We start from the raw sequence: 114,258 nt of genomic DNA, 5'->3' as shown, positions 1-114,258 counted from the left end.
GAGGCCGACGAGCTGCACCGCATCGTCGACCTCATGCGCGACCTGCGCGCCAGCCGCGCCCGCCGGCACGTGCGCGAGGAGATCCCGTTCTACACCGGCGTCCGCAAGTCGATCGCCGAGATCGTGCACGACCTGGCATGACACTGTCGTCCTCCGGACGACACCGCGGCCAGTGGCCGTCCCCCGGCTGCGACGAGCGTGTCTTCCCGTCTCCGGCGGGAGGCCTCCGGCCCCCGCGCCGGATCCGGGATCACGCCTCGTGCAGCTTGATGCTCACGCTGTTGATGCAGTAGCGGTCGCCGGTGGGCGTCTGGGGGGCGTCGTCGAAGAGGTGCCCGAGGTGGCTGTGGCAGCTCTTGCACAGCACCTCGGTGCGGACCATCCCGTAGCTGCGGTCCTCGCGGAGGATCACGTTGTCGTCGGCCGACGCCTCGTAGAACGACGGCCAGCCGCAGTGCGAGTCGAACTTGGTCTCGGACGTGAACAGCTCGGCGCCGCAGGCCCGGCACCCGTAGACGCCGACGGTCTTGGTGTCGACGTACTCACCGGTCCAGGCGCGCTCGGTGCCGGCCTGGCGGAGCACCGCGTACTCCTCCGGCGACAGCTGCGCGCGCCACTCCTCGTCGGTCTTCTGCACCTGGGGCTGCTGGGAGGAGGTCGTCATGTCCAGACGAACGGACGCCGCCGGACGGCCATTCCCGCGGCTCAGCGACCCAGGCCGGCGTCCCGGGCGCGGACGATCGCCTGCGCCCGGTCGGTGACGTGCAGCTTGGCCAGCACGTTGGAGACGTTGTTCCGCACTGTCTTGGGCGACAGGTACAGCGCGGCGGCGATCTGCGCGTTGGACCGCCCGGCCGCGACGAGGTCCAGCACCTCCCGCTCCCGCGCGGTGAGCTGGGGGAACACCGTCTCCGGGCCGGTCGGCCCGGCGGTGAAGAACTCCGCGATCCGGCGGGCGAGGGCCGCGCCGAACACCGCCCCGCCGCCGGCGACCGTGGTGATCGCCCGCACGACCTCCTCCTGGTCGGCGCCCTTGAGCAGGTAGCCGCGCGCCCCGGCCCGGACGGCGGAGAAGACGGTGCCGTCGTCCTCGCTCATCGTCAGCACCACCACGCCGACCGACGGCGACTCCGAGGTGATGGCCCGGGTGGCCGCGATGCCGTCCATCCCCGGCATCTGCACGTCCATGACGACGACGTCGGGCTGCTCCTCGCGGGCGCAGCGCACTGCCTCGGCGCCGTCGGCGGCGGTGCCGACGACGACCAGGCCCGGCACCGAGCCGAGCAGCATCGCCAGCCCGTCGCGGTAGACCGGGTGGTCGTCGACGACCAGCACCCGCAGCGGCCCTTCGTCCGGTTCAGCCATCTGAAGCTCCTCCCACGGGCAGCACCGCACGCACCACCGTCCCGCCACCGGCGGGGCACTCGACCGTGCACGACCCGCCCAGCTCCGCGGCCCGCTCGCGCAGCGACACCAGCCCGACCCCGGCCGCGGCGTCCGGCGGGATGCCGGTGCCGTCGTCGGCGACGGTGACCACCAGGGCGCCGTGCTCGCGCTCGAGCGTGACGTCCACCCGGGACGCTCTCGCGTGCCGGGCCACGTTGGCCAGCGCCTCCGACGCGATCCGGTAGGCGGCGACCTCGACCGCCGCGGGCAGCTCGCCGTCGTCGGCCGCGGTGACCGTCGCGACCACCGCGGGCGGCAGCACGCGTTCGGCCTGCTGGCGGACGGCGCCGGTCAGGCCGAGGTCGTCGAGCGCGGGCGGGCGGAGGTCGTGCACCAGCCGGCGGACGTCGGCGAGCGCGGCCGCGACGTCGTCCCGGGCCTGCCGCAGCACCTGGTCGGACTCCTCGGCGCGGCCGGCGGCGGCGAGGTTGCGGGCGGTGTCGATGCGCAGCACCACCGCGCCGAGGCTGGGCCCCAGGCCGTCGTGCAGGTCGCGGCGCAGCCGGCGGCGCTCCTCCTCCCGCGCGGCGACGAGCTGCTCGCGGCTGGCCTGCAGCTCGGCGGCCAGCGAGCTGGCCCGCGCGGCCGCGGCGGCCTGCCGGACGACGTCGGCGAGCAGCCGCTCGTCCCGGGTGAGCAGCTGCGCGCGCACGCCCCGCTCGGGCAGGAGCAGCCGGCCGATCTCCTCGCCCCGGTAGGCGATGGGCAGCGACTGCACCGCGGCCGGCCGGTCCCCGTGCTCGGCCAGCAGCCGGCCACCGCCGACGGAGGCGACCTCGACGCCGACGTAGGGCGACCGGAAGGCCTCGGCCACCGCCGCCGCGACGGCCATGAGCTGCTGGTCGGCGTCGTCGCTGCGCTCCAGCCGCTCCGCCAGGCCGGACACCACGCGGTAGGGGTCCGCGCGCTCGCCCAGCACCCAGCGGCGGACGATGCGCCAGAGCGCCGCCCGCAGCGGCACGTAGCCGACCGCGACCACCAGCAGCGTGACGAGCAGGGCGTTCCGTTCGTCGAAACGGTCGTCGAGGAGCACCCCGGCGGTCCCGAGGACGAGCAGGTCCAGGACGACGACACCGACCGCGAGGCCGCCGTAGACCAGCGTGCCGCCGAGCAGCCGGTCGATGTCGACGGCCCGCGGCCGCAGGATGCCGACGGTGACCGCGAGCCCGGTCAGGCCGATCGCCAGGGCCAGGTCGTAGCTGACGGTGGTGGAGGGGAAGAGCAACGCGCCGAGCATGACCAGCGCGTCGACGACGCCCGCCCAGAGCAGCCAGCGCATCCGCCGCCGGTCGTCCCCCGTCGCCGCCCGCAGCCGGTGCACGACGACCGCGAGCGGCAGCAGGATGCCGACCGCCCCCAGCGGCCAGGCGAGGTCGAGCAGCGGCAGGGCCACGCTCTCGGGCAGCGGGAGGCTGGTCGGGTCGAGCCGGAGCCCCTGGAAGGCGTCGGGGAGCGGCTGCTCCGCGCGCCGGTCGAGGATCGCCGCCGGTGTGATCAGCACCAGCACCGGAAGGAGGGCGGTGCAGCCGAGCGCGACCAGGGAGACGGTGCGCCAGCGTCCGGCCGGGAGCCGGCCGTCGGGGTAGAGCAGGAGCAGCAGCGGCAGGCCGAGCAGCAGCCACGCGCCGAAGCGCTGCACGAACCAGAACGCGAACGAGGCGCCTGGCAGCGGCGGGTCGCTCTCCAGCGCGTAGAGCAGCCAGGACGACGCCAGCCCGTCGAGCGCCCAGAACAGGCCGGTGCCGGCGACGACCCAGGAGACGGCGTTGCGCGGGGCCCGGCCGAGCAGCAGCGCACCGGGGACGGCGAGCAGGAGGCCGGAGAGCCCGATCTCCCAGCCCAGCCCCGATTCGGTGGCCGTCCGGGCCGCCTCCGGTGTGGCGGCGTCCAGGACGGCGGTGCCGGCGACGGCGGCGAGCGTGGCGGCCGCCCCGAGCCAGCCGACCGCGGGCGCCACCCGGTCCCACCGCGGGAGGGGCACCGCGGGCGCGACCGCGTCGACGGGCTCCCGGACCTGCACGCGCGGATTCTGTCGGGCCGGACGTCCCGGTGGACAGGGACGCGGCGTCCCGATCCGGACGGGACACCGGCCGGGCGGGATCGGGTGCGCCGCCCCTGGGCGCCCGGGACGCGCTCCCGCCACGGTCGTCCCTGGCGATGCCACCGGGGCGTCGCGCCCTGATCCGGAGGACCGATGACCGTCAGCGCCAGCCCGGCACCCGCCCGCACCGACACCGCCGCGCCGCACGCGTCGATGCCGACGTCCGACCCCACCCGCTTCGTCCGGCTCGGCGGGCTGGCGATGGCGACCGGCGCGGCCGCCTGGGCGATCGGCACCGTGCTCACCTACGACATCGACCCGGTCGACGGCGAGTACCCGCTGTACTACAAGGCCAGCTCGCTGCTGTTCCAGCTCGGCCTCGTCGCGTTGGTCGCCGTCCAGAAGCGGACCGGGGCCACCGGCACCGGCCGGCTGGCCCGGCGCTTCCTGCACGTCGAGCACGTCATGCTGGCCCTGGCCATCGCGTCCTCGATCCAGTGGATGGTCGCCCCGGACCTCTCCGAGGACGCCGTCTTCCTGGCGCTGGACGCCTTCTGGCCGCTGTCCATGCTGGGCATGGCGGCGATCGGCATCCGGATCGCGATCGCCGGCCGGTGGCGCGGCGCCGCGCGGGCGTGGCCGGCCGTCGCGGAGACCTGGGTGCTGGTCATGCTGCCGGTCTCCGCGCTCGCCGCCGCCGAGGTCGGCTCCTTCGTCGGTGCGGCCCACCTGCTCGCCGGCTACACGGTGCTCGGCGTGATCCTGGCCGTCCGGCCGGGGCTGACCGGCGTCCGCGACCGCTGAGCCCACTCGACCGCCGAGGGCTCCTCGGCCGGCGCTCCGCCCCCCTGTCCCCGGGGCGGGGCGCCGCCTCGTGCGGCGGGGCGGGGAGGATGGCCCGGTGACCTCCCCGTTGCCCGACACCTGGTTCACCCGCGACCTGCCCGTGCTGCGGGCCATCGCCCGGCTCGTGGACACCCCCGATCACGGCGGTTCGCCCTACCTGCTGGGCGCGGTGGTGCCGGCCAGCGGCCTGCCCAAGGCCGAGGTGACCGTGGCCGCGAAGGCGCTGGCGTCGGCCGGCTACATCGAGCCGCTGACCAACCACGCCGGCGACATCGTGCGGGTCACCGCGATCTCGGCGGAGGCGCGGCGGCTGGCCGGGCTGTGGCCGACCCCGCAGGGGGAGTGGGACCGGTTGCTCGAACAGCTGGTCGCGCGGGCGGAGAACGCCCCGACCGAGGTCGAGCGGCAGCGCTGGCGCGCGTTCGCCGACGCCGCGACCGCCGTCGGGCCGGAGGCCGGGGCGCTGCTCATGCAGGCGCTCGTCGGCGGGTACGTGCCCCGCACCTCCTAGGAACGACAGCAGGAACGACAGCGCCCCCGCCCGGACGAACCGGGCGGGGGCGCTGCGTGCTGATCAGGAGATCAGAGCGGGGTGACGTTCGCAGCCTGCGGGCCCTTCTGGCCCTGCTCGATGTCGAACGCGATCCGCTGGCCTTCATCGAGCGAGCGGTACCCGCTGGACTGGATGGCGGAGTAGTGGACGAACACATCAGGTCCGCCGCCGTCGGGGGTGGCGAAGCCGAACCCCTTCTCGGCGTTGAACCACTTGACAGTTCCTTCGGGCATTGCTCGCTCCTTGCTGAGGTGGTGCATCGGGGTCCTGCCATAGCGCAGGGCCTTCCCGACGGAGAAAGCCTAGCGGCTGATCGGCCGATGCGACCAGGGATGCGACACCGCGAGGATCAGATCCGGTGGCCGCGGCGCTCGGGGAACGGCGGAGCCGCCGGCGCCTCGTGGGCGTAGGAGGGGCCGACGTAGGTGAAGCCCGCCGGCGAGGTCTGTGCCGGCAGCGGCGCGCGGCCGGGCCGTGCAGGGTCGGGTGCGGGGCCGGGCACGGGGCCGGGAGGCGCGGGGAGCGCGGGCGGCGCGGGGGAGGGGTGGGCACCGGCGCGCCAGGAGGTGACGCCGACGATCTGGGCGTCCGGCACGACGCGGCCCGCGGCGGCGGACCGGGCGCGGTGCCACCGCTGCATCGAGCGGGCCCAGGCGGCCAGCGAGAGCCGCCCCGCGAGCAGCAGACCGGCGGCCACGGCGACGACCAGCAGGGCGTTCACCAGGGCGGTGGCGACGTCGAGCGCGTCGACGCCGGTCCAGCCGGCCGCCTCGTACTGACGGGCGAGCATGAGGAGCACGACGAGGACGACGCCGTACGCCACGAGTGCGTGCTTCATCCCGCCCCCCTCCGCTGGTCGCGCGCCGGTCCGATGGGTCCGACGTCCTGGCTTCGACCAGCCTTGCCCGAACTCGTGCGGGGCAGCCGGGTTCGGGGCCGCTCCTCACCCCGAGGGGGGACGGATCGGCGCCGTCGGCCGGTCTTGCGCCTTTCCTGCGGATCCCTGCCCCGTCGCCTGCGGTGCGGCGCGGAGGGTCGGATCTGCCGGCGAACCGGCACGCCACCCCGTCCGGAAGAGCCCGCCATGCCCCCGCTCGTCGCCCCGCCCGCCCACCCCTCCGTCGCGGAGGGCCTCGTCCCGCTGTCCTGCGTCGACGACCTGCACGACGCCGATCTGGACCTGCTCCTCGCCGACCGGCTCGCCGAGTCCGCCGTCGCCCTGCGCGCCGTCGTGAACTCCATCGCGCAGCGCCTGTAACCCGTGTCCGACGGCAACGACATCCCCGATCCGGCGGCAGCCCGGCCACCGGAGGACACCCGCGCCGACGTCACGCTGGTGGGCCGCGGCGTCACCGTCGACGCCGGCGTCGAGGTCTCCACGGAGTTCGGCATCGTCGTGCGGCCCGTCGGCGTGGGGGCCGGCTGGAAGACCGCGGTGACGCCGGGCGACGACGTGGAGCTGTACTGGCGCAGCCGGGACGGCGAGCGCACGATGCCGGCCCGGATCGTCCAGGTCGAGGCGGGAAACGAGCCGCGCTGGCACCTGGCGGCCACCGGCCCGGCCCAGGAGAGCCGGCGGCGCAAGGCGGTGCGCGGCCGGGTGGCCCTGCCGGTCCACCTGCCCTGGTCCGACGGTCAGCTGGTCGGTGAGACCGTCGACCTGAGCGAGTCGGGGGCGCTCGTCCTGGTCGACGGCTGGGGCCTCCCGCCGCAGCCCGGCACGGCCCTGGACGTGAGCATCACGGTCGAGGACGACGTCGTCCGCCTGCGCGGCCGGGTCGTCTGGCACCGGACCTCGGGTGCGCGCTGGCTGGTGTCCCTGAGCTTCGCCGGCATCCACGAGCGCGACGAGGACGTGCTGCGCAAGCGGGTCTTCCAGGCGCTGCGCGAGGAGCGCGCCCGCGCGCGGTGACCGCTCAGTCCTTCTTGACGGCCGGCTGCCTCGCGCGGCTGGGCTGCACCCGCACCGGATCGCCGGGCATGTTCCACGGGTAGATCGCGGCGACGCGAGCACTGGCGCTCAGGTACTGCCAGGCCGCCTGCACGCCCGGATGGGTGGATCGCGATCCGAACACCACGTCCCCCGCGGCCGTCAGCCGACTCGTGGTTGACGGCCGGCGGAGGACCGGCGCCGACCGTCGGCGTCGAAGAGGGTCCGATCCTCCTCAGCGGGGGTACACGCCCCAGTAGGGCGGGACGCCCCACCAGCCGTAGACGGTGCCGTAGTAGGTCGGCAGGGTGGCCAGCTCCGGGTCGTAGCCGGGAACATCGGTCATGCCGCTGCGCTGCGTGTCGATCCGCACGCAGTCGGGGTCGACGGCGACGACGGCCTCCACCGGAACCAGGTAGTGGGTGGCCAGGAAGCCGAGAAGGCCCCCCTCGGCCACGCGCAGGAACCGGACACGCCGACCGTCGTCGATCAGGAGGCCGTCGACGCGACCGACCTCCTGGTCGTCCCTGTCCACCACGACACGGCCACGGACGTCGTCGTCCGGATCTGCCACGGTCTGATCGGTGTCACCGAGTTCGTGGAGGGTGCCGGTGATCTCGGAGGACATGGCGTTTCTCCTCTCGATCGCTGATGCCTTTTCGGGTACCCGTTCGGCTCCCGGGGGATCGTCGGCCGGCGTCTCGTCACGCAACCGCAACGCGCCTGCATGCGCTCGCCGGTCGCGGAGCCGGAGACCACCCACCCCTGGGCCTTTCCTCCGCGCGAGCTCAGGTCAGGGCACAGGAGTGGCCAGGAGCAACAACTCGCCCCCCTCGTCAGCCATCGACTGCTCCAGATCGCGCAGGTCGTGCAAGCCGGCGGACTCGGCGCTGCGCACGTCGCCGAGGTCGAGGAGCACGCGGTCGTGGCCACTGCGGCGCAGGCACTCGACGGTGCCGCGCAGCAGGTCGGCGCCCTGGACGGTGAGGTGCCCACTGACACGGACGGCGCCGCGGAGAGGGTCGACCACCTCGGTCAGGGCAGGGCTGCGCTCGTAACGGCCAGTCGGTGCGGTGTCCATGTCACCAGGCTGGCATCGGCCGACTGCCCTGGGCCCGCGACGCGAGCCGTCGTCTCGGGACTGCGAACCGGGGCCTGGCATGTGCGTTCAGCGGATCGCGCTGCGCCGGGAACGCGCCCCGGGGCACCGTCATGCGATCGCAGGGGTTCGGTTCCGGCGATCGCAATGTCGTCGCGCCAGCGTGGGGGCCGACACCACTGGCCGAACGGCCGCGAACCGGGGAGGGAACCATGGCCAGCGCTCCAGCCGCTATGCGGACTTCGCAGAATCCGGAAGACGAGGTCGTCGTCCGGCTCGACGAGGCCGTGCTGGCGGACGGCCTGGCGGATGCCCGCTGGCTGATGCGCGACGCCGTGCTCGCGGGAGCCCGGTGGATCGTGGTGGACCTGAGCAGGGTGCATTCCGTCGGCAGCCCCGCGCTGGCCACGTTCCTGTCCGCGCACCGCGTCTGTCGCGCCCGCGGGGGAGCCGTGGTGCTGCGCGGCGCGGATCGGCGGACGCGCGACATGGTCCGCCGGACGGGCCTGTCCCGGGTGCTGCACCTCCAGGGCGGTCCAGTCGGGGGTGGCGAGAAACGCGATCAGCGCGGCGGCGGCACCCGTGACACCGGGACGACGGGGGCGAATCTCCGTCGCCCCCTCTGGGCGTAGTGCTCACGGCATGCGGGCACCCGGCCCCGTTCGAGCGGGCTGGGGCCGCTACGTCACCGGCTGCACGTCGGACTGCAGACGGGTGTCCGGTCCGACGTCACGAGATCGCACCGTCCACGAGTGGCTGGCGACGATCCCGCGCTGCGCGCTGCGCTGCGCTGCGGCGAGCTTCGGGCAGCGGCGCCACGGAGCGTCCCTGCCGGCCATGACAGTCCGGTGACGACTCGGGCTGAGCCGGGCACGGTGGGCGTCTCCGGGTACGGACAGAGCCGTCGCGCCCGTCGTCCCGGGCAGGCAGGGGAGAGGTGGACATGGAGATCACGAGCCGCGACACAACCGAGGCGGCCGGCCTCGCCGTGGGCGGCCCAGCCCGCTCGACGACACACGGAAACCGAGAGATGAGGCGGCAGCCATGACGTGGCCGGTCCTCGTCCTGCTGGTGGGCGCAACGGGGCTGGCAACGGCCGGTGCTGTGGTGACCCTCGGGCAACGGGCCGGCGCGACCGAGGAAGTGGGGGTGCGGCACGCGATCGCCGGGTTCGGCTTGCTGGCCGCCTCGGTCGCCCTGGCAGCGGTCGGCGGAGCCCTGCTCGGTGCTGGCGGGACGCCCACCGAGCAGATCGGTGCCTTCTCCGGCGCCTCGGCGACCGTCGCACTGCCTGTGCTCACGGTCGCACTCACCCGCCGAGCCCGGGTCAGGCGCTGGACGTGAGCGCCACCCCATGACCAGCGCTCCCCGTACGCCGCCTGCGGCGGGCGGTCACGGTCCATGCCGCAGATCCGATTCGCCCCCTGCTCCGACCCCCAGACCTGGCGCCGCAGACGGTGTCGACGAGAGCGGAACGCGGGGCACACAGTCCTCATGGCCGTGCACAGGACGTGAAGGTCCCACCAGCGGCCCGCGGCAGTCGGGCGGCGCAGCGGCCCCTGCTACGCCTGCACGTGCTCCTGTGTCGGGCGTGAACGACGGTCGGGGGCGTGTCGCGGGTGGAGCGTCGCATTGAGCTCACCGCCCAGCATGAGGGCGAGACTGAGGAGGTAGGTCCACATCATGACGATCACGCCCCCACCGAAGGCGCCCAAGACGGGGTTCCCCGCCGCCGCGATCCGCAGATAGAAGTGAAAGCCGGCCGTGGCCAGCAACCAGAGAGCCGTGGTCAGCAGCCCACCCGGCAAGGCCTCGCGCCAGGGAGTGCGACGGTTGGGGGCGTAGTGAAACAGGGTGGCCGCCCACACGACGAGACCGCCTATGAGCAGCGGGTACCGCAGGACGTCCCAGGTGAACGCGAAGGCGGCCCCGAGCCCCACCGCGTCCGCCAAGGCCGGTCCCCGGCCGAGGAATGGCCCGACCACCAGCACGGTGAGTGCCAGCGCAGCGACCACCGTCGTGGCGACGCCCATCCCGAGGCCGAGGAGCCGCCGGCGGATCCAGGTGCGCCGCTCGACGGTGTCGTAGGCGATGTTCAGCGCGTTGATGACGACGGCGAAGGCGCCGGAGATGGTCACCAGGGCGCCCGCCACGGCGACGGTGAACAACTCGCCGCCGGCTCGGTCGAACAGGCTCTCGACGGACTGCACGGCGCCAGACGCCGAATCGGTGAAGACCGCGTCGAGGGCGGAGACGACGTCCTCCTGCACCCGCCCCGCCACGTCAGCGCCGACGAGGACGTCCAGGAGGCCGAGGATGCTCGCCGCAACGAGCACACTCGGGAAGAGACTGAGCACCGCGAAGAAGGCGGCTTCCGCCGCCAGCCCGAGCAGCCGGTCGCGATTGACCTCGGCGACGTAGACCGCCAGAAACCGCCGGCATCGGGCCACACTCCTCCGCCAGACCCCCGGGCACGTTCCTTCCATCCGCACCGGAGACCACGTACCCGGCGGCGGCGCCGCGAAGGCCGCAACGCCTTTGCAGTTGCGTGACGTCGGATCGTGTCTCGTGGAGTGCGCTGCCTGCGACCCGCTTGTTCCGCGATACCGGACACGGCCATCGGTACGCCGGGCGCGCGGCCCCTGCGCTGATCAGCCGTTCGGGCAGTCGCGCAGCGCCGAGCCCTCGAACTCCGGCACGGGCCGGGCCTGGGCGTCCTCGACGGTCTCGGCCTCCCCGTTCTCCTCGATGTCCTGGATCAGCCACTCCATCTCGGCGATCTCGCGCTCCTGGGCCCGGATGATCTCGACGGCCAGCTGACACACGCGGACGTCGTCGATGTCGGCGCGCTCCGAGCGGGTGATGGCCAGCGAGTGGTGCGGGATCATGGCGCTCATCCAGTTCCGGTCGTCGACCGTGGCCTGGCTGCGGTCCAGGGCGATGCCCCCGCCCAGCAGCAGCAGGCTCACGGCCACGATCGCGATGTTGCCCTTCATGTTCTTGTACATGTTGAGCATCCAGGCGAGCATGATCAGCCCCATGGTGCCGCCCATGGTGAGTGCCATGAAGACGCGGCTCTCGCTGAACCGGACGTGGCTCCACTCCCAGGTGCCGGCGAACATGGTCCAGTACATGACCACCATGGACGTGGTGATCATGGCCGCGAAGCGCAGGTACATCTTCTTCTGCATCGCGCCGTGGCTGGAGTCGTCGTGGTGACCGGACTCCTCACCGCGGTGCCCACGCCGGCGGTCCTCGTTGCTGCTCTTTGCTGCCATGGGTCATGCTCCGTTCTCTCGCCGCCGGCCTCCGCGGGCGGCCTGCTGGTGGTCCTGCGCCGCCGATGTCCTGGCGCGCGCGGGGTGTTGGTGCGCCGGGCTGATCGCTGGTCGGCTCGGGGATTCGGTCAGCCGAGCGAGCTGATGAGGTCGCGGCACGCCTGCTCGCAGCGCCGGCACGCCTCGGCGCAGAGGCGGCAGTGCTCGTGCATCGACGCGTGTCCCCCGCACTCGTCGCCGCATGCCTTGCAGGCTGCGGCACAGGCCTCGAGCAGCGCGCGAGTGAGGTGTGCGTCGTAGCCGGTGTGGCGGGAGAGCACCCGTCCGGTGGCGTCGCAGACATCGGCGCAGTCGACGTTGGTGCGGATGCACGTGGTGAGCTCGGTGACGGAGTCCTCGGACAGGCAGGCGTCGGCGCAGGCGGTGCACGCCTGGGCGCACTCGATGCAGGCCTCGATGCAGGCCCGCAGCTTGTCGCGGTCGACGTCCCCAAGGTCCTCCGGATAGGTCTCGAGCATCTGGTCGACAACGGTCACGGTTCCTCCTTGGCCGGGGAAAGGACAGCGGGTCAATACCGCTGACGAGCCATGGCCTACCGCCAGAGGGCGGATGACCGGCGGGATGTCACAGGACTGTCACATGTCCAGTCGGTCCTCCTGTACCGGCTGGGTATGGGCGACCAGCGTCGACGAGACGGCGTCACGGAAGCGGAGGAGGACCCATGCCCCGGATCGATCGCATCGCTGAGCCTTGGGGGTCGCGAACCCCCTACGGGCCAGGCGAGACCTGGCCGGTGCGAGTGGACTCGTACCTGGCGGATGGGCTGACCGAGGACGACGTGGACCGCTGGGCGCAGTCGGCGACGATCCTGCACAGCAACGGCGACGGCCTGGACATCGCCGTGAAGGACGACCGAATCGTCGGTGTCCGCGGGCGGGCGGTCGACCGCGTGAACCACGGCCGGCTCGGACCCAAGGACCTCTACGGCTGGCAGGCCAACAACTCGCCCGACCGGCTGACGAAGCCGCTCATCCGCCGGGACGGCGAACTGGTGGAGACCGACTGGGACACCGCGATGGACGCCGTCGCCGGCCGGTGCCGGGAGCTGCTCGACGAGCAGGGGCCCAGCTCGATCGCCTTCTACACGACGGGGCAGCTGTTCCTCGAGGAGTACTACACGCTCGGACTGATCGCCCACGGCGGGATCGGCACCAACCACGTCGACGGCAACACCCGGCTGTGCACCGCTACCGCGGCCGCGGCCCTGAAGGAGACGTTCGCCTGCGACGGTCAGCCCGGCTCCTACACCGACATCGACCATGCCGACGTCATCGCCCTCTACGGGCACAACATGGCCGAGACGCAGACGGTGCTCTGGACGCGCATCCTCGACCGGCTCGCGGGGCCCAACCCGCCGCAGGTCGTCTGTGTCGACCCCCGGGAGACGCCGGTGGCCCGGGCCGCGACGGTGCATCTGGCCCCTCGGCCCGGCACCAACGTCATGCTGATGAACGCGCTGCTGCACGAGATCATCGGCAACGGCTGGGTCGATCGCGACTACGTGGACGCGCACACGGTGGGCTTCGACGAGCTGGCGAAGCGGGTGGAGGACTACCCGCCCGAGGTCGCGGCGGAGGTCTGCGACGTCCCCGTCGAGGACATCCGGAAGGCCGCACGCATCATCGGACACGCCCGGCGGCTGCTGTCCACGGTTCTGCAGGGCTTCTACCAGTCCCACCAGGCCACCGCGGCCGCCGTGCAGGTCAACAACATCAACGTCGTGCGCGGCATGCTGGGCCGGCCCGGCTGCGGCATCCTGCAGATGAACGGCCAGCCGACGGCGCAGAACACCCGCGAGGCGGGGGCCGACGGCGATCTGCCCGCTTTCCGGAACTGGTCGAACGACAGCCACATCAAGGACCTGGCCCGGGTCTGGAACGTCGACCCCATGGACATCCCGCACTACTCCCCGCCGACCCATGCGATGCAGATGTTCCGGTACGCGGAGGAAGGATCGATCCGCTTCCTCTACGTCACGGCCACCAATCCGGCCGTGTCCCTGCCAGAGCTCGCGCGGATCCGCTCGATCCTCGCGCAGGACCGGCTGTTCCTCGTCGTCCAGGACATCTTCCTGTCCGAGACCGCCCAACTGGCCGACGTCGTCCTGCCCGCGGCTACGTGGGGGGAGAAGACCGGCACCTTCACCAACGTCGACCGCACGGTGCACCTGTCGGAGAAGGCCGTCGACCCGCCGGGAGAAGCCCGTCCGGACCTGGACATCCTGATCGACTTCGCCCACCGGCTGGACCTGCGGGACAAGGACGGCGAACCGCTGGTGAAGTGGTCGGACCCCGAAGGTGCATTCGAGGGGTGGAAGGAGTGCTCGAAGGGCCGGCCCTGCGACTACAGCGGCCTGTCCTACGACAAGCTGCGGGGCGGCAGTGGCATCCAGTGGCCGGTCACCGAGGAGCATCCCGACGGCACCGAGCACATCTACGTCGACGGCCAGTTCTGGGCAGAACCGTCCTACTGCGAGAGCTACGGCCGGGACCTGGTCACCGGCGCCCCTCTGGACGGGACCGAGTACCGGGCGCTCAACCCGAGCGGCCGGGCAGTGCTCAAGGCGGCCGGGTACCTGCCGCCGCACGAGCTGGTCAGCGAGGAGTTCCCGTTCCAGCTGATCACCGGCCGGACGCTGTACCACTTCCACACCCGGACCAAGACCGCCCGGGCGCCGCAGCTGCAGGCGGCGGCGCCGGAGGTGTGGGTGGAGATGGCCGCCTCCGACGCCGGCGACCGGGGGTGGGCCGAAGGTGACCTGCTGGAGATCCGCACACCCCGTGGCCGGGTCGAGGCGCGCCTGCGGATCAGCGGGATCCGCCCCGGTGTCGCCTTCCTGCCGTTCCACTACGGCTACTGGGACCAGCCCGGTGGGGACCGGCCGGACGGCCATGGCCGGGCCGCCAACGAACTGACGCTCACCGACTGGGACCCCTGCTCCAAGCAGCCCATCTTCAAGACGGCGGCGGCCGCGGTGACCCGGCTCGCCGCCGGCGACGGTCCGTCGGCCGCACCCACCACGACCGGCTCGCGACCGGTGTCCGCCGATGTGCCCCCGACCCGGGGCGGAACTGCTGCCGAGGCCGTCGAGGTGCTCGCCCAGGGAGGTGCCCGGTGAAGCTGGGCCTGGCCATCGAGGAACTGCACCGCTCGGAGAACCACCTCGCTCGCGTGCTGCTGGCCGTCTCGGACCGGCACAAGGCCGACCACGAGGTGTTCTACGTCGCCCGCGACATCGCCGGCTGGTCGCAGCGGCACGTGACCGAGCTGGCCCGCGTCGGCGGCGACTTCGGCCTCGACCTGGATCCCGAACCGGAGGGCGAACCGGGGATCCTGGAGAAGATCCAGCAGGCGACGTCGGATCTGTTCGGCCGCCGCCCGGAGCCCGGCCTGCTGCTGCTCGCTGACCTGCGGCACGTCCACCGGGAGGCGGCCGGGGTCTCGTTGGACTGGGAGCTGCTCGCGCAGGCCGCACAGGGCGCCCGGAAACGGGAGCTGCTGGCGCTTGCCGAGCGCTGCCATCCCGACACCCTGCGGCAGATGCGGTGGGCCAACGCCAAGCTGAAGGAGTCTGCGACCCAGGCGCTGGTGAGCTGATGTCCGAACCCGTGGGGACCCGCGTCGTCCTCCGGCCGATCGCGACGCCGCTGCCGCTGGGCTTCCTGGCGCTGGCCGTCTCGACCGTGCTGTTCAGCGCCGTTCAGCTGGAGTGGATCGCCCCGGCCGAGGGCCGCATCGCTGCTCTCACAGCGCTGGCGGCCACCGTTCCCCTGCAGTTGCTGGCCTCGGTCATGGGCTTCCTCACCCGGGATCCGGTCGCGGCCACCGGGATGGGGGTGCTGTCCGGTACGTGGGCCGTCGTCGGGTTCACCACGCTGACCTCGCCGCCGGGCGGGGTCAGCGACGGCCTCGGCGTCTTCCTCGTCACCGCCGGCGTGGCGATGATGGTCCCCGCGGCCGCCGCCCTCGGCAGCAAGATCGTCCCCGCCGCAGTCATGGCGCTGGCGGGTACCCGGTTCGCCGTCACCGGGATCCACGAGCTCACCGGTTCAGCAGGGTGGAAGGCGGCGGCCGGCTGGGTGGGGCTGGCCCTGGCCGCCGTGGCTCTCTACGCGGCCCTGGCCCTGGAAGTCGAGAGAACCCGGCAGCGGACGGTGCTGCCGGTGGGCCGGCATGGGGACGGGCGGGTGGCCGTGGACGGCGACGCACCCATCGCTGCCTCGGACCTCCGCGGCGAGGCGGGCGTCCGCCCGCAGCTGTGACGGCGCCGCGGAAGAGGCGGCCAGCGTGTTGATCGACGAGGCGGTCAGCCGGTTCCCGGTGCTACCGCTGCTCCTAGGCCTCGGAGTGGTGTTGCCGTGGTCGGCCTGGGCGGACCTCGGCTGGCGCGGCCCCGCGCTGGTCGTCGGCGTGCTGCTGCGCCGGCTGCCCGCGCCGTGGGCGCAGCGGCGACCGCGTGCGCGGACGGTGGTGACCGCGCGTCCCACCCTGCTGCTCCGCGACGGGCGCGTGCTGCAGCAGGCGCTCGCCGTCGTCGACGACCGCGAGACGTCGTCGACCGCTGTCGAGCAGGCGGCCGTGCACCGCGTCTGCTGACTCCGTCGGCGCGACAGTCCGGCCGGTCGAGCGCGACAGCGGGAGTGAGGGCGCATCAGGCGAAGCGTCGTCCGGCAGGTCGCCGCGTTCCACGGTGCCACGGAGGGGCGATCCGAGCGCCATCGCCCCTCCTGTCGCCGCGGACTCGATGAACCGTTCCCAGGCCGGCGGCAGACCCGCCCCGGCGACAAGGCGACTGTCGCCGCAGGGACCCGGCACCACGCGGCGAGGTCCATGTCAGTCCTGTGACAGTCAGCGTCCGACCGGGTTGTCCCGTTGGGTGACGGGCAGGCCATGGCCACGGATCCACGCGCTCCGGCGAGCGACCGACCAGTCGGGGAGACGGCTCGGCGTCGCGCGGGGCGGGACAAGGGGAGAGGCACATGGCCGGACGAAGCACAGTGGCGCGGATGTCAGGGCTCCTTGCCGCGGCGATGGTGGCGATCGCCGGCTGCGGCGATGAGACCCCTGATGTGGACGACACGGGTGCCGTAGGCCCCGACGAGGCCGTGAGCGAGGACGTCAAGGTGCTGCAGGTGCAGCTGGCCTATCCGTCCGACGGCGTGTATGAGGTGGGCGAGGACGCGCCTCTGTACCTGGGCATCTCGAACACAGGGACAGAGGAGGACGACCTGGTGGACGTCCGGGGACCGGACTTCACGGATGCGGCCCTCACCGTGGATGGTGACTCCGCGGTGATCCCGGTACCTGAGAACGACAACGTCTACGTCGGCGCGGAAGGGGCACCGTCGGTCGTCCTCGAGGATCTGCAGACTTCCCTCCGATCAAGCCAGTCCATCCCTGTCACATTCGTGTTCGAGGAGGCGGGGGAGGTCACCGTCGAAGCGGTGGTGGCTGCCTCCGGCCAGGAACCGAGTGAGCCCTTCGACTTCGAAGACCCGGCCGATGACCCCACCGGCTCGTGAACCTGCACGGACCGGGCACCAGGTAGTCACGTCGTCCGGAACGGGCGATGCCGCGCCGGGCCAGAAGAGCGCAGCGATGAAGCGGTGACTGAGGTGACCAAGGTCGTCGGGGTGCCCTTCGGTGTCGACTTCAGAGCGATGATGCTGATCGCGGACTGGCGTGGACTCCGCCGCGGCCGAACCGACGCTCTGGGCGCCGACGATCGTGGCGGTGGTCGCGCTGACCTTGGTGGTGCCGCCGGTGGTGGCCATGTGGCGCCCGCCTTGCGTTCGCGTGTCAGGAACATGGAACTCAGCAAGCGAGTCGCGCAACAGGGCATCACGGGTGGACGACCCGGCGCGGTGACCCTCAGCCGGGTGCAGCCACCGCACCATCGACCGAGGAGATCGCCATGCCCCTGTTCCCGCCTCGCCGCATGACCGCCATCGATGCGGAGCTGCGTTCTCTCCGCGAAGTCATGAGGGGGGCATCGGGTGAACTCACGGAGGTGAGACGTCGCCAGGCCGAGCTGTTCGACATGGAGGCAGCCCTGGTCGTGGCCATCGACGTGAGAATGCGGCGTCTGGATGACCTACTCGACCAGCGGCTGCAAGTCGTACGAGACGGCGGCACGCGTGCCTCGGGCACCGCTCACCAGGCGGAGGCCGGGCTGCGGTCAGCCGACAGATCGGACGGCGAAGCAGTACCGGTGTCCGGGTCCACCTCCAGCACCCGCTGACGGTCGCTGCGGTGCTGGAAGCGGCCGCCTTGCGGCTCGGTGACAGTCCTTCGCAAGGCGGGAGGGCGCTCGCCGCGGCGGGCAGGTGACGGAGGTCAGCGGTCGGTCCTCCGGTCCGACCGTGGTGCGGCGAGGGGTTCCGCACTCTGGTTCGCCACCGCCTACAGCGAGAACGGCGGTGAGGGCACCTGCTGGGTCAGCGGGGACCTCGGCTGGTTCATCGGCGCGACGGCCGCCGTCGCGTTGATGGTGACGGCCGTTGTTCCTGGCGCGCTCGATCTCACCGACCGGCTCGGATCGGGCCTCCAGGTGTGCAGAACTCCCTCGGTAGGTCCCTGGGGGACCGCCGGGGGCGGCTTCACCATGGAAACGGCACTCTGGGTCGGCTTCTCATCGCTGCTGGCAGGCGCCGCACTCGCAGCGGTCGGTGGCCTCCTCGGTGGGAAGCTCCGTCGGCCGGTGGTGGACGCCGGACGGAGGAGTCGCGACACGGCGGCCGATTCGACCGACGCAGTGCCGCCCCGACCGTCACGATGACCGACGACTACGTCGTCGATCGGGAACCGGTCGAGCACCTCCGATGAGGTCATGGCGCCGACGGAGGATGCTCTCCGGCGACGGTGATGCGTGGGCCGGCGCGGCCGTGACCCTCCTCGGAAGGCCCATGCCGCGAACCCCGCTGCGGGGACGGGTGCTTGTCCTCAGACCGCACGAGGTGCGGCCGCGGGCCCGCCAGGCCGGCACCACCCCAGCCGCGCAGCGGCCGGCCGAGGGCGTCAGCGGCCATCTCGAGCACCCGACGCCTGACTGGCCGAATCTTCCATCCGGCGTCGGTGACGCGCTCGCTAGCGCGCAGGTCCTCGTCGAAGTCGCTGTCGAGCACCGCCGTGACGGAAGGGTCGTCCACGAGGAGGCACACCTGCTCGTTCAGGGTCAGCGACCGGACGTCCAGGTTCGTGGTGCCCACCATCGACAACTGGCGATCGACCGTGAGGACCTTCCCGTGCATCAGGCTCGGCTGGTAGCGCCAGATCTCCACGCCCGCGTCCAGCAACTGCTGGAACTGCCGCTCGGCCTGCAGGTGGACCGACGGGCGGTCCACGTGTGGGCCGGAGACCAGAAGCTGCACGGTCACTCCACGCCGGGCGGTGTCGGCGACCAGCGTGAGCAGCCAGTGAGGCAGCCGGGCGTAGGGCGTGCACGCCCTCACCCGTGTGCTCGCCGTCTGGAGCAGCGCGGCGACGGCCAGGGCCGCGTCATTCCAGCCGGGCGCCGACGAGGAACGCAGCACCTGGACGGCGCTCGTACCCTCGCCGCACAGTGGGGGACAGCGGTCCGCGGGGGTGAGAGGAGTGCCTCCCGCCCACCGGGCCTGGGTCTGGAACCACGGGCCGGCGAAGGCCGCACGCAGGCCTGCCACGGCTGGCCCCGCGACCCGTACGCCGGTGTCACGCCAGCTTCCCGGATGGTGCCCGTCGCCGTCCCATTCGTCGGCGATGCCGGTTCCGCCGGTGAAGGCCAGCGCCTCGTCGCATACGAGGACACGGCGGTGCGTGCGCAGGTTCCACACCGTCGGTCGTGCACTGGGAAGCGGGCGATAGGACAGGACATGGCAGCCGGCGCGGCGCAGAGACGAGAGGCGGTCGGAGGAGATTCTCCGGCCGCCGTAGGCATCGAGCAGGACTCGAACCTGCACACCTGCTGCCGCCCGGCTGGCGAGGGCATCGGTCAGCCGGCCGTCGACGGCCCCGCTGCGCCAGGCGAACCACAGCAGGTCGATGCTCCGTGTGGACGCTGCGATCCCCTCCAGCAGAGCTGGGAACATCTCCTCGCCGTTCCGGAGGACGTCCACCTGATTGCCGTCGGTGAAGGGCACCCCCAGGAAGCTCTCCAGGATCCGGCGGCGTGGTGTGCGGTCCGGTGCCAGGGACATGAAGTCATCGCAATGGCGGGCAGCGAACATCGATCCTCCTGGCATCGGCCGATCGAAGTGGCGTAGCGGCGTGCGCACCGGCGTCGGCCGCCACACCATGCCCACGGACCGGGTGCCGGCCGACTGGAGTCGAACAACGACACGGAGCCGTCACTCATCAGCGCAGCGCCGTTGCGGACGCGTGACAAGTCGCGAGCTGGCGGGAGCGAAGCGCCTGACGGGGGCAGCCCCAGGGAGCCCGAGAAGCATCCCGGCGGCGTCGTCCCGGCGCTGCCGTTCCCCAGGAGGAGATCTGCCGTGACCGCCATCCGCTCTCGCACCGGGCGGCTGTTCGCCGCCACTGCCATTGCCGCTTCCACCGGATTGGGTCTCGTCGCCTGCGGTGACGAACCGGATCGAGGAACGACGCTCGAGGACATCAACGAGGAAGGTGTCGAGGACCAGGGAGATCTCGACGATCTCCAGGACGACGCCACGGAGGCGGACATCGCGGAGGCACCCAACGACGACGACAGCACCGCGTTCTTCGACGACCCGGAGTCCTTCACCGCTGAGCCGGTCACCGTCCGCGGGAAGATCGTGGAGGTCCTGAGCCCGCAGGCATTCGTCATCGGCGAGGGTGACATGGCAACCCTGGTGACGCGGCCGACCCCGGACGGGGTGACCCTCCTCCCGGGGTACATCGCCCAGGTCACCGGTGATGTCGGCACGTTCCTCCTGCCGGAGGTGGAGGAAGACCTCGGCCAGGACCTGGACGACGAGGGCTACGCGGTGTTCGAGGATGGTCCCTACATCGCCGCCGTCGACGTCAACCTTCTCGACGAGGACTGACGTCGCCGGGGCCGGACTCGTGCACGTCTCGCTCACCACGGCGCAGAGCCTGATCGGTGCGCTGGCCCTGGCTGCCCTCCTGGCGGGGCTGCATCTGGCCGCGCCGCGGATCCGCCGGTTGCCGCTCGTTCCCGAACGCGCCACCGCCTCCTTCGCGGGTGGGCTGTCCGTCGCCTACGTCTTCCTTCGCCTGCTTCCGGAACTGGCGGACGGCGAGGAGGCGATCGGGCGCGCGCTCGACGACGTCGTGGAACCGACGCCCGTCGTGGACCTCGGCATCTTCGTCGTCACCCTCGCCGGCTTCGCCGCCTTCTACGGCTTGCAGCGGCTGGCTGATCGGCACTCGCCCGACCCCGCCCGGAAGGGCCCCGGCCAGAGGCCGTCGGCCCTCGAACCGGTCGGGGTCTACTCGCTCCACCTGGGCGCGTTCATGGTCTACAACGCGCTCATCACCTACACGATGGCGTTGCGACTGCAGACCGGCCTGGCGTTCATGCTGCTGTTCACCGTGGCGATGGGTCTGCACTTCGTGCTGACCGACAGATCGCTGGAGGCGCACTACCCGCACAGGTTTCCCCGCAGCGGACGGTTGCTCCTCTCGGCCGCCTTGCTCGCCGGCTGGCTGCTGGACGCGTTGCTCGCACCGACCAGCACCCTGCTGGTCGCGGTGCTCACGGCGCTGCTCGGCGGGTCGATCCTGCTGAACGTCTTCAAGGAGGAGCTCCCGGCGTCCGGGCGGTCCAGCTACCCGTGGTTCCTCACCGGCTTGGTGCTCTATGCCGAGCTTCTGGCGTCGGTCACTGCCCTGGAGGCGTGAACCCGTCGAAAGTCCCTGCCGCGTCTCGAGGAGCCAGCACGGTGAGACGATCGCCGGCCGCTTCGACCGCCGTCCGGGTCGCCTTCAGCGAGCTCAACCCGAATTCGTCGGTCGACCGCAGCTCCCGAAGGTCGACCACGACGTGGGAGAACCCGCCGTGGCGGAGGGCCTCCACGGTCCCCCGGAGCTGGTCGGCGGTGCGGCGGGTCAGATCGCCCCGTGCCCGGACACACCCGTGTGTGTTGATGACCTGGCTGAAGACCGTGGCGGAATCGCGGAGCGGGAGGGGGCGCGGGTCGTTCATGACGGCCTCGTGCTTCGTCTCCATGTCGTCCTCCGGACTGTCGGCGCGTGATGGCGGGCGGATCACCCTGCCTGCGTCAACCGTGGCACCGCTCGGGCCGGGGGCCTACCGATCCTGCGGTTCTGTCATGGAGCTGTCCGAAGGGCGTGTCACCACCTGCGCGGCGAGCGCAGTAGATGACGCTCAGGTGACCAGGGGCGGTCCGTCAACGCGGAGCAGGGCTGCCTTCGGTCGAGCTGCTGGTCGCGCCCGGAGGGGGGCTCGTCGTGGGCGGAGCGGCTGTCGATTCTGCCGGTGCGACGGAGCGGAAGTCCCCGCGGTCGACAGGGCCCGACGAGAGACCGGCATCGGTGGGCACCTCGACCGGGATCCCTTCCACGGTGAACTGGACATCCTCGACCGTCGGCAGGGCCGTGAGGGTCCAGACGATCTGCGCCACTGCGAGCAACTGGTTGCCGCCGGTGATCCCGGCGAAGCCTCGGCTCACGGCCACCGTCGCGGTTCCGTCTGGCCCCACGGCCTCGACGCCCACCACCTCTGGGGCCAATGCGGTACGGATGCCGTCCGCAGCCTCGGAGCGGGTGGGGCCGTCCACGACTTGAGCCAGTGCTGCGGCAGGCGAGGAAGCGCCGATACGACGGTCCACGGGGGCCAGGTCGGCGCCGCGCACGAAGAAGACGGTCAGCCGCGGACCCGAGGACTGATCCGGTCTCCCCATCTCCGCGGCCGGCGGTGCCCCGGTCGGCGCAGCCTCAGCGGCATCCTGAGCACGAACCCCGCAGCTGCTCACGAGTGCCACGAGCAGTGCCGCGAGCAGGGCCAGGAGGCTTCGCTTGGCAGCGCCGCTCCTCATGAGACGGCACCCATCGGCAGCTGGACGACGAACCGCGCTCCCCCCGACGGGCTCTCGGTCACGGTCACGGTGCCCCCCATCGCCTGGACGTGCCGGGCGACCAGTGCCAGACCCAGTCCGGCCCCGTCAGTACGGGTGCGGCTGCTGCCGGTTCCCCGGGCGAACCGGTCGAAGATGCGCAGCCGTTCATCCTCGGGAATACCCGGCCCGTCGTCGTCCACCGCCACACGGGCGGTGGTGTCGCTGCAGGTGACCGTGACACCGCTCAGACCGCCGCCATGCTTGTCGGCGTTGTCCATGAGATTGCCCAAGACGCGCTCGAGGCGTCGCTTGTCGGCACGGATGACCACGTCGGTCGCCGCGGCGTCCACGCGCAGCTCAGCGGTGTCCCTCCCCGTGAGGCGACGTCGGGCGAGTGTCTCCTCCACGAGAGCGGCCAGGCGGACGTGCTCCAGGACGAGGTCCGCGTTGCCGGCATCGGACCGCGACATCTCCAGAAGGTCGGCGACGAGGCGCTCGAAGCGGTGGACTTCCGAACGGAGGACCGACACGCCCTCCCGCCCCTCGGCGGGGAGCTCCGCCGCGGAGTCCTCCACCAGGTCGATCGCCCCGAGCATGGCGGTCAGGGGGCTGCGCAACTCGTGACTGACGTCAGCGGCGAACCGAGCGTCCGTCCGTACGCGGGCCTCGAGGGAGGCGGCGGTCCGGTTGAACGAGGACGCGATGGCGGCCAGAGCCGGATCCCCGCGAGGGTCGATGCGTGTGGACAGGTCGCCCTCGGCTATGGCGCCGGCGGCCGAGGCCACGCGGCTCAGCGGACGTAGAGCCGGCCCGGTGACCCACCACCCCATGGTGAGCAGGAGCGGCACCAGCCCGACGACCGAGATCCCCAGGCCCGCGGCGAGAACGCGATACGTCCGGTCCAGCTCGTCGAGGGGAAAGACCTCGAAGTAGGCCTCGTTCAATCCGGCCAGCGGGATGCCGACGGCCATCAGCGTGCCGTCCCGCGTCTCGATCCGCTGCCGCGCGGGGCTTCCCTCGAGGACCGGTCCGGCCAGGCTGTCCGGGATGGCGTCGCGGCCCACGAGCAGGGACGTCGTCACCCACTCGCCATCGTCGACGTAGAGAGAGATGGACCCGCTCTCGCGCGGCAGCTGGGCGAGTACTTGGGGGACGGTCAGTCGCTCCGTGCCCAGGGCCCGCTGGACCTGCGTGGCGTTGTCCGCGGCCTGGATGAGCGTCGTCCTCTCCCGTTGCACGAGCAGGTACTGGGAGACCGCTACCCAGACGGCGGTTGCGAGAAGGCTGCAGAGCACCGTGGTGACCACCGTGAAGGCAAGGGTTGCCCGCCCCCGGAGAGTTCGTAGCGGGTTGGTCCTCCCGCCCCCGAGCTCGGCAGAGTCTCCGTCCACCCGTGGAGGCTCGACGGGGTGCTCTGGCGCGGGGCGGGACCGGGTCGCCGTCACGGGGGGATGCGGTAGCCCATGCCGCGCACGGTCGTGACCACGGTGGGCTGGCCCGGATCCTCTTCGACCTTCTTCCGCAACCTCCGCACGTGCACGTCGACCAGGCGGGAGTCGCCGAAGTAGTCATAGCCCCAGACCCGCTGCAACAGGTCCTCCCGGCTGAGGACGCGGCCGGGCTCCTCAGCCAGCTCGCACAGGAGTCGGAACTCGGTGCGGGTCAGGTTGACGAGCTCTCCGTTGCGCGTGACGGTGCCGTCGTGGGGCGCGATCTCCAGCTCGCCGACCGAGATCCGGACGCGCGGCTCCGGAGAGCGGGTACGGCGGGCCAGCGCTCGGATCCGCGCCGACAGCTCCTTGGCCACGAAGGGTTTGGAGACGTAGTCGTCCGCACCCGCCTCCAGCCCGGCCACGACGTCGTGGCTGTCGCCCCGCGCGGTCACCATGATGATGGGCACGTTGGAGGTGCGGCGAATCTCCCGGCACACCTCGAAGCCGTCCTTGCCGGGGAGCATGAGATCCAGCAGGACGACGTCGAAGTCGCGTTCACCCAAGTGCTCGAGCCCCGCCTCGCCGCTCTCGGCCTCGGCGACCTCGAGCCCCTCGCGCTGCAGCGTCATCTGCAGGATCCGGCGGATCCGAGGGTCGTCTTCGATGATGAGCACGGCGCGAGGCACGTCGTCGAGGCTGCCCATCTCACCCTCTCCGCACCACCGCCCAGGCCCTCGAGGCGGCACCAGCCGTCGCCACCTCGAACTGCGCTGAGAATGACGTGCGCCAGCCGGCCTCACCCCCCGCCGCACGGACGTGTCCCGGAGCTGTCACCTGGTCTCGCGTGCGCCTGCTTGCGTGTGACAGTTCTGTTACTTCCGTGCCGCTGTCACGCCGCTCACGGGTCAGGCCCGCGGGGCCAGGACCGCGGACGGGCTTCGCGGGCCGGGCGAGGGTGGCCGGCGGTGAGGATCCGGCGGCTGGGCCAGCTTGCGGCGCGCCCGAGGCGGGTCAGCAGAGCTGGGGTGAGGAGGGGCCGGATGAGGAATGTGTCGAGGAGCAGACCCACGGCCATGACGAAGGCGAGCTGCCGAAAGCTGTCCAGGGGGATGATGGCAACCATCGCGAAGGTGACGGCGAGGATGAGTCCGGCAGCGCTGATGGCGCGCCCTGTGCTGGGCAGGGCGCGGGCGATGGCCTGGTGCAGCGGACAGCGGGCGGCCTCCTTCCAGATCGACCCCACGGCGAAGACGTTGTAGTCGGAGCCCAGCGCGAGAAGCAGGACGGCTGTGGTGAACGGGACGAAGAACAGCAGTCCGGGGTCGCCGCCGAGATCCTGGAAGACGAGGACGGCCAGTCCGAGCGCGGCCGCCACACCGAGGGCGCTGCACGCCAACAGGAGAACCGGCGCCACGAGCGCTCTGAGGTAGAGCACCAGGATCACGAGCTCGACTGCGAAGGCTGCCAGCAACGTGAGCCACAGGTTGTGGCGGGTCAGCTCCACGAGTTCCGCCGCGATCGCCGTCTGACCGGAGACCGCGACCGTGGCGTCGTCCACGTCTGCGTCCTGCAGCAACCGGTCGAGCTTCCCCTGCAGGACGTCGAGGTCGGCGATGGCAGGTGCGGCGAGCGGGTCGCTGTCGAAGAACACGAGCAGCCGAGCGGCGTCGCCGTCCTCCGCGAACAGGACGCCGTACTCGTCGCGGAAAGGGTGCTGCGCCGGCCCGAGCACCGCGGCCACCCCGGGCTGGGACGCGACCGACCGCTGCAGTTCCGCGAGGGCCGCCCGCTGCTCGGCCACCCCGTCCCCTTCCACGAGGATCTCGGTCGGCGCGACCATCCCCCGGAGCCCGGCGTCGTCGAGCACCTCCGCTCCTCGACGGACCGGATCGTCGTCCGGCAGGCCGGCGGCGAAGGAGACGTCCAGTCGCATGTGGAGGAGGGGTAGCGCGGCCAGCGTCAGCACCGTGACCGTGGCAGCGGTGACCAGGGCGGCTCCCTTGCGGCGGGTGACGAGGGTGACGACTCTGCCGGGGGTAGCCGGGCGGGCGGACGCGCGCGAGCCGCCGCCCTCCGTCGACACCCGCCTGGGAAAGAACAGTGCTCGTCCGAGCACGGCCAGAGTCGCGGGGACCAGCGTGAGCGATACCAGCAGACCGATGACCACGGTGAGCGACAGGGCCGGTCCGAAGGCGCGGAAGAGCTGGAAATCCGCCGCAAGCAGCGCCGCCGTCCCCCCTGCCACCGTGAGGCCGGCGACGGCCACGATCGGTCCCTCCGACAGCAGGGTGCGCCGGGCCGCCTCATGGCGGTGCAGTCCGCCCTCGAGCTGACGGCGGAAACCGGAGATGAACAGCACACAGTAGTCGGTGACGACGCCGATGAGGAGTGCAGCGGTGAGTGGGCGGAGCTGACCGGGCAGGGCGAACCCGAGGATCCCGGCGAGGAACTCCAGCACTCGCAGGGACACGAGGTACCCGATGCCGGCGGCGAACAGCACCACCACCGGTGCGACGACCGATCGGAACGTCACGGCGACGACCAGGGCGATGAGCACGAGGGTGGCGATCTCGAAGGTGTGCAGCCGGGCCTGCAGGTGGGCGGCCTGGCTCACCTGGGCCGGAACCACACCGGTCACGAAGGTCTGCACGGACGGGTCGGTCTCGAAGTGGGTCGCGTACCGCTGCGCCAAGCCCATCCGCTCGGCGAGCGCGATGCCCTCAGTTGTGTAGAGAAAGGTGACGGCGGTGTCCGACGTCATCATGGGGACGGGGATGGCCGCCTCGACGCGACCGTCCCCTGGATCTCCAGGGGTGCGCTTGGCCGCCTGCATCGTCGCCAGGGCCTGCACCACCATGTCGGCGCGGGTGAGGACATCCAGGCCGTCCGGGTCGTGCACGACCACGGCGGTCTCCGACAGCGCGGGGATGCGGAAGTCCTCGAGAGAGCGCTCGAGCACTGCGACCGCGTCGCTGTCGGAGGGGAGGAGGCTGCCGATGTCGCCGGCCCCCCCTGCACCGTCGCCCGGGAGTGCGAAGGTGGTGACGAAGGCGGCGGCCACCCATGCGCCGATGACCAGCCACCGTCCCGACACGACGGCGGTGCGCAGGAGACGACCCGGCGCACGGAGCATGCGTCCCTGCTCCGGTGGCCCGCCCCCTGGCGGCGCCGTCACGTCGGCCTGCGCACGACCGTCACGGGCCGGCCGGCGGCGATGCCGGAACGCCGGTGCCTATGGCGCGGTCGGGTCGCCGGACGTCGACATCGCAGGCTGCCGTTCCCGCTCTCAGTTGGTCGCGCAGCGGCCGGACCTCGTGGAGGACCTCGTCCAGCCGGCGGGCGTCCAGCGCCGCTATCGCGCTGCCGGCGTCCTCGAGTGCGGCGTAGACCTGTTCCGCAGCGGTCACGGCGCGCAGACACGCGTCGTCGAGCCTCCCCACGACGCCCTCGGCAGGGGGTGGACGTTCCGACGAGGGACGCGCTGCGGTGGGCGGCTCGGCGACGGCGGCGACCTCTGCACCGTCGTCGATCGTGGACACGGCCAACCCGCCAGTGACCGCTCCGAGAGCGAACGTCGCGGCGACGAGCCAGCCGGTCCGCACCCTTCCGCGGCGAGCGGACGACGAGTGCTCCGCGACCCTCACCGCGCCACCCCTCTCGAGCAGGTGGCCTCCGGCGCGGCGCGGTGGATCTCGTACCCGGGTGCGGTGGGCAGCTCGTCGTCGACGATGAAGACAAGTGGTGGCGCCGACAGGGTGGCGCCGAGCTGGTGGAACAGGCACTGCCACAGCTCGGGGCGGACGTGTACGGCAACCGGCGGGGCGGCGTCCGGCCGGTAGGCCTCGGACAGGATGTCGCCGAAGGTGTCGCCGCCGGCAGCCACGGGACTGTGCGGTGCAGCCGCCGGACTCTGCGCCCGGAGAATGGTCGTGCTCATCGTCGCTCCTCGCTGGAACCACGGCCGCGGACATCACCGCGGTCACGTCCGTGGTGCCCACGGCCAGGTCGACGGAGCTCGACGTGACGCCCTTGTCGCGAAGCTGTCACCTTCCCGCCCAACATGCGCGGCCCCCGGTGCCCCGGGGCAGGCGGATCCGCGTGATCCCCACGACCGCGAGCGGGTACGCCACACGGCGGTCCAGGCGGTGTTCCGCCTGGACCGCCGTGGTTCACGGGGTGCCTAGTCGGTCACCCAGACGTGGCCCCACATGGCGGTCGCACCCGGCACACCGTTGCCCGGTGTGCCGTCCGGGAACTCCCAGCCGCCTACGTTCTTCACCTCGTCCTGCACGGCGATGTCGGTGAGGGTGTAGCCGGTGAAGAGGTTCGGCACGTTCTCCGACACGTCGAGGCTGATCGCCTCGACCGCGGCCTGGCGCTCCTCGAGGTCCGTCGTGGAACGCAGGATCTCCAGGTTCTCGTCGATCACTGCACTGGTGTAGCCGGTGAAGTTGAGTGCGCCCGGGGTGAACGCGTCCTTGAGGATGTAGTACGGGTCCTCCTCGGAGCTGAACCGGAAACACTGCACGTCGTAGTCCCGGGCGAGCGCGTTCTGGATGTGGGCGGCCTGCTCGACGGTGGTGAGCTCGACGTCCATGCCCAGGCCGCTCCAGAAGGACTGGTAGAGCTGGGACAGCTCGTTGAGGCTCGGGTCGGGCGGGCAGGCGTAGGTGAAGGAGATCGGGGAGCCGACCGGCTGCCCGTCGGAGCGCTGCGGGTCGTTGATGTACTCGTCGTAGAGCTCCTGCGCCCGCTCCGGGTCGTAGTCCGGGAAGGCTTCCGCAGCGTCCTCGGAGTAGAAGGGGCTGTCCGGGCTGAAGTACTGGGTGGCCTCCGGGGTCAGTCCCGTGCCGCCGAGGACCTCGATGAGGGCTTCCTGATTGATGGCGTGCCCGAGTGCCTGCCGCACTCGGCGGTCGTCGAACGGCGGGCGGGTCGTGTTGATCAGCGAGCCACCGCTGTTGTTGCCCAGATACTCGTAGTTGTCCACGCCCTCCAGGTCGCGGGCCCGGGCGATGGTGCTCTGCCGCAGGGACTGCATGGCCTGGATGTCACCGCTCTGCAGGCTGGCCAGCCGGGTGTCCTCGTCGGGGATCGGCCGGAAGGTGATCCCGTCCAGGTAGGGCAGGCCGTCCTGCCAGTAGTTCTCGTTCCGCTCGACCACGAGGTCGCTGTCACGCTGCCAGCTGACGAACTCGAACGGACCGGTGCCCACCGGGTTGGCCCCGGCATCCTCACCGGCCGCTGCCGCCGCCGTCGGCGAGAACGGCCATCCGGGCGACTGCGTCAGCACGTCGGGGAATGCCGCGTTGGTGTCGGCCAGGTTGTACTGCACCGTCAGGTCGTCCACGACCTCCATCGAGGTCACGTCGGACAGCGACGCCGCCACGTTCGACGTCGGAACGGTGAGGTACTCGTCCCAGATCGTCTTGAGCGCCTGGGCGTTCAGCGGGGTGCCGTCGTGGAACTGGACGTCGGGCCGCAGCTTCAGCGTCCACTGGGTGAAGTCCTCGTTGGGCTCGAGCGACTCCGCCAGGTAGGGCTTGAGATCGCCCTCCTCGGTCCGCTTGACCAACGGGTCGTAGATCGCGTACGCCACCGAGGTGCCCGGGTTGCCGAAGGTGCCCTCGCCGGGCAGCCAGCTGTTGGTCTCCGCCTCCAGGCCCACCTCGATGGTGCCGCCGGTGATCGGGTCACCCTGCTCGGAGAAGTCGTCCTCCCCGACGGCCTGCGGCGTGCCGCCGCCGTCGCCGCCACCGCAGGCGGCGGTGCCGAGCAGGGCACCCACGAGTCCCACGGAGGCGAGCGTTCGCCTCCACGGGCCTCGTGTGGGTCGCCGATGTCCTCGCATGTGATCACTCCTTGGCTCGTCGCATGTAGGCAGGGACGGTGCCGGGAGAGTCATCGCACACACCCCGGTCGGCTCTGCTGCCGGGTCAGGGCGAGGGATCGCACCGGGCCGGCACTCACTGGGTGGCCGGACCCGGGGCCTGGAACCGCTGCCCGGCCGGATGTCAGAGAGGCGTCACAATTGGCGCCGCTCCGCGGGGTGACATGACAGGCAGGTGACCGTTTCCCGGTCGGGCAGCCGCCGTCCACCGGGGTCGCGGCGACTCAGAGGCCGTAGGGATAAGGCGGGTAGGCGTAGCCCGGTGCCCAGTAGGGCGGGTAGCCCCACCAGGCGTAGAGGCGGTCAAAGTACTGCCGGTCACCGGTCAGTTCGGGGTCGTAGCCGGGTGCGTCGTGGAGCCGGGACCGGTCCCGGCTGACGAGCACGAGCTCTCGTCCGACCACGGTGACCGCGTCGACGGGTACGAGGAACCGGTGTCTGCCCAGGCCGAGGATCCCGCCCGAGCCGATGCGCAGGAAGCGCACCCGGTCCTCTTCCTCGTCGACCAGCAGATCGTCCACCGTGCCGAGCTCGGCGCCGTTGCTGTCGATGGCCGTGCGCCCCCGGACGTCGGCCTCCGGATCCGCCACCGTGCGATAGGTGTCGCCCAGCCACACCAGGCGGCCTGGCACCTCGGTCGTAGTCATGCTGCCTCCTCGTCGCGCTGCGTCGTGGGCACGGAGGACGTGCCCCCTCTGGGCGGGTGCAGTCCGGAGAGCGCGGAGCTGCAACAGGAAGAACACGGGCCGGTCACACTCCCGGCTCCAGCCCATCCTGCGTCCGGCGCACCGGTCGGGCGGGAGATGCCGCTGCGACCGGGCGGCGTTCGCCCGCGGCGGTGGCGCAGCGGTCACCGCCGCGTCGTGCTGCAATCCGGTCATGGACCAGCCGCAGGACCTGGAGGCGGACCCGGTCCCCGCCGTGCCCGAGGGGGACGGGCGGTTCGGCGGCGCGCTGACGGCGGGAGACGCGCTCCGCGCCGTCCGTGCCGCGCGGTGGTCGTTCTGGACGCAGGCGTTCGCACGGTTCCGCTACGGCGACGGGTTCTCCCACGCCCGCGCCCTCGCACTGCAGCTGTCCCTGTCCTTCATTCCGCTGGTGATCGCTGCGGTCGGTCTCAGCGGGGCTCTTGCCACGGAGGACCTGGGGCGGGTGCTCCGGTCGACTCTCCTCAGCGTGAGCCCCGGCGGGTCGGGTGATCTCATCCGGACGACCCTGGAGGAGGGAGAGGGGTCCGCGGCGGCGCTGTGGATCGGGCTCACCTTCGCGCTCGCCACCCTGACCACGGCCATGGGGCAGGTGGAGCGCGGGGCCAACCGCGTCTACGGGATACCCCGGGACAGGCCGAGCAGGCAGAAGTACGGCCGGGCGCTGGGGATGACGTTCGCCGCCGGCCTCCCGGGGATGGCCGGGTCCGGTGTGCTGCTGGCCGGCGCAGCCTTCGGTGACGCAGTGGAGGGCGTCTACGGCTGGGACGACGACGTGGTCATGGGGGCGGCGCTGCCGCTGGCCGTCCTCCTGGTGCTCTGCGCGGTGCTGGCCATGCTGCGGCTCGCCCCTCGCCGTCGCCAGCCCGGGTGGTCGTGGCTGGCTCTCGGCACCGTGGTCGCGGTGTCCCTGTGGATGGCGTTCACCGGCCTGCTCGCGGCGTACGTGCAGCTCTCGGCGTCCTTCGGTGTCGTCTACGGACCGCTGACCGGGGTGGTGGCACTTCTGCTCTGGACGCAGCTGACCTCCGTGGCCGTCCTCTTCGGGTTCGCGGTGACCGCACAGCTGGAGGCGCGGCACGCCGGCATCGACCTCGGGGCGGTTCCGGATCGGGCATCCGCCGATCTGGCCGGGGTTCCGGCACGGCCAGGAGCCGACCGACGGACAGCTCTTCTCTCCGTCCGTGATCCGGACGGCGCTGACGGACCTGACACGGCGCTGGCCGGCTGTGTGTCAAGGAGATGACATTGCCCGGCGGCGTGCTTGTCGGGCGACGCCGGGGGCAGCGGGTCGGGGACCTGATCGCCCAGCGGGAGGCAGTGCGCCTGGCTGCAGGACACGGCCCTCGAGGTCTGGCCGACGACGTTCGCGGACGTGGTCGCGCCGTCCACCCGGACTGACCGCCGGCTGAAGGGCGTGGACGGAGGCCGACGGACGGTGTCGCCGGCCCGCCCCCGAGGGAGGAACGACATGGGTGTCGCCCCCACCCCCCAGCAGATCTACGAGCGCGCCACCGCCGAGGGCGAGCGTCGGTTGTCCAGCTCGGCCCTCGAGCAGGCCTCCACCGGGTTCATCGCAGGGGTGACCATCATCTTCGGTCTCGTCGCCCTCGGCGTCGTCGATGCCATGGTCGCGCCGCGGTTCGGCGCTGGCGTCGGGAGCCTGGCCGGTGCGTCGGCGTTCTCCATCGGCGTGGTGTTCCTCGTCGTGGGCCGGTCGGAGCTGTTCACGGAGAACTTCTTCGATCCCGTCGCCGCCGCCGTCCAGCACCGTGACCGCGGACCCTGGCGGCGGCTCCTGCGGCTGTGGGGAATCACCCTGCCGCTCAACCTCGTCGGCGGCGCCTTGCTGGTCGCGCTGCTGACCGTGGACGGGGCCCTGCCCGCGGGAGCGGCCGACACGTTGTCCCGGCTCGCGGAGGAGCTCGCCAGCAAGGGGTGGGCGGCCACGCTGGTGCGCGCCGTCCTGGCGGGCGCGCTCATCACGCTGCTCTCGTACATGCTCGATGCGGTCGACACCGTCACGGCACGGATCCTCGTGGCCTACTTGGTCGGCTTCTTCCTGGCGCTGGGCCCCTTCGACCACGTCGTGGTGTCCGCGTTGCACCTGCTGTTCGGCATCTGGCTGGACGGCGCCGCGAGCTACGGGGCCCTCGCCACCAACGTGGTGCTGTCCACGATCGGCAACATCCTGGGCGGGTTGCTGCTCATGACTTTCACGCACACGGCTCAGGTGAAGAGCGGTGGCGCCGGTGGGTGACGTCAGCGGCGGCCCGGCCCGTGATCGGTGGCAGCGTCACTGTGGCATCGCGTTCCCAGCGGCGGCCGGGACGGCGTGCAGCGGAGTCACAGCGACAGGTCAGGAGTCTTCCAGCGTCCGCGGGGACGGTGGTCCCTGATGCGGCCGGCAGGGGCGCACGAGGGAGAGGACGATCGTGACCGAGCACCGAGGGCCCATCGGAGATCCTCATGGGCACGCGTGGCGTGGCACCGACGGTCCGGAGGCCCTGGACGCCTTGGGCCGCCACCAGCCCGGAACCCATGCGCATCCCGTGACCCCCACTCTCACCGGCACGGTCGGCGCGGCCGACAATCGGTCGACCGGCCGCCCGCTGCGCATGGGACTGGTGGGTCTGCTCGCCGGTGCGCTCGTCGGAGGAGGAGCCGGCGCCGGAGTGATGGCCCTCAGCGCGTCTGACGGCGGCTCCGCGTCCTCGGCGACTGCCCGCGCCGACGTCATCGAGACGTCTCGGGCGACCACCGACGTGGCGGCGGCGTCGGCGACGGCAGCCCCCAGCGTGGTGACCGTCTACGTGACGGGCCGCACCGGTTCCGGCAGCGGCTCGGGTGTCGTCCTCACCGAGGACGGTTTCGTGCTCACCAACAACCACGTCATCGACGGAGGCGGGGGCGGGGGACAGGTCCAGGTGCGCACCGTGGACGGCACGCTCCACGATGCCACCGTCGTCGGGACGGAGCCGTCCCTCGACCTGGCCGTCCTGCGGCTGGAGGGCGCCGACTCGCTGACTCCGGCGACCTTCGCGGACTCCGACGAGGTCGTGGTCGGTGACCTCGCGGTGGCCATCGGCGCGCCGCTGGGTCTGTCGCAGACGGTCACCGACGGCATCATCAGCGCAACCCACCGGACGGTCTCCCCGGGCGGGGACGATGCCGACGCCGCCGTCATCGACGCCCTCCAGACCGACGCGGCCATCAACCCGGGCAACTCCGGCGGGGCGCTCGTCGACCACTCAGGTGCGGTCATCGGCATCAACACGGCGATCGCCTCGGTACCGGCCGGCCCGGGCCAGGCCGGGTCGGGCGGGAACATCGGCGTGGGGTTCGCGATCCCCAGCAACACCGCGCACCGCATCGCGACGGAGATCATGCGGGACGGCACCGCGAGCACGGCAGTCCTCGGCGTCCGGGCCACCACCGTCACCGACGGTCAGGTGGCGACCGGTGCCCGGCTGGTCGAGGTCCAGCCCGGCAGTCCGGCTGCGGCGGACCTCCGCCCCGGCGACGTCGTCACCGCCGTCGGCGACCGGCAGGTGGCGACCTCCACCGACCTGACGGCCGCCGTACGTCGGGCCGCTCCGGGAGACAGCGTCGTGCTCACCGTCCTCCGTGGCGCGGAGTCCTCCGAGCACGAGGTCGTGCTCGGACGGGCCGACGTCTGATCTCGGCCTCCTGCACCGGCGTCCTGGTCCGGCGCCGTCCGTCGCACGTGGTCAGTGGCCGACCTCGGCTGCTGCACCGCGGTCCAGGACCCCCTGCAGTGGCGGGGCGGTGGCTTCCCGTGTCCCGGGGCCAGTGCCCACGGGGTCCAGCGGATGCAGCCGGACGTACTCCAGGACGCGGTAGGTCACCGCGAGGACCGGGACGGCGAGCAGGGCCCCGGGGATGCCGAACAGCAGACCTCCCGTCGTCACCGCGACGAGGATGACCGCGGGATGGAGGTGCAGCACTCGGCCCATGATCAGCGGCTGCAGCAGGTTGCCCTCGACCTGCTGCACGACCAGGACGATGACAAGGACGATGACCGCGTCGGTCAGGTCGTTGGTGACGAGGGTGACCAGCACCGCCACCGCGCCGCTGAACGTGGCCCCCAGCAGCGGGATGAAGGCGCCCACGAACGTGAGCATCGTGAGCGAGAGCCACAGCGGGACGCCGAGGACGAGCAGCCCCGCGCCGATGCCGACGGCGTCGATGAGCGCGACCAGGACGGCGCCCCGCACGTAGTGGGCGAGCGTGTCCCACGCGGCGCGCCCGGCGCCGTCGACCTGGTCGAGTCGCCTCCCGGGCACCCGCTCGAGCAGCCACGACCACATGGCGTCCCCGTCCTTGAGCAGGAAGAAGACGAGGAAGGCGACGAGGACGAGGGCGCCCAGTACGGAGACGGCCATGCGGGCACCGGCCGTAGGGCTGGGCGCGGCCTGGTAGATCCAGCTGACGATCTCGTTGCGGATGTCGGCGACCTGCTGGGGGTCGAGGCCCAGTGGTCCCTCGATCGCCCAGACGCGGATCCGGTCGATGCCGGCCGTCAGTGGCCGGGTCAGGTCCCGCATCGTCGAGGCGGCGCGGAAGCCGAAGAGAAAACCGATGCCCCCGAGGACGGCTGCCAGCGACAGCACCGCCAGGAGCGCGGACGGGGCCGCCGGCAGGCCGGTCCGTCGCAGCGCGCCGGTGAACGGCGCCATCAACGCGGCCACGAGCAGTGCCAGCGCGAGGGTGAAGGTGACCAGCGGGATCCGGAGCAGCAGCCAGAACGCCAGCCAGCCCACCGCGGCGAGGCCCAGGACGGCGCCGCTGGTCGCCATCACCCGAAGCGTCCAGGCAGGAACAGCCGGACGCCCCGATCTCCGGCGACCCGGGACGACGGATGTCGTCGCCGGCCCGTTCCCGCTCCCCTCCTGTCCGGTCGGGTCGAGGGCGTCGGTCATGTCGTCGGCACGTGGTGCTCGCGCATTCACGGCTCCTGCCTCCTCTCCCGGCCACGGGGACCGGCTACCGGCCGCTCGACCGTGCTCGGCGGCTGACGCACTGCGGGGACGACGCCGCCTCGGCGACGTCGCCCCCGCGCAGATGGGACGGGTCAGTCGTTCTGGCCCTGGGCCTGCAGGATCTCCATGCGCTCGGCGGAGATGGCGATGGCACCCTCCTCCTCCTCGAACCATGCGTCGGCGTCCTCGAAGAGCTCGTCGGCGGCGACCCCGAAGTCCTCCTCGAAGGTGTCCCGCTGGACCTCCACGACAGTTCCGGTGACCCGGACGACGTCGTTGGCGTCGAGTTCTGCCGACGGCATGGCGGAGACGACCGCGATCGGGTCGCCGGACTCGCCGGCGATCCGGATGGAGCTCCCGACGTCGGTCGTCGTCACCATCTCCGACACCTCTCCGCTCACGGTCACCTCCTGGCCGACGTAGGACTGGGTGTCGTCGTAGAGGGCGTTGTCCTCCTCACCGGCCAGTTCGTCGTCTTCGCCGAGCCCGCCCTCGAGGACCCCGACGCGCTCCTCGAGGCCGGTCAACTGATCCTCGAACTGCTGCAGGTCCTCCGCGGTGACGCCGCCGGCCTCGGGACCCGCCGAGTCGTCGCTGCAGGCGGCCAGGCCGCCCATGCCCACGACGGCCGCCGCCAGCGCGGTGGCCGTGCGCCCGGCACGGAGCTTCCTGCTGCGGCTCATGCGTCCGGCGTTGCTGGTCATGTCGTCCTCCGATGCGTGGGATGGCCGCACACGGCTGTGCGCGGCGGTTTCTGGACGAGGACTGCGGTGCCCGTCAGCCGTCGGGGGATGCCGTTGATGGCAGTTGTGACACACGTTCGACAGCGGGCTGTCACAGGTCAGGCGAGGTCACGGCCGCCGAACCGGCCTGCGCGACGCGGACCATCCACCGGTGCGGCTCTGCGACGACGACGTCCGGATGGGTGAGCGGCAGCATGTGCCCTGCGTCGGGCACCGTGACGAGCTCGCCGTCCGGAAGGACCGACAGCAGCTCCCGGATCTCGTCCTGCGGGACCTCCGGGTCGGCGCTGCCGTGGAGCAGCAGCGTCGGCGCACGTAGCGCCGGCCCGAGTGCCACGCCATCGTGGCTCAGGCTGGCCATCGTCGTCCCTGCGAGGGCCCGGGGCCGGCTGCCCAGGAAACTGTCCCGGACCTGGGCCACGAGTTCCTCGGGCTCGCCGCGTGCGAAGGCGGCTCGGCGGACCATCCGGTCGGACAGCGCCTGCAGGGGCTTCACCAGCCGGCCGATCCACACGCCGCCGCGCAGCGCGTTCCACCAGCCCCACCGCAGCCACTGCTGCAGCCACGTCGGCAGATGCCGCGCCGACAGCCCCGGGGCGGTGACGCCCGAGCCCCCGGAGCCCACGAACACCGCGCCGATGATCCGGTCGTCGGGGCCGGCGGCGAGGTGGGTCAGGAGTATCCCGCCGCCGAGGCTGTGCACCGCCACCACGACCGGGCCGTCGTCGGGCGCCACGCGGGACAGCACGGCGTCCAGGGCTCGCGCGTGCGCGTCCAGCGCGTAGCCGCCCGAGCGTGCGTCACCGCTCTGGGCGTGGCCCCGGAGGTCGTAGGCGAGGACGCGGTACCGGTCGGACAGCCGCTCCGGAACCGTCCCCCAGGACTCCGCCGACAGACCGAGTCCGTGCACGAGCAGCAGCGCGGGTCCGTCGGGCTGTCCCCACGAGCTGAGTGCCAGGCGGGTCCCGTCGAAGGAGGTCACGTCGGTCATGCGCATTGGTCACCCCCGCGGAGCCTCATGAGTGCGGACGGCGGCTCTGTCAGGGAAACGTCATGCGCGCTGATCGGGGGACCGGGACATGCCTCACTCCTCCGGCTGCAGTGTGAAGAAGGCGACCTGGGGAGGGGCGTTGATCCGGAGGGGGACGACGCTGAAGCCGATCCCGCAGGTGACGAACATCCGGTTCCCCTCGGCGCCGTGGTCCTCCGGGGCCCAGCCGTCCGCGACGATCCGCTCCTCGCTCGTCAGTGCCAGGTAGGCCCAGTCCGGTGTGCCGGGCAGGGCTACCTGTCCGCAGTGCGTGTGTCCGGCCACCGTGAGCGGAGCGCTGCCGGCCGGCAGCCGGTCGAAGACGGTGGGGTTGTGCATGAGCACCACCCGCGGCGCGTCGTCCGGGACGTCGGCCAGGGCGGCGTCCACATCGACACGGTTGGGGAGGTCTGGACCGATGCCCACGACGTAGAGCTGAGCGGCCGGGTCGTCGACCGGTCCGGGCACCGGGGCGGCGGCGTTCCGCAGCACCGGGATGCCGGCACCCTCCAGCGCGCTGGTCAGCTCGTCGGCTGCATCCACCTTGTAGTCGTGGTTGCCGAGCACGGCGTAGGTGGGGATCCCGGACTCGATGAGCGGCTCGAGGAGGTCCAGGAGCGTGTCGATCTGCGTCTCGATGGTCGGGTCGGTGCTGTAGACGAAGTCCCCGCCGAGCAGGACGACGTCCGGTTCGGCTTCCACGGTCGTCTCCACCGCGCGCTCGACCATCCCGCGGTTGGCGAACCACATGCCCAGCTGCACGTCGGAGAGGACGGCGATCTCCGTTCCGCCCAGTTCCTCGCCCAGGTGCGGCAGGGAGACCTCGGCGTGCACCTCGTCGAGGATCAGCCGCGGCTCGATCAACACGCCGTAGGCCAGCAGCAGGGCGAGGAGCGTCCCCAGCGCCAGACCGATGCGGAGCAGCAGGCGCCTCACGTTGTCGTCCTTCCGTCGGGGTCCGCCCGTACGTCGGCGAGCAGGTCGTGCAACGCCGCGTCGACTGCGGCGGCGTGGGTCACGTTGACCATGTGCCCGGCGCCGGGCACCAGGACCAATCGGGTGCGCCCGCCGATGTGGTCGGCGAGCCATCCCGCCGACCGCGCGGGGATCGTCGCGTCGTCGCTGCCGGCGAGGACCAGCACCGGCACGGTGCGCAGTGCGCTCACCGCGGCCCGGGCGTCGTAGTGGGCGAGGCTGCGGGCGTAGGCCGACAGCACCACCACCGGGGTCTGGACCCACATGTCCTGCGCCCGACCGAGCGCGTCGCCCGGCTCGCCGGCGAACAGTCGCCGGCGCAGGAGCCCCCGGCCAATGCGCGAGCGGAACGGGTGCAGGGCCTGCACGAGGGGCGCGGCGAACCACACCAGCCAGGCGCCGGCCGCGGCCAGGGCGAGACGGACCCGCAGCGCCGCCCCCGAGCTGTCCAGATGCGCAGCCAGTGGAGTGGCACGGGTCGACAGCAGGGCGGCTCCGGCGATCCGTCGGCCGAAGAGCTCCGGCCGGAGTCGGGCGAGTGCCAGGACGGCCATGCCGCCCATCGAGTGACCGACCACCACGACGCGGCCTGCTCCGCCCAGGGCGTCGACCACCTGACCGAGGTCGCGGCCCAGGCGTTCGACGGTGCTGGAGCGGAGGCCTGCCCACCCACTGGCCCCGTGCCCGCGCTGGTCGTAGCGGACCAGCCTCACGGATGCACGCAGAGCGGCCCACTGGTGGTCGAACACCGAGGCGCGGGCTGCGAAGCCGTGGGTGAAGACGACCGTCGTCCCGGCGTCGGCGGGTCCCGCGACCTCCGTGTGCAGCCGCACGCCGTCATCGGTGCGTACCGAGGGCGGGGTGCCGGTCGTCCGGGCCGCCAGCCGACGGGTCCAGAGGTGACGCAGGGCGACCATCGAGGTGACGGCCACCGGAACCGACCAGACCGTGCGACGACTCATCGGCGCACCGCTCCAGGCCGCACCGGCGCCGGCCGGGTGCCCAGCTGCTCGCGGTGGTCTCCGCGGGGCAGGACCAGCCGTGCGCAGCAGTACACCCACAGCCCCCCGAGCAACAGGCCGGCCAGCACGTCGGTCGGGTAGTGGGCCGCGACGTAGATGCGGGACACCGCGATCGCCGGGGCCAGCAGCAACGGCAGCGCGAGGACCGCCCACCGCCACCGACCGCGGTGGTAGGCGATGACGAGCGCAGCGACCGCCCCGTACAGCGCCGCGGCCGCCGCCGCGTGGCCCGACGGCCAACTCGCCCCGCTCGGCAGGTTCGAGGTCAGGTCGGCCACTGCCGGGCGGGTCCGGCTGACGACCTGGGCGCTGAAGAAGTACAGCGCCACCTCTCCGCCCAGGGTGACCGCCACGAACACGGCAGGCTGCCACCTGGCGGTCACAGCCAGACCCAGCACGGCCGCGGTGAGCCCGACGGCGATCACGGCAGGCGTACCGGACAGCCCGCTGACCCACTCCATGACCGTGGTCAGCCCGGAGCTGCGGATCCCGACGAACCACCCGACGACAGCGCGGTCGAAGCGGCCCAGCCAGGTGTCCGCCAGGACCACCGTGACCAGCAGACCGAGCGCGGTGACGAGCGCGAAGATCCCGGCCGCCACCGCGAGCAGCCGGAGGGCGGCCGCCCGCGCCTGTTGCCGGTCCAACCCCACCTCGGCGGCCAGGTGCGGCTCCGCGCCCGGGTCGATGTCCAGCGGGTCCAGGGGCTCGCGGGGGTCCACCCCCCTGCTGTGCTGCCATGCCCGGAAGGAGGCCGCGGTGACCGCCAGCCAGCCGGCGCCCAGTGCCCACCCGGCGAGCACGTCGGACACGAAGTGCACTCCTAGCGCCAACCGGGTGAACCCGACGGCGACGACGACGAGCGCGGTGCCGGCCACGAGCCAGGGCCGCAGCGACCGGCGCACCGCGGGCAACGCGAGCATCAGCAGCAGGCCATAGGTCACCAGCGCGGTCATCGCGTGGCCACTGGGGAAGCTGGCGTTCGACGGTGTCTCGACCACCGGGGACTCGACCACGGGACGGGCCCGGTCGACGATCGCCTTGGTCAGCGGCCCCAGGACGGCCAGGCCGACACCCGTGGTGGCGGTGAAAGCGGCCAGCCGTCGCTGCTGCCGGATGATCAGGAAGAGCGTCGCCAGGACGAAGAGCAGCACCGCCGTCCCCGTGTCGCCCAGGGAGGTCACCGCCCTGAGCACACCGACCAGTGCCGGGGAGTCCCGCACGGTGGCGTTCAGGTCCGCCGCCACGTCACCGTCGACGGTCGACAGCGGCGCCCACGAGCGCTGGACGAGCAACCACAGGAGCAGGAACGGCACCGCGCCGAGCAGGACCGCCAGCCAGCCGAGGAACGCCCGTGACTCGAAGCGGCCGATCCCGGTGGTGGCAGCGGGATCGTCCAGGGTTGGCCTCGCAGCGTGGGTTGATCGCATCGTCTTCGAGCTACCCGTGCCCGGCACTGCCGCGAACGCCGCACACCTTACGGTCCCGTGACATCGGATGCAGGGTGCGGAACGCCCGTCGGATGTCCGCCACGACGCTGCTCACGACGAAGTGGTCGGCGTCCGTCGTCGCCGGTGTGCGACGTACCAGGGCGATGAGCATCCCCACCGCCTCGTACGCCCGGTCGACGGCGACCGGATCCGCCATCTGTCCGTGCGTCGTCCGCAGAACGCGGGCCAGTTCGTCCAGAGCCGTGGTACCTGCCGTGGGACCCGACGCCGGGGCGGCACGTGATCGCCGCACGCGCCGCCGACGGTCTCGGCGAGGTGCAGACCGCCGAGCGCACCCCCGTCGCCCCGACGGCGCTTCCGGCTACGCGGTCACCGAGGTCGAGGTCGTGTCCTGACCGCACTCACCGGACGACCGGCCGGTCGGGCGCGGCGACGACGAAGGGGACCTCGACGACGACGCCCTCCGGAGCCTGCGGCGTCATGGCCTCGGGCTCCCCGTCGGGCCTCAGGGCTGTCAGCGGCGTGACCGTCATGGACCCGCCGTCGATGCTGGCCAGCAGGAGATGCGCCTGGGCCGCCCACGCCGTCGTCATCGCCTCTGCGAAACCGTTCGGCACCTCCTCGCGGAGCTGCCCACCGGCGCCGGTCAGGAAGTAGTGGATGCCTCCGACCTGGGAGAGCTGGAAATTGTGCTCGTGCCCGGCGAAGGCCGTGCGCACCCCGGAGCGGGCGAAGAGCGGCACCAGGTGGTCGATCATCGAGCCGGTGTTGGGGTGGTGCGGTCCCGCGCAGTAGACGGGATGGTGCGAGAAGGGGATCCGCCACCGCGGGCCCGGCCCCTCTGGGAAGGCCTCGTCGAGGAAGGCGCTGTGCCGGCGGTGCTCGAAGAAGTGCTTCGTCGGCAGCGAGTCGGCCAGTGAGGTGTCGATGCAGACGAACTCGACGTCGGCACCGAAGGCGAACCGGTAGAACAACCCGGGGTCCACCGAGGCCCGTGCGCCGGCGACCTCGGGGGAGAAGCGCGCGTCGGTGTGGAAGTTGTCCCGGATCTGATCGCGATGATCGCTCGACTCCTCGTCGCTGGTGTCGTGGTTGCCGACCGCGGGGTAGACCGGCAGGCGGGCGAGGGCGTAGCGGTAGGGCTGGTAGAAGCTGCCGTACCAGTCCGCGTCGTGGTCGCCGCTTCCCTCCGGCCCGCGCCTCCCGGCGCTGGCGTAGACGTTGTCCCCCGTGGCGATCACCAACCGGATGCCCGGATTCTCGGTGAGCCGGTCGAGGACGTCGGCGACCCGGCGCTGCCGACGGCTGCTCTCGACGTCGGCCAGGATGCCGATGCCGTAGTCACCCAGCACCGCGAAGGCCAACGGTGCCGCAACATCGGCCGGCGGGTGGGTCCGGAACTTCATCGAGTAGGACCGCCCACCCGGGCGCAGGTCGAGCCCACCACGAGGGACCGGGCCCCAGTCCATCCTCGGCCCCTCCGCCCAGGGACGGCCGTCCACCGTGATGCGGTACCGGTACTCCGTGTCGGGCTCCAGGCCATCGACCCAGACGTGGTTGGCCGTGTCGGTCCTGCTGTCGGCGACCAACCGGCCCGCCGGGTCCAGGACCTCCACGAGTGCCTCGCCGTACGTCTGGGAGCGAGCGCCCATGCTGCCGTTCCGGCCGGCGTCGACTTCATGCAGCTCGCTGTCCCCGACCACCCGCCACCGGCCGTCTGGGTCGTCGCAGCGGAACCAGAAGCCGCCCCAGGCGATCAGAGCGCGGTCGGAGGTGAGGTCGACGAGGTGGACGAACGGTTCGAAGTGCGTGTCGGGCATGGTGTCCGTGCCTACCCATGGCCGGCAGCCCGAACGGTGCACCGCCTTACGGTCCGGTGACATCCGGACCGGAGGTCACCCGCCCAGCCAGCACAGGACCCCCCGGTGGGTCGCCTCACCGGCGACCACGGCGGCGGCCTGGGTGAGCGCCCAGACCACGGGCACCGCCCACCCCGAGTCGGCGTCCAGGGCGGCGAGGCCGGTGGTGGCGTGCAGCACGAGGGTCGGCAGGGCCGACGCGGCGGCCGCCAGGACGCTGAAGGAGATCAAGCCGGCGATCCCGACGTCGGTCCGGGACCCGCTCCGCCATGCGGACGGCCGCATTCGGCGCCAGGCCAGCGCGGCGGCCGGCACACCGACGGCCATGCTGGCCCCGATGAGGTCCGCGCCGTCCGAGGCACCCAGCCCACCCCGGTCCCCGGCGTGTTCGAGGACCAGGGCAGGGGCTACGACGGCACCCAGCACGAGCGCCGAGTAGGTACCCGCGATTGCTCGCGCGAGGGTCATCGTCCTTCGCGGGCGCGGAGCTCGAACCGGTCGAGCACCCGGCCGTCGGCGCGGACCGACCGCCCGGTCATCCGGTCGCCGACGACGTCGACGTGCAGGTACTGCAGCGCCGACGCGGCAGAGGCGGTGAAGCGGCTGCGACCGACCGGGGTGGTCTTGCAGCCCCCGCCACTGACGACGTAGGTCACCCCGTCCTGCGGCCGCGTGCGCTCGTAGTGGTGGTCGTGCCCGGAGAGGACCAGGTCGACCTTCCGGCGGGCCAGCAGCGGCTCGAGCACCTCGTCGGCGCCGGGGGTCGATCCGTGGGCGCCGGACGAGTAGACCGGGTGGTGCATGCAGACCACCTTCCACTGGTTCTGGGAGCTGACCAGGGCGTCGTCGAGCCACTCCAGCTGCTCGGACGAGTCGTCCCCGAACAGGCCGGGGGTGCTGGAGTCGAGGTAGAAGAAGTCGACCGGCCCGTGACTGCTCGTGTAGTGCCGGGCCGGGGTGCCCAGCAGTCGCAGCTCTGCGTCGATCTCCGCGAGGCTCTCGTCGCTGTGGTGGAGCTCGCCGTCGTGGTTGCCGATGGCGAGCTCGAAGCGGACGCCGGCGTCGATGAGGGGACGCATGGGCCGGGTGAACACGTCGTCGAAACGGTCCTCGACGCTGCCGTAATAGCAGAGATCCCCCAGGTGGGTCACGAGGCCGTAGGGAGCGTCGCGGTATCCCTCGGCCATCCGATTCGCCACGGCCATGGCCTGCCGGCCCCCGCTGCCGGTGTCCCCGACCGCGGCGAACGTCAGCCGGTCCGCGGCCCGCGTCCAGGCCCCCTCCTGGAGCGCCACCTGTGGGGTGCGCCCCGGGACCAGGTCCTCCCGGCCCAGGAGCGGCCAGAGCTCGCGGGTCACCCCGGAGCCGACCGCCAGCGTTCCGGCAGCTCCCAGGGCGGCCGCGAGCAATTGCCGTCGGTTCAGCTCCGCCACGGTCCTCGTCCACCTCCGATGTGCTCGTCGTCGTCCCGTCGTCCCTGTCAGTGGCAACACGGGCGGGGCGCGGGGCGTTCCGGTCCGCCGTCAGGCGTCGGGGCCGATCTCGGCCGCCGGGGTGATCGTCGTGAGCCGGCGGACGTCGAGCAGCAGGTGCTGCACCCGCAGGTCGCTGAGGCAGCCCCGCAGCTCCCGCCGCTCGAACTCGTCCAGACCCGGCCGCAGCCGGAAGCCGAAGTCGGTTCCACCCAGCGGCAGGAAGGTGTCCTCCACCACGTCGGCGTCGACCAGGAGCCGGCAGGTGCTCACCAGGCCCCGGGTCATCTCCTCGGTGACGGCCGGGTCCTCCCGCACCGTCGAGGCGCGCACGACGACGTCGGTGTAGGAACCGGCGGGCTGAGGCACCTCGACGGTCATCAGCTCCGCCCGGAGGAGTAGGACGCCGACGACCGCCAGCGCGGCGGCGAGTAGCCCGACGACGGCGCGCTTCACCGGTACGACCCGCTGGAGGCCGGTCCGAGCAGCACGCGCAGGGCGGCGTCGTCGGCGTAGTCGTCGCCGCACGCCAGCAGTTCGGCGTCCGTCGGTACCAGGGGAGTGGTCGGAAAGGCGATGCCCTCGAGATCAGCGGCAAGCTGCTCCTCGACCCCGGAACGTGCGGAGCTCCCGGCGACGCGTTCGATCGCCCACGCGATCCCCGAGACCAGGAAGCCGCCGCCGAGCAGCACCGGGATGAAGATGTGCGCACCGTCGAGCGACCGCGACCGCGACGGCGGCCGCAGCCACGGGAACGGCCGGCTCTCCACCGGTGCGGCCCGCAGCCGCTCGAGCGCCGCGGGCGGGTGGTCGTCGCGGGTCGGCGCACGATGCGCCACGGCGGACAGCCGGCGCAGGACCAGGCCGGTGCACAGGCCGACGAGCGTGGCGAGGAAGAGGATCCCGACCAGGAGGGCCCGGTGCCACTCCCACCGGTAGATGTAGACGAACAAGTACCCGGCACAGGCGATCAGCGCGACCGAAGCGACGATCCAGCTCAGCTTCCTCACGACGTCTCCTCCTCGACGGCACCCGAGGCGCCGTCGACCCGGACGGTCGCCCCCTCGGCGAACCGGTCCACTGCTCCGGAGAAGCCGACGACCACGGGCACCCCGGACTCGCGGGCCAGGATCGCCAGGTGCGCGAGGACGCTGCCGGTCTCGGCGACCAGACCGGCCAGCCGGGGCAGAACCGGCGCCAGGGAGGGGTCCAGCGTCCGGACCACGAGCACGGCCCCCGCGGGAGGGTCCGCGCCGTGGTGCACCGGACCGCTGCCGGCACCCCCACCGGCTCCCGTGCCGGCGGCGGTGCCGATGACGGGGATGGGCCGCCCGGTCGAGCCCAGCCGGAACCGGGCGGGAAGCGGGTCCTCCGGTTCGACGGGCTCGGGGCGGAGCTCGTAGCCGACGTCGCGGACCGCGGCGGCGAGGTCGTCCAGCCGGAGACCCCGGACGTCTTCAGGACGGGACAGCCGGCCCGCTGCGGCCAGCCGCTCGCCCAGCGTCCAGGCCGCGCGCGCGGTGACCTCCTGAAGCCACCGCACGCGGAGGCGCAGGGCCTCGCGCAGCAGTCCGGCGTCGTCCGCGTCGCCCGGAGGGCCACCGGCCGGGGCCGCCACGTCGGGCGGCAGTTGCGGGCAGCAGGCGATGCGGGGCGCGGCGAGGGCCAGGACGACCGGGTTGGTGGCGACGATCTCGGCCTCGGGGATGCCGGCCTGTCGCGCGCGGGCCAGAACCCGCAGCGCCGCGCTGACGCCGGTGAGCCGCGGGGCGGCGGGGTCCACGAGCATGCCGACGAGCACCTCGTGCGCGTGCACGGAGACCAGGGCCGGCCGGGCGCGGTGCAGGACGGCCACGAGTTGCCGGTCGGTGAGCTCCGGGAGCTCCGGGACCCCGCTCAGGACCCCGTCCGCGGACACGAGCACGTCCCGGGCGAGCGCCGGCAGCGCCGAGCGCAGCCGGCCGACCCGCCAGGACGCCCGCAGCCTGCGCACGCGCGGGCGGGGATCGAGCCGGTCGAGGACGCGGGGGGTCTCCTGCCGCGGTTCCAGCAGGTCGAGGTCGACCGCGACGCGGCCGCCGAGGACGGTGACCAGCGGCGAGGCGTCCACCGAGGCTCCGTCCGCGGTGCCGGCGAGCAGCAGGGCCTCCCGGAGTGCCTCGCGCAGCGGCGCCACCCACAGGTCGATCTCGAGGGGCTGGAGCGGCTCGGGGAACGTCTCGGTGATCGGACCCGGGCCGAGCACCGGTCCCGTCGGCCGGCCCCGGGGCTCGGCGGTCACGGGTCTGCTCTGCAGCAGCCGTAGCCGCCCGGCGTCGTCGTACGCCCACTCCACGTCCTGCGGCCCCCCGAAGACCTCCGCCGTCCGCTTCGCCAGCCGGGCCAGCTCGCGCAGCTGCGCCCTGCTCAGCCGGACGCCGCCGTCTCCGCGGCTGATCTCGGTGCGCTCGCCGGTCGGGTCCAGCTCGTAGCGGTCCCCGTCGACCTCGCCGCTCACCAGGCGATCGGGTCCACCTTCGACGGCGGCGACGACCAGCCGGTCCTCGCGGCCCGACACCGGGTCGATCCCGAACAGCACCCCGCCGCAGCGGGCGTCGAGCAGCGGCTGCACCAGGACGGCGAGCGGCTCGTGGCCGGTCAGGGTGTCCGACCCCGCGGCGGCGTCGTGCCGGGACGCCACGACGACGGCCACGGCGCGTCGGAACGCATCCCACCCGGTCACGCCCACGACCGACTCGAACCGCCCGGCCATCGAGGAGTCACCCAGATCCTCGACCGTGGAGCTGCTGCGGACGACGAGGGCTCTGCGGCCGTCGTCGGACAGCTCGCGCCAGGCCTGGAGGACGGGCTCGCCCAGCGGCCCGCCGGCCGCGATGCGCTCGACCTCGTCGACGGTGATGACGAAGCCGGGAACGGTCGGGAGGCCCTGCCTGCGGGCGGTGGCAAGCGCCGAGGCCTTGGCGCCGGTGAGCTCGTGCTGCGCGGCCGTCTCCTCCTCGAGGCGCACAACGCACGGACCGGCTTCTTCCGGGGGAGACGAGGAATCGTCGTCAGCAGGGGCAACCTTCATGATCACGTGAGTTGCCATGAGGGAGGCGCCCAAGGCATCGACGGGCGTCTTGTCAGGAAACTGTCATGTGGCCGCTGTCGCCGGCATGCAATGACGGTCTGCGCAGGCGGCGGTGATCCGTCACGGCGCCTCCTCCAGGATCGTGGCGAGGAGATAGACGTCGTCATCCCAGGCGTCGAGTTCCGTCGCGTCCAGGTCGAGGCGCAGCTCCTCGATCGCGGTATCAGCGTCGAAGTCCTCCACCGGTGTCGCTGCGATCACCAGCTCCTGGCCGACCTCCGGGTCGATGTTCCCGACGTCCGCGGTGGTCACCACGAGGACCGGATCGAGATCCTCACCGGCGGTGGAGGTGACGGTGAAGGCCCGCGGGGAGATCACTTCCTCGACCGCGGCGAGCAGCGTGACCTCCTGCTGGGAGTAGGCCTCGAGGTCCTCGCGGAAGGCCTCGTCCAGCAGCCCGACGTAGGGATCGTCGGGGTCCTCTGGCCCGCGGATGTCCGGCACGCTCGCCGGCTCGAGCGACGGCGCCAGGGCGTTGTCGTCCTCGTCTCCGCAAGCCGACAGCCCCAACGTGGCGAGCACCAGGGCGGCGGCCAGCAGTGGCCGGGTGTGCGGTCGTCCCAGCTGATCGGCCATGTCGGGCCTCCTCCGTCGTCGCGGGGGGCGCGGAACGCGCTCTGTCGACCTGTCCACTCTGCAGACGGCTGGCCGGCAACGGCACGGTGGATCGTGCGTCTGTCACGAGACCGTCATGGCACCTCGGTACGACTCCCGAGCGGGCATGGCATCGCCCACGGGGCAGGGGCCGACGATCGGGGCGTCGCCTGCACGCCGCGTCGCACCTTCGGGAGACGGGATGTCACCCCGGAGGCAAGGCGTGCCCGAGCAGTGTCGCTCCCAGGACCTTCAGCGTTCGCTGATCCGCGGCTCGCGCGCGGCTGTCACCAACCCGGCTCGTTCCGCGCCTTCTCGAGGTGATCCGGCGCCGGCCGAGGCGGCGGGCCAGCTCTCCGGAGGAGCCATGACAAAGCCTGCCCGCGAGCCACATGCTGCATCCGGCGAGCGAGCGGTGCGCTACCAGTGCTGACGGGTCAGCCAACTGTATCTTCGCTGGTAGGACGCTTGGCGCGGCTGGGCTGCACCCGCATCGGCTCGCCGGGCATCTTCGGGGTGTAGACCCGGGAATCGGTGTGCTGACCTGCAAAGACGCAGGTGGCCGGTGAGCGAAAGTCCGCAGGTTGTCGGGCGAACGCCGCCAGATGCCGCGCCCCACTATGCCTGTGACGAAATCTTGCGGTCCTCACCCGCCCATCACCGGCTTCCGTAGGCACTTCATAGCGCCTTGTGCCGCTTCGAGCGGCCACAATGTCGGTGCCTGGCGAGACAATGGTGCCGTGCTGGACTGGGCAGGACTAGATCCTGCAAAAGTGGAGCGAGTCGGGCAGCTCCTGGTCCGCGATGCGTGCGGTGCCACGAGCGTCGACGGCAGCGGCGGTGACGGCGCCCAAGACCTCCGGCAAGACGGTCCTGACGGGCTGACCATCTTCGAAATCAAGTCTTTCACCCGGCGCCTGACGAGTGGCCAGAAGCGGCAGATTGCTAGCTCCTGCCAGCGGGCCATCGAACTGCACCAGCCGCGTCGGTGGGTGCTGGTTATCCCGCTCAACCACAGCCCGGCAGAGCTGGCCTGGTTCGACCGACTCCGCGCCAAATTTTCCGACGTGGCGCTGGAGTGGTACGGGCAGGACTGGCTCGATGGACGAATCGCCGGTCGCGAGGACCTAATCAGCTACGTCGAGGGAGCGCAGTACAAGCTGCTGCGCCGGGCGAAGCAGCACGGCATGGAGCGCGCCGCGCTCACTTCGGGCGCCGACCTGGTCGCGCGGATGGACGACCTGCTGGAGCTCGGCGCGACTATCTCTCCGTACTGGACGTGGCGTTCCGGGGACACCCCCTGGGGACCGGCGAACATTTTCACCGCTCAACGACCCGAAGCGCCGGCCGAGGACCCGGTTCAGCTGACGCCACTATTCTCCTTCCCGGCAGATGATCCCGAAGCCCAGGCCACCTTTGAGCGTCTACGCCAGACGCTGCGGGTGGGTGGCGACGTCCAGATCCCCGGGCGCTTCATCGACGAGCTTCGCCTCACCGCCGCATCGGAGGCGACCCAGCGGCTGCTCGGTGAACCGACCCAGCAGGTCGCCGAGCTGCGCCTAGTAAGCATCCCGAACGCCACGGGAATGCCCCTGCACTGCTCCCTTGTCCTTGAGCGGCAGGACGATCAGCAAGGGGTGTCGCTGCCCTTTACCTTCACCGAACGGGTGTCGGGAAGCCACGGCACGACGTTGACCGGCACCGACGCCAGTGGACTACTGCAGGGGCAGTTGCTGTTTGAAGACGACGGGGAGCGTGCGGACGGGCGGTTCACGATGAACCTGGCTCCCGTGGCCGGCAGCTACCCGCACGACGCGCTGCCAGCCGTCCGGCTGCTGGGCGCCTGCGCCGCCGGAGATACGTTGCGGCTGCGACGAGGGCCGGTCAGCCTCGCCTCGTTCCTGGCCGGCGCGGAGATGCCTGACGGGCTGGCCGGGCTGCTGGAGCTCGTCGCTGCCCTCGAGGTGGTGCAGGACCACCTCGGCGCGCTAATCCCCATCCCAGCTGAGCCGCTCTCGGACGAGGATGCCCATGACCTGCTGACGCTCGCGCGCGCTTTGAGCGGTCAGCGGGCGCGGCTGCGCTACCCAGGCCTGGATCTAGCCATCCGGCCGGGACAGGTGCGTTCCTTCCTCGATGCGGTGACGAGGACGCCGGGCGCGCTCTATGGCGTGCCTGACAGCGGTTTCACCCTCACCCTCGACGGCCACGAGCATCAGGTGCCGGGGCTGGCGTTCTGGGCTCCGAACGTGCAGCTGAGCAATCAGGCGGAACTGGAGTCTGTCGCCGCCGCCGACGGCAGCGAGGCAGTCGCTTCGTTCACCAGCCCCGACGGGTTGTTCGTCATCCGCGCGGTGGAGGACCCGGGCCCGCAGTACCAGCCGGTCGGTGAGGCGGTGGCGGGGCGCAGGAGCGTCGGCCCCGCTGGAGATCAGCCGAGGACCGCTTCGCTGTCAACCGGGTGAAGCAGCCCGCAGCCCGCAGTGCGCTCTCCGGTTCCGTGCGCGCCTTGCTGCTGTGCCACAGATGTTCGGGGACCCACCGCCACGGTGTCGGATGGACGCCAGGATCAGAGAGTGGCTGCCAGCAGGAAGCCCACTGCGAGAGCAGGGCCATAGGGGAAGGTGGTCTGACGGTCCCCGCTCCGCATCAACGAGATGACGGCCTGCGTCACGGTAATCACGGTGAATGCGACGAACGCCAACCAGAGCCCCTGGTGCGTGGCGTGTCCAAGGCCCAGCCCGCCGAGCGCCGCCATTCGGACGTCCCCGAATCCCGTCCCCGCGAACCGCCAGCACAACAGTAGGACCGCTCCCGCCGCCGCAGCAGCTAGACCGCTGAGCAGCAGGCCACGCCAGTCGCCGTGCGCGGCGGAACCGGCGGTCAGCAGCACGCCGGTGGCGACGGCGGCTTGCCGGACAAGTGGTGTCGGGATGCGTTGCGTGACTGCATCGCAGGAGGCCGCGGCGACCAGGGCACATCCCCAGACCATCAGGGCAGGTACGAGCCACCACGTCTCCGCACGGTGAGACGTCGCGATCGCTGCGGCTCCTGCCCCACCGCCGGCGACGGCGCTGGCCAGCGCCAGGGCCGGACGGGCAGCGTCGAGCTGCGCGAGCTGCGCAAGCCCACGAGAAGTAAGCCAGGGGGTGGTTGCGGCGCCGATCAACGCCGCCGCCACCGAGGCCGCCATCCACGTGCCGTTCATCCGCTGGCGGCCGCCCTCGAATCCAGGGGTCATTGCCCTTCGCTGCGTAGCCCTGTGGATATCTGCGCCATCCCAGCTTCCGGTACGGGAGCGTGTCAGGACCTCGAGATACACCCAGACGCGGAGGACGAGTGACGGACTCAGGGACAACCTGTCACCCGAAAGGGTGGGAACGAGACGGCGGTCACACGGCCGCTCGGCCGGGAGGGCAACCTCGGTCGACAGACGGTGACGTGCTGGGAGGTGATCAGGCGTGATGCGGACGATGGCGGGGGCGGCCGCGGTGCTCCTGGCGCTGACGGCCCTGGGTTGTTCGTCGTCCGATTCCGACTCGTCGACTTCGCCGACGTCAGGGACAGCGCCTTCCGAGACGCCGAGCCCCTCACCGACAAACTTCGACTCTCGCCGAGGAAGCGCAGGCTCTGGCGGTCGCGCTCGTCCCGGACTACCTGCGGACGATCGACGACCTGTACCTCGACCCGTCGCTCCCGCTCGACGGGATCTACGAGGTCGCGGTGGCTCCGGAAGCCACTGCCCAGGCGACGGCGATCGGCAAGTTCCGTTCCCAGGGCTACCGGCAGACCGGCCGGTCGCAGCTGGTGACTGCGTCGGCCGCCAGCACCGACCTCTCGAACAGTCCCGCCGCTTCGCCGGCACCCGTGCTGCCGACCGTCGTCGTCACCGCCTGCGTCGACGTGGGCGAGGTGGATGCGATCGATGCTTCCGGGACGTCCATCGTGCCGCCCGGTCGTCCGAGGTACCTCATCCAGCAACTCACTGTCGTGAACACGAATTACCCGGAGACGTCGTCGTGGCGGATCAGCGACGCACCGAATAAGCAGGCGCAGTCATGCGACGAGTAGTCCTCGCCTTGGCGGGTGCGCTGCTGGGCGTCGGCGCCTTGCTGGTCTCTTCGCCAACTGCTGTCGCTGACCCGGCGACCTGCCAGCAGTACGACTCGCACGGCATCTGCGTGGTCGAAGTCGACAGGGTCGAGGGTGACGTGGGGATGGCGCCCCCACCGGGCGCGACGACTCCCGTCGCCGGAGGCGGTACGTCGCCGGCTGTCTGCTCTGTGAGCCCCTCCGGCACCGTCATCCCCTGCCAGGACGGCCAGTCCTGGTGGTCACAGGACATGCAGTGCTACGTGCAGGCGCTGGCCCAACAGCCGCCGAAGGACTCGCCTGTCTGGGGTGGCCGCACGGACGGCGCGATCTACAGCTGCCTCTTCTCCACCGGCGCTGGGGCGTTCCCCGGTACGAGCAACTTCACCTTTTGGTCGGCGAGCCCGCCAGCGGCTCCGCCCGCGATCGATCCAGCGCAGCTCGCGCAACAGGCGCTCAGCACACTCACTGTGCCGTCACCGACAACGGGCCGATATCCGGCCGGGACGCTGCAGGACGGGCAGCCGTTCACGGTCGTCAACGCCTACACCTGGTTCTGGACCGCCCCCGAATCCTTCCGAGCGCTGACCGCGCGTGCCGACGCAGGAGGCGTGTGGGCGGAAGTGAGCGTGACCCCGACGTCGCTGTCGTTCGCGCCGGGCGATGGGGCTGTCGCGGTGTCGTGCCCCGGTCCTGGCGTGGCCTGGCGGCCGGGCAACGGGGTGTGGACCCCGTCGCCGGCTGGCTGCGACTACCGGTACCCGCACTCATCGATCCACCAGCCCGATGGGCGGGTGACGGCGACGTACGGAATCCAGTGGTCGGTCACCTGGACCTCATCGACCGGGGCCACCGGCACGCTGCCGGGTCTGACGACGACCTCGAACGCGACGTTCGCAGTGGCGGAGGTGCAGTCGGTGGTGATCAGGTGACGACGCGGGTCGACGGGATGGTGTCGCCGGCGGCCGGGCGCTATCCGGCTCCGGCGCCAGAGGCCGCGCCGCCGGCGGCTCCTCCGCTGCGTAGCGCCGCGGCCAGGAGACGTACCAGCCGCAAGTCGCTGGTCCTGAGCGTGCTGCTCGTGCTGCTCGGGGGGCTGCTGGCTCTCGCCGCCGGCCAGATGCTGACCGCGCACACGGAGGTGCTGGCGGTCGCCCGAGACGTGCCGCTTGGCTCGACGATCACCACGGAGGATCTGGCGGTTGCGAACGTGACGTCGGATCCCAACCTGTCACCGATCCCAGCGTCGCAGCGGTCCCGGATCGTCGGGATGGTCGCCCAGGTCCCACTAACCCGGGGAGAGCTGCTGACCGGCGCGCAGGTCGGCCCGGACAGCGGGTTCGCGGCGGGGGAGATGTTGGTAGCCCTGCCATTGAAGGAAGGGCAATTTCCGGCCCGCGGGCTGAGCCCAGGCCAGCGGATACTGATCGTGGCGACGCCCGGCGGCACCGGCTCGACCATCGGCAGCGGTACCCCGGCTGCCGACACGGACGGTGCCCGCGATCAGCAGGTCGACGCGACGGTCGCCGAGGTCGGTCCGCTGAACCAGGCCACACAAGTGACGGTGGTCGACGTGCGAGTCAGCGCGGACGACGGCGTGCAGGTGGCAGAACTGGCATCCACCGGAAACCTGGCGTTGATCGTGCTGCCGGCGGGGCGGTGAACCGATGCTCACCGTCCTGACTTCGGGAAAGGCCGCGCCTGGGGTAACCACCTCGACCTGGGCGTTGGCCTTGGCGTGGCCCGGGCCATTGCTGGTGGCCGACTGTGACCCGGCCGGCGGGGACATGGCGCCGGGGCTGCTGGCCGGCCGAATCAGCGTCGACCGGGGGCTGCTGTCATGGTCGACGGCGGCCAGGCGGGGTGTCCCGGCGAGGCAGGCCGCCACGATGCTCGTCGAGCATGCGGTGGAGATCCCCGAGCAGCCGCAGGTGTGGCTGGTTCCGGGAGTGACGACCGCCGCGCAGGGCACCTCGTTCACCGCCGAGGCATGGGAGCGGCTTGGGTCTGCCCTGCACACATCGAGTGCGTCGATCGGGCGGGACGCCTTGGTCGACGCCGGACGGTTGGTGACCGAGCGCGGATGCTGGCCGGTGCTGCGGGCCGCCGATCGGGTGCTGCTGGCGGTGCGGCCCAGCGTGCGGTCGGTGCACGCGGCGCAGGATGCGACGCAACGACTGCGCCACGAACTCGGCGACCTGGCGAAGGTCTCCGCACTCGTGGTCGGGGACGGTCCGTACTCCGCCGGCGAAGTTGCCAAGGCGTTGGATCTGCCGCTGGCGGGCACGTTGCCCTATGACCGGACTACAGCGCAGGCGCTCTCCGACGGCGCGACCGTCAGTCCGAAGACGCTGCGACGGTCCGCGCTGCTGCGCGCGGCGTCGTCCCTGGGCGAGACGCTGACCAGTCCGGTGGAGGCGTCCCGTGTCGCCGAGGCGGTGGCCGGATGAGCAGTGAGGACACCGCGTCGCCGCGGTGGGAAGTCCCGACCGGCCGTGACTTGCTGCGGCCAGCGGCCGCCCCTGTCGACGCGACGCCCATCGAAACCAGGGAGCTCGACAGCACGGAGTACCGCGTCGTCGTGGAGCTGCGTGACCGGGTGTCGACGCGGTTGACGGTGGAGGACAGGAACTACGCCCCGGGACCGCGGCGAGAGCTGACCCGGAAGTTGATCCGGGACGAGTACGACCAGTGGCTGCTACACGAGGCCAACCGTGGCCGTCCGGCGCCGACGGTGACCACCGAGGACACGATCTTCGCGGCCGTGCTGGCCGAGCTGGACGGGCTGGGGCGACTGGCTCCCCTCATGGCCCTGGGCGACGTGGAGGACATCCACTTCGAGGGCTGCGAGCCGACGATGCTGCGGATGGCCAGTGGCCAACTGGTGCCCGGGCCGGCGATCGCCTCCAGCGACGAGGAGCTCGAGCAGCTGCTGCGGTCGATCGGTTCCCGGTCGGACGACGGGCAGACCAGCCGTGAGTTCTCTTCGGCCAACCCCATTCTGAACGTGCGGCTGAACGGCGTGACCGAGCTGGGCGCCCGACTGCAGGCGGCGATGGACGTGCTGCCGCGCCCGGCCGGGGTGATCCGGGTGCACCGGTTCAGTGATCCGAGCCTCGACGACCTGCACGGCATGGACATGGTCGACTCACCGGTCCGAGCCTTCTTGCATGCCTCGATCCTCGCCGGCGCATCGCCGCTGGTCAGCGGAGCGCCGGGGGTCGGCAAGACAACGCTGCTGCGTGCGCTGGGCAACGCGATCCCGTGGAACAACGTGGTCATCACCGTGGAAGACGAGCGGGAGCTGGGCCTGCACCTGCCTCGGTGGGATCCCGACCGCCGGCAGCTGGTCAGGCGGCACGCGGTGTGCCGACCGTTCGAGTCCCGGCTGCCCAACGCCGAAGGCAGAGGCGGGTTCGACATGGGGGATGCGCTGCACCTGGCACTGCGCGCGTCCCCGACCTGGGTGCTCGTGGGCGAGGTCCGCGGCGCCTATGTCACCTATCTGCTGGAGGCCGCGACCAGCGGCATCTCGTCGGTCATGTGCACGATCCACTCGCCGTCGGCCGCCGGCGTGTTCGACAAGGTGCTGATCAACGCGCTGAAGGCGCATCCGGCGCCGTCCCCGGAGCTGGTCCTGCGCTCGCTGGCCGCCCTGAACCTGGTCGTGCACGTGCATCGCGACCGCGACTACGCCCGGTATGTCTCGGGCATCTACGAACTCGGCCCGATCGGCGACTCCGGTCGACCCGACCTCAAGCCGATCTTCGCGCCGCGCGCCGAGGACGGGCGCGCGCAGGCCACCGGACTTGGGATGCTCAGCGAGTCCCTGGCCGAGCGGCTGACTGCGGTCGGCTTCGATCTGAACTGGCTGCAGCCGGGCGTTTCGGACTGGCACACCGGCCTCCACCGCCGCGAGCGTGCGTCGTGACCGTCGGTGGACTCCTGCTGACCCTGGCCGGGCTGCTGCTCTCGGCCGGTCTGGTCGGCGTCGTCGGGGCGGTGCGCGGCGTCTCCTTCCTGCCCGAGCGCTCGCCGTCGGTGCGCTCGTCCTCCCGGCGGCGAGCCACTCCACTGCTCCTCGGTGGGCTGGCCGCCGGCGTTCTCACTCTGCTTGTTACGGGCTGGCCGGCCGCGGCGCTGGGCGCCGCGGGCGGCGTCGTATTCATCCCGAAGTTGCTCGGCGGCGGTCAGGCAGCCAAGCGACTGATAGCTACGTCCGAGGCGCTGGCGGACTGGACGCGGCGGCTGGCCGACCTGATCAGCTCTGGCGCCGCCGGCTCGACGCGCGATGCTCTGCGCCGCTCCCTCAGCTCGGTGCCGGAGCCGCTCGCCCCTGCGGTCACCAACCTGGTGAACAGGATGGGGCCGCAGGGCACCGAGACCGCGCTGCGCCAGTTCGCCCGCGAGATCGACGATCCAGCCGCCGAGAAGATCGCCATGGTGCTCATCCTGCGCGAGCGCAACGGCGGGCCAGGACTCGCCGAGGTGCTCACCGCCCTGGCCGCCGACCTCGACGACCGCTCCCGCATGGTCCGGGAGGTGGAGGCCGAACGCGCCAAGCCGCGGTCGAACATGCGCACCATCGTCGTGGTGACTCTGGCGCTGGTGGTCGGGATGACGCTGTTCGCCCGGACCTTCCTGTCGGGCTACTCGACGCCGGTCGGGCAGATCGCCCTGCTGGCAGTGGTGGCGATCTTCGCGACATCGCTGCGGTGGATGCGCCGGTTGTCCGAGCCGGTCAAGCCGCCGCGGGTGCTCTTCGATCCGGCCACGGCTCCGGTGAATCCGTGACCGGGCTGCAGACGGCAACCCTCGCCGGGATGCTGATCGCCGGTGGCCTCGTACTCGGGGTCCGTGCCCTGCGTCCGGCGCCGCCGTCATTGGTGGCCGCACTGGAGCAGTTGGCGGCCGAGCCGACCGTGCGAACGGCGCCGTCGGTGCCGGCGTCCATTCAGAACCGGTGGGACTGGCTGCCGGTGCCGGTGGCGCGGGTGTTGGACGGGCATCTGGGCGTCTCGGACGCCGACCTGGCGATCATCGGCCGGACTCGCGCTGAGCTGGCGGCCCGCAAGCTGACCCTGGCACTCGCCGGATTGCTCACTCCGTCCCTGTTCGGACTGGTGTTCGTGTTGGTCGACGTTCCGGTGCCCTTCGTCCTGCCCGCCGTGGTCGGGCTCGGGATCGCCGTCGTCGGGTGGTTCTTGCCCTCGGCCGAGGCCCGTGAGGCGGCGGACAAGGCGCGGGTGGAGTTCCGGAGCAGCCTCGAGTCCTTCCTCACCCTGGTGGCCGGTGAACGTCGGGCGCGCGGCTCGGTGGAGCAGGCGCTGGAGGAGGCCGCCGAGATCTCGGGAAGCATGCCGTTCGTTCGCATGCGCCGCGCCATCCGCCGCGCAGCGTTGTCCGGCCGCAAGCCGTGGGGCGAGCTGCGCGACCTCGGTGAGGAGCTACAGGTCGTCGAGCTGCGCAACCTCGCCGACATCGCGGCAGTGGCCGCCGACGGCGCCTCGGTCTACAACACCCTGCTGGCGAGCGCCCGCACGCTTCGCCACGCCGAGCTGTCCGACGCCCGTACCGAGGCCAATCAGGTCAGCGAGCGGATGGCGCGCCCGCTGGCCCTGCTGGTCACTGGACTGACCCTGTTCGTGCTCGTTCCCTTCATGCTCCGCATGTTCGGGATCTCATCGTGACCGCAGCGCCAACCAGGAGGTTTCCCATGTTCCAGCCCATGGCTCGCCGGGGTGAGCAGGCCATCGTGGCGCAATGCGTCATGGCCCTGTCTGTCATGGCTCTGTCGGTCCTGGCCTGGCTGCGCACCGAACAAGTCGCCGACGACCGAGGCTCGGACTCCTCAGAGAAGGCCTTCATGGTGATCCTGGCTATCGCTCTGGGCGGTGCGGTCAGCGCAGCGGCTATTGCGTTCGTGGCCAGCAAGACGTCGCTGTTCCAGTAGAACGGGCAGCCATCCCATGCTCGAGGCGCGTACTGCGGACCATGCGGCATCCTCGCCGCACGGTCCGGTCGCGCGCCCGGGCTCTCTCCGGGATCGCGGCCGCGGAAGGGAGCGGGGCTCATCCAGCGTCGAGTTCGCGATTCTGTTCCCCATCATCGTCGCGCTGCTGTTGGCCGGCCCGCAGCTCGCGCTGTGGTACTTCGCCCGGGAAGCGGCCGACGCCGCGGCGCACGCCGGAGCCCGCGCCGCGAGCGTCCACGGGGCGGTCGGGGGAGCGGGGCGGGCGGCGGCGGACACGTACCTGGACAACCTCGGCACCGGCACGATCACCGGCTATTCGGTGACCGAGTCCGACACCGCCACCACGGTCTCGGTACACGTCACCGCCAGCGTGCCCAACGTGATCCCGCTGCCCGGCTTCACCCCGACCGTCGATGTCACGGTGGTGCGCGGCAAGGAGCGCTTCACCACCCCGGACTCGCCATGAGCCGCGACCTGCAGCCGGCCACGAACGGCCGCCGGCGGTGGTGGCGCGACGACCGCGGCTCGGAGTCCGTGGAGCTGGCGATCCTGCTGCCAGTCGGACTTCTCTTGGTGGCCATGCTGGTCGTCGGCGCCCGTATCGCGCTGGCCGGCGACCGCATCAGCGGCGTCGCCGGGATCGCGGCGCGGGACGCCTCGCTGGCCCGATCGGCCGCCGCGGCCCAGCAGATCGCCACCGAAACTGCCACCACCGCACTGACCAGCCAGGGCCTGCACTGCATCAACGTCCAGATCCGCGTCGACACCTCCGGGTTCTCCGCGCCACCGGGAGCCTCCGCGTCGGTCACCGTCGCCGTGTCGTGCACCGTCAACCTGTCCGACATCGGCGTCGCCGGCTTGCCCGGCTCGCGGACTCTTACCGACAGCGCCACCAGCCCGCTCGACCCAGCCCGGGACTTGTCGTGACTTCCCCGCCGCACGCCCGCGCGCGGCTCCGGGACGACCGAGGGTCGGTAGCCGTGCTGTTCTGCTTCATCGTGCTCATCACCGGCGTCCTGGTCACCGCACTCGTCGACGCAGGAACCGCGATCCAGGCCGCCAACCGCGCCGACACCTACGCGGCCGAAGCAGCCCGCGCAGCCAGCATCGCCATCGGCCCGGTCCCCACCGGCGGCAACACCGACGCGCAACTGGCGGCAACCGCGGCCCGCTCCTACCTCGACCAAGCCGGCGCGACCGGAACGGTGACCGTCACCGGCCCCGGCATCGTCGAGGTCAGCGTGACCGTCACCGACTCGACACCCATGCTCGGCATCCCGGTCAGCCAGACTCGCGTGCACACCGCACAGCTGCTGGTCGGGGTCACCACCGGTAAGGGACTGTCGTGACCGGCCACGCCGCCCGCCTGCTCAAGGCCGTGGCCGCCCTCGTGGCGCTGCTCGCCGTCGTCGTCGGCGTACCTGTGCTGATGGCGGTGCTGCGTCTGGTTCCGGACAGCCTGCCGTCGCTGGACGAGATCGGCGCCGTCCTGACGTCTCGCGACGACGGGCAGCTCGTCGGACTCGTCCTCGCGGCCGGCGTGTGGGTGTGCTGGGCACTGTTCACCGCCGCGACAGCGGCGGAGGTCGTGGCGTTCGCCCGCGCGCGGCCGGTTCGGGCGCTGCCCGGGCTCGGGATCTTCCAGCGGCCGGCCGCCGCCCTGGTCGCCGCCGTCGCGGTCGGACTCACCGTCGCTCCACTGGCCGCCGGCGGTCCCGCATCCATCACCACGGCGCCGCCACTGCCGGTCGCGGCCACATCCACCGCCGTCCCGCCCTCGGTGGAGTACGCCAGCCCGCTCTTCACGGAGCAGGCGCCGGTCACGTACTCGATGCCGGACGAGCAAGCGCCCCCGGCTGAGACCGCGACCTACCAGGTGCAGCGCCGGGACACCCTGTGGGCATTGGCCGAGCGGCATCTCGGGGACCCGTTGCGGTATCCGGAGATCGCCAGGCTCAACCCGACCGCAGTCGGTCCGGACAACGAAATCTTCACGGGCACGGTGCTGGTCCTGCCGCCCGACGCGGTCGGCCTGCCGCCGATTGGCTCAGCCCCGACCACCGCGATGACTGTAGAGGACGTCACGGTGGAATCCGGTGACACCCTGTGGGACCTCACCGAGGAGATCACCGGCAATGGGCACAGTTGGCACCAAGCTTGGGAGCTCAACCGCGGACGCACCCAACCCGGAGGCGCCACCTTCACCGACCCGTCGCTGATCCGACCGGGGTGGACGCTGAGCATCCCGGACGCAACCAGTCCCGCGACGCCCGCGCCCGGCGCACCCGGGCAGCCTCCAGACGAGTCGGCACCGCCCACGAGCGAGCCGGCACCGCCATCGGCGCCAGCCCCGAGCACCGCGCCTGCCGCTGACCCGACCCCGCCGGGCACCGATGCGCCGCCTCCGCCCGCGCCGGGTCCGGCGACCAACGCCCCCACCTCGTCTCCCACGGCTGCCCCGAACAGCGTCGAGCCGTCGTCCGCGAAGCCTCACGAGACCCCGACGGGGAGCACCTCGGAACTGCCGACGATCGCCTTCGCTGCCGGTGGGGGGCTGCTGCTGGCCGGGGCCTCGTTGACCGCGCTGCTGCGCTACCGCCGCAGTCAGTTCCGGCAGCGACGTCCCGGCCGCACGATCGGCAGCACACCACCAGAGCTGCTGCACGTCGAACGAGCACTGCAGGTGGCCGGCAGTGTCGGCAGTGCGGACGTCACCTGGCTGGACCAGACGCTGCGGGCCCTGGTGCAGGCATTGGCGAGGGTCGACGGTGCTCGCCTGCCCGACGTGGTGGCGGTCTGCATGACCGACGACGTCCTGACTCTGGTACTCACCGAGCCGGCCTTGGAGGCCCCGGAGCCGTGGACGGTGGACCCGGTTGGCACGCGCTGGTCGATCCGGCGCGACGACCCGCTGACCTACGACGAGCAGCAGCGGGCCTACTTCTTTGCACCGTTCCCCATGCTCGCGTCGGTGGGCTACACGGCTGAGGGCGAGCGCTGGCTGGTCGACCTGGAACGGGTCGCAACCCTGTCCCTGTCCGGGGACGTCGAACGCTGCCTCAACCTGGCCCGGTTCCTCGCTGCCGAGCTGGCGCACAACACGTGGTCGGAGATGCTGCAGGTGACCCTGGTCGGCTTCGGCCAGGAGTTGGCCCAGATCAATCCCGAGCGGCTGACCTACACCGACGACGTCGAGAAGGCGATCGCGGTGCTCGGCGGCCAGCTCGAGTCGGTCACCGACGCCATGCATGTCGCCGACGTCGACGTGCTGTCGGGCCGGTTGCGTGATGTGGCCGGCGATGCGTGGGCGCCCCACGTGCTGCTCATCGCCCCGGACGTGGCCAAGGACGACGCCGGGCTGGAACGACTGATGGCTGCGATCCAGCAGCAGCGCGGCCGCGGCGCGGTAGCGTTGGTGCTCATCGACGACCCGGCCCTCGGGGACGCCGCCCGATGGCAGCTGACGATCGATGAGGCCGGGATACTCCGCATCCCGGCGCTGGGCCTAGAGGTGATTGCGCAGCAGATCCCGGCCGACGAGGCCGCGCAGCTGGCCGAAGTGCTCGCGCTGGCGGCCGTCACCGACGACCGGCCGATGCCACCGGCCCACGGGGACAAGCCTTGGGACGAGCACGCCGACGCCTGCGGTGGCCTTCGAGTCGACCTGTCCCGCGCCGCGCGGCTGCAGCCGTCGGGTACGGCCGGAGCGGATGTCGGCCCGGTGTCCGGCCTGGCAGACACCTCGCCGTGGATGACCAACTCGGTGTTACCGCTGTCCGAGCAGACCTATCTGGACCGCGCCGCGACCACCGAGCAGGATCTGCAGGCACTGGCTCCCGCTACCGACGTGGGCATCCGCCACGAGGTCGAGGCTGCCGATCCCGCCCTGGACGCCGACCTCGCCGACTGGGCTGACCCGTCGTGTCCACGGCCGAAGTTGACCCTGCTCGGACCGGTCGAAGTGCGGGCGCAGGGCACGCTGCCCGAGCGCAACCCGCGGCGGCAGTTCTACACCGAGATCATCGCCTACCTGGCCACCCGGCCCGGCAGCGTGACCAGCGAGCGCTACGCCACCGCGATCTGGCCGAACGAGCCCGATGTCGTCGGCAAGACCAAGGTGCGGCAGTCGATCTCGATCGTGCGCGCATGGCTGGGCACCAACCCCGTGACCGGCGCGGACTACCTCCCGTCAGGGGTCACCGCAGGCGGAGTTGGCCGCTACCGCATCGACGATGTCCTCATCGACGCCGAGCTGTTCCGTCGACTGCGAGTCCGCGGGCTGGCCCGCGGTGTCGACGGGATAGCAGACCTACAGGCCGCTCTCGACATGGTCACCGGGCAGCCGTTCGACCTGCCCACGTCGCGGCAGGGTGCGCCCGGCGGCTACAGCTGGCTGGTCGAGGAAAACTCCCGGATGGACCACGAGTACGCCGCCATGATCGTTGACGTGGCGCACACCGTCGCGACGCACCACCTTGCCGCCGGCGAGCCCGAGCTCGCTGCGGCCGCCGCCAAGGTGGCTTTGAGAGCCGGCAGTTACGAGGACGTGCCGCTGCTCGACCTGGTCGCCGCCTGCGATGCCCTGGACAACCGGGCCGAAGCCGATGCATACGTCGCTCGCATCCTGGCCAACCACGACGCCGAGGTCGAAGAAGATCTTCCACCCAGAACCGCTGAGATCCTCTTCCGCCGTCGGTGGACCAACCGAGCCAGCTGACCAGGGCGGTCGGCGGCAGCGTGATTCCGGTGACGCCGGCGTTGCAGGCGGAGCGGCAACGGTGCCCCGCCGTGTGAGGCGACCGGCCGGCGGTGCGATGGGTGTGTGAGGGCGGCGACAGAGATCCCGACGGCGTGGTGTCCGGGGACGGGATCGCGTCTCGCAGGATCGTCGGGGGACCACGCCGCGACGACGCGCTCCCGCCCGGGGCATCGAGATCCAACGCGTTGAACAGCTCGGCTACTACTATCCGTCGTAGTGGATGTTGTGCAGGGGGATGTAGGCGGGCCGCCAGGTACGCGGACAAGCGGCTCGTTCTTCTACGTCTTGGGCATCCCGCCTCGTCGTTCCAGCAGCCTCACAACGCGATTCCATTACATGGCATCCGACCTAGGAGCACTGAGTGCACGGCACGCAATCCACTAGCGCTCAGTCTCGATGGCGCACCGTTGCGCGTTCGATCGGAGAGGTCCTGGTGACCGGGGGCCTCGTGGTGCTTCTATTCGTCGTCTACGAGCTGTTCGTGACCGACGTGCTCACTGACCGCAGGCAGGACCAGCTGAAGAGGGATCTGCGTCAGGGATGGACGGCGGAGGCAGAAGCCCGTCCGGCGCCGCGCGTCAGCATCCTGGGCGACGCGTTCGCCGTTCTGCACATCCCAAGGCTGGGTGCTGACTACGAGCAGGTCGTGCTCGAGGGCACCGCCGAGGAGCAGCTGGCGCAGGGGCCGGGCCACTACGAGGGGACGGCGTTGCCGGGCGAGCAGGGCAACGTGGCGCTCGCGGGTCACCGGGTCGGCAAAGGGTCGCCGTTCCTGGATCTTGACCGGCTGCGTCCGGGTGACCCCATCGTCATCGAGACGGCCGACCGCTGGTTCGTCTATCGGGTACTCGGGGACCCTGTGACGGGCGACTTCACCACCGACCCGAGCGGGATTCCCGGCCAACAGATCGTCCGTCCGTCCGACATCGAAGTGATCTCGCCGACGCCCAATGGAGCCGAGGACGGTCCACCGAGCGGGGCATATCTGACGCTGACCACGTGCCATCCGAAGTACTCCGCGCGGCAGCGGCTGATCATCCACGCCGGGCTGGAGGGCGACGGCCTGACCAAGACCGAGATGCCCGACGGCCCGCCGGCCCTGCGCGAGAGCTGAGAGGACCCGCATGTACCTCTGGATGTGGCGTCACCTGCCCGGTGGCACGGCGACCAGGGCGGTGACCGCGCTGGCCTTGGTGCTTGTGGTCTGCGCGCTGCTGCTGTTCGTCGTCTTCCCGTGGATGGAGCCGCGCCTTCCGTTCAACGACGTGACGGTGGGCGGCTGATGGCGTCCCGGCACAGACGACGACGTCAGTGGCGTGCTCACGACGCCTCCGGTGGACGACCTCCGTGAGCCCGGAGTCCCGCTTCTGCTGCTAAGGCGCGGGATGGGAGGGCGGACGGCCTCGCGGTTCAACGGCCGTGGTGTTGTCCCGGCTGGCTGTCACCGAGCAGGCTGCTGGTGAGTCCGTGGAGTCGTTCGCGGATGTCACCGTTCCCACCCAGTGCGAGTCCCGCCATCGACACCGTCGTCGACCGGTCGTCGACAGAGCTCGACACCTGCGAGCTGGCAATTCGAGCAAAGACCCGCTCCCGGCGCACCAGCAGTGTGACCAGAAGTCCGAGCAGCATGGTGATGGCGCTGATGAGGACAGCGACCTGCCCCGGATCGTGCGACACCTGCAGGGCCGCGAACTCACGGAACCCGTCGAAGCGGACGACGGTGCCGTCTTCGAACTCTGCGCTCTCGCCGATGTCCAAGTTCGCCTCCCCGATCTGGTTCAGCGCACCGACGTCGATCTGTCGTTGGTCCAGCGTGAAGACCGACTGTGGCGCACCGCTGTCCAGCCCCAGGTAGCCGCGATAGCCGACGATGGCGACCTGCGGGTTGAGCGGCCGCGCATCCACCGAGGTCAGGACGCCGCCCTGGATCAGGCCGGTCGGAGCGAAGAAGCCCTCGAGGGCGAACCCGTCACCGGAGCCGTCACCGAGATCCGGCAACTTCACGACTCCCTCGCTGGCGAACGTCGTGCTGTCCCGGGGCAGGAACGGTGCCGACAGCTGCTCGAAGACCTGACCGCCCGGCAGCGTCACTGTGAAAAGGGGTGTGAAGCCGTGCCCCGTCACGTACAGACGGTCCCCGTCGGAGCGGAACGGGTCGTTGACCCCGATCGTCGTCTGCTCCGTGGCCGCTCCCGGCTCTGCCTGCACCCCGATGTCGGCGGTGAAGGAGGCCGGCGTGCCGTTCGGCTCGTACGTGGCGCGGAAATCCTCCAGGTCGAAGCAGAGCGGCGTCAGGCCGTCCGGATCCACCAACGGCCCTGCGACATACCGGTCGTACTGCTGGAAGGAGTTGCAGAAGCCGTCTCCCTCGGTAACCAGGATGCTGCCTTCGTAGCCCCACAACCTGCCGCCGGCCAGCGCGACGAGCAGGGCCAAGAGCGAGACGTGAAAGACGAGGTTGCCGGTTTCCTTCACCCGACCGCGCTCGGCCGATATCTCCACACCACCGGGGATGCTGCGTCGGGACACCCGGAACCGCGCCGATCGCAGATCGGCCTCGAGCTGCTCAGCCACCGTCTCCGAGGGCAGTGACACCGTGTTCTCCGTGTGAACCGGGAGCCGGTGCAGATGCCGAGGTACGGGCGGCGGCTCGGCCCGTAGGGCCCGCAGGTGCTCGGTGCAGCGCGGGACCAGGCAGCCGATGAGCGAGATGAAGAGCAGGAGGTAGATCGCCGAGAACCACGGGCTGGCGAAGACGTCGAACATCCACAACCTGTCGAGGACAGGCGCCAGGTCGGGATTTTCTCGGAAGTACCGGGCCACCGCGCTGGGCGTCAACGACCGCTGCGGGAACAGCGAGCCGGGCACAGCCGCCAGCGCCAGCAGGAACAGCAGCACCACCGCCGTCCGCATGCTGGTCAACCACCGCCAGCGGCGCACCAGCCACCGTCCAGGTCGGCGCAGCACCGAGTTCTGATGGGCGGCGACCGATGCTCGGTCGGGCTGGGTCTGCAGGTCGGTCATGCCGTCCTCGCTGTACCCGTGCCTTGAAGAGGGGTCGTTGAACTCGTCCGGACGCTCGAGCACCAACTCACTGCGGCTCCTTCTTGCAGGCTGCCTGCGCGCGCCGCGGTCCATGCGGACCGTGGCCGACGGCGTGGTCGAGCGCTGGTGGGAGTGCCGACCGCCGATAGATTACGATGCGCTTTAGTAGATAGGAGCGACGGGTCATCAGCTACCGACGGCGAGCCGCGCAGACGGCACCGATGCGGTCCATCGGTTCGATGCGACTTGCGGGCGGGATCGCTGGAGCGCAGAGCCGAAGTGCACGCAGTCGGTGTGGCGGGATGCAGCGGTGGGCCGTCTTCATCGACCAGAAGCGTCTCGGCGAGGTGAGCAGACTTGCGCCAGCGAGCAGAGGCGGGACCTGCTGTCAGCGCCGTCCGACGAAGCTGTCTCCTCGCTCGAGGCGACTGCCTACGAGAGCACCCGGCGAATCACGGTGGGATCGCCCACCGACTGGATCTTGACGACCTCGCCGGGTTGTGGCGCGGCAATCATCTTGCCGTCACCCATGAAGATCCCCACGTGGTCGATACCTGGCCTCTCGGGCGAGTAGTCGAAGAACAGCAGATCCCCCGGGCGGGCCTCCGCCATCGACGGGACAGCTCGTCCAGCGGTCGCCTGCTGAGAGGAGACGCGGGGGAGGTCTACGCCCTGACTCTTGTAGACCAACTGTGTGAATCCGGAGCAGTCGAGACCCTTCGAGGGGTCGGTGCCGCCCCATAGGTAGGGCACTCCGAGATACTGGAGCGCCTTTCCCGTGATGGCGGACTCGCGGTCCGTTCCGGCGACCATCGGCGCCGCATCGGTCGCGCCGGCAGGCGAACTCGTGGCCACAGCCGGCGGCCGTGAGGCGTCCACCAGACCGGCAGCGGTCGCAGCGGACATCCAGTCGGCCGCGGTCGCGCGCGGTCGCGCACTCAGTGGCGCGAGCTGCGCCTGAATCTCGGCGATGCGTGACTGCACCTGCGACATCCCATCCATCATCAGGTCTCCCGCTGTCGTGCACCGGTCCGCAGGTCAGCGTCGAGGTAGGCCCAACTGTTGCCGGAACAAGTGGGTCCCATCGTCCTGGAGTGCGTAGACGTCACGACTAGTCAAGGTAGTAGCCGTCGATGCGGCACGCCGGCACGGCTCGCTGCCGGCGTTCCTCTCTGGTTGGGCCGAGAGCGGGCCGTGGCGTGTCGCAGCCCGCAACGCAGGTCGCCGCACGAATCCGCGGTCGCGGATTGTCGCGATTGCCAAACTGGCCTCGGCGTTGCCCGACCCGATCATCAGCCCGCCTTGAGTCTGGGTGCCGAGCGGACCAGACTCCTATGTCGGATAGTAGCCTGGCCGTGGTGTGCGCCCTTCAGTTTTCAACGTGCGAAGCTCCGCGGATCCTGTCGTGACTGACGAGTCGCCGCCGGCGGACCGACCGGCGGAGAGGCAGGAGCGCGGCCTGTCCCGTCGAAAGCTCTTCGGCATGGCGGGGCTCGGGACCGCGGGCGTCCTGGCGTCCGGGGCAGTCGGGGGAGTAGTAGGTCGCACGACCGCCGCGAGGCCGCCGTCGCCCGTCGTGTCGTCGTCGACAGCGCGGGAGTCTCCCACGCCGGTCGAGTTCACGGGTACTCACCAGGCGGGGATCGTGACGCCGGCGCAGGACCGGCTCCACTTCGTCGCGTTCGACGTCGTCACCGACAGCCGTGAGGCGCTCGTGGCAATGCTGGCGTCGTGGACGGCGGCCGCCCGGCGACTGACCGCCGGTGAGATCGTCGGCCCGGACGACAGTGGTGAGGCGCAGGGACTACCGCCGTCCGGCCTCACGCTGACCGTCGGATTCGGACCGACGCTGTTCATGACGGGCGATGGAGTCGACCGCTTCGAACTGGCGGCTCGTCGCCCGAAATCCCTGGTCGAGCTACCAGTGTTCCCAGGCGACGCGCTCGATCCCTCCATCAGCGGGGGGGACCTGTGCGTCCAGGCGTGCGCCAACGACCCCCAGGTGGCGGTGCACGCCGTGCGCAGCCTGGTGCGCCTGGGCGTCGGGGTGGTGCGTGTGCGCTGGACCCAACTCGGGTTCGGCCGCACGTCATCCACCAGTACGGCACAGGCGACGCCGCGCAACCTCCTCGGCTTCAAGGACGGCACGGCCAACCTCAAGGCCGAGAACGGCAGCGCACTCGAGCAGTTCGTATGGGTGGGGGAGGACGACGTCGCTTGGCTGGCCGGCGGTTCCTATCTGGTCACCCGTCGGATCCGCATGCTGATCGAGGACTGGGACCAGGTGCCCGCACCCCACCAGGAGGCGGTGATCGGACGCACGAAGACCGCGGGCGCGCCGCTGGGTCAGCGAAAGGAATTCGACCCGACCGACTTCGGCGCCGTCAGGGGCGATGGTCCGGCCATCCCGCATAACTCGCATGTATTCCTGTCTCATCCCACCAATTCAGGAACGGCCATGTTGCGGCGTGGGTACAGCTTCGTGGACGGCACAGACGATTCCGGCCGTCTCGATGCCGGCCTCTTCTTCATTGCCTACCAGCGCAACCCGGATACCGGCTTCGTGCAGGTGCAGCGAAACCTTGCCGCGGATGCGCTCAACCGGTTCATCCAGCACAGGTCCTCCGCCGTGTTCGCCTGCCCGCCGGGAGCTCGCGATGCCGACGACTGGTGGGGAAGGACTCTGTTCGAGGCTTGACCGCCTACGCCACGGGCTTGCCGAGGCGCTACCGAGGGGTCAACAGCAGGCGCCACGGGGCGGACGCAGTCAATGCCCGTGCAGCGGGTCGAGCGGGCGGGGTGGGCCTACAGCGACCCACCCCGTCTCGAAAGGCGGACCGGGGCGCCGGCGAATGGTCGGTGTCGTTCCTCCCAGTGGCTCAGGTGACGTCAGGGTCGTTCGGGCCTTGACGCTTTCCCGTGCCTGGGATGAGCTCGCTGACGTAGGGGGCGTGGCGCTTGCCCGCGTGCGCCTCGTCCTGCAGCCGCTCGACCAGGTGCGGGTAGTGCGCCTCGAACGCGGGGCGCTCGGAGCGGATCCGCGGAAGCTCCACGAAGTTGTGCCGCGGCGGCGGGGACGACGTCGCCCACTCCAACGAGTTGCCGTAACCCCACGGGTCGTCGCGCAGGGCGAGCTTCCCGTACTTCCAGGACCGCACCACGTTGTAGATGAACGGGATCACCGAGGCGCCGAGCACAAAGCTGAAGATTGTGGAAATCATGTTCAGCGTGGTGAACCCATCAGTGGGCAGATAGTCGGCATATCGGCGCGGCATGCCCTGGTTGCCCAGCCAGTGCTGCACGAGGAACGTGCCGTGGAAGCCGACGAAGGTCATCCAGAACTGCAGCTTGCCCAGTCGCTCGTCCATCATCCGGCCGCACATCTTGGGGAACCAGAAATAGATACCGGCGTAGGCGGCGAACACCACGGTGCCGAAGACGACGTAGTGGAAGTGCGCCACGACGAAGTAGGAGTCGTGCACCTGCCAGTCCAGCGGCGGGGAGGCCAGCAGCACGCCGGTCAGACCACCGAGCAGGAAGGTCACCATGAAACCGATGGAGAACAGCATCGGCGTCTCGTAGGTCATCTGACCCCGCCACATGGTGCCGATCCAGTTGAAGAACTTCAGCCCGGTAGGTACCGCGATCAGGTAGGTGAGGAAGGCGAAGAAGGGCAGCAGCACCGCGCCGGTGGCATACATGTGGTGCGCCCAGACGGCGAGGGCGAGGAAGCCGATGGCCAGAGTCGCCCCGACCATGCCCTTGTAGCCGAACAGCGGCTTGCGGGCGAAGACCGGGATGATCTCGGTGACGATGCCGAAGAACGGCAGCGCGATGATGTAGACCTCGGGGTGGCCGAAGAACCAGAACAGGTGCTGCCAGAGCATCGGCCCGCCGTTCTCGGCCGAGAAGATGAGGGACCCGAGGTTGCGATCGGCGAGCAAGGCGAGTAGCGCCGCGGTCAGGATCGGGAAGGCCAGCAGGATCATGATGCTGGTGACCAGCGTGTTCCAGACGAAGATCGGCATCCGGAACATCGTCATGCCGGGGGCGCGGAGGCTCACGATCGTGGTGATGAAATTGACCGCACCCAGGATCGTGCCGAGACCGCTGACCGCCAGGCCGGTGATCCACAGGTCACCGCCCACGCCCGGGGAGTGCAGCTCGCTCGACAGCGGTGCATAGGCTGTCCAGCCGAAGTCCGGGGCCCCGCCGGGGGTGGCGACGCTGGAGACCACGATCAGGCTGCCGAAGAGGAACAACCAGAACGACAGCGCGTTCAGCCGTGGGAACGCTACGTCGGGGGCACCGATCTGCAGCGGCATGATCAGGTTTGCGAACGCGAAGAAAAGTGGCGTCGCGAACATCAGCAGCATGATGGTGCCGTGCATGGTGAACAGCTGGTTGTACTGCTCGGGGGAAGTGAACTGAAGGCCCGGAAGGGCTAGCTCGCCGCGCATCAACATGGCCATCAGGCCACCGATCATGAAGAACCCGAACGACGCGACCATGTACATCAGGCCGATGGTCTTGTGGTCGGTGGTTCGCAGCAGGCTGGTCAGTCGCGACCCCTTGGTCGGTGGCGGAGCCAGACTTGGCCGGGAAACGATCGGGGCTGGGGCGATCGTCATCGTCGCGGCTCACTTTCACGGAGGCGGGGGCCGACGATCAGCTGGGGCTGCGCCCGGCGGGCTGATCGATCTTCTAAGCTGAATCGTAGAGGTATCTCCTAAGTAGGATCGTAGAAGGGGTCGACGAGGGGCGCGTCCCCTGCGTGCGGCCGTCACGGTGCTTCGGCGGAGTCGCGGCGAGAGGAAGTGGGTCCATGCGACCGTTCGGAGAACTTGAGGCGGCGATCATGCGGGATCTGTGGGAGCGAGCGGAGCCTGCGACCGTCCGAGATGTGCTGGCCTCGCTCAGCACGTCCCGCAAACTCGCCTACACGACCGTGATGACGGTGATGGACAACCTGCACCGCAAGGGTCAGGTGACCCGTGAGATGAGCGGCCGGGCGTGGCTGTACCGGCCAGTGCGCACGCAGGCCCAGCACGCAGCGGCCCTGCTTCAAGACGTGCTGGCGGAGTCCGCAGATCGGCAGGAGGTGCTCATGCACTTCGTCGCCGACCTGGATTCCGACAGCGTCACCCAGCTGAGGTCGGCAGTGGAGAGCGCGCGCCGGCGCGGTCAGCAGGCTGAGGGCGGCGGACCATGATCGCCAGCCTGAGTCTGCTCTGCGTGGCGGCCGCGATCCTCCTGGTGGGTCCGCGGCTGGCATCGGCGCCCTGGACCCGGCAGGCACCGCGCGTGGCGATCTTCACCTGGCAGGCTCTGACCATCAGCGCGGTGATCACGGTCGTCCTCGCCGGCGTCACCCTGTTGATCCCGATCACGGCGCTTGCCGGCGATCTCGGCGCAGTCGTGCACGCCTGTGCCATGAGTGTCGCGGACGCCTATGGCGAGTCGGAGTTGCTGCCGGGGAAGCTTTTCGGTGCCTTTCTGGCCGGTGCGCTCCCGATGTGGGTGCTGATCTGTGGAGTGCGCGTTCTAGGCGGTGGCTGGTGGAGTCGCCGTCAGCTACGCCGTTCTCTCAGCCTCATCACCGAGACGGACGCCGGCTTGGGCATCTCCGTCATCGAGACGCCCGCCCCTGCCGCCTTCTGCCTGCCGGGACGGTCGGCGCAGATCGTGGTCACACGGGGAGCGCTGAGCAATCTGTCCAGCTGTGAGTTGGATGGGGTGCTGGCCCACGAGGCGGCTCACCTCCGTGGCCGCCACAACCTGGCTGTGGCGCTGTCGCAGATCCTGGCGCGCGCTTTCCCTCGTGTCCGCTTGTTCCAGGTGGCCACCCGGGAGACCCGGCAGCTGATCGAGCTGCTGGCGGACGACGCGGCGCTGCAGCGGGTCGACCGGGTCAACCTGGCCTCGGCCATCGTGAGCCTTGCCGAGATGAAGGCACCTGCTGCTGCCCTGGCGATGGCTCAGGATGCGGCGGTTCTTCGTGTCTCACGCCTCCTGTCCCCGGAGCCGCCGCTGAATCCGTGGCGGTACCGCGTTGCTGTCGTCGGTGCACTGACCGTCGTCGTAGCGCCGCTGCTCATCGCCGGCTACCCCGCCGTGTGTGCCGCGCTGAGCGACATCTGCAACATCCCGTGACAGCGACCGGGGTGGCAGTGACCAATGGCTGAGTTGATCGTGAGCCGGCGAACGGTGCTGCTGACCGGTCTGGCGGGGGTGGGCGCCATGGCGTTGTCCGCCTGCGGCTCGGACCCGGACGAGTCGTCCGACGACGCGCCGGCTGACGTGGCGGTCGACGGAACGGTCTCCATCGCCCCGGACGGGACCCAGGAGGTCACAGTGCTGGTGCGCGACGACTACGACTTCTACCCTGCCGCGTTCACGGTGACCACCGGGCGGGTGCGGCTCTCCCTCATCAGCGAGGCGAAGGAGTTGACGCACAACTTCCGGTTCACGCCCGGCGTCGGGCCGGCCGAGATCGCCGAAGAGATTCCCATCCTGGCACCGGGCGAAAGCGACACGATGGAGTTCCCCGTGGACCAGCTGGGCGACTACCAGTTCGAGTGTTCGTTCCATGTCGCTCTGGGCCAGATCGGGACGATGACCGTCACGTCAGCCTGACGTCACGGACGCAGGTAGCCAGACCGCTTCCACTCGCCAGATCACGTTCACGCTCAGCCCGCTCCTATCCGAAACGCTACTGAGGCCCCCATGGTGTCGTCTGTTCCACGCAGTCTCGTTCTAGCCGCTGCGACGGTCCTCGCCTCGCTACTGCTCGTCCTCAGCGGCGGTCCGGCTGCGGCCCACACCGGCTTGCAGTCCTCGACGCCGGCTGACGGGCAGACGCTGACCGTCGCTCCGGACGCGATCAGCCTCACGTTCTCCTCGGCGGTCGCTTCGGAGTTCGCCCAGGTGGCTGTCACCGGCCCGGATGGGGAGTCGGTCACCTCCGGGGAGGCCGCCATCGACGGTGCGGTCGTGTCACAGCCGGTCAGCACGAGCGGTGACGGCGCTTACGTGGTGGCCTACCGGGTCGTCTCTGATGACGGCCACCCCGTGTCCGGCCAGCTCACCTTCACCCTGACGGGCTCCGGCGGTGCGGCGACGGAGACGGCCCCGGCTCAGCCGACTCTGGCGACCACGCCCGCTCCCAGCCCGGACACGGCGAGCGCGGTCTCCCCGGCCGTCGACAGCGACGCAGACAGCAGCTGGGGCCTGTGGTTGCTCCTCGCCGCGGTGGGCCTGCTGTTCATCGTGGCCACGTGGCTCGCGCTGCGCCGGCGCGGCGACACCGGTGGCTGAGCCGCGCGTGGACGAGAGCTCCTCGCCGCCGGCGACGGTGCGCCGAGGCCTCCTGGTCCTCGGTTCCGCGCTGGTGGCCATCGCGGTCTGTGCGCTCACGCTGTGGGCCGGCGGCGCGGCCGCCGTCGTCTCGGTCCCCGGCATTCCGGCCCCGCCGGCGGTTGTCGCCTGGCTGGTCCCCGCCCTGCGGCTGATCGCCGACGCTTCAGCGGTACTGACCGTGGGCTGCCTGTTCGGAGCCGTGGTTCTCGTGCCGGGAGACACGGTTCTGAGTACAGCCGGCTACCGGTGGGTGCGGCTGGCCGGCTGGGGTGCAGTCGCGTGGGGCCTGGCCTCGCTGGCTTCTCTGCCGGTGCTGCTGGCCGACTTCCTCGGCACGGGGTTCTCGGCGATCTCGCTGCGCAGCGTCTGGAGCTTCGTCGAAAGCGTCGAGCAGGGGCGGGACCTGGTCGTGGTCGCCGCCCTCGCCGCCGTCGTGGCTATCTTCGCCCGAACCGTGTGGCGCCCGGCCGGGGCGCGGGTGCTGCTCCTCGTAGCCCTGGCCGCGACTGTTCCGCCGGCCTTCACCTCGCACTCCGCCGACGAGGCCGACCACGACCTCGCCGTCACCGCCGTCGCTGTGCACGTGCTCGGCGTCGTGCTGTGGGCCGGTGGCCTGCTGGCGCTGATGCTCGCCGCTAGGCTCACCGGCCCGGCGCGGACCACCGCGGTCGAACGGTTCAGCCGCCTCGCCGCACCGTTGGCCGTGGTCGTCGCCGGCAGCGGCGCCGCCACCGCCTTCACGCGCTTCTCCAGCCTCGACCAGGTGGTCGACACCGGCTACGGGATCGTGCTGCTGGCGAAGATCGTCGCCTTCGTGGGACTGCTGGCGCTGGCCGCATGGCACCGCCGGCGGGCCCTTCCGGCGCTGCGGGCGGGTCAACCGCGGGCGTTCCTGAGACTGGCCGGCGTCGAAGTGGTCCTCTTCGCCGCCACCATCGGGCTCGCCGTCGGGCTGGCGCGCACCCCCACGCCCCCGCCCGTTGTCGACGCGACCGCGGCTGCGGCCGAGCAGGTGCCCGTCTCCTACGGCAGCGATGCGGTCTTGTGATCGCAGTTGCGCGGCGCCCTTTCTGGTAGAGCCGATGTCTCGCCAACCGAGCTCTACACCTCGCGCGACCCCGACGTTTCGGCAATTGGCATGAACGGCGGCAGGTGTACTGCCGTTGATGCGTGCCGGTGTCGCGTCAACGGGGGAGGCGTCGCGTTGTTCCCCGAAGGGCGCGAGGGTGACCACAGCTTCACGAGGTCACGCTCAGTCGTGCGCCGCAAGCTCGTGTGAGGCGTGCGCCGGGGTCTCCAGCTGGAACGTCGAGTGCGCGATGCTCACGTCGAAGTGCTCGGCCAGGCACGCCTGCAATTGGTCCAACACCTGCGGCGCGTGCCCGTCCTGGAAGCAGGAGTCCTCGACCACCACGTGCGCCGTCAGCACGGGCAGCTCGCTGGTGATCTGCGAAGCGTGCAGGTCGTGTACGTCCAGCACGTGCCGAACACCCAGCAGGTGACCACGGACGTCGACGAGGTCCAGCCCCGGCGGCGTGCTCTCGAGCAGCACCGAGATGGTCTCCCGCAGCAGCTTGATCGTCCGCGGGATGATCAGCACGGCGATGAGCAAGGAGGCGACGGCGTCCGCCTGCTGCCATCCGGTCAGCACGATCACGATGGCGGAGAGGATGACGGCCACCGAGCCAAGGGTGTCGTTCAGTACCTCGAGGAACGCCGCCCGCATGTTGACGTTCGAGCTGCGTCCGCCCCTGGTCAGGATGACGATGCCAATCGCGTTGGCGACGAGGCCGACGACGCCGAAGACGAGGACCGGTGTCGTAGCGATCTCCGCGGGCTCGAAGAGTCGTCTGACGCCTTCGATGAGGACGTACGTGCCCACGGCGAACAGCGCCGCCGCCTGCAGCGTGGCGCCGAGGACCTCCGCGCGGCGGTAGCCCCACGTGCGCTTCGCTGTGGCGGGGCGCATCGCCAGAGTTGCGGCAATGAGCGCGATCGCCAGCCCGGCAGCGTCGGTGAGCATGTGTGCGGCGTCTGCCAGGAGCGCCAGGCTGCCCGAGATGAGTGCACCGATCACCTCGACCACGAGGACGGTGGAGGTGAGAGCCAGGACGATCGCGAGCCTGCGACGGTGACCTGCGGCGTTCCCCGCGGTCCCTCCGTGGTCGTGCCCGTGGGAATGTCCGCCGCTCACCGGGCTGCTACCGCCGTCGCCAGCCATGTTCTGCTCAGTACGTCATGGCGCGCGGGCAGCAGTGCAGCTGACGTGCCGGGTCGAGCGATCACTGGGGAACTCCGTTACTGGCGGGCTGCCGCTGGGTGACGTAGGCGGTGGTCGGCGCCAACGCGTGGGCAAGTGGCCGCCGGTAGGCCTGCGGCCGGCCGGCGCGTACGCCGTTGGCGATGACGAGGACCTCCGCAAGTTCGTGCGTGACGATGACAGTGCCAAGTCCGAGGACGCCGAAGGCGGCCAGCGGGATGAGTACGACCAGGATCGCCGCCGACAGCAGCAGGCTCTGCAGCATGATTCGCCGCGCCCGACGGGCGTGCGTGAGCGTCCGGGGCAACTGGCGCAAGTCCTCGCCCATGAGCGCAACGTCGGCGGTCTCGATCGCCACGTCGGTGCCCATGGCGCCCATGGCGATGCCCACGTCGGCAGTGGCCAGCGCGGGTGCATCGTTGATGCCGTCGCCGACCATCGCGACCCTGCCGTGGCGGCCCAACTGCTCCACGAGGGTGGCCTTGTCTTCAGGACGAAGCTCGGCGTGCACCTGCTCGATCCCAGCGGCGGTGGCTAGTTGCGCGGCGGTGCGGCCATTGTCCCCGGTGAGCATGCTGGTGCTGATGCCCAGCCGGTGCAGTGCACGGACGGCCTCGGCAGCTTCGGGACGGAGCTCGTCGCGGATAGCGAGCGCTCCCAGCAGACGACCGTCGAGCTCCACGAGCACCACCGTGGCTCCGGCGTCCTGGTGGGCAGTCACGACCGCGGCGAGCGGTCCGGGGTCGATGTAGCCGGGCTTGCCCAGGCGTGCCGATCGTCCGTCGATGGAGCCGGTGACGCCCTTGCCAGCCAGCGCCTGGGTGTCCGCAGCGGGCTCGACTGCAGGCTCGTCCGCCGGCCAGGCGGCCAGCACGGCTCCGGCCAGGGGATGCTCGCTCCGCGCTTCCAGCGCCACCGCCACAGTGAGGACCCGACGCTGGTCGTACCCGGGCAGAGCTTCGATGGCGACCACGGCAGGCCGGTTGCGGGTCAGCGTCCCGGTCTTGTCCAGCGCCACGGCGCGCACTCCGCCGAGGGCCTCCAGTGCTGCCCCACCCTTGATGAGCACGCCGGCGCGGGTAGCCGCGCCGATGGCGGCGACGACCGTGACCGGGACCGCGATCGCGAAAGCGCACGGTGAGGCAGCAACCAGCACCACCAGAGCGCGTTCGATCCACACCTGGGGGTCGCCCAGGATGCTGCCGAGGACGGCGATCGCGGTCGCGACGACGAAGATGGCAGGCACGAGCGGCCGGGCGATGCGGGCGGCCAGACGTTGCGCGGCGCCTTTGCGCTCCTGGGCCTCCTCGACGATGTGCACGACGCGGGCCAAGGAGTTGTCCGCCACCCCGGCGGTGACCACCACCTGCAGAACGCCGCCGCCGTTGATGCAGGCGGCGAATACTTCGTCACCGGGGCCCACCTCGGCCGGCACCGATTCCCCGGTGACGGCCGAGGTGTCGACTGCGGAGCGCCCGGTCTGCACGAGCCCGTCGGTGGCCAGCCGCTCACCGGGCTTGACCACCAGCACGTCACCGGCCACGAGTTCGGCCGGATCGACATCGAACTCGACCCCGGCGCGCACCACCGTCGCTCGGGGCGGAACCAGGTCCAACAGTGCGCGCAGCCCGCGGCGGGTCCGGGCTACCGCATAGTCCTCCAGCGCCTCGGCCATGGAGAACAGGAACGCCAGCATCGCGGCCTCGCCGATGGCACCCAGCGCGATCGCCCCGACCATCGCCACGGTCATCAGCGTGCCCACGCCGAGCCGGCCACGCCGTAGCGCGCGGACAGTGCCGGGCACGAAAGTTGCACCGCCGCTGAGCACTGCACCTGCCGCCAGCACCGTCGACGCCGTAGCGGCGGCCCCGTCGTCGGTCACCCATGCGAGAAGCTGAGCGGACAGCCACAGCAACCCGGCGAGGCCCGCCAGCTGCGCCGAACGCGACCGCCACAGCGTGGTCGCTTCCGCCTGCTCATCGCCGCCCGGTGCCGGCGCCGAGCAGGTGGGGTCCCCGCAGCCGTCCCCGCCCTGCGCGGGGGGCACCCGCGTGTCTCCTGGCCGCGTCGCTGTCGGGCCGCAACAGGCACAGCCGTCCGCGCAGCCTTCCGAGCCGGGCGGCGCGTCGGCGACTGCTGGGCTCAGCGCGAGCCCGAGCGAGATCGCGGTCTTGGTGCTCGTTCGCCCGGTTGTGCCGACGGCCGGGCGGCGCTCGTCGTCGCTACCGCAGCAGAGGTCGGACATGTCATACCCCCTGAAGGTCGGCGGGGCCTGCGCAGCCATCCCGGCCGGATCGGACGTCGCCGGGTCGGACGGCGGACCTGAAATGACCTGCGGCCCCGACCGGATGAGACCGTCGGCCGCTGCCTGTGAGCCGCACAAGCCAGCGATCGGTGCCTGACCGGGGCGCAGGGAGCATCAGCAGCACTCGTCCGTCGCCGCGGTCGGGCAGGCGTCGGGATCCACGGCCAGGACGACGCCCAGCAGATCACCGAGGGCGTGAGTGAGCCGGGCGTCCGCCAACTCGTACCGAGAGCGCCTGCCCTCCGGAACCGCCACGACCAAGCCACACCCGCGCAAGCAAGCCAGGTGGTTGGAGAGGTTCTGTCGCGTCACGCCGAGCATCTCGGCCAGCTCGGACGGGTACCCCGGCCCTTCGCGCAGCGCGAGCAGGAGACGAGTACGGGTGGGGTCGGACAGGGCGTGGCCGAAGCGGGCGAGCACTTCAGCGTGCAGCACAGGCATCACGACATCACCGTATAGCGTTCGCTGAATACAGCCAATACTGTCCTTGCGGTCTATCCGGCTGCGATTCCCTCGAGACCTATTAGATGTCGACGCCTCGTTCGCGGAGCCATGAGGCCGGATCAGCGCGGCGCCCGTCGAGCCCACCCTCGAACACCTCGAAGTGCAGATGCGGGCCCGTCGACTGGCCGCGATTGCCGAGCAGGGCGATGGTGTCACCGGCCCTGACGGTCTGGCCGTCGTCGACCAGGATCTGCTCCATGTGGCCGTACACGGTGACATCACCGTTGTCGTGGAGGATGTAGACCGCGAGCCCGAAACCTTGGGCGGACCCTGCGCGCAGGACGACGCCATCCGCGGCGGCGTACTCCGGGGTCATCATGGGCGCCGCGATGTCCAGTCCGTAGTGCATCGAGCCCCATCGGCGTCCGTAGGCGCTGGTCAGGCGCCCCTCCACGGGCATGACAGCCTTGGGTCGCGCTGCCTCCTCCCGCGCAGCACGAGAAGCGGCTAGCTCCTGGCTGCGCGCAGCCATCTGGGCTTCTGCGATCTGAGGCCGAGCGGCTTCGTCGGCCAGGATGTCGAGCGTTCCTTCTGTGAGCACCACCGACCCGGCCGGACCCTCGTGGGCGTGCGCGACCGGAGTGTCCAGCCACCAGCCGCCTTCCCAGAGGCTTGCTGCTACAGCGCCGACGACGATCGTGCTGAGGAGGAGTCGCGGCCGCTGACGCAGGCCGGGGGCGGGCCGGGAGTGCCGGGATGTCGCAATCGCCGGCCTGCGCAGTCGCCCGATCACCGCTCACCGTCCCGATGCTCTCGCCGTTGATTCCGAGAGAGATAACAGCACGCCGTGATCGAACGGTAACCTAAGCAGCTTAGTAGTGGGCGTGTCCTGACCGCGCGCTCGACGGTCAGAAGGCAGAGGTGCCGAAGCCGGTGGAAGCCAGCCAGGAGCGCAGCCACACCATGATGTGGTCCCAGCCGCCGGTGACCAGCAGGATGCCGAGCAGGATGAGGAGCACGCCGCCGATCCGCATGACGGTCTGGGCGTGCCGGCGGGCCCACGAGGACAGCGTGAGGGCGCGGCGGGCGCCGAGTGCGACGAGCACGAAGGGGATTCCCAGGCCGAGGCAGTAGGCGAGACCCAGAACGGCGCCCCGGGCGGCCGAGGCCTCGGTGTAGGCCAGCGTGTTGACCGCCGACAGCGTCGGCCCTAGGCACGGCGTCCACCCGAGCCCGAAGACGACGCCCAGTACGGGGGCGCCGAGGAGGCCGGCCGGAGGGCGCCGGGTGATGCGTCGCTCGCGCTGCAGCCAGTGGAGCCCGCCGAGGAAGGCTAGCCCCATGATGATGGTGACGACGCCCATGAGTCGGGTCAGCAGGGGAGCCCATTCGAGGAGCAGGCGGCCGAGGCCCCCGAAAAGTGCTCCGAAGGACACGAAGACTGCGGTGAAACCCAGTACGAAGAGCAGGGCGCCGGTGACCACTCGGCGCCGTTGACCGGGCGGTGCAGTGATGGTCGAGCCGGGACGGTCGCCCGCCGCGGTGGCCTCGCTGCGGTTGACGGCGGGTGCTGCAGCGGCGCCGGTCTGGGCGCCGGTCAGGCCGGCGACGTATGCGAGATAGCCGGGGACGAGCGGAAGCACGCACGGCGAGGCGAAGCTGATGAGGCCGACCAGTGCGGCGACTCCTGCGGCGAGCAGCAGTGAGCCGTCGCTGACGATGGTGGCGAACGCGTCGCCGAGCTCACTCACCGTGGGGTCTCTTCGGCCAGGAGTCGATCGATCGCCCGCCGCAGGTCGTCTTCCGGGACGACCGCCACGTAGACGGCGGCCACCTGGCCGGCGGGGTCGATGAGGATGGTGCTGGGCACGACGTTGGCCGGGAAGCCTCGGAAGGCCATCGCCACCTCTCCTCGTGGATCGAAGAGCGACGGGTACTCCGCTCCCACGGATTCGACGAAGGCCTGCGCCATCTGGCGGTTGTCCTTCACGTCGACGCCGAGGAACTCCACGCCCGAATCGGCAACGTCGGCATACACGGCCTGGAACTCCGGCGTCTCCACGCGGCAGGGCGCGCACCACGATCCCCAGAAGTTGAGCACCGTGATCTCGCCGGCCAACTCCGCGGATTCGAATGCAGTCCCGTCGAGGAGCTCTCCGGTGAAGGTCGGCGCCGATTCCCGCTCTGCCGGAGGGATGACCTCGCCGAGCGGCGTGTTGCCCGCGAAGTCGAAGTCTCCCGAGCTCTCTGTGGCCGTGCTGGCGTTGGTAGCGCTCTCTCCGGAGCAGCCGGCCAGGGCGGCGGCGATCATCAGGCCGCAGAGCGCCAGATTTCCGCGACGGGATCCGATGTCAGTCAACGAGAGTGCTCCAGTACAGCCAGAACCGCTCCAGGATGGCGGCGGTGATGAAGAGGAACCACATCGTGAGCACGACACCGTGATGGGCTCGTGCCCGCGCCACCGCGCGGGCGAGCCAAGGCGGCAATCGCGATGTGATTGCGGTGGCGTTGTGCACGGTGACGTACCAGAACATCGGAACCGTCACCGCCCAGACGACCATGCAGTACGGGCAGAGTGCGCCGATCCGGTACAGGCTGCTGAAGATCAGCCAGTGCACGAAGACGACGCCGAGGGATACGCCGACCTGCAGGCCGCCCCAGAACCAGCCCGCGACCCGTGCCCCGGCGACAAGGGCCGCGCCGGTCGAGGCCACGACGGCGAAGCCGGCGATGCCGAGCAGCGGGTTGGGAAAACCGAAGGCCTCGGCCTGAGCGCTGGACATGATGGAGCCGCAGCTCAGGACGGGATTGAGGCTGCACGTCGGCACGTAGGACGGATCAGCCAGGAGCGCGTACTTCTCGACGGCGAGAACGAAGGACGCAACGAGCCCGAGCAGCCCGCCGACCAGGAGCAGCCAAGCCAGCCCGCGCTCCGACGGCGCCTCCCGGCCGTTCGAACCGGAGAGCTGCTTCGAGTGCTCAGTGGGGGTGACGGTCAGGGTCGTCTCAGTCGGCGAGCGCAGCATCGATCAGTTCGATGAACTCGTCGGTGGTCTGCGCCTCGACCTTTTCCCCGTTGAGGAAGAACGTCGGTGTGCCCTCCACGCCCAGCGCGAGACCGTCCTCGCGATCCCGCAGCACCCGCTCGAGAGTGGTGGGATCGCCGACCGCTGCGTCGTAGTCGGCCATGTCGAGGCCCATTCCCTCGGCGAAGCCGCGGAAGACATCCGCCTGAGAGTCCTGCCGCTCCCCCCACTCCGTCTGCGTCTCGTACATGCGGTGGTACATGTCTTCGAACCGGCCCTGTCGGGCTGCGGCCTCGACCGCCACGGCCGCGTTCTCTGCGTTGGCGTGGCCCGGCATCGGGAAGTAGCGGGCGACGAAGGTGACCCGCCCGTCGTAGTCGTCGCGAAGCTGCTCGACGAACGGGTACGCGGCCTTGCAGGCCTCGCACTCGAAGTCCAGGAACTCCACCAGCGTGACCCTGTCGTCGGCGGCGGTGGAGAGTTGGTGGCTGTCTTCGCGCACGACGGGCGCGCCGCCTGCTTCGGCCGTGCCGGTGTCGTCCGCCCCGGAGTTGTTCACCCCGAGGAGGACGGCGACGGTCACGACGAAGGCCGCCACCAGCGCGGCGGAAATCTTCAGGTTGGTGCTCAACCGCTCTCCTCGTTGATCCGGTCCGGCGGATCGAGCGCCGACCGCGGCCATCCGGCGGGTGTAGCCGGCCGACTAGCTGGAAGCTCCGCTCTACGAAGCTGCCTAGGAGGGTACAGGCGGTTGGCTCGTCGCCAGTCTGCTCGTGGGCGTTTGCGTGTCGATCGCATCTACTACCCTACGTAGGAATGTCTGGAGGTGAAGGCGTCAGGCGTGCTGCGGACGGGGGTGACGTGCGGACCCACGAGGGCCGGGTCGAGGCGGTGGTCCCATGGCCGGTGGCCGCTCTCCTGGCCGCGGGCGGCGGGGTGTGCCTGTGGCTGGCCTTCCCGCCGTACGGACTCTGGCCGCTCGCTGTGGGTGGTCCCTTCGCCCTCGCGCTGGCGACGCGCGGCCGTAGTGCACGGTGGGGCGCCGCGCTGGGGATGCTGCTCGGCTCTAGCTTCTTGTTCCCCTTGCTGAGCTGGACCGGCGTCTTCGTCGGCGATCTTCCTTGGCTGGCGCTGTCGACTTTCCAAGCGGTCTTCTACGCCGCCTTGGGGGGCGCGTCGGCACTGGTCGGTCGGCTTCCGGCGGCTCCGGTCTGGATGGCGGCGTTGTGGGTGGGGCAGGAGGCCGCCCGTTCCCGCATTCCGTTCGGGGGCTTTCCGTGGGGACGACTCGGGTTCAGTCAGGCCGACGGGCCGTTGGGTTCTTTCGCCGCGTACGGCGGCGTGGCGCTGGTGACCTTCGCCGTGGCGCTCACCGGCACGTTGCTCGCCCGCGCTGTCTGGCGCTCTTTGCTCGGGCGACGTGAACGCCGCGCCGGCCAGCCTCGCGCCGTCGCGATACTCGTCGCTGCAGCCTTACTCGTCCCGGTGGTCGGGGCGCTTGCCTGGCTACCGCTGCCCGGGTCCAGCCTGACGGCCGGCGGGCCGACGGCCACGGTCGCTGTTGTCCAGGGCGACGTGCCCCGGGCCGGCCTGGACTTCAACGCCCAACGTCGCGCAGTTCTCGACAACCACGTCGAGCAGACGCTGGAGTTGGCCGAAGCGGTAGCTGCCGGCACGGCCTCGCGGCCGGACCTCGTGATCTGGCCGGAGAACTCCTCCGACATCGATCCTTACAAGAACCCGGACGCGGCAGCCGCCATCGACCGAGCGGCGCGCGCAGTAGGCGTGCCGATCCTGATCGGTGCCGTCCTGGACGGGCCCGGGGAGAAGCTGACGAACGTCGGTGTGGTCTGGGATCCGGTGGAGGGTCCTGGCGAGCGCTACGCAAAGCGGCATCCCGTGCCGTTCGGCGAGTACGTGCCGGCCCGCTCGTTCTTCCGGCTGTTCAGCGATCAGGTCGATCGCCTGCGTCGGGACTTCGTCGCGGGGGATGAGCCCGGCGTTCTGGACGTCGGGGGAGTGCGGATCGGAGACCTCATCTGTTTCGAGGTGGCCTACGACGGACTGGTGTCCGACGTCGTGGACGGCGGCGCCTCGCTGTTGGTGGTGCAGACCAACAACGCGACATTCGGCTACACCGCCGAGAGCGAGCAGCAGTTGGCGATGAGCCGCCTGCGTGCCATCGAGCACGGCCGGACGGTCATCGTCGCCGCAACGAGCGGGATTTCCGCGGTCGTCGCACCCGACGGCACTGTCATCGACCGGTCCGAACTCTTCACGCCCTACCTGTTCAGCGGCGCCATCGCCCTGCGGCAGAACACCACCCTGGCGAGCCGAATCGGCGCCGGCGCCGAGTGGGCCGCCACCGCCACGGGCCTGGCCGCGCTGCTCGCCGCCGTCGTGCTCCGCCGACGTGAGCCACATCGGTCGAACGTGCCCTCGAGCGCTCGCCACGAGACCGTGCCACGCGATGTCCACACCGACAAGCAAGGATCCCGATGACATCCGACCAGTTCTCTGCCCTGTCCGACTCCCTCTTCAGCGCCTCGATCATCATCTATGCCCTCGCGGCGCTCGCTTTCTGTGGCGAGCTCGCGTTCGGAAGGCGCGCCTTCCGGCCGAGTCAGGAGCTGGCCACCGTCGGTGTCGGCACGTCCCTGTCCTCTCCGGAGGACGGAGCCCAGCCGCCGGCGGCGGCGTCCGGCTCGGCCGGTCGCCGCTGGGGGCTCCTGGGCGTCGGGCTCACGGGTGCCGGCGCCCTCGCCAACGCCGGTGTGCTCGTCGCCCGCAGCGCGGCGACCGGGCGGGTGCCGTGGGGCAACATGTACGAGTTCGCAACTGCCTCGGTACTCGCCGGCGTGGTCGCCTACCTCGTGTTCGCAGTCCGGGTGCCGGCGGTGCGACGCATCGGAGCCTTTGTGCTTGGGCCCGTGGTGCTCGGGCTGGTTCTCATCGGGCTCTACCTCTACGCGGAATCCGGTCCGCTGATTGCCGCCCTGCGTTCGGACTGGCTGGCCGTGCACGTTTCGGCGGCCATCATCTCGTTCGGCATCTTCATCGTCAGCGCCGTCGCCAGTGCGCTGTACCTGGTCGCGGTCCACCGCGAGAGGACGCTGGGGGACGGCGGCCGTAGGAGCGGGGGGATCGCCGACAAGCTGCCCAGTGTGGCCGTGCTCGACCGGGTGGCGCACCGCACCGCGGTCTTCGGCTTCCCCGTCTGGACGTTCGCGGTCATCGCCGGCGCGATCTGGGCGGAGAGCGCCTGGGGGCGGTTCTGGGGATGGGACCCGAAGGAGACCTGGGCTTTCATCTCCTGGGCTCTGTATGCGACTTACCTGCACGCCCGAACCACCGCCGGGTGGCGAGGCCGCCCGGCCGCGTGGGTGAACCTGGTCGCCTTCGCGAGCCTCGTCTTCAACCTGCTGTTCGTGAACCTGGTGTCGACCGGTCTGCACTCCTACGGCGGCGTCTCGTGAGCGCGACGGCCCCTGGGATGTCCTCGGTGCAGGTGTTGTTGACCAGCAGCTTCGTCAGCCGTCGTTATGCAACCGTGACAACTAAGGAACTTCGTACTACGGTTCCGGGCGGTCCTACCGAGCTGTGCCTCTCGACCGGAGAGCCTCGGTCGGACCCCGCCTAACTGCCCGTGCCACACGGCCGGACGGACCGGGGACCCACCGTTCCCCTGGGGTGAATCCCGCGTGAGCGCGACTGCGAGCACGCGGGTAGGGCGCCTTCCCGCCCGAACCCGTCAGCTAACCCGGTAGGCGGCGAGGAAGAACGGAGATCCGCCGCCTTGGCGACGCTGCACAACCGATCCGTCCGCACGACCGTCGTCCCGTCCGTAGTCCGCTCCGATCGACTCCGCCGAGACAGTCGAACGGGTCTCCCCGGAGTCGGTTCCGCGATCATCCGCCACCGGCGCACCGGCCTTGTTGCCGCCACGGCAGCGCTTGTCATCGGACTGTCGGCCGTGACGGCACTTGCTGCCCCCGCCGAAGGGCAGTCGGAGGAGGCTGTTTTGAGTACTGAGGTCGAGAGGATCTCGGGGTTGGTGACCGCGGCTGAGAAGGATCTGGAGAGATCCACCGTGGAAGCGGAGGCTGCGGCCGACGCCTCCCGCGCTGCGCAGGCTGCGCTTGTGGATGCAGAGACGCAAGCCGCTGCCGCTGCCGCTGAGCTGGAGGCGACTCGCGCGGCGGTCGATGCCGCTCGGGGCGGCATTGCCGCTCTCGGCCGCGATGCCTTCATGGGTGCCGATTCGCTGGGCGATGCGGCCGCGCTGCTCGACGCGGCCGGACCTGACGAGGTGCTGGAGAGGGCTGCGATGCTCGACCTCCTGGGTGAGGACCGCGCCGAGCGGCTCGAGGAGTTCGAGGTGATCCAGGGGCGGCAGGAGCGCGCTGATCGGGCGGCCCAGGCTGCGGTTGCGGAGCGCGATGCGGCCGTGCGCGCCTCGGTCGAGGCGGAGGCTGCAGCCCAGGCGCAGCTCGCGGCATCTCAGCAGGCGTACGACGCTGCTGCTGGCCAGAAGCTCGCCCTCGACGCGCAGCTCCGCGACGCGGAGATCAAGCTGTTGGGGGCGCAGGGAGTGGCAGATCCGGTTGCCGCGCGGGACGAGCAGCAGCGAGGCGAACTTGCGATGGCGCGCGCCGGCACCGCCGCGCTCGTGGCCGGTCGGGTGACGTCCTGCTACGGAAGCCGGTCCGGCGCCAAGCACAACGGCGTGGACATCGCCGCTCCCATCGGTACGCCCATCTATGCACCGGATGACGGAGTGGTGCTGGACGCGGGGCCTGCGAGCGGGTTCGGCCTGGCCGTCTACATCCAGCACGGGGACGGCACCATCACCGTGTACGGCCACATCAACGAGTACTTCGTGAACGCGGGTCAGGTGGTCACTGCCGGTCAGCAGATCGCCGAGGTGGGCAACCGGGGGCAGTCGACGGGACCCCACCTGCACATCGAGACCCATCGGAATGGGCTCTACCAGGACCGCGTCGATCCAACGCCGTGGCTGGGGGCCCGCGGCATCACGCTCGGTGGCGGCTGTGGCTGATCGGTAACCACGTCGAGAGACGACGTGGCACCGGGTCGCACGGGTGCGCAGGACCCCGGGGCAGCCGACGCGGTATGGCGGCCACTCTGAGTGCCCAAGGCGTGACTCGGCGGTGGGAAGTGAGTGACATGTGTGCCGCGTGTTGCCATCGCTACTATCTGAGTTAGTGGGACTCTGCTCTGGCTCATCCATACCGCCACCCTCTTCCCCAGGGAGCGAGCCATGTCCGATCACCGTTCTCTCCGACGGGCCGGCCCGACAGTCGCTGGACGGCCAGGTCACCGCTGGCCGACAGTGAGTCGTCCGGGTTGTCGCCGTCCGGTGCGGAGCACGCTGATCGGTGTGCTCGCCAGCATTGCGCTCGTCGGCTTGGCAACGCCTGGTCTCACCGCGCCCGCGCCTCCCAACCCCACGGACGGCCAGATCGGTGCCGCGCAGGCCGAGCAGGCGACTGCGGCGGCCGAGGTCGGCCGTATCGCCGGCCTGGTAGCGGTCGCCGAAGCCCAGCTCGAACGCGTCGGCATCGAGGCCGAGGCCGCAGGGACCGCCTACATGATCGCCGAGGAAGCGTTCCTGCAGGCCGAGGCGATGGCTGAACAGCGAGCAGCCGAGCTCCAAGCAGCGGCGGCTGCCGTCTCCGTAGCGGAAGCTCGCATCGCCCAGTTCTCCCGTGACAGCTACATGAACGGGTCGACGATCTCCAGGACGGCCGCGCTGTTGAGCTCCGAGGGACCTGGCGAACTGATCCAGCGCGCCGCTCTGCTTGACTACGTCGCAGTCAACGAGGTGGACGTTCTCGGCCAGCTCCAGTTCGCCAAGGTGACTCAGACCAACGCCGACTCCTCCGCTCGCGCCGCCCGCGACGAGATGGCTGCCGCCGAGGAGACGGCCCAGGCCGCCAAAGCGCAGGCGGACGCGCAGCTGACCGCCCAGCAAGGTGTCTACGCCGAGGTGGCCGCACAGAGGGCGGCGCACGAGGTGGACCTGAAGGCCGCCCAGATCAGAGTTCTCGAGCTGCAGGGGGCACGGAACGCCTATCAGCAGTGGACGGCCCAAAAGCAGGCCGAGGAGGCCGCCGCCGCTGCCGCAGCCGAGGCGTCGGCCCGGAAAGTCGCCGAGGCCGCGGCGGCGGCGCGGAGCAACAGGCCCAGCAATGCTGGCTCCGGCGGGTCTTCCGGTTATACCGCGCCCTTCTCCGGACGCGTCACCAGTTGCTTCGGCGCACGCTGGGGAACCTCGCACAACGGGCTAGACGTCGCCTCTCCCATCGGCACGCCGCTTTACGCCCCCATCTCGGGAACCGTCCAGCGTGCTGGGCCGGCCACCGGTTTCGGGCTGGCTGTCTACCTGCTCGGCGACGACGGTGCCGTGTACGTCTACGGGCACATCAACGACTACTTCGTCCGCGCCGGCGACCGTGTGGTGGCCGGCGAGCAGATCGCCGAGGTGGGAAACAGGGGTAACTCGACCGGGCCGCATGTGCATTTCGAGGTGCATCCGAACGGGGCCATGTACAGCGGAGCCTCAAACCCGGCTGCGTGGCTGAACGCTCGTGGGATCTCTGTCGGTGCCTGCGGGGGCTGACGTACCCCGCGGGCTCGGATCCCGGCGGGGGCCAAGTCCTGGTCTCGAATCTGCCCGTCTGTCTGGAACGGCGCCGCCGCGCCTCACCTGTTCAAATACGCCATGGCGCGAAGTCGAGCGTTGTACTCCGCCAGCTCGGCGTCACCGGTCCGGTCGGCTGCCCGGTCCAGGGCCTTGCCGCGCCGCTCGTCGGAACTGGCCCAGGAGAAGAAGACGACTGCCAGTACCAGCACGGTGGGCAGTTCTCCGAAGGCCCAGACGATGCCGCCGGCCTCGCCCTGGTCTCGCAGCGGGTCGATGCCCCAACCGGCCGGGGGCTGGGCAAACGTGTCGACGACCAGTGAGCTGGCCATCATGATCGCGACGCCGAAGAACGCGTGAAACGGCACGGGCAGAAAGAGCTCGAGCATCCGGCCGGGGTGGCTCAGCGTCCGGGGCCAGGGATCCTGCGCCACGATCGGCCCGAAGAACAGGATCCCGGTGACGACGAAGTGCGCCAACATCAGCTGGTGCCCGGCGGGGTTGCTCATCAAAGCGTCGAAGAGTGGCGTGAAGTAGACGCCGTAGAGGCTCGCAAGGAACAGCGGGATAGAGAACAGCGGGTGGGCGAGAAGCCGTGCCAGGCGGCTGTGTAGCCCGTTGAGGAGCAGTGCCCGCGGGACGCCGGACACGCCTTGGCCTCGGGGCAGGGTCCGCAGCGCGAGAGTCACCGGTGCGGCGACCAGGAGCAGCAGTGGCGTGATCAGTGACAGGACCATGTGCTGGGTCATGTGGACGCTGAACAGCACCATGCTGTAGCCGTTCAACCAGGTGCCGGTGACGGCGAACAGAGACGCAGTCCCGGCGAGCCAGGAGAGCGTTCGCCACCAGGGCCAGGAGACGCCCGTTCGGCGCAACCGCATGACCGCGGCCAGGTACACCACCAGCGCGACGAGGCTCAGCACTGCCAGGACCGACGAGGCCTCCAGGTGTGGCAGGAACATCCGCCCCCACGTCGGTGGCTCGTCGGGCACCCACATGCCCGAGTGTCGCCCGTGCTCCACGGAACCTCCTCCACGGCGCTGATCCACATTCTCCTAACGTGGATCGTAGACGAGCGAGAGTCGGCATAGGGGAGTGTCGCCAGCTCCTACTAGTCTTGTTAGTGCCGGCCCAGAGATCTGACCGGCCCCTCGAAGTCGAAGGAACGGGATGACGACCGCCTCAGGAACACGCGAGGTTCCGTTCGCTCGGCAGTCCGTGTGGCGGGCACTGACCGCCCTGACCCCGTACTGCCCGGTGTGCGACGTCTCCTACGTCTTCTCGGAAGGCGTAGGGACGGAAGCGGACGCGGTCATGGGCAGGGGGACTCGCTTCGTCTGCGCGCAGGGGCGGTTGGACGGTAGGCCGCCGCCGCAGGGCGCGGTGAGCGGGGAAGTCGTCGAATGGGTCGCGGAGGAACGCATCGGGACCCGGTTGGAGTTGGCGTCGGAGAACTGGCAGACCCGCGTCGAACTCGCTGATGCCTCGCAGGGTGCCACGCACGTCACGGTGACCGTGACTCACGACTCCCAGGGCGGCAACCGCCTGCGGCAAGTCCTGCAGCGCAAGGCGATGCAGCGGATGGTGCAGCGGACCGTGGACTCGGAGCTGGCCAAGCTGCCGGATCACGTCAGCTGGATGTCCGAGCGCCGCAGTGACGTCGTTCCCGTCGAGCGGGGAGCAACTCCCGTCAAGCAGGCGCCCAGTTCTGTGGAACAGGAGCGAGACGGGTGGGTGGTTCACCTTCGGGGTGAGGTCGACGCTCCGACCGTCGACCGACTCGGGCTCCAGCAGCGTCTGGAGGAGTTGGCGGTTGTGGCCATCGATGTCCGCGGACTGACCTACATCGACTCCACTGCATTTCCGCCTCTGCAGCGGTGGGCGAAGCGCACCTCCCGGGCGGGCGGCCGCGCGGTCATCCGAGGCGACAACCCCTACATCGATCAGATGTTGGCAGTCATGGGACTCACGTCGATGTTCCTGAGGGAACGCTGACCCGGCAGCACGTCAATCGGACCGTCGCCGACGTCGTCGGTCACGGTGAACGGGTCGACTCGCGGTGAACAGGCGTTGCCGTGGCTCTGTCGTCCTTCGTCCAACTGGCTCGTAGGCAGTAGCGATTGAGACATCTAGTAGGACGGGTTCGGCGTAGGGCCGGGTCCGACTCAGGCGAACGAGCGCTTCGTGACACCTCGACTGGCCCGGACGCTGACCGTCGGTCTCGCTTCGATGTCGACAGTGCTGGGCCTGGGTGTGACCGCCGCGTCAGCCCACGTGGGGATCAGCTCCGCTGACGCAGCGCCCGGCAGCTTCGGGGAGGTGACCCTTCGGGTGCCCAACGAGAGCCAGACGGCTTCCACCGTATTGCTGCGGGTGCAGATCCCAACCGAGACGCCGCTGGCATCGGTGCGGACGAAGCCCATTCCCGGGTGGACCGCGACCCTGACACGGAGCCCGATCGATCCGCCGGTCGATGTCCACGGCACCGAGGTCGGCGAAGCCGTCACGGAGATCGTTTGGACCGCCGAGCCGGGGGCGGGAATCGGCCCGGATCAATATCAGACCTTCGCCATCAACGGCGGCCCGTTCCCGGACGTCGACACCATCACCTTCCCGACGCTCCAGACCTACGACGACGGTGAAGAGTCCGCGTGGATCGAGCCCACGCTCGACGGCCAGCCCGAGCCCGAGAATCCCGCACCCGTGCTGACGCTCGTGGACAGCGCAGCTGACGGCGACGAGGCGGATGGGGCAGCGACCGAGGCTGCTGGCGGCGACAGCGCCGACGAGTCCGATGGCTCGGGACTGACCGTGACCGCGCTCGTCGTCGGCATCGCTGGACTACTAGCCGGATCGGCGGCGCTCGTCATGGCGCTCTCGGCTCGGCGGCGGCACACCATGACCTGAACCGACTGGGTCGCTGTCGCGTGCCCTCCGGCGGAGCAGCCACAGCGCACCGCCGGAGGTGACGCAAGGACGACGGCTGGTACTGGTGCGCACGGCTGAGTCAGAAACCGAACAACAGTCCCAGACCGCCGAAGGTGAACATGACCATGACGACCACGAGCGGCAACTGGTCAGAGGCAGGCGCTCGCGGCGCCACACGAAGAGCCTGCTCGTGCGCCAGCGTGACGCCCAGAACATGGCCGGCGACCACCCCGCCGACCTGCACGTAGGCAATCGTGTCCGCGGACACGGCGGTCAGGTCAACCCGATTGCCGTAGGTGCCGAACAGGTCGACCCCGTCGAGGCCGAACGGGTTGCTCAACAGGATCCATGTCGTCTGGCCGTCGAGGAGCAGCAGGCTGAAGTAGTGCGCGATGGTGTAGCCGACCGCGATGGGGATGACCGTTGCGGCAAAAACGCGTGGTTGCTTTCTCAGCGGTAAGTGGCTGAGGCGCCCGGATAAGCGTGTGCCCCCGACGTACAGCACGGCGACCACAGCAATCATCGTGGCTAGACCCCAGGTGCCGGACGCAGCATCGTTCGCCGCTCCCGGCCCGGTCTGCCAGTAGACCGTTCGAGACAGGCCGTCGAACGCGGTGGAGCCGAGCAGCACCACGACGACCGCGGCGAGGCCAGGCTCGGCCGGCGTCGTCATGACGTTCGTGAGCGGGTTGCGGAGCACCAGGCGCCCGTCGTCGCGACGTCCGAACGGTGAGAGTCGTCCCAGCAGCGTCGAGTACACCTCGAAGCCGTCACCACGAGCGAACCAACCCTCCCCGAACCAGAACCCGGCGGCGGTGTGGATGACGGCGTACAGAACGAGAAACCACCCGACGGTCGCAGGCTCAGCCCGCTGCGGCGGGACCAACTCGAGCCATACGAAGACCGCCAGGGACACGGCCCCCGGCCACAGGCCCAGCCGGGGGAGTGTCTCGGCTGCTCGGGCAGGGCCGGCGATGCCCCGGAGCGCTCGATGGACGAGCCTCAGCGGGTTGACAATCCGCCATACGGGACCCAACAGCAGGCTCACGGGCACGAGCCCCACCCAGAAGGTGACGTAGACAGCCCACGGCGCGATGTTGCGGGAGGTCTCGTCCGGACCTGCGAAGGCGACGACCGTCACGAAGACGGCGACCGCCAGCGCGAGGATCTGGAGCCCCCGACGGACGGCTGAGCTGTCCACGGCGCCCTGCACCACGTCCGCCAGCGCTCGACCCGAGGACGAGTCGCCCATCTTGGGCTTGCGCCAGAAGAGCAGCAAGGCCGCGAAGCTGATCAGGACAGCGGCCCCGCCGCCGTAGAGCGCGAGCCCCAACGGGATGGGTAGGTCGGTCCTCGAGCCGACCCCGTGGGCGAGAAGTGTCATCCGACCTAGAGGGTGAACAGGAGCGTGCCCAGCTCTTCCAGCTCTACCTCGAAGACTCCCGAGATCGACGCTTGAAACGTCAACGCGCTCATGGTGTCCGGCCCGACGGGAGCGGAGAGGTCGTAACCGTGCAGGTGGATCTCGTCGGCCACATCGCTCGTGACGGTGATCGTCACCTGGTCACCGGGCGTGACCGGGATCCGGCCTGAATCTCCGGTCACCTGACCGCCCATGTACGACACAGCAATGTTCGTGCCTTCCGGCGCTGCGGTGGTGCTGTGGGCTGCTGACGTCGCCGCGGTCGTAGAGCTGGCCGGCGAGCTGGAACTGCCCTGTGCCCCGGCTTCCGACTCGTCCGTCCCAGCACAGCCGGTCATGGAAACGACGGTTGCGAGCAGCAGGGCCGCCGGCAACCGGCGGGAGCGGGAGGCGGAGGCGGTCATTAGGTGAGCTCCCAAGTGTGTCGACGATGGAACATGACAAGTTCGGCTCACTCAGGCGCCTCGGTGCGTTGCTCGGCTTCTTCGTTCTCGCGTGCTGCCAGACGGCGGTCTCGGATGACCGCGCCGGTCACAACTGCGAGGAGGACCGCCGCCGGCCCGAAGAATCCGATCGTTCCGATGACGGCCAGGCCATCAACGGCGAGGACGGCGTCGAAAGCACGGGCACTGGAGATTCCGCCGTCTACTACTCGCACTAGTGCATGTCACATCGACCGACGTCAGATGTCAATCGGAGCCTGCTCTTTCCCCTTACGTGCAGCAGCGCTGACAGGGTTTCTCGTGAGCGAGTAACGCTGTGTGGAGGCGACTCGGGCCGACTTCGCGCACGGTCATGATCAACCGTCGCAGTCGAGCCGTTGACCAAGCGTCACCCCGAGACGTGCCGCTTTCACGGTCGTGTTTGGAGTACGTCACCCCTCGCCCGAAGGAATGCCGAGTCCCCTGGACGCGATAGCGGTAACGAACGGGTGACGCGGTGAGGTGACCAGCACTGTCACCCCTGCCGAGGGTGACGGCTCGTTGAACGTCGCTGCGGAGCGTCGACGGCATCCCACCGATGCCGGAGGACCACACATGTTCTACGACCCCACCATCGTCGGCAGCTGGCCGACGCTGGCTGCACGCCTGGACTGCGACGCCGTCCTTGTCCGTTGGGCCGCCACCGAGCCGACTCTGGCCGGTCTGAGCAGCGTCGACGACCTGCTCGCAGTCTGGGTCGAGGGCAGCCCGGAGGACCGCCGCGACGTCGTTCTCGCTGCGCTCGTTCGGCTGGCCGCCGTGGACGGGAGCCGTGACGACGACGCGCTGCTGCTGACCCTTCACCTGCTCAGCGGATTGGCGCACACGATGGCCAGGCAGCTCGCAGACCTGAGTCACGACATCCTTGCCGTGGTCGTCGGCGAGCTCGCTTGCCAGATCCGTCGCTACCCATGGCAGCGCCGGCCTCGCGCGATCGCGGCGAACCTACGCGCCGAGACCCGACGGGCGGTACTCGCCGAACTGCGCCCCAGCAGCCGCTACCACCGCGACCGAGTCGAGCTCCTGACCGCTACGGGCGACATCGGTCGGATCGCATCTGCCACCGCCTACGAGGAGGGGGAGGACCTCGACGTCGTCGACCTGCTGCAGTGGGCGGTGCGCTCAGGGATCGACGCCGAGGACGTCGCACTGCTGATCGACACCGAGTGCAGCCGCGACCGTCAACACCAGCGCGCCGACCAGCAGGTCGCCGCCGCGCACGGCATCACGACGCGCACGCTGTACCGCCGGCGGAACCGCACCCTGACCGCCTTGCGCGGCGTGGCACCGCAGTACCTGGCGGCCGTCGCGTGAGTCCGCTGCTGCAGGACGTTGAAGAAACCGGTGTCGCGACGGGCGGTGTGGCCAACGGCCGCGACCCCGACGGTCGACAGCTGTCGGTCGCGGAGATCCAGCAGGCCTTCCGCGAGCTGCGCGCCCGTCGTCCGCGAGCTGCCGCAAGCAGGCCGGTGGCGTCGACGCGTCTCCAGGAGCTCTCCGTGTCCGAGGACCCTGCACCGGCGGGTGTACCGGTTCTACCTCCGCGCCGCTCATGGCTCGACGGGGACAGCACGGCGCTTCCGGCTCGGGAGGACATTCACCGCGAGCCGTCCGCTGGCAGGGGTGACAGAGCGCCGCGGCGAGGCGCAAACAGGGGTGACAGCGCGCACGCGACTGTCATGGGCAGGGGTGACATCGACGCGCTGGGGGCCGACTACATAACGGTCGTAACGGCACACGCCGGCGCCGGCGCTTCCACGGTGGCGCTGGCCATCAGCGACGCCGCGGCGGCCACTGACCGGCGAGTGCACCTGGTGGACGCTGCGCGTCCCCATCGGTCGGGCTTGATTGCTGCGGCGTCGGCGGAGCTGGGCACCGACGCCGCCGGTGCCTGGCGACGTGGCTCCCGCGACCGCGTCACTATCGACCGCCGCGTCGCAGACGTGGAGCCTGACGGTTGGCCGGTCCTCCCCATCAACGAGGAACCGGCGATCACCGTCCTGGACCTCGGGCTGCTTGCTCCGGAAGACGTGGCCCGACTGGCGGCCGCCCGCACGCGCACCGTCGTCGTCTGCCGGCCGACCGTGCCGGGGATGCGACTGACCGAGCACGTGCTGAGCCAGCTCGTCGAGCAGCCGGTGGTGGTGGCCGTCGTGGGCCCGGCGCGCTGGCCCCAGGCGGTGAACGCCAACTGCGTTCCGCGGCTTCGCGAGTTGCGGTCGCAGGGGCGGGTGATCCGAGTTCCGGTCGACCGACGACTGCAGACCGCCGGTCTGACCGGGGACCGGCTGCCCAAGGCGGTGGAGGCTGCCGGCCGGTCGCTGGCCGCGCTGCTGATGCCAGCCGTGCCACCGCAGCCTCGGCATCGGCACCGGGCGGCAGCGTTCCAGCCGGGCACGGCGGGGGAGACCCAGTGAGCCCCCGCAGGAGAGCAGCGGTACGGGCAGCCTCGACCGTCGCGCTCGTCGCTGTGGGTCTGGTCGTGCTGACCGCGTTGCCTGCCACCGCGGCGCCGGTGGAGTTGACCGCGGCGGTCTGCCCGGAGGCGCCGCCGGGAGTGGAGGCCTTCGCCGATCAGGTGACGGCGTGGGTGAAGTGGGGGGTGCTGGCGCTGATCGGGATCGCCGCGGTCGTCTCGCTCGGCTCGGTCCTGGTGGGCCGGATGTTCTCCCATCCGCATGCCTCCCGGTACGGGGCGATGGGCATCGCGGTGGTCGTCATGGTGGCCATCACCTACACAGTCATCCTGGTCATCCTCGGATCGATCACCGGCAGTGGGTGCACCTGATGCGCCGCCGTCTCGACGTCCGGGGGAGCGGTGCGCCGGAGTGGAGCCCCGCGCGTCTCCTCACGGCGCTCGTGGCCAGCGCGGTGGTCGCGCTGGCGCTTCTGACCGGCCTGGTCCTGGCAGTCGTCGGAGGGCTCACCGAGGAGCCAGACGAGAGGGACGCCGCACGACAGGCTGCTGCTCCTTCCCGGGACATGTCGCGGCACGATGCGCTGGCCGCCGCGCCGATGCCGACCGCCGAACCCGACGACGCGCTGCCCGGCCCGGTGTCGAACCAGGCTGCCGGCGTCCTCGAGCTGCCGCGCGCCACCGGCGTAGGCCCCGCGGACGTGCCCACCGGCTTTCCGCGAACTCCTGAGGGTGCGCTGGCGCAGTTGGCGGCGATCGACGTGACGGCGATGCAGAGCGGCTCGATGGACGGCGTGCGACGGGTGATCGCCGAGTGGGCCGTTCCTGGCGGGCCGACCTCAGAGACGTGGTCCGGAGTGGACGGCATGGCGAGCCTGTTGTCTGCAGCGGGCCTGTCCGGTGCGGGGTCGCCGCAGCTGGCGATCGTCGTCCGTCCGGTGATGGGGCTGATCAAGGGCACGGTGGGCGAGGACTTCGCCGTGGTGTGCGTGAACTTCGAGTTCACCGTCACCGTGGAGCAGACCTCCCGGATCGCGATCGCCGACTGCCAGCGCATGGCCTGGGTCGGGGACCGGTGGGTCATCGCCCCGGGGGAGGAGCCGGCGCCGGCGCCCTCGGTTTGGCCAGGCACCGACGCTGCCATCGCAGCCGGCTACCGGGACCTGCGCTATGTCTGAGCAGCGACGTGAAGGGCGTAGCGGCTGGGGGCGCCGACTGGGAGCGGTCCTTCTTCTGTCCCTAGCAATCTGCTTGGTGTCCACAGGTCCAGCAGCGGCCGCGGACCAGATGGTGACGGCCTTTCCGGCGGTTCCAGGGGTGCCCGGCTCGCTGCCGTGCCTGCCGATCAACCCGTTCTGCGCGGTCGGCGAAGCAGCCGGCGCCGTGGTCGAAGACGTCTGGGTCAATGCCATGTTGTCGCTGTGGGAGGCCGGGCTGTGGCTGCTGGGCCTGGCGTTCTCGGTGATCGACGCTCTCGCCACCCCGGACCTGTCCGCCGGTGGCCCGTTGGCCGCCGTCTATCCGGTGACGTTCGGGATCGGCGCGACCGTGGCCGCGATGATGGCCATGGTGCAGCTGGGCATCGCGGCCGTACGCCGGGACGGGCAGACGCTGGGCCGGCTGCTGATCGGGCTGGTGCAGTTCGGACTGGTGTGGGCCGGCTACGTCGGGGTGGCGGCGCTGCTGGTCACCGGGGTCTCCGGACTGACCACCGCCCTGCTGCGCAGCCTGCTCGACGTCGACACCATGGCGGCCTTCGACCCGTCGATCAGCGTGAGCCGCGACCTCGTCGACGGCACGGTCGCCACCGTGCTGGGGGTCAGCTCGATCTTCCTGCTGGTGCCGGCCAGCGTGGGCTACCTGCTGCTGATGCTGGTCCGCGAGGCGGCGCTGATCGTGCTGGCCGCGACCTCGGCGATCTCGGCAGGAGGACTGCTGGCGCAGACGTCGAGTACGTGGTTCTGGCGCAGCCTGCGCTGGTTCCTCGCCGCGCTGCTGGTTGCCCCCGTCGCCGTGCTCGTCCTCGGCGTCGGAGTGGCCATCACCGAGGGCATCATCACCGGAGCTGAGGAAACGAGCACCGAGGCCGCGATCGGCATGGCGGTGGTCGGCTGTCTGCTCATCCTGCTCGGAGCCATCTGTCCGCTGGCGCTGTTCCGGCTGCTGGCCTTCGTCGACCCGGGCACGTCGAGTGGTGCGGCGTTGCGCTCCTCGCTGGCCGCGTCCGGCGGAGTCATGGGCGCGCTGCAGAAGGCCGGTGGCGGGCGAGCGGCTGTGGCCACCGCGGCGTCGGGTGCCGCATCCGGTGGTGTGGCCGCCTCCGGCGCCGCGGCGCAGCTGGCCGGTGACCGCGCGCAGGGCGAGTCGACCGCGGACGCGGCGACCAGCGGGCGCTTCGCCGGCGCTCTGCGTGCGCTGACCACCGGCACCTCCACGGCCGGCCGACTGGCCGCGGGGGTGGCCGCCTCGGCGTCCGACGTGCTGTCGGGCGCCGGAGTCGGGCACACCCACCCCTACTACGGGCAGCCGCTGCCCGCCCGGCTACCGGCGCGCGGCAACGGCGCCACAGGAGGGACGGCGACCGGAGGCGGGCAGGGCCGAAGGCGCCGTCCCGACGACGGCGGAACAATGCCGACGAGACCGACCGAGAACGGGCACGCCCAGCCCCCTGAGGACAGCCCTCCTGCGGCCTGGCCCGCCGAACGCCTCGACGGCATGGCACCTGACCGGCCCGACGAGAGCGGCCCGATAGGCCCCCACCAGGACGACGCCCGATGAACGCCGTCCGCTACGGCGACTACTCCCGCGACGTCTCCGGCTGGTTCCTCGGCATGACCGGCGCCCAGTTGGCCCTGGTCACTCTCGCCGGCGTACCGGCGCTGCTGGCCCTCAACGCGCAGGCATGGGGGCTGTTCGCCATCTGGCTGCCGGTGTGGGCGCTGCTGGCCGCCGTGCTGCTGATCCCCATCCGAGGGCGGGCCGCGGGCCGCTGGTTCGCCGATCTCTGCCTCCACGCGATCGGAGGTGCGATGGGCTGGACGGTGTTCGGCTCCCGAGCCGCGTCCGGGACGGCCGAGGATCTGTCCGAGGCGGACCTGCCCGGAGTGCTCGCCGGCATCCGCACCCACGACGGACCGCCCTACGGGCAGCTGTTCACCCGCCCGGTGATCGTGCAGAACTCCGCGGCGCGCACCTGGGCGGCCGTGGCGCGGATCGACCATCCCGGCATCGGCCTGGCCGAGCAGGGCGAGCGGGACCGGATGGGCGCCGGCCTGGCCGAGCTGTGTGAGATCGCCGCGCGCACCGAACTGATCGACGTCCTGGCCCTGCAGGTGCGCACGGTGCCCGACGACGGCGCCGAGCGCGCCGCGTGGGAACGAGCCCACACCCGTTCCGACGCCGCCCCTCTGGCCGTCCGGGTGAACGCACTGCTGGGTGCCACTCTCACCCCGGCCGCGGTGCGTACCGAGGCCTTCGTGACCGTCGTCGTCGGCGAGAGCCGGATCGGGCGGGCCGCGAAGGAGTCCGGCGGCGGGGTGGACGGCCGCGCCCGGGTGCTGCACGGGGTGATGGCCGAGGTCGAGAGTGCGTTGCGCGGCCCGGTCGGCTGCACCGCCGTCACCTGGCTGGACTCGGCGGCACTCGCTGCCGCGGTGCGCACCGGCTTCGCTCCCGGCGACCGTGGCCCACTGATTGCCGCCGACCTGGCCGCCGCCAACGGCGCCCAGCTGGCGACCGGGGTGCCGATGGCGGCCGCCGGGCCCACCCACGCCCGCGCCGAGGTGCGCCACTACGTCCACGACGCATGGGCGTCGGTCACCGACACGATCCTGCTGCCCGATTCCGGGGCGGTACTCGGTGCACTGGCCCCGGTGCTGGTCCCGACGACGGCGGGAGAGCGGCGCTGCCTGACGGTGTTCCTCGCCCCGCTGACGCTGGACCGAGCCACCCGGGTGGTCGGGCGGGAGGAGATGAGCGCCACTACCGGTAACGAGCTGCGCGCCCGCATGGGCTTTCGGCAGCGGGCCCGGCAGCGACGGGACACCGAGCGGATCGGTGCCGCCGACGAGAAGCTGGCCGCCGGTCGGGCACTCGTCCGTCCCGCTGTTGCGGCCTGCGTCACCGTCCCGGCCACGTGGCCGGTGGACGAGCACGGCCGCCGGCTCGCCGCCTCCATCCGTGCCGCCGGCTTCGTGCCATTGCGGCTGGACCTGGCGCAGGACTCCGGCTTCGCCGCCGCCGCCATTCCCCTCGGCGTCGGGCTGCCCGACCGCAGGGCACGACGATGAACCGCCGCGGCTCCCGCCGGGGCCGGGACGTCGCCGTCCTCCTCGACGACTTCGGCCACCGACTGCCAGCGCAACCCACCGTGGACATAGCGCCACGCGAGCGGGGCCCTTTCGCCCAGCTGGTGTCTCGCCGCGGGCCGCGCGGACGTGGCCGGGGCCGGGCGGCGGCGACCGCGCCGCTGTCGGTGTGGCGGATGACGTCGGAGCAGACGCCGGTGGTGTGGCCGCTGATCGCCAGCAGCGGGCTACCGCCCACCGGTGCACAGATGGGCATCGACCTGCTGTCGGGCGGAGCGTTCTACTGCGATCCGATCGGCTGGGTCACCGACGACGACATCCCGGTCACCAACCCGAACGTCGTCGTCTTCGGCAAACCCGGCCGCGGCAAGTCCGCCACCGTCAAGGCCTTCGCGCTGCGGATGCTGGCCTACGGCTACCGAACCCTCGTCCTCGGCGACACCAAGGACGAGTACGAGCCGCTGTGCCGCGCGCTGGGCGTGGAGCCGTTCGTCATCGGCCACGGACTCTCCGCCCGAGTCAACCCACTGGCCTTCGGCCCGCTCGGCCACGGCTGGGAGCAGCTCGACGCCGCCGAGGCCCGCCGCCGCGAGGCCATCATGTTCGCCCGCTGGCTGGTGCTGATCCGGGGCCTGGTCGGCTCGCAGAACGTGCCCTTCGGCCCCGTGGAGGAGACCGCCGTCGGCGAGGCGCTGCGACTGCTCACCGGCTACCGCAGCGGAGCCACCCGGCTGACCGAGCCCACCATCCCGCAGCTGTGGCAAGCCCTGGACGAGCCCACGGACGACCTCGTCGCCTCGTGCCGCTACGCCGACCGGCGGCACTTCCTCGACGCCACCCGCACCCTGCGCGATGCCCTCGGCTCCCTCGTCAAGGGATCGTTGGCCGGCCTGTTCGACGACCACACGTCGATCGAGGTCGACTGGCGCGCGCCAATCCAGTCGCTGTCGCTGTCCCGCCTCGAGCCGCTCGGTGACCAGGCCGTCGGCATCGCGTTGACCTGCCTGAACTCCTGGGGACAGGCGATGCGAGAGATCGCCGACCCAGGCGACCTGCGCATCGTCATCCGCGACGAGACCTGGCGGCAGATGCGCCTCGGTGCCGAGGCGATGAAGAGCCTGGACGCCAACCTGCGGCTGTCCCGCCGCGACGCCGACGTGCAGATCCTGCTCGCGCACAAACCCTCGGACATGCTCACCGCCGGCGACGCCTCCTCCCAGGCCGTGGCCATCGCCCGCGACCTGCTGCACCTGTGCGACGTCAAGGTGCTGCACGGCCAGGACCAGGCCGTCGCCGACGAGCTCGCCACCATGCTCGGGCTGACCCCGATCGCCCAACGGGTGGTCACCGGCTGGGCGATCGCCGGCAAGGGCCGCGCCCTGTGGCTGGTCGGCGACCGAGCGTTCAAGGTGCAGACCGTCCTCACGGCGCCTGAGCTGGCCCTGACCGACACCAACGAGGCCCTCACCGACGGACGCCCGGCGTGAGCGGGATTGTCGAAGGACTGGCTAAGGCGTACGTGAAGCGATGGCTGTGGAAAGCCGCCGCTCCCGTCGCCGTCCCGGTGTTCGGCGTACTGACGCTGCTGCTGATCCCTCTCGCGGTTCTCGCCGCTCCGGAGGCGTCGACGGCGTCGGCGTCGTCGTCCTGCTCGATCGGCGGCACCGGCGCCACCGTCGCCGGCACCGAACTGGACGCCGTCCAGATGGGCCACGCGCAGACCATCGTGACCGTCGCCTCGGGAGATGGGCTCGACCCGTACGCGGCCACCGTGGCGCTGGCGACCGCCTACCAGGAGTCGCGAATCCGGATGCTGGCCAACGACGGCAGCAGCCCCCGACTCACCGCCGAACAAGCCGCGGTCACCGCAACGAGCCTGAACTTTCCGCATGACGGGCTCGGCTCAGACCACGACAGCGTCAACACCTTCCAACAGCGCTGGATCGCCGGATGGGGCACCGTCGCCCAGCTGATGGACCCCGTCTACGCCGCCGAGGCCTTCTACCGACGACTCATCGAAGTGCCGAACTGGCAGGTCATCCCGCTGACCGAGGCAGCTCAGGCAGTCCAGGTGTCGGCGTACGGGTCGGCGTACGCCCGCTGGGAGCCGCTCGCCAGCGAGCTGACCACCATGCTCTGGCCGGCCGCCCAGGCGACCGCGGCCGACCCGGGCGGCGCGGTGGCCGGCGTCTGCCCAGGCCTGCCGGTGGCCTCCGGGTCGTGGATCCGGCCCACCGCCGGCACGGTCACCTCTGGGTTCGGGCCTCGTGGGGGCACCCTGCACGCGGGGGTCGACATCGCCGGACCCCGCGATACCCCGGTCTACGCCACCGCCGACGGCACCGTGGTCATAGCCGCGTGCACCAGCGCCTACTGCGACCGCGACGGCAGCCTGAGCCTGACCGGCTACGGCAACCTCGTCGAACTCGACCACGGCGGCGGCGTGACCACCCGCTACGCGCACCTTTCGGCCTACACCGCTACTGCCGGCCAGCGCGTCAGCGCCGGGGCGCTGCTCGGTTTTCAGGGGTCCACCGGCAACAGCACCGGCGTCCACCTTCACCTCGAGGTCCGCCTCGACGGCGCGTCCGTCGATCCGGTGCCGTGGCTTGCCGACCGCGGCGTCGACCTGCAGGCCGCCACCATCGCCGGCTGACCGGCAGAGAGGAATCACGACGTGGACATCCACCACCGACCCAGGGCCGGCGCGTGACGCCCCCGTTTCGGCGCCGCGATCCGCAGCCGATCGCCCGGGGATGGGAGATGGCCGTCGCCGCGGCCGGCGGTGCCCTGATCGCTGTCGCAATGGCGGCCCTGGTCGGTCTCGGGCTCGCCTCGGCGTTGTGGGGCGGTGGCTGGGTGTGGCCGCGGGGCAACGAGACGATCACCCGCGTCCTCGGCGGACTGATGCAAGGCAAACCGGGCCGCGGCCTGCCGCCCGATCAACTGCGTCAGGTCGCCGGGCCCATCCCGGCGTACGCCTGCGTTGCCGCCGCCGAGCTCGTCCTGGTGACCGCCGCCGTCATCACCGCGGTCCTGATCACCCGCTACCGACGCCCGGGCGACGCCCGCGGCGGCATGGCTACCCGCAGGGAGGCCGAGCAAGCCCTTGGGCTGCGCCAGCTTCGCGCCGGGCGAGCGGTCATCCGCCCGGACCGCTACCCGACCAGAGGCGGCCGGCTCCGCCTTCATCGCCTCCTGTCCACAGGCGGCGACGCGATCCGAAGTCGTACCCACAGATCCCCCCAGAGCGCCAGTTCCCGACCGACCTCCCCAGCACCGTCGACCCAGACATCACCCATCCGCACCGTGAAGGAGACCCCTCGATGAGCTCGACCGACGACGGCTTGAACCCTGATCTGCTCGCCGCCCGCGCGAAGGCTGCGGCACTGTTCGCCGCCGCTTCCCGCAACGAGCAGGCGGGGCCGACGGCCCAGCTGCACTGCCTTGCTGCCGCCACCGCCCTGCGCGCGCCCAGCGCCCCGGTACCCGCGACGGCCGACGCCACCGACCCTGACCGGCTCGTCGAGCAGGCGCTGCGCATCCTCGGCAATCTGCCGGCCGCTGATTTCGCGCACCCCGACGTCCTCGCTGCCGCTCAGCACGGCCACCGAGCGCTACGTGCGCCACGCTGATGGCTACCTCGCTCGGGCAGCTGCTCGACGCCCTCGCCGACACAGCGCGGACCACGGACGACAGCCCGGCCGCGCGCGCCGATGCAGGCACCGCATTGAGCCACTTGGGCCGGGCGTTGGCTCACCTGCGCCGTGACGGCGTCTCCCCATTCGCCGGCGATCGCCGCGAACAACAGGTCGCCGCCCTGGCTGCGGCCTGCACCGAGCTCGGCGTTCGCGCTCCGGCGACCGAGTCGGCGTTGACCCGGTTGGCGGCAGCCGCAGCTGACACCGTGGGCGTCCTGTACGACCACACCTCCGTGACCAGCCGGTGGGCCGTCGCCACCGCCGTAGCCGAGACAGTGACGCCACTGGCCGCGGTGGTCGCCCACCGCCTGCCTGCCGGTCCGGCGACGCAGTGGCACACCGAGGTCGAGCGACAGGCGGCCCTGGTCCAGCAGACAGCCGCGCTGCAACCGCCGAACCGTGCCGACGTCGCCATCCTCGACCGTCCCGTTCCAGGACCCGCGGTCGTTACGTCCGCGGATCCGGCACGCGTGGTCCCCGACGCCATCGGCGTCCTTCTCCAGGCCACGGCCCGCGCCAATGATCCGCCGTCGGTCACCGAGGTCCTGGCCTACACGATCGCCGCCCAGACACTCAGCTCAGCCGCGGAGCGCCTCGGCTCCACCGACGCACCACCACTCGCAGGTCAGACAACGGCGGCGAACGCCTGGCGCGCCGTCCGAGCATCCCTGCGTCCGTACGACGACGGCAGCCGCCACTTCCACCAGCACGCACCAACCGGCGTCACCGCGGCCGGTCGACTCCATGCCGCCCTCTGCTCTGCCGAACCTGACCCGGCCACCTGGACGGCGTCCCTGCGCGCATCGGTCACGTCCGCGGCCCAGCACCTGCCCGCTCTTGCCACGCAGCTGCTGTACCGCACCGTCCGGTCCTGGGCCGACACCGGATCCCTGATCGCTTACGCCCGCGACGTGCCGCCGCGCGACGAACGGGTGGCCGCGTACCTGCGCGGATATCAACCCGGCGGGCTGGTCCGCGTGAACGCCACGGACCTGCAACCGGTCGCCGGCGCTCTGCACAACGCCCGACTGCTCTCCCTCGCCGTCGCCGACCAGGCAGCCGATCCGGATGCCCGCGCGACGGCCGGCTTTCCGCGCCGGGCCTGGGCCGCGAATCGGGCGCTGCTCGACGATCCGCAGACGCCGGTCGCGCTCAGCGTGGCCATTCAGCAGGCACACCAACAGCTGCAGGCGGCGCGAGTCCAGCGGTCCGGGCCCGGCCGGGCGCGGTGAAGGGAAGTCGGATGTTCACGTCAGGATTCGACCCGACCGACGTCGGCTGGCGGCTGGGCCGCTCGGTCCAGCCGCACGGGGTGGAACTGTGGTGCCGGTTCGACCGCACCACCGGCGTCTACGGCGAGCAGGGTTCCGGCAAGACCCTCGACCTGCTCGCTCCCGCCCTGCTGGCCCACCGCGGCGCCGCGCTAGCGACGCTCACCAAGGTCGACGATCTGATGCTGACTGCGGCGCGGCGGCAGCGGCCTTCTGGCCCCGACGAGCCGCCGCGCCCGGTCGTGGTCCTCGATCCTTTTGGCGCCGCCCCGGGGCTGGCCGAGCTGGTGTGGGATCCGGTCGCCGGCTGCGTCGATCCTCGGATCGCCGAGCGACGAGCCAAGGCGTTCGCCGCCGGCACCGTCGCCGGCGCGGTCACCGGAGGCCGGCAGGACAACGCCGCCCGGTTCTACGCCGCGGAGACAGCCAAGGTGCTGCAGGGCTTCCTGCACGCGGCGGCACTCACCGGTCGAACTTTGGAGCACGTCCTGGAGTGGGTCGCCAACCCGGTCGCCGCCGAGCAGCCCGCTGAGATCCTGCAGCAGCATCCGCACGCAGCCCGGTTCTGGGACGGGCTGCTGATCGGCGCGCTGCACGGCAGCCCGGACACCGTTGGCAACACGGTGACCACGGTCCAGCAAGCGATGGCGCTGTTCTTCCAGCCGGACATCAGGGCTCGCTGCGTGCCTGCGCGCGGGCGGCCGGCGACCGACCTGGCTGACCTGATCTCCCGGCAGGGAACGGTCTACCTGCTCGGACGGGAGGACCCCTACGCCTCGGCGGCACCGTTGATGACCGCGGTCGCCGAGCACGTCCTCGACACCGCCCTGCACGTCGCCGCCACCTCGCCGCACGGGCGGCTGACCCCGTGCTTCCTGGCCTGCCTCGACGAACTGCCGTCCACCACGCCGCTGCCGACCCTGCGGGTGCGAATGGCCAACGAACGCGCGCTCGGTCTCTCCTTCATCTACGCCGCCCAGACCTGGAAACAGATGGTCGTCTCCTACGGCGAGGACGAGGCCCGCTCGCTGTTCGGGCTCACCAACAACCTCGTCATCTTCGGCGGCGGCAAGGACGTCCACTTCTACCGGGAACTGTCCGACCTGCTCGACGACGTGCGGATCAGCCGGCGGACCGTCACCGATGGGCCCGGCGGCATGGGCACGTCCCGCTCGGGTGAGGACGTGCGGGTGATGCGCCCCGGCGACATCCGTCGCATCCCCGAGCGGCACGCTCTCGTGGTCGCAGGCACCGCGCCGCCGATCATCGCCCGGTTGCGGCGGTGCCTCGACGGCAAAGATGGTCAGCAGCTCATGACCGAGCTCGACGCCGCCCGCGCGCGTGTCAGCCGCGCCCGCCCGTACACCGACGACGTCCAGCAGCGCACCGCTGCCGCCCTGGCCTACGCCCGCGATCACCGGCTCGTCCCCGGCCGGCACGTCGACCCGGCCGACCCGCCGACGGCACCGCAGCCCGAGGCGGGGTCCTGGTGATCGTCCTGCCGTTTCCACCGCCACCCCTCGCGGTGCTGCATGCGCTTGAACTTCTGGGGAACGCGCGTCGAGGCGACCGAGGGGGAGCGACCCAAGCCGGCGCCGTGGCAGACCTGGAACGCCCCTGGGAGCCGGCCGCCTGCAGCGGGGAGCTGGGCGCAGTGGTCTGGGGTTGGTGTGACGACGTCGTCGCATGGATCAACCACGAGTACGCGTGGCGGCCTGCGCAGATGGTCCCGGCCTGCTGGCCCCACCACGCCCACATCGCCCGGGAGCTGCCGGTGCTGGCGGTGCTGCGGTGGGAAGCAGAGAACGCAGCAGGTCCCCAACTGGTGGAGGAATGGAACCGCTACGCCTTCCCGATGTTCTGCGACCGCATGGCCCAGCGGCTCGGGGAGAGCACCTGCCGCACCGGCCGGCACCAGGACTGGCCCGCCGAAAGCCGCTACACAGCCTTCCTCGACGCCTCCGCGCGATGATCAACGCAGGCGCCAGCGGCTCACCGCGAGGAAACGAGCGGACGGAGGCCAGGAAAAGACGTAGCCCCGGCGACATGACCAGAAGTCAGCGGTCCACCGGGGCTTTCACGGTCACTCTACGCCAGGATGGGTCGTGATGACAACGCCGACGCCGCCTACCTTTCCACCGGCAGGTGGTTGGGTGGAGGCCTGGCTCAGTAGCCCGCGCTTTTCGGTCTACCTTGCCGCCACGGGCGCGGACAGGGACCGGGCGCTGGCCCTGTACGAGTGGAACGCCCGACTCAGCGCCGCGTTGATGCACGATCTGGCGCACGTCGAGGTCGGGTTGCGCAACGCATACGACGGCGCCCTGTCTGCTCGCTGGCCGGGGCCTCCGCACTGGACGCTGGCTGCAAATGCCGTCTTCGCTCCAGTCTACCGGACCCGCGGACGACGCCGCGTCGACGTCAACGAGAAGCCCCGGGACAGCTTGCGCCAAGCGATCGCAAACGCCGGTGGTACGGGTGCCCCGTCCGGAAAGATTGTCGCTGAGCTCATGTTCGGCTTCTGGCGCTACCTCAGCTCCGCAGCGCACGAAAAGACGTTGTGGGTGCCCGCGTTGCACCGCGTCTTTCCGCCGGGCACTGACCGCGCCCTTCATGTCGACGGTCCGGTCGGCCGCCTGCACGCCCTGCGCAACCGGGTGGCACACCACGAACCGCTACTGACGACCGACGTCGCCGGTCGGCTGGCCGACATGCTCGGCCTCGCCGCCCGTCTCGATGCCCGACTGGGCCAGTACCTGCAGGCGACCAGCACGGTGGCCAACCTGCTGACCAGCCGGCCGTAGGGGCTGCGCGCCAGGACGAACAAGCTGTACTCGTCTCACACCGTGAGCTGGCTCGAGGGAGCCTGGTCCTCCCTAAGCATCCTGACCCCAGGATTATTCATCCATGGCGCTTGTGACGGTACGATTATCGGCTGCTCTGGCTGATCGCATTCACATGGACAGCGTGTACCCACGGTTCTCGCATACGGGATCATCGCTGCTGCCGCGAGTTCGCTCATGTGGCCATCCTCACTCCGCCTCGTAGTTAGGTGCTACTTGCAGTTCTCGGTGTACCAGTTTTCCATCGCGATATTCACGACCCATCCCGAGTGGGGTCCGCCCCAGGTAATCTGCTTCAGCAAGCCTTGGTTGTACTCATTGAGGTTCTGGTAGAAAACGCCATCGGCGTAAATTGGATGGTTCCCACCCTTCGAGCCTTGAGCCGCCAGCTTGGCTGCCTGGTTGACCACGTCCCCCATGTAGACGACATCGGAGATGCCGCTGCCGTTGTAGCCGGCCTTAATCATGAGCGCGCGGCCGTATGAGAGCCCGATTCCCGCCTTGACTGGAGTCTTGTAGCCCTTCTTCTCCATCTTGTAGCGCAGCACCTTCATCATCGAATTGACTTCGGCCGCCCTTGAGAAGAGGTCGTCGACGTCGGTCTTCAAGGTCGTATCGAAGACTCCCCAGACGCAGTCGCCAACGATGTTGATTTCTCGCGCATCGAGGTCGCTGTTCATGATTGCGACGACCTCAGAGATGAACGATCGATAAATCTTGGCCAGGACGGGTCTCTTGTAGCTAGCCGGCAGGCTCGATGAATCACGGAGATCAACGAACATTGCCGCGCAATTGGCGTAGTAGCCGTTGCTGTACGTCAGCTTGTCCCGACTCGGGAGGGAGTCGGTTTCCTCGTAGTTGCCTGCCGCTGCATCGAGGTACTGGTCCAGTCGGTTGAACGAGTTGGTGTAGCTGTAGGTCTTGTAGTTGCTATCCACCGATAAGTCCAATCGAATTGAGAGCAAGATATGTCCCTGTCCAGCTGCAGGCGACGATCGATGCGATGAGTAAGACGAGAGCGCGGCCAGCCCAGAGGTACTTGCGTCGAGCGACCGTTGCGTTGACCCACACCTGCTGAGCCACCTGCTGCAACTCGGCTTCGCCGGAGGTAACCAATCCCCGCAAGGCTCGCCCGTACGCCTCCGGGGTGTTGTAAGCCCGTGCGATGTGATCGAAATACAACAGGCTCGTCGGCGTCTCCCGTGCTCGCAGCTGAGGCCATAGCGCGATGATCGACATGAATCCGGCCAGAGCTGCCAGTAGCCCGCAGGCTGCGGCCGGAACAGTCAAGGTCCACGGCGGCTGGGATTGCTTGTCGAGCAAGTTGTAGAGCACGCCAGCCACGACGCCGGCCGCCGCGAGAATCGTGCCCGCCTTGGCCTCTGCATGGCGGACCCACTCGTTGACCAAGCTGAGCACCTCCCACGGGCGGGCGGGATCAACCTCGACCGGGACGTCGTCGGGGATCGGCTCCGGAACAGGGCGGCCGTGAGGACGACGGCGCAGGAACCTCATGCCGGGCGGTCGGTGAGCGGAGGACGTGGCACAGCTGCAGTCGTACCAGGCGGGGCCGACATTCCTACCCGAGGCGACTCACAGCAGACTGAGACTCTGTGCCGATCCCTCTAATGTCGGGGTGGCCCCGGCGGGGTTGAGACGCGCGAACGGCGTGCCGCGGCAGCAGCACGCCGGGCCGCCTGCTGGCTGTCGGTCAGCGTCCCTCGCCCTAGCTCCGCTGCAGATGTCACAGAGGTGGAGGGCTCCGTCCCCTGGTCAGTAGAAGCTGTGGGAGTTCCGCCGCGCAGCGCTGTGCGCGCCGGCGCGTGAACATCCTTCGTCCGACCCTGAGCTGCGTCGAAGACTTCTGAGAGCGCGATGTCGGGCGCGATGCCGGTGCGGGCCACCACGTGGGTGAGGTGCGCCGGCCAACTGGTGGACGGAACGGCGGCGATGACCTCGGCGGCGCGACGGACGGCGTGCACCTGGCCTTCGACGGTGTTCAGCCGGTCGGTGTAGACGGCGACGCGGGCATCGATGAGCGTGCTGGCGAGGCTGGGGGAGACCGCGAGGGCCTGACGCAGAGTGGCGGCGCCGGCCCTCTGCAGCAGCTCGGCGGGGTCCTTGCCCGTCGGGATGGCGAGGTGGCGGGGATCGTCACCACGGGCGGTGAGCTGCCAGAAGATGCGCTGGGCGGCCTGTTGTCCGGCCTGGTCAGCATCCGTCGCGACGATGATTCCGGACCGTCCGTCGCCGAGGAATGGGCGTAGCGCCTCGGCCTGCGTGTCGGTGAAGGCGGTGCCCAGTGGGGCGATGCCGACGTAGTCGCCGTCGCCGGCGAGGGTGACTGCCAGCGAGTCGAGGGGGCCCTCGACGATGACCGGGACGGCGCCGGCGGCCAGTTCAGCGGCTCCTTCGGTCAGTCCGTACAGCTCGTGGCCCTTGGTGAACAGCTCGGTCTCAGCGGTGTTGAGGTACTTGGGGACGGCGTGGCCTCCGTCGTCGTGGGTGGGGTTGCGGCGGCCGATCCAGCCGTGGATCTCTTCGCCGTCGCGGATGGCGAAGACGAGCCGGTCACGGAAGCGGTCGATGACCCGGCCGGTGGAGGCGTAGCTGCCCAGGCCGGCGGCAACGATCTCGGTGTCGCCGGCGCCGAGGCGGCGCAGGTGGCTGGTCAGCGCGGTCCAGCTATCGGGCGCGTAGCCGACGGTGAACCGGTCGTCTTCCGTCAGATCGGTGCCGAGCCGGTCGGTGAGGTAGGCCGGTGCCCAGGAGTCGCGGTAACGGACGGTGAAGAAATCGGCTGCCTGCTGGTTGAGCTCTAGGAGGCGCTCCCGATCAACTCCGGTGTCTTCTTCGTCAGCCCTGTCGGCTGCGGGTGGGCGACTGGCGTCGGCAGTTCGATCGTCTAGTCCTGTCGAGACGGGGTGCTCGGCAGTGGCTGGGTCGTCGCCGTTGAACTCCTCGTGGAAGAGTTCGGTGTCGTCGGGTTCAACCAGACTGGCCAGCCAGTCGTCGTCGGCAACTCCGTCGGCTGTGGGCAGCTGGTCGAGGTCGGTCGGCGGGGTCGGTGCCTGGGTGCCTGCGGCGGACGCCGGGTCGGTGAGCACGCGAATCCGCCACACCAGGGCGGTGGCCAGCTCGTCCGGGCGCAGCTGGTCGTCGTCGGGATGACCGGCGCGCAGCAGGTCATGGGCTGTGGACAGCACCTGGTCGGGCTGCCAGCCGGCGTCGCCAGCAGAGGTGACGGCGGCGACCAGCGCGGGCCAGGCTGGGTCGGCGACCACCCGCTCGGCGCCTGCGGGGCCGACGACGTCGGCCAGGACGGGGCTCCAGTCCGGGCGCAGCGCCTCGGAGACGGAGGTGTCGGTGGCGGTCATCGCGGCGGGGGAGAGGTGCCCGCACAGTCGCCACCACAGCGCGGCGGCGGGCTGCTCGTCCGGCAGGGGACGTTGGGCGACGACGGCCCGGGTGAGCCCAGTGATGTCGATTCCGGCGCGGTCGGCGGCGGCGAGCCGCTCGGCCAGGACCGGCCAGTAGGGGTCGCCGGTGATGCGTGGGTCGATGCTCTCGACGAGCGGCGCCCAGCGCGCGGTGAGCGCGCGCTCGTCGCCGAGCAGCCGCGTGACGCGGTCGTCGAGCGCCCGCTGGGCCCGCGCGTCGGCGGCGCGCGGTAGCGCCGGGCCGCTGGGACGGCGGTCGGCGTCGTCAACGCCGTGGGCGGTGCGCCAGACGGCGAGATCGGCGACCAGCTGGGGATCGCGGTCGATGAGTGGAAGCGCCCACGCGGGAGCGCTGGTGGGGGTCCAGGCGCGTGCGCGGGCGGCGACGTCGGCGGCCGGTGAGCTGACCTGGTCGGCGGAGTCGGCGAGGTAGGGGCCCCACTCGAGGTCGTCGCCGAGCGCCTTCGGAAGGCCGGGCAGCCACGGCAGGGGGCCGGTCCCGGCCGAGTGGTGCCCGGTGGGGTCGACACGCCAGTCCAGGACCGCGGCCACATCGCGGGCGTCGTCCAGACCTCGATCCGAAGCCAGGGCCTGCCGGAGGACTTCGGAGGGATCACGACCGGAGACGGCGCACAGCGCCAGGTGCGCGCGCAGGACGGGGTAAGCCGCCTGCGTGGTCAGGCCCGGCATCACCGCGTCGGCGGCAGTGTCGATGGCCTCGAGGGCGTCCCGGCCGAGGCGGTCCTCCGCGGCGGTATTGAGCGCGTCGTAGTACCGATCTGCAGCGCAAGCAAGCAGAGCGGCGGGATCGGCCAGCGCGCGGCCTTGGCTGGTGGCCGAGGTCGGGGAGCCGTCGCGAGCCAGCACACGAGTCAAGACGTCGACGGCGGTGGGCGGCAGCAGCGCGTCGCGGGTGATCACGCTGTGCGGGTCGCCGTCCCCGGCGGTGGTGAGGAAGAGGTGGTTGGCGTGCCTGCCTCGAGTTAGGGCGACGTAGAGCAGCTGGCGGGACTCCTCACCGGTGGCGACGGTGTAGCAGGTGTCGGCGGTGAGGCCCTGTGCGCCGTGCACGGTGGTGGCGTAGCCGAGGTTCACGTGGTCGGTGACGTAGTCGGTCGGCAGGGTGAGTCGCCGTCCGGTGCGCTGGTGGACGACGTCGAGGGCGCCGGTGTCGCGCACGGTGGTGACCGTGAACCGGTCGCCGTTCTTGACCCAGTCGGTGGCGCTGATCGGAAGGGTGCGCTCGTTGCGGCGGGTGATGACCGAATCGCCGGCGGATGCTTCCGAAGCGTCGGCGAGGGTGACCTGGGGTCCAACCGGGCCGTTCTGCTGGGCGAGGCGGTCGCGGCGGGCGCGGCTGTTCAGTTCGGCGACCAGATCGCGGGTGGGTGCCAGCATGATGGCGTCGCGGCCGGCGGCCCGGTCGGTCGACCAGGCGGTGTAGGCATCGTCGGTGACCGTGGCCAGGTCGCCGACGTGCACCCGTCCGTGATCGATGTAGTAGGCAAGGGCGGCCGGGTCGCCGTCGCGCAGCGCCAGGGACGCGGCACCCTCTGCGTGGTCAGGAGCGCCGGTGTCGGGGTCGGTGAAGCGCAGTACCTGCGAGAGGGTGACCGCGCCGTGGGTGGTGACGATGTCGCGCAGCACTCCGCCGGCGCCGATCGCTGCCAGCTGCTGGTCATCGCCGATCAGCCTGACCGACCCGCCGGTCCCGGTGACGAACGCGATCACCCGGGCCAGGTCGGAAGTGCTGGCCATGCCGGCTTCGTCGATGACCACGAGGCTGTCCGGTCCGATGCGCGCGACCCAGGGCGGGGCGTTGTTGCCGGTGGCCAGTGCGTGGATCAGCTTGGCGAGGGTGTCGGTGTCGGTGCCGACTTCCTCACCTAGCGCCGCAGCCGCCGCCGCCGAGGGAGCAAGGCCGACGACGTTCCCGCCGTCGGCCTGCCAGGCCGCGGACAGCGCACGCAGGGCGGTGGTCTTGCCGGTACCTGCCGGGGCCAGTGCCAGTTGCACCCGGGCGCCGGAGGTGGCCAGTTCGCGGACAAGCTGTACCTGACCGGGGTTGAGCTCGACCCGGTTGGCGGTGGACTCCAGCAGCGCAACGTCCACGGCCGCGGGCGGCACCACGCGTCCGTCGCGGCGTCCGGCCGCGGCGAGAATGGCCCGCTCAGCGGCGAGGATCTCGGTCGAGGTGTACAGCGCCGAACCGGCCACGGTGTAGACGGAGCTGCCGTCCGAGCGGCGCAGCGCCAGGGGCTCGGTCACCGGCTCGCGGCTGCCCAACGGCGTCGACAGGGACAGCGCTCTGTCGACGACGGCGTCGATGGCTTGGTCGAGGTCGGTCAGCCGGATCGTGGCGGCGCGGGCCTGCCGCTCGGCCTCGGCGCGGACGTGGTTCACCTGCCAGGTCGCGCGCGAGCTCTGCACAGTCGACAGCACGTGCTTGGCGGTCTGGTCGACCCATCCACGCGTCGGGCGCCTCGCTTGGGGGCCGTGGCGAGGGCTGAGTGCACCGCGGAGGTAGTCGCTCAGGCCGGTCTCCCCGCCCAGCACCGCCAGCGCCTCGGTGCGCCAGGCAGCGCGCTGCTCGGCGTAGGAGCGGGGCTGGTGCTTGCGCTGCCGGGTCTCGAGGTTGGCCCGCTGCGCCAGGGATACGGCCTCTTTCGGCGTCGGCGGCCGCCCGTGGTCGGCCTGGAACTGCGCCGACAGCGCCGCGCGGCGGGTATCGATCGACGCCCGCCGCGACGACCAGAGCCGGGGGAGCTCGCCGTCGACGCCGACGATTTCTCGCACCGGCCGCTTGTTCGGATCCGCGCCGGGGCGGTCGGCGAAGCGGACGTCGAGCCGCTCGGTGAGCAGGGCCTGCAAGCGGGTGTTGTACCGCTCGGAGGCGGTGACGTTGTTCTTGTAAAGGAGTCGACCGTCCAGCGCCAGCCACCGCCCGTCGCGCGTCTGCACCTTGTTGCTGACGGCCACGTGGGTGTGCAGATCCGGGTCGCCGGCGCGTGAGTCGCGATGGGTGAACGCCGCTGCGATCAGTCCGCGCACCTCCACCTGCGCCACTCCGTTGCGGCCCGTGCGGGTGTAGCCGGCCTGGTCCTCCAACCAGGTCAGGGTGTCTGCCACCGCGTCGGCGTGCGCCTGCTCGATGACGGCTGCGACCTCTGGCGCAGCGATTGCCCACAGCGTGGAGACGCTCTTGACCGGGCTGAATGTCAGGTCGTACCCGGCGACCGCGGTCGTGGCCTGCCGCGAGATGCGGGCCAGATGACCGGACAGCTCGCGGGCGTCGGCCGGCGGACGGCCGTAGGTCTCGACGAACATCGTCGAGGCAAGCTCGGTGCGGATGCGGGCTCGTTCCTCGGCCGGCACGGGGGTGTCGGCGGGCAGGCCGAGCGCGGTGTTGTGGTCGCGGAACGCCCCTGCCGAGCGGCGGTGGAACATGTTGGCCTGCTCGTGAATGCGGTAGGGCGCGCCCAGGCGGCTGGCCTGATCGACCTCCTGCGGGTCCTTGCCAGCCAGCTGCGCAGCGCGCTCGATCTGGTCGGCGTTCGGGTGCCGCCCCTCCCCGAACAGCGCGACCATCTGCGCCTCGGTGACCCGATCACCGACCGGAAAATCGGGCACGGCAGCAAGCCCGCGTCCCATCCAGACGCCCGGAGTCTCACCCTTCGCGCTGTAGTAGGCGCCCAGGTTGTCGAAGCCGCGGGTCGTGGCGTCGTGCGCAGCCACCTGGCGGGTCAGATACGTGTATCCGTCTCCCGCAGTGAGCTTGTGCAGCGTCATCACGACCCGACAGTCGCGACCCCCTCTGCCAGCTCCGGCGCCGCGGCGCATCGATAAAGGGCCGGTTCGGGCCGTGATGAGCTCCTATGTGTCAAGACGGCCCGGGAGTAGCGTCCGGGTCGGCGGTGGGTGCGGTGGACTGACCGCAGCGAAGAGCAGGTCTGGGACTGA

General features: G+C 70.9%; 112 protein-coding genes and 1 riboswitch (1 of these 113 only partly in view). Of the genes, 60 read left to right on the top strand and 52 right to left on the bottom strand.

The annotated features are described in order from the left end of the window. Positions 1–141 carry the end of a hydrogen peroxide-dependent heme synthase gene (hemQ, locus tag CRP29_RS13870; RefSeq protein ID WP_097195671.1) on the top strand. The gene continues 576 nt to the left of window position 1, outside the view, so the window shows 141 of its 717 coding nt (coding positions 577–717); its start codon lies off the left edge, out of view; the stop codon is at positions 139–141. Positions 142–250: 109 nt separating this feature from the next. Here the strand turns inward: hemQ and msrB are convergent, their stop codons facing one another. Genes msrB through CRP29_RS13855 form a run of 3 tightly spaced genes read right to left on the bottom strand, consistent with a single transcriptional unit; the run spans position 251 to position 3,466 of the window. Further along, a complete protein-coding gene (msrB, locus tag CRP29_RS13865) occupies positions 251–664 on the bottom strand; it encodes a peptide-methionine (R)-S-oxide reductase MsrB (RefSeq protein WP_097195670.1) in 414 nt (137 codons plus the stop codon). Positions 665–705: 41 nt separating this feature from the next. Then, entirely contained in the window at positions 706–1,365 is a 660-nt protein-coding gene (locus tag CRP29_RS13860; protein ID WP_097195669.1) for a response regulator transcription factor, read from the bottom strand. Further along, the gene (locus CRP29_RS13855; protein ID WP_097195668.1) at positions 1,358–3,466 is read right to left on the bottom strand and encodes a sensor histidine kinase; all 2,109 of its coding nucleotides are present in this window, start codon (positions 3,464–3,466) and stop codon (positions 1,358–1,360) included. The genes CRP29_RS13860 and CRP29_RS13855 overlap by 8 nt, the downstream gene beginning before the upstream one ends. A 174-nt stretch (positions 3,467–3,640) precedes the next feature. On the opposite strand from CRP29_RS13855, the gene CRP29_RS13850 reads away from it, so the two are divergent. Further along, the gene (locus CRP29_RS13850) at positions 3,641–4,291 is read left to right on the top strand and encodes a hypothetical protein (protein WP_097195667.1); all 651 of its coding nucleotides are present in this window, start codon (positions 3,641–3,643) and stop codon (positions 4,289–4,291) included. Between the two features lie 97 nt (positions 4,292–4,388). After that, complete coding sequence (locus tag CRP29_RS13845; protein WP_097195666.1) at positions 4,389–4,844, top strand: hypothetical protein; 456 nt, start codon at positions 4,389–4,391, stop codon at positions 4,842–4,844. A 71-nt stretch (positions 4,845–4,915) separates the two neighbouring features. Here CRP29_RS13845 and CRP29_RS13840 read toward each other — a convergent pair whose 3' ends face one another. Both CRP29_RS13840 and CRP29_RS13835 read right to left on the bottom strand, forming a co-directional pair. Continuing rightward, positions 4,916–5,119, bottom strand: a complete 204-nt coding sequence (locus CRP29_RS13840) for a cold-shock protein (RefSeq protein ID WP_014377016.1) — start codon at positions 5,117–5,119, stop codon at positions 4,916–4,918. A 116-nt stretch (positions 5,120–5,235) separates the two neighbouring features. Continuing rightward, positions 5,236–5,724 (bottom strand): hypothetical protein, encoded by a 489-nt coding sequence (locus tag CRP29_RS13835; RefSeq protein WP_097195665.1) that lies wholly within the window; start codon positions 5,722–5,724, stop codon positions 5,236–5,238. A gap of 246 nt (positions 5,725–5,970) precedes the next feature. Here CRP29_RS13835 and CRP29_RS22785 point away from each other — a divergent pair, with 246 nt between their 5' ends. Together CRP29_RS22785 and CRP29_RS13830 are read left to right on the top strand one after the other, a co-directional pair. Further along, positions 5,971–6,144 carry a hypothetical protein gene (locus tag CRP29_RS22785; protein ID WP_176522973.1) on the top strand — a complete coding sequence of 58 codons (174 nt, stop codon included), beginning with the start codon at positions 5,971–5,973 and terminating at the stop codon, positions 6,142–6,144. Between the two features lie 3 nt (positions 6,145–6,147). Then, positions 6,148–6,798, top strand: a complete 651-nt coding sequence (locus CRP29_RS13830) for a PilZ domain-containing protein (protein ID WP_097195664.1) — start codon at positions 6,148–6,150, stop codon at positions 6,796–6,798. Between the two features lie 4 nt (positions 6,799–6,802). On the opposite strand, the gene CRP29_RS22780 is transcribed toward CRP29_RS13830, so the two are convergent. The 3 genes from CRP29_RS22780 to CRP29_RS13820 form a co-directional block, all read right to left on the bottom strand. Continuing rightward, positions 6,803–6,961 (bottom strand): hypothetical protein, encoded by a 159-nt coding sequence (locus CRP29_RS22780; protein ID WP_176522972.1) that lies wholly within the window; start codon positions 6,959–6,961, stop codon positions 6,803–6,805. A 90-nt stretch (positions 6,962–7,051) separates the two neighbouring features. Further along, complete coding sequence (locus CRP29_RS13825; protein ID WP_097195663.1) at positions 7,052–7,444, bottom strand: PRC-barrel domain-containing protein; 393 nt, start codon at positions 7,442–7,444, stop codon at positions 7,052–7,054. 165 nt (positions 7,445–7,609) lie between these two features. After that, positions 7,610–7,897 (bottom strand): STAS domain-containing protein, encoded by a 288-nt coding sequence (locus CRP29_RS13820; protein WP_097195662.1) that lies wholly within the window; start codon positions 7,895–7,897, stop codon positions 7,610–7,612. Positions 7,898–8,127: 230 nt separating this feature from the next. Here CRP29_RS13820 and CRP29_RS13815 point away from each other — a divergent pair, with 230 nt between their 5' ends. Beyond that, positions 8,128–8,547 (top strand): STAS domain-containing protein, encoded by a 420-nt coding sequence (locus tag CRP29_RS13815; RefSeq protein ID WP_097195661.1) that lies wholly within the window; start codon positions 8,128–8,130, stop codon positions 8,545–8,547. Between the two features lie 412 nt (positions 8,548–8,959). Continuing rightward, on the top strand, positions 8,960–9,259 hold the full coding sequence (locus CRP29_RS13810; protein WP_097195660.1) for a hypothetical protein: 300 nt from the start codon (positions 8,960–8,962) through the stop codon (positions 9,257–9,259). Between the two features lie 218 nt (positions 9,260–9,477). On the opposite strand, the gene CRP29_RS13805 is transcribed toward CRP29_RS13810, so the two are convergent. From CRP29_RS13805 to CRP29_RS13795, 3 genes are all read right to left on the bottom strand, one after another. Further along, a complete protein-coding gene (locus CRP29_RS13805; RefSeq protein WP_176522971.1) occupies positions 9,478–10,365 on the bottom strand; it encodes a YihY/virulence factor BrkB family protein in 888 nt (295 codons plus the stop codon). 201 nt (positions 10,366–10,566) lie between these two features. Then, complete coding sequence (locus CRP29_RS13800) at positions 10,567–11,193, bottom strand: DUF305 domain-containing protein (RefSeq protein ID WP_245852804.1); 627 nt, start codon at positions 11,191–11,193, stop codon at positions 10,567–10,569. A gap of 128 nt (positions 11,194–11,321) precedes the next feature. Then, the gene (locus tag CRP29_RS13795; protein WP_097195658.1) at positions 11,322–11,729 is read right to left on the bottom strand and encodes a four-helix bundle copper-binding protein; all 408 of its coding nucleotides are present in this window, start codon (positions 11,727–11,729) and stop codon (positions 11,322–11,324) included. A 185-nt stretch (positions 11,730–11,914) separates the two neighbouring features. On the opposite strand from CRP29_RS13795, the gene CRP29_RS23305 reads away from it, so the two are divergent. The 6 genes from CRP29_RS23305 to CRP29_RS13765 all read left to right on the top strand — a co-directional run bounded on the left by CRP29_RS23305 (position 11,915) and on the right by CRP29_RS13765 (position 17,494). Beyond that, positions 11,915–14,371 (top strand): molybdopterin oxidoreductase family protein, encoded by a 2,457-nt coding sequence (locus CRP29_RS23305; protein ID WP_097195657.1) that lies wholly within the window; start codon positions 11,915–11,917, stop codon positions 14,369–14,371. Further along, the gene (locus CRP29_RS13785) at positions 14,368–14,850 is read left to right on the top strand and encodes a hypothetical protein (RefSeq protein WP_097195656.1); all 483 of its coding nucleotides are present in this window, start codon (positions 14,368–14,370) and stop codon (positions 14,848–14,850) included. Before CRP29_RS23305 ends, CRP29_RS13785 begins: the two co-directional genes overlap by 4 nt. Then, on the top strand, positions 14,850–15,515 hold the full coding sequence (locus tag CRP29_RS13780; protein ID WP_097195655.1) for a GPR1/FUN34/YaaH family transporter: 666 nt from the start codon (positions 14,850–14,852) through the stop codon (positions 15,513–15,515). Before CRP29_RS13785 ends, CRP29_RS13780 begins: the two co-directional genes overlap by 1 nt. A 25-nt stretch (positions 15,516–15,540) precedes the next feature. After that, positions 15,541–15,849 (top strand): DUF421 domain-containing protein, encoded by a 309-nt coding sequence (locus CRP29_RS13775; RefSeq protein WP_097195654.1) that lies wholly within the window; start codon positions 15,541–15,543, stop codon positions 15,847–15,849. 383 nt (positions 15,850–16,232) lie between these two features. Beyond that, positions 16,233–16,775, top strand: coding sequence for a copper chaperone PCu(A)C domain-containing protein (locus CRP29_RS13770; protein WP_141437132.1), 543 nt, complete (start codon positions 16,233–16,235; stop codon positions 16,773–16,775). A gap of 416 nt (positions 16,776–17,191) precedes the next feature. After that, positions 17,192–17,494, top strand: a complete 303-nt coding sequence (locus CRP29_RS13765) for a hypothetical protein (protein WP_141437131.1) — start codon at positions 17,192–17,194, stop codon at positions 17,492–17,494. 586 nt (positions 17,495–18,080) lie between these two features. On the opposite strand, the gene CRP29_RS13760 is transcribed toward CRP29_RS13765, so the two are convergent. Beyond that, on the bottom strand, positions 18,081–19,427 hold the full coding sequence (locus tag CRP29_RS13760) for a phospholipase D-like domain-containing protein (protein ID WP_176522970.1): 1,347 nt from the start codon (positions 19,425–19,427) through the stop codon (positions 18,081–18,083). A 171-nt stretch (positions 19,428–19,598) separates the two neighbouring features. On the opposite strand from CRP29_RS13760, the gene CRP29_RS13755 reads away from it, so the two are divergent. Together CRP29_RS13755 and CRP29_RS13750 are read left to right on the top strand one after the other, a co-directional pair. Further along, complete coding sequence (locus CRP29_RS13755; RefSeq protein WP_141437130.1) at positions 19,599–20,258, top strand: hypothetical protein; 660 nt, start codon at positions 19,599–19,601, stop codon at positions 20,256–20,258. A gap of 19 nt (positions 20,259–20,277) precedes the next feature. Then, a complete protein-coding gene (locus CRP29_RS13750; RefSeq protein WP_097195649.1) occupies positions 20,278–21,075 on the top strand; it encodes a hypothetical protein in 798 nt (265 codons plus the stop codon). On the opposite strand, the gene CRP29_RS13745 is transcribed toward CRP29_RS13750, so the two are convergent. The 9 genes from CRP29_RS13745 to CRP29_RS13705 form a co-directional block, all read right to left on the bottom strand. After that, on the bottom strand, positions 21,056–21,445 hold the full coding sequence (locus CRP29_RS13745; protein ID WP_141437129.1) for an STAS domain-containing protein: 390 nt from the start codon (positions 21,443–21,445) through the stop codon (positions 21,056–21,058). The two genes, CRP29_RS13750 and CRP29_RS13745, sit on opposite strands and share 20 nt — an antisense overlap. A gap of 139 nt (positions 21,446–21,584) precedes the next feature. Then, positions 21,585–22,049 (bottom strand): GerMN domain-containing protein, encoded by a 465-nt coding sequence (locus CRP29_RS13740; RefSeq protein ID WP_176522969.1) that lies wholly within the window; start codon positions 22,047–22,049, stop codon positions 21,585–21,587. 179 nt (positions 22,050–22,228) lie between these two features. Then, a complete protein-coding gene (locus CRP29_RS13735) occupies positions 22,229–23,644 on the bottom strand; it encodes a sensor histidine kinase (RefSeq protein WP_097195646.1) in 1,416 nt (471 codons plus the stop codon). 50 nt (positions 23,645–23,694) lie between these two features. Further along, entirely contained in the window at positions 23,695–24,390 is a 696-nt protein-coding gene (locus tag CRP29_RS13730; RefSeq protein ID WP_097195645.1) for a response regulator transcription factor, read from the bottom strand. Positions 24,391–24,584: 194 nt separating this feature from the next. Next, complete coding sequence (locus tag CRP29_RS13725) at positions 24,585–26,819, bottom strand: MMPL family transporter (RefSeq protein ID WP_097195644.1); 2,235 nt, start codon at positions 26,817–26,819, stop codon at positions 24,585–24,587. 61 nt (positions 26,820–26,880) lie between these two features. Then, positions 26,881–27,225: a hypothetical protein gene (locus tag CRP29_RS13720; RefSeq protein WP_141437128.1), complete on the bottom strand. Its 345-nt coding sequence runs from the start codon at positions 27,223–27,225 to the stop codon at positions 26,881–26,883. 101 nt (positions 27,226–27,326) lie between these two features. Further along, on the bottom strand, positions 27,327–27,623 hold the full coding sequence (locus CRP29_RS13715; RefSeq protein ID WP_097195642.1) for a hypothetical protein: 297 nt from the start codon (positions 27,621–27,623) through the stop codon (positions 27,327–27,329). Between the two features lie 243 nt (positions 27,624–27,866). Next, positions 27,867–29,483 (bottom strand): ABC transporter substrate-binding protein, encoded by a 1,617-nt coding sequence (locus CRP29_RS13710; protein WP_176522968.1) that lies wholly within the window; start codon positions 29,481–29,483, stop codon positions 27,867–27,869. Between the two features lie 317 nt (positions 29,484–29,800). Then, positions 29,801–30,223, bottom strand: a complete 423-nt coding sequence (locus tag CRP29_RS13705) for a PRC-barrel domain-containing protein (protein ID WP_097195640.1) — start codon at positions 30,221–30,223, stop codon at positions 29,801–29,803. A gap of 232 nt (positions 30,224–30,455) precedes the next feature. On the opposite strand from CRP29_RS13705, the gene CRP29_RS13700 reads away from it, so the two are divergent. The 3 genes from CRP29_RS13700 (at position 30,456) to CRP29_RS13690 (ending at position 33,963) form a co-directional block, all read left to right on the top strand. Further along, positions 30,456–31,529: a YihY/virulence factor BrkB family protein gene (locus CRP29_RS13700; protein ID WP_097195639.1), complete on the top strand. Its 1,074-nt coding sequence runs from the start codon at positions 30,456–30,458 to the stop codon at positions 31,527–31,529. 225 nt (positions 31,530–31,754) lie between these two features. After that, positions 31,755–32,543, top strand: coding sequence for a formate/nitrite transporter family protein (locus CRP29_RS13695; RefSeq protein WP_097195638.1), 789 nt, complete (start codon positions 31,755–31,757; stop codon positions 32,541–32,543). A gap of 292 nt (positions 32,544–32,835) precedes the next feature. Beyond that, a complete protein-coding gene (locus CRP29_RS13690) occupies positions 32,836–33,963 on the top strand; it encodes a S1C family serine protease (protein WP_245852803.1) in 1,128 nt (375 codons plus the stop codon). A 51-nt stretch (positions 33,964–34,014) separates the two neighbouring features. On the opposite strand, the gene CRP29_RS13685 is transcribed toward CRP29_RS13690, so the two are convergent. The 13 genes from CRP29_RS13685 to CRP29_RS13620 all read right to left on the bottom strand — a co-directional run bounded on the left by CRP29_RS13685 (position 34,015) and on the right by CRP29_RS13620 (position 47,544). Further along, positions 34,015–35,103 (bottom strand): AI-2E family transporter, encoded by a 1,089-nt coding sequence (locus CRP29_RS13685; protein WP_176522967.1) that lies wholly within the window; start codon positions 35,101–35,103, stop codon positions 34,015–34,017. Between the two features lie 275 nt (positions 35,104–35,378). After that, the gene (locus CRP29_RS13680; protein WP_097195636.1) at positions 35,379–35,990 is read right to left on the bottom strand and encodes a hypothetical protein; all 612 of its coding nucleotides are present in this window, start codon (positions 35,988–35,990) and stop codon (positions 35,379–35,381) included. Positions 35,991–36,120: 130 nt separating this feature from the next. Then, on the bottom strand, positions 36,121–37,020 hold the full coding sequence (locus tag CRP29_RS13675; protein ID WP_176522966.1) for an alpha/beta fold hydrolase: 900 nt from the start codon (positions 37,018–37,020) through the stop codon (positions 36,121–36,123). A gap of 93 nt (positions 37,021–37,113) precedes the next feature. After that, positions 37,114–37,995, bottom strand: a complete 882-nt coding sequence (locus CRP29_RS13670; protein ID WP_097195634.1) for a metallophosphoesterase — start codon at positions 37,993–37,995, stop codon at positions 37,114–37,116. After that, positions 37,992–38,996: an alpha/beta fold hydrolase gene (locus CRP29_RS13665; RefSeq protein ID WP_097195633.1), complete on the bottom strand. Its 1,005-nt coding sequence runs from the start codon at positions 38,994–38,996 to the stop codon at positions 37,992–37,994. The genes CRP29_RS13670 and CRP29_RS13665 overlap by 4 nt, the downstream gene beginning before the upstream one ends. Further along, positions 38,993–40,486, bottom strand: a complete 1,494-nt coding sequence (locus CRP29_RS13660; protein ID WP_141437127.1) for a phosphatase PAP2 family protein — start codon at positions 40,484–40,486, stop codon at positions 38,993–38,995. Before CRP29_RS13660 ends, CRP29_RS13665 begins: the two co-directional genes overlap by 4 nt. Positions 40,487–40,908: 422 nt before the next feature. Next, a complete protein-coding gene (locus CRP29_RS13650) occupies positions 40,909–42,327 on the bottom strand; it encodes a metallophosphoesterase (RefSeq protein ID WP_097195630.1) in 1,419 nt (472 codons plus the stop codon). Between the two features lie 75 nt (positions 42,328–42,402). Next, positions 42,403–42,834, bottom strand: coding sequence for a hypothetical protein (locus CRP29_RS13645; RefSeq protein ID WP_097195629.1), 432 nt, complete (start codon positions 42,832–42,834; stop codon positions 42,403–42,405). Next, a complete protein-coding gene (locus CRP29_RS13640) occupies positions 42,831–43,799 on the bottom strand; it encodes a metallophosphoesterase family protein (RefSeq protein WP_141437126.1) in 969 nt (322 codons plus the stop codon). The genes CRP29_RS13645 and CRP29_RS13640 overlap by 4 nt, the downstream gene beginning before the upstream one ends. Before the next feature lie 90 nt (positions 43,800–43,889). After that, positions 43,890–44,294: a hypothetical protein gene (locus CRP29_RS13635; RefSeq protein WP_097195627.1), complete on the bottom strand. Its 405-nt coding sequence runs from the start codon at positions 44,292–44,294 to the stop codon at positions 43,890–43,892. Beyond that, a complete protein-coding gene (locus CRP29_RS13630; RefSeq protein ID WP_097195626.1) occupies positions 44,291–44,848 on the bottom strand; it encodes a hypothetical protein in 558 nt (185 codons plus the stop codon). The genes CRP29_RS13635 and CRP29_RS13630 overlap by 4 nt, the downstream gene beginning before the upstream one ends. Next, positions 44,845–46,845 (bottom strand): PEP/pyruvate-binding domain-containing protein, encoded by a 2,001-nt coding sequence (locus CRP29_RS13625; protein WP_176522965.1) that lies wholly within the window; start codon positions 46,843–46,845, stop codon positions 44,845–44,847. The genes CRP29_RS13630 and CRP29_RS13625 overlap by 4 nt, the downstream gene beginning before the upstream one ends. 183 nt (positions 46,846–47,028) lie before the next feature. Next, positions 47,029–47,544 carry a hypothetical protein gene (locus CRP29_RS13620; RefSeq protein WP_097195624.1) on the bottom strand — a complete coding sequence of 172 codons (516 nt, stop codon included), beginning with the start codon at positions 47,542–47,544 and terminating at the stop codon, positions 47,029–47,031. Positions 47,545–48,302: 758 nt separating this feature from the next. Here CRP29_RS13620 and CRP29_RS13615 point away from each other — a divergent pair. After that, positions 48,303–50,027, top strand: coding sequence for a hypothetical protein (locus tag CRP29_RS13615; RefSeq protein WP_141437124.1), 1,725 nt, complete (start codon positions 48,303–48,305; stop codon positions 50,025–50,027). Positions 50,028–50,131: 104 nt separating this feature from the next. Here the strand turns inward: CRP29_RS13615 and CRP29_RS13610 are convergent, their stop codons facing one another. Then, positions 50,132–50,803, bottom strand: a complete 672-nt coding sequence (locus CRP29_RS13610) for a peptidase (RefSeq protein WP_097195622.1) — start codon at positions 50,801–50,803, stop codon at positions 50,132–50,134. A 482-nt stretch (positions 50,804–51,285) separates the two neighbouring features. Here CRP29_RS13610 and CRP29_RS13605 point away from each other — a divergent pair, with 482 nt between their 5' ends. The 14 genes from CRP29_RS13605 to CRP29_RS22775 all read left to right on the top strand — a co-directional run bounded on the left by CRP29_RS13605 (position 51,286) and on the right by CRP29_RS22775 (position 63,670). Continuing rightward, positions 51,286–51,633, top strand: coding sequence for a hypothetical protein (locus CRP29_RS13605; protein ID WP_245852802.1), 348 nt, complete (start codon positions 51,286–51,288; stop codon positions 51,631–51,633). Next, complete coding sequence (locus CRP29_RS13600; RefSeq protein WP_097195620.1) at positions 51,621–52,586, top strand: hypothetical protein; 966 nt, start codon at positions 51,621–51,623, stop codon at positions 52,584–52,586. The genes CRP29_RS13605 and CRP29_RS13600 overlap by 13 nt, the downstream gene beginning before the upstream one ends. After that, positions 52,583–53,317 (top strand): SAF domain-containing protein, encoded by a 735-nt coding sequence (locus CRP29_RS13595; RefSeq protein ID WP_097195619.1) that lies wholly within the window; start codon positions 52,583–52,585, stop codon positions 53,315–53,317. Before CRP29_RS13600 ends, CRP29_RS13595 begins: the two co-directional genes overlap by 4 nt. A 4-nt stretch (positions 53,318–53,321) precedes the next feature. Beyond that, positions 53,322–54,104, top strand: coding sequence for a CpaE/TadZ family protein (locus tag CRP29_RS13590; protein WP_097195618.1), 783 nt, complete (start codon positions 53,322–53,324; stop codon positions 54,102–54,104). Positions 54,105–54,235: 131 nt separating this feature from the next. Beyond that, positions 54,236–55,585, top strand: coding sequence for a TadA family conjugal transfer-associated ATPase (locus CRP29_RS13585; RefSeq protein ID WP_245852800.1), 1,350 nt, complete (start codon positions 54,236–54,238; stop codon positions 55,583–55,585). Further along, positions 55,582–56,448 carry a type II secretion system F family protein gene (locus CRP29_RS13580; protein WP_097195616.1) on the top strand — a complete coding sequence of 289 codons (867 nt, stop codon included), beginning with the start codon at positions 55,582–55,584 and terminating at the stop codon, positions 56,446–56,448. The genes CRP29_RS13585 and CRP29_RS13580 overlap by 4 nt, the downstream gene beginning before the upstream one ends. After that, complete coding sequence (locus CRP29_RS13575; protein WP_097195615.1) at positions 56,445–57,344, top strand: type II secretion system F family protein; 900 nt, start codon at positions 56,445–56,447, stop codon at positions 57,342–57,344. The genes CRP29_RS13580 and CRP29_RS13575 overlap by 4 nt, the downstream gene beginning before the upstream one ends. 26 nt (positions 57,345–57,370) lie before the next feature. Then, complete coding sequence (locus CRP29_RS13570; protein WP_097195614.1) at positions 57,371–57,607, top strand: hypothetical protein; 237 nt, start codon at positions 57,371–57,373, stop codon at positions 57,605–57,607. A 16-nt stretch (positions 57,608–57,623) separates the two neighbouring features. Continuing rightward, positions 57,624–58,094 (top strand): TadE/TadG family type IV pilus assembly protein, encoded by a 471-nt coding sequence (locus CRP29_RS13565; protein ID WP_097195613.1) that lies wholly within the window; start codon positions 57,624–57,626, stop codon positions 58,092–58,094. After that, on the top strand, positions 58,091–58,555 hold the full coding sequence (locus CRP29_RS13560; RefSeq protein WP_097195612.1) for a pilus assembly protein TadE: 465 nt from the start codon (positions 58,091–58,093) through the stop codon (positions 58,553–58,555). The genes CRP29_RS13565 and CRP29_RS13560 overlap by 4 nt, the downstream gene beginning before the upstream one ends. Then, entirely contained in the window at positions 58,552–58,977 is a 426-nt protein-coding gene (locus tag CRP29_RS13555) for a hypothetical protein (protein WP_097195611.1), read from the top strand. Before CRP29_RS13560 ends, CRP29_RS13555 begins: the two co-directional genes overlap by 4 nt. Next, positions 58,974–62,345 (top strand): LysM peptidoglycan-binding domain-containing protein, encoded by a 3,372-nt coding sequence (locus CRP29_RS13550; RefSeq protein ID WP_097195610.1) that lies wholly within the window; start codon positions 58,974–58,976, stop codon positions 62,343–62,345. Before CRP29_RS13555 ends, CRP29_RS13550 begins: the two co-directional genes overlap by 4 nt. A gap of 403 nt (positions 62,346–62,748) precedes the next feature. Beyond that, positions 62,749–63,501 (top strand): class E sortase, encoded by a 753-nt coding sequence (locus CRP29_RS13545; RefSeq protein WP_097195609.1) that lies wholly within the window; start codon positions 62,749–62,751, stop codon positions 63,499–63,501. A 10-nt stretch (positions 63,502–63,511) separates the two neighbouring features. Continuing rightward, the gene (locus CRP29_RS22775) at positions 63,512–63,670 is read left to right on the top strand and encodes a hypothetical protein (RefSeq protein ID WP_097195608.1); all 159 of its coding nucleotides are present in this window, start codon (positions 63,512–63,514) and stop codon (positions 63,668–63,670) included. A gap of 127 nt (positions 63,671–63,797) precedes the next feature. Here CRP29_RS22775 and resB read toward each other — a convergent pair whose 3' ends face one another. Together resB and CRP29_RS13530 are read right to left on the bottom strand one after the other, a co-directional pair. Next, positions 63,798–65,525 (bottom strand): cytochrome c biogenesis protein ResB, encoded by a 1,728-nt coding sequence (gene resB / locus CRP29_RS13535; protein ID WP_245852798.1) that lies wholly within the window; start codon positions 65,523–65,525, stop codon positions 63,798–63,800. Between the two features lie 339 nt (positions 65,526–65,864). Next, positions 65,865–66,425, bottom strand: coding sequence for a C40 family peptidase (locus CRP29_RS13530; RefSeq protein ID WP_245852797.1), 561 nt, complete (start codon positions 66,423–66,425; stop codon positions 65,865–65,867). 412 nt (positions 66,426–66,837) lie between these two features. Between CRP29_RS13530 and efeB the strand changes: the two genes are divergently transcribed. After that, complete coding sequence (gene efeB / locus CRP29_RS13525) at positions 66,838–68,130, top strand: iron uptake transporter deferrochelatase/peroxidase subunit (RefSeq protein ID WP_281256805.1); 1,293 nt, start codon at positions 66,838–66,840, stop codon at positions 68,128–68,130. Positions 68,131–68,311: 181 nt separating this feature from the next. Here efeB and ctaD read toward each other — a convergent pair whose 3' ends face one another. Next, positions 68,312–70,063: an aa3-type cytochrome oxidase subunit I gene (ctaD, locus tag CRP29_RS13520; protein ID WP_040336908.1), complete on the bottom strand. Its 1,752-nt coding sequence runs from the start codon at positions 70,061–70,063 to the stop codon at positions 68,312–68,314. A 194-nt stretch (positions 70,064–70,257) separates the two neighbouring features. Here ctaD and CRP29_RS13515 point away from each other — a divergent pair, with 194 nt between their 5' ends. From CRP29_RS13515 to CRP29_RS13495, 5 genes are all read left to right on the top strand, one after another. After that, entirely contained in the window at positions 70,258–70,644 is a 387-nt protein-coding gene (locus CRP29_RS13515; RefSeq protein ID WP_040336907.1) for a BlaI/MecI/CopY family transcriptional regulator, read from the top strand. Further along, positions 70,641–71,585, top strand: a complete 945-nt coding sequence (locus CRP29_RS13510; protein ID WP_051515494.1) for a M56 family metallopeptidase — start codon at positions 70,641–70,643, stop codon at positions 71,583–71,585. Before CRP29_RS13515 ends, CRP29_RS13510 begins: the two co-directional genes overlap by 4 nt. 54 nt (positions 71,586–71,639) lie before the next feature. Further along, positions 71,640–72,068, top strand: coding sequence for a cupredoxin domain-containing protein (locus tag CRP29_RS13505; protein ID WP_231486448.1), 429 nt, complete (start codon positions 71,640–71,642; stop codon positions 72,066–72,068). A 90-nt stretch (positions 72,069–72,158) separates the two neighbouring features. Continuing rightward, positions 72,159–72,749 (top strand): copper resistance CopC family protein, encoded by a 591-nt coding sequence (locus CRP29_RS13500; RefSeq protein WP_097195607.1) that lies wholly within the window; start codon positions 72,159–72,161, stop codon positions 72,747–72,749. After that, positions 72,742–73,839, top strand: a complete 1,098-nt coding sequence (locus CRP29_RS13495) for a copper resistance D family protein (RefSeq protein ID WP_141437123.1) — start codon at positions 72,742–72,744, stop codon at positions 73,837–73,839. Before CRP29_RS13500 ends, CRP29_RS13495 begins: the two co-directional genes overlap by 8 nt. Before the next feature lie 204 nt (positions 73,840–74,043). Here the strand turns inward: CRP29_RS13495 and CRP29_RS13490 are convergent, their stop codons facing one another. The 8 genes from CRP29_RS13490 to CRP29_RS13455 all read right to left on the bottom strand — a co-directional run bounded on the left by CRP29_RS13490 (position 74,044) and on the right by CRP29_RS13455 (position 81,457). Then, positions 74,044–75,012, bottom strand: a complete 969-nt coding sequence (locus CRP29_RS13490; RefSeq protein WP_166518177.1) for a cation diffusion facilitator family transporter — start codon at positions 75,010–75,012, stop codon at positions 74,044–74,046. A gap of 61 nt (positions 75,013–75,073) precedes the next feature. Continuing rightward, positions 75,074–77,296, bottom strand: a complete 2,223-nt coding sequence (locus tag CRP29_RS13485) for a heavy metal translocating P-type ATPase (protein ID WP_217991598.1) — start codon at positions 77,294–77,296, stop codon at positions 75,074–75,076. 174 nt (positions 77,297–77,470) lie between these two features. Beyond that, a complete protein-coding gene (locus CRP29_RS13480; RefSeq protein ID WP_040337853.1) occupies positions 77,471–77,797 on the bottom strand; it encodes an ArsR/SmtB family transcription factor in 327 nt (108 codons plus the stop codon). A gap of 82 nt (positions 77,798–77,879) precedes the next feature. Beyond that, on the bottom strand, positions 77,880–78,593 hold the full coding sequence (locus tag CRP29_RS13475; RefSeq protein ID WP_040336903.1) for a M23 family metallopeptidase: 714 nt from the start codon (positions 78,591–78,593) through the stop codon (positions 77,880–77,882). A 115-nt stretch (positions 78,594–78,708) separates the two neighbouring features. Continuing rightward, positions 78,709–79,551 (bottom strand): cytochrome c biogenesis CcdA family protein, encoded by an 843-nt coding sequence (locus tag CRP29_RS13470; RefSeq protein WP_040336902.1) that lies wholly within the window; start codon positions 79,549–79,551, stop codon positions 78,709–78,711. Then, entirely contained in the window at positions 79,548–80,159 is a 612-nt protein-coding gene (locus CRP29_RS13465) for a TlpA family protein disulfide reductase (RefSeq protein WP_245852796.1), read from the bottom strand. Before CRP29_RS13465 ends, CRP29_RS13470 begins: the two co-directional genes overlap by 4 nt. Continuing rightward, positions 80,152–80,826, bottom strand: a complete 675-nt coding sequence (locus CRP29_RS13460; protein WP_040336900.1) for a vitamin K epoxide reductase family protein — start codon at positions 80,824–80,826, stop codon at positions 80,152–80,154. The genes CRP29_RS13465 and CRP29_RS13460 overlap by 8 nt, the downstream gene beginning before the upstream one ends. Next, positions 80,807–81,457 (bottom strand): DsbA family protein, encoded by a 651-nt coding sequence (locus tag CRP29_RS13455; protein WP_097195605.1) that lies wholly within the window; start codon positions 81,455–81,457, stop codon positions 80,807–80,809. Before CRP29_RS13455 ends, CRP29_RS13460 begins: the two co-directional genes overlap by 20 nt. A 275-nt stretch (positions 81,458–81,732) precedes the next feature. Between CRP29_RS13455 and lnt the strand changes: the two genes are divergently transcribed. The 4 genes from lnt (at position 81,733) to CRP29_RS13435 (ending at position 87,469) form a co-directional block, all read left to right on the top strand. After that, entirely contained in the window at positions 81,733–83,328 is a 1,596-nt protein-coding gene (gene lnt, locus CRP29_RS13450) for an apolipoprotein N-acyltransferase (protein ID WP_245852794.1), read from the top strand. Beyond that, on the top strand, positions 83,325–84,302 hold the full coding sequence (ccsB, locus tag CRP29_RS13445) for a c-type cytochrome biogenesis protein CcsB (RefSeq protein WP_051515490.1): 978 nt from the start codon (positions 83,325–83,327) through the stop codon (positions 84,300–84,302). The genes lnt and ccsB overlap by 4 nt, the downstream gene beginning before the upstream one ends. Before the next feature lie 161 nt (positions 84,303–84,463). Beyond that, positions 84,464–84,611: riboswitch (cyclic di-AMP (ydaO/yuaA leader) on the top strand. Between the two features lie 269 nt (positions 84,612–84,880). Next, complete coding sequence (locus CRP29_RS13440; protein ID WP_231486445.1) at positions 84,881–85,885, top strand: M23 family metallopeptidase; 1,005 nt, start codon at positions 84,881–84,883, stop codon at positions 85,883–85,885. A gap of 342 nt (positions 85,886–86,227) precedes the next feature. Further along, positions 86,228–87,469, top strand: coding sequence for a M23 family metallopeptidase (locus CRP29_RS13435; RefSeq protein WP_245852793.1), 1,242 nt, complete (start codon positions 86,228–86,230; stop codon positions 87,467–87,469). A gap of 83 nt (positions 87,470–87,552) precedes the next feature. Here the strand turns inward: CRP29_RS13435 and CRP29_RS13430 are convergent, their stop codons facing one another. Further along, positions 87,553–88,512, bottom strand: coding sequence for a cytochrome c oxidase assembly protein (locus CRP29_RS13430; RefSeq protein WP_040336896.1), 960 nt, complete (start codon positions 88,510–88,512; stop codon positions 87,553–87,555). Positions 88,513–88,660: 148 nt separating this feature from the next. Between CRP29_RS13430 and CRP29_RS13425 the strand changes: the two genes are divergently transcribed. Both CRP29_RS13425 and CRP29_RS13420 read left to right on the top strand, forming a co-directional pair. Next, a complete protein-coding gene (locus CRP29_RS13425; protein WP_097195602.1) occupies positions 88,661–89,485 on the top strand; it encodes an STAS domain-containing protein in 825 nt (274 codons plus the stop codon). Positions 89,486–89,674: 189 nt separating this feature from the next. Then, positions 89,675–90,397: a YcnI family copper-binding membrane protein gene (locus CRP29_RS13420; RefSeq protein WP_097195601.1), complete on the top strand. Its 723-nt coding sequence runs from the start codon at positions 89,675–89,677 to the stop codon at positions 90,395–90,397. Positions 90,398–90,497: 100 nt separating this feature from the next. Here CRP29_RS13420 and CRP29_RS13415 read toward each other — a convergent pair whose 3' ends face one another. After that, entirely contained in the window at positions 90,498–91,802 is a 1,305-nt protein-coding gene (locus CRP29_RS13415) for a hypothetical protein (RefSeq protein ID WP_097195600.1), read from the bottom strand. 5 nt (positions 91,803–91,807) lie between these two features. Further along, entirely contained in the window at positions 91,808–92,245 is a 438-nt protein-coding gene (locus tag CRP29_RS13410; RefSeq protein WP_097195599.1) for a cupredoxin domain-containing protein, read from the bottom strand. Positions 92,246–92,271: 26 nt separating this feature from the next. Here CRP29_RS13410 and CRP29_RS13405 point away from each other — a divergent pair, with 26 nt between their 5' ends. From CRP29_RS13405 to CRP29_RS13335, 15 genes are all read left to right on the top strand, one after another. Beyond that, on the top strand, positions 92,272–92,502 hold the full coding sequence (locus CRP29_RS13405) for a hypothetical protein (RefSeq protein WP_141437122.1): 231 nt from the start codon (positions 92,272–92,274) through the stop codon (positions 92,500–92,502). A gap of 376 nt (positions 92,503–92,878) precedes the next feature. Next, a complete protein-coding gene (locus CRP29_RS13400) occupies positions 92,879–93,637 on the top strand; it encodes a hypothetical protein (protein ID WP_097195597.1) in 759 nt (252 codons plus the stop codon). Positions 93,638–94,002: 365 nt separating this feature from the next. Next, positions 94,003–94,740, top strand: a complete 738-nt coding sequence (locus CRP29_RS22420) for a hypothetical protein (RefSeq protein ID WP_176522964.1) — start codon at positions 94,003–94,005, stop codon at positions 94,738–94,740. 53 nt (positions 94,741–94,793) lie between these two features. Then, a complete protein-coding gene (locus CRP29_RS13390; protein ID WP_245852792.1) occupies positions 94,794–95,111 on the top strand; it encodes a hypothetical protein in 318 nt (105 codons plus the stop codon). Then, positions 95,111–95,917 (top strand): hypothetical protein, encoded by an 807-nt coding sequence (locus CRP29_RS13385; RefSeq protein ID WP_097195976.1) that lies wholly within the window; start codon positions 95,111–95,113, stop codon positions 95,915–95,917. The genes CRP29_RS13390 and CRP29_RS13385 overlap by 1 nt, the downstream gene beginning before the upstream one ends. Before the next feature lie 139 nt (positions 95,918–96,056). Next, a complete protein-coding gene (locus tag CRP29_RS13380) occupies positions 96,057–97,517 on the top strand; it encodes a hypothetical protein (protein WP_245852791.1) in 1,461 nt (486 codons plus the stop codon). Further along, positions 97,514–99,028: an SCO6880 family protein gene (locus tag CRP29_RS13375; RefSeq protein ID WP_097195593.1), complete on the top strand. Its 1,515-nt coding sequence runs from the start codon at positions 97,514–97,516 to the stop codon at positions 99,026–99,028. Before CRP29_RS13380 ends, CRP29_RS13375 begins: the two co-directional genes overlap by 4 nt. Continuing rightward, positions 99,025–100,533 (top strand): ATP-binding protein, encoded by a 1,509-nt coding sequence (locus CRP29_RS13370; protein WP_097195592.1) that lies wholly within the window; start codon positions 99,025–99,027, stop codon positions 100,531–100,533. The genes CRP29_RS13375 and CRP29_RS13370 overlap by 4 nt, the downstream gene beginning before the upstream one ends. A gap of 32 nt (positions 100,534–100,565) precedes the next feature. Further along, a complete protein-coding gene (locus tag CRP29_RS13365; protein ID WP_245852790.1) occupies positions 100,566–101,702 on the top strand; it encodes a M23 family metallopeptidase in 1,137 nt (378 codons plus the stop codon). Between the two features lie 107 nt (positions 101,703–101,809). After that, complete coding sequence (locus CRP29_RS13360; protein ID WP_097195975.1) at positions 101,810–102,376, top strand: conjugal transfer protein; 567 nt, start codon at positions 101,810–101,812, stop codon at positions 102,374–102,376. Next, positions 102,373–102,681 (top strand): hypothetical protein, encoded by a 309-nt coding sequence (locus tag CRP29_RS13355; protein ID WP_097195590.1) that lies wholly within the window; start codon positions 102,373–102,375, stop codon positions 102,679–102,681. The genes CRP29_RS13360 and CRP29_RS13355 overlap by 4 nt, the downstream gene beginning before the upstream one ends. Further along, positions 102,681–103,979 carry a hypothetical protein gene (locus tag CRP29_RS13350; protein WP_097195589.1) on the top strand — a complete coding sequence of 433 codons (1,299 nt, stop codon included), beginning with the start codon at positions 102,681–102,683 and terminating at the stop codon, positions 103,977–103,979. The genes CRP29_RS13355 and CRP29_RS13350 overlap by 1 nt, the downstream gene beginning before the upstream one ends. Positions 103,980–103,990: 11 nt before the next feature. Continuing rightward, positions 103,991–105,511: a type IV secretory system conjugative DNA transfer family protein gene (locus CRP29_RS13345; protein ID WP_097195588.1), complete on the top strand. Its 1,521-nt coding sequence runs from the start codon at positions 103,991–103,993 to the stop codon at positions 105,509–105,511. A gap of 104 nt (positions 105,512–105,615) precedes the next feature. Continuing rightward, complete coding sequence (locus CRP29_RS13340; protein WP_245852789.1) at positions 105,616–105,990, top strand: hypothetical protein; 375 nt, start codon at positions 105,616–105,618, stop codon at positions 105,988–105,990. A gap of 181 nt (positions 105,991–106,171) precedes the next feature. Next, a complete protein-coding gene (locus CRP29_RS13335) occupies positions 106,172–106,819 on the top strand; it encodes a hypothetical protein (protein ID WP_097195586.1) in 648 nt (215 codons plus the stop codon). Positions 106,820–107,070: 251 nt separating this feature from the next. On the opposite strand, the gene CRP29_RS13330 is transcribed toward CRP29_RS13335, so the two are convergent. From CRP29_RS13330 to mobF, 3 genes are all read right to left on the bottom strand, one after another. Next, on the bottom strand, positions 107,071–107,796 hold the full coding sequence (locus tag CRP29_RS13330; RefSeq protein WP_097195585.1) for an adenylate/guanylate cyclase domain-containing protein: 726 nt from the start codon (positions 107,794–107,796) through the stop codon (positions 107,071–107,073). Then, positions 107,789–108,373: a Pycsar system effector family protein gene (locus CRP29_RS13325; RefSeq protein ID WP_097195584.1), complete on the bottom strand. Its 585-nt coding sequence runs from the start codon at positions 108,371–108,373 to the stop codon at positions 107,789–107,791. The genes CRP29_RS13330 and CRP29_RS13325 overlap by 8 nt, the downstream gene beginning before the upstream one ends. Positions 108,374–108,483: 110 nt before the next feature. Beyond that, on the bottom strand, positions 108,484–114,087 hold the full coding sequence (mobF, locus tag CRP29_RS13320) for a MobF family relaxase (protein ID WP_245852851.1): 5,604 nt from the start codon (positions 114,085–114,087) through the stop codon (positions 108,484–108,486). Positions 114,088–114,258: the final 171 nt, after the last annotated feature.

Origin of the sequence: Blastococcus aggregatus, assembly GCF_900221005.1 — a bacterium.
In the GTDB taxonomy this organism is placed as follows: Bacteria; Actinomycetota; Actinomycetes; order Mycobacteriales; family Geodermatophilaceae; genus Blastococcus; species Blastococcus aggregatus.
This window is presented reverse-complemented; position numbering and strand designations above follow the sequence as displayed.

Excerpts from the sequence above, each read along its gene's own strand:
- msrB (WP_097195670.1), bottom strand. The coding sequence starts at position 664 with ATGACGACCTCCTCCCAGCAGCCCCAGGTGCAGAAGACCGACGAGGAG.
- CRP29_RS13860 (WP_097195669.1), bottom strand. The coding sequence starts at position 1,365 with ATGGCTGAACCGGACGAAGGGCCGCTGCGGGTGCTGGTCGTCGACGAC.
- CRP29_RS13850 (WP_097195667.1), top strand. The coding sequence starts at position 3,641 with ATGACCGTCAGCGCCAGCCCGGCACCCGCCCGCACCGACACCGCCGCG.
- CRP29_RS13840 (WP_014377016.1), bottom strand. The coding sequence starts at position 5,119 with ATGCCCGAAGGAACTGTCAAGTGGTTCAACGCCGAGAAGGGGTTCGGC.
- CRP29_RS13835 (WP_097195665.1), bottom strand. The coding sequence starts at position 5,724 with ATGAAGCACGCACTCGTGGCGTACGGCGTCGTCCTCGTCGTGCTCCTC.
- CRP29_RS22785 (WP_176522973.1), top strand. The coding sequence starts at position 5,971 with ATGCCCCCGCTCGTCGCCCCGCCCGCCCACCCCTCCGTCGCGGAGGGC.
- CRP29_RS13825 (WP_097195663.1), bottom strand. The coding sequence starts at position 7,444 with ATGTCCTCCGAGATCACCGGCACCCTCCACGAACTCGGTGACACCGAT.
- CRP29_RS13820 (WP_097195662.1), bottom strand. The coding sequence starts at position 7,897 with ATGGACACCGCACCGACTGGCCGTTACGAGCGCAGCCCTGCCCTGACC.
- CRP29_RS13815 (WP_097195661.1), top strand. The coding sequence starts at position 8,128 with ATGGCCAGCGCTCCAGCCGCTATGCGGACTTCGCAGAATCCGGAAGAC.
- CRP29_RS13810 (WP_097195660.1), top strand. The coding sequence starts at position 8,960 with ATGACGTGGCCGGTCCTCGTCCTGCTGGTGGGCGCAACGGGGCTGGCA.
- CRP29_RS13800 (WP_245852804.1), bottom strand. The coding sequence starts at position 11,193 with ATGGCAGCAAAGAGCAGCAACGAGGACCGCCGGCGTGGGCACCGCGGT.
- CRP29_RS23305 (WP_097195657.1), top strand. The coding sequence starts at position 11,915 with ATGCCCCGGATCGATCGCATCGCTGAGCCTTGGGGGTCGCGAACCCCC.
- CRP29_RS13780 (WP_097195655.1), top strand. The coding sequence starts at position 14,850 with ATGTCCGAACCCGTGGGGACCCGCGTCGTCCTCCGGCCGATCGCGACG.
- CRP29_RS13770 (WP_141437132.1), top strand. The coding sequence starts at position 16,233 with ATGGCCGGACGAAGCACAGTGGCGCGGATGTCAGGGCTCCTTGCCGCG.
- CRP29_RS13765 (WP_141437131.1), top strand. The coding sequence starts at position 17,192 with ATGACCGCCATCGATGCGGAGCTGCGTTCTCTCCGCGAAGTCATGAGG.
- CRP29_RS13760 (WP_176522970.1), bottom strand. The coding sequence starts at position 19,427 with ATGTCCCTGGCACCGGACCGCACACCACGCCGCCGGATCCTGGAGAGC.
- CRP29_RS13730 (WP_097195645.1), bottom strand. The coding sequence starts at position 24,390 with ATGGGCAGCCTCGACGACGTGCCTCGCGCCGTGCTCATCATCGAAGAC.
- CRP29_RS13725 (WP_097195644.1), bottom strand. The coding sequence starts at position 26,819 with ATGCTCCGTGCGCCGGGTCGTCTCCTGCGCACCGCCGTCGTGTCGGGA.
- CRP29_RS13715 (WP_097195642.1), bottom strand. The coding sequence starts at position 27,623 with ATGAGCACGACCATTCTCCGGGCGCAGAGTCCGGCGGCTGCACCGCAC.
- CRP29_RS13705 (WP_097195640.1), bottom strand. The coding sequence starts at position 30,223 with ATGACTACGACCGAGGTGCCAGGCCGCCTGGTGTGGCTGGGCGACACC.
- CRP29_RS13700 (WP_097195639.1), top strand. The coding sequence starts at position 30,456 with ATGGACCAGCCGCAGGACCTGGAGGCGGACCCGGTCCCCGCCGTGCCC.
- CRP29_RS13695 (WP_097195638.1), top strand. The coding sequence starts at position 31,755 with ATGGGTGTCGCCCCCACCCCCCAGCAGATCTACGAGCGCGCCACCGCC.
- CRP29_RS13685 (WP_176522967.1), bottom strand. The coding sequence starts at position 35,103 with ATGGCGACCAGCGGCGCCGTCCTGGGCCTCGCCGCGGTGGGCTGGCTG.
- CRP29_RS13680 (WP_097195636.1), bottom strand. The coding sequence starts at position 35,990 with ATGACCAGCAACGCCGGACGCATGAGCCGCAGCAGGAAGCTCCGTGCC.
- CRP29_RS13675 (WP_176522966.1), bottom strand. The coding sequence starts at position 37,020 with ATGACCGACGTGACCTCCTTCGACGGGACCCGCCTGGCACTCAGCTCG.
- CRP29_RS13665 (WP_097195633.1), bottom strand. The coding sequence starts at position 38,996 with ATGAGTCGTCGCACGGTCTGGTCGGTTCCGGTGGCCGTCACCTCGATG.
- CRP29_RS13660 (WP_141437127.1), bottom strand. The coding sequence starts at position 40,486 with ATGCGATCAACCCACGCTGCGAGGCCAACCCTGGACGATCCCGCTGCC.
- CRP29_RS13650 (WP_097195630.1), bottom strand. The coding sequence starts at position 42,327 with ATGCCCGACACGCACTTCGAACCGTTCGTCCACCTCGTCGACCTCACC.
- CRP29_RS13645 (WP_097195629.1), bottom strand. The coding sequence starts at position 42,834 with ATGACCCTCGCGCGAGCAATCGCGGGTACCTACTCGGCGCTCGTGCTG.
- CRP29_RS13620 (WP_097195624.1), bottom strand. The coding sequence starts at position 47,544 with ATGGCCGATCAGCTGGGACGACCGCACACCCGGCCACTGCTGGCCGCC.
- CRP29_RS13610 (WP_097195622.1), bottom strand. The coding sequence starts at position 50,803 with ATGACCCCTGGATTCGAGGGCGGCCGCCAGCGGATGAACGGCACGTGG.
- CRP29_RS13600 (WP_097195620.1), top strand. The coding sequence starts at position 51,621 with ATGCGACGAGTAGTCCTCGCCTTGGCGGGTGCGCTGCTGGGCGTCGGC.
- CRP29_RS13590 (WP_097195618.1), top strand. The coding sequence starts at position 53,322 with ATGCTCACCGTCCTGACTTCGGGAAAGGCCGCGCCTGGGGTAACCACC.
- CRP29_RS13570 (WP_097195614.1), top strand. The coding sequence starts at position 57,371 with ATGTTCCAGCCCATGGCTCGCCGGGGTGAGCAGGCCATCGTGGCGCAA.
- CRP29_RS13565 (WP_097195613.1), top strand. The coding sequence starts at position 57,624 with ATGCTCGAGGCGCGTACTGCGGACCATGCGGCATCCTCGCCGCACGGT.
- CRP29_RS13560 (WP_097195612.1), top strand. The coding sequence starts at position 58,091 with ATGAGCCGCGACCTGCAGCCGGCCACGAACGGCCGCCGGCGGTGGTGG.
- CRP29_RS22775 (WP_097195608.1), top strand. The coding sequence starts at position 63,512 with ATGTACCTCTGGATGTGGCGTCACCTGCCCGGTGGCACGGCGACCAGG.
- resB (WP_245852798.1), bottom strand. The coding sequence starts at position 65,525 with ATGGACCGCGGCGCGCGCAGGCAGCCTGCAAGAAGGAGCCGCAGTGAG.
- CRP29_RS13530 (WP_245852797.1), bottom strand. The coding sequence starts at position 66,425 with ATGTCGCAGGTGCAGTCACGCATCGCCGAGATTCAGGCGCAGCTCGCG.
- ctaD (WP_040336908.1), bottom strand. The coding sequence starts at position 70,063 with ATGACGATCGCCCCAGCCCCGATCGTTTCCCGGCCAAGTCTGGCTCCG.
- CRP29_RS13515 (WP_040336907.1), top strand. The coding sequence starts at position 70,258 with ATGCGACCGTTCGGAGAACTTGAGGCGGCGATCATGCGGGATCTGTGG.
- CRP29_RS13510 (WP_051515494.1), top strand. The coding sequence starts at position 70,641 with ATGATCGCCAGCCTGAGTCTGCTCTGCGTGGCGGCCGCGATCCTCCTG.
- CRP29_RS13500 (WP_097195607.1), top strand. The coding sequence starts at position 72,159 with ATGGTGTCGTCTGTTCCACGCAGTCTCGTTCTAGCCGCTGCGACGGTC.
- CRP29_RS13490 (WP_166518177.1), bottom strand. The coding sequence starts at position 75,012 with ATGGCTGGCGACGGCGGTAGCAGCCCGGTGAGCGGCGGACATTCCCAC.
- CRP29_RS13485 (WP_217991598.1), bottom strand. The coding sequence starts at position 77,296 with ATGTCCGACCTCTGCTGCGGTAGCGACGACGAGCGCCGCCCGGCCGTC.
- CRP29_RS13480 (WP_040337853.1), bottom strand. The coding sequence starts at position 77,797 with ATGCCTGTGCTGCACGCTGAAGTGCTCGCCCGCTTCGGCCACGCCCTG.
- CRP29_RS13460 (WP_040336900.1), bottom strand. The coding sequence starts at position 80,826 with ATGCTGCGCTCGCCGACTGAGACGACCCTGACCGTCACCCCCACTGAG.
- ccsB (WP_051515490.1), top strand. The coding sequence starts at position 83,325 with ATGACATCCGACCAGTTCTCTGCCCTGTCCGACTCCCTCTTCAGCGCC.
- CRP29_RS13425 (WP_097195602.1), top strand. The coding sequence starts at position 88,661 with ATGACGACCGCCTCAGGAACACGCGAGGTTCCGTTCGCTCGGCAGTCC.
- CRP29_RS13415 (WP_097195600.1), bottom strand. The coding sequence starts at position 91,802 with ATGACACTTCTCGCCCACGGGGTCGGCTCGAGGACCGACCTACCCATC.
- CRP29_RS13410 (WP_097195599.1), bottom strand. The coding sequence starts at position 92,245 with ATGACCGCCTCCGCCTCCCGCTCCCGCCGGTTGCCGGCGGCCCTGCTG.
- CRP29_RS13405 (WP_141437122.1), top strand. The coding sequence starts at position 92,272 with ATGGAACATGACAAGTTCGGCTCACTCAGGCGCCTCGGTGCGTTGCTC.
- CRP29_RS13400 (WP_097195597.1), top strand. The coding sequence starts at position 92,879 with ATGTTCTACGACCCCACCATCGTCGGCAGCTGGCCGACGCTGGCTGCA.
- CRP29_RS22420 (WP_176522964.1), top strand. The coding sequence starts at position 94,003 with ATGGGCAGGGGTGACATCGACGCGCTGGGGGCCGACTACATAACGGTC.
- CRP29_RS13385 (WP_097195976.1), top strand. The coding sequence starts at position 95,111 with ATGCGCCGCCGTCTCGACGTCCGGGGGAGCGGTGCGCCGGAGTGGAGC.
- CRP29_RS13375 (WP_097195593.1), top strand. The coding sequence starts at position 97,514 with ATGAACGCCGTCCGCTACGGCGACTACTCCCGCGACGTCTCCGGCTGG.
- CRP29_RS13370 (WP_097195592.1), top strand. The coding sequence starts at position 99,025 with ATGAACCGCCGCGGCTCCCGCCGGGGCCGGGACGTCGCCGTCCTCCTC.
- CRP29_RS13360 (WP_097195975.1), top strand. The coding sequence starts at position 101,810 with ATGGCCGTCGCCGCGGCCGGCGGTGCCCTGATCGCTGTCGCAATGGCG.
- CRP29_RS13355 (WP_097195590.1), top strand. The coding sequence starts at position 102,373 with ATGAGCTCGACCGACGACGGCTTGAACCCTGATCTGCTCGCCGCCCGC.
- CRP29_RS13350 (WP_097195589.1), top strand. The coding sequence starts at position 102,681 with ATGGCTACCTCGCTCGGGCAGCTGCTCGACGCCCTCGCCGACACAGCG.
- CRP29_RS13345 (WP_097195588.1), top strand. The coding sequence starts at position 103,991 with ATGTTCACGTCAGGATTCGACCCGACCGACGTCGGCTGGCGGCTGGGC.
- CRP29_RS13325 (WP_097195584.1), bottom strand. The coding sequence starts at position 108,373 with ATGAGGTTCCTGCGCCGTCGTCCTCACGGCCGCCCTGTTCCGGAGCCG.
- mobF (WP_245852851.1), bottom strand. The coding sequence starts at position 114,087 with ATGACGCTGCACAAGCTCACTGCGGGAGACGGATACACGTATCTGACC.